The 114,086-nt window shown below is 62.0% G+C and carries 101 protein-coding genes, 2 tRNA genes, 1 pseudogene and 1 riboswitch (2 of these 105 running past the window's edge); of the genes and pseudogenes, 52 read left to right on the top strand and 52 right to left on the bottom strand.

Features of this window, described 5'->3' with window-relative positions:
* Positions 1-1,476, bottom strand: the 5' portion of a protein-coding gene (gene speA / locus LG30_RS0103830; RefSeq protein ID WP_033129387.1) for a biosynthetic arginine decarboxylase. The gene continues 426 nt to the left of window position 1, outside the view; 1,476 of the gene's 1,902 nt are visible here — the first part of the coding sequence; its start codon is at positions 1,474-1,476; the stop codon falls past the left edge of the window.
* Between the two features lie 1,036 nt (positions 1,477-2,512).
* On the opposite strand from speA, the gene pepT reads away from it, so the two are divergent.
* Together pepT and LG30_RS22645 are read left to right on the top strand one after the other, a co-directional pair.
* Positions 2,513-3,736 carry a peptidase T gene (pepT, locus tag LG30_RS0103825; protein WP_033129386.1) on the top strand — a complete coding sequence of 408 codons (1,224 nt, stop codon included), beginning with the start codon at positions 2,513-2,515 and terminating at the stop codon, positions 3,734-3,736.
* A 12-nt stretch (positions 3,737-3,748) separates the two neighbouring features.
* Positions 3,749-3,982, top strand: a pseudogene (locus LG30_RS22645) (hypothetical protein); the annotation flags it as partial.
* A gap of 1 nt (position 3,983) precedes the next feature.
* Here the strand turns inward: LG30_RS22645 and LG30_RS0103815 are convergent.
* The 4 genes from LG30_RS0103815 to LG30_RS0103800 form a co-directional block, all read right to left on the bottom strand.
* Positions 3,984-4,295 (bottom strand): Rdx family protein, encoded by a 312-nt coding sequence (locus LG30_RS0103815; RefSeq protein WP_033129384.1) that lies wholly within the window; start codon positions 4,293-4,295, stop codon positions 3,984-3,986.
* Between the two features lie 77 nt (positions 4,296-4,372).
* Positions 4,373-5,494 carry an adenosylhomocysteinase gene (locus LG30_RS0103810; RefSeq protein ID WP_033129383.1) on the bottom strand — a complete coding sequence of 374 codons (1,122 nt, stop codon included), beginning with the start codon at positions 5,492-5,494 and terminating at the stop codon, positions 4,373-4,375.
* Positions 5,495-5,685: 191 nt separating this feature from the next.
* The gene (locus LG30_RS0103805; RefSeq protein ID WP_033129382.1) at positions 5,686-6,423 is read right to left on the bottom strand and encodes a hypothetical protein; all 738 of its coding nucleotides are present in this window, start codon (positions 6,421-6,423) and stop codon (positions 5,686-5,688) included.
* Positions 6,423-6,983: a YceI family protein gene (locus LG30_RS0103800; RefSeq protein ID WP_033129381.1), complete on the bottom strand. Its 561-nt coding sequence runs from the start codon at positions 6,981-6,983 to the stop codon at positions 6,423-6,425. The genes LG30_RS0103805 and LG30_RS0103800 overlap by 1 nt, the downstream gene beginning before the upstream one ends.
* A gap of 110 nt (positions 6,984-7,093) precedes the next feature.
* Here LG30_RS0103800 and LG30_RS0103795 point away from each other — a divergent pair, with 110 nt between their 5' ends.
* Positions 7,094-7,996 (top strand): LysR family transcriptional regulator, encoded by a 903-nt coding sequence (locus LG30_RS0103795; protein ID WP_033129380.1) that lies wholly within the window; start codon positions 7,094-7,096, stop codon positions 7,994-7,996.
* Positions 7,997-8,060: 64 nt separating this feature from the next.
* Here the strand turns inward: LG30_RS0103795 and LG30_RS0103790 are convergent, their stop codons facing one another.
* Positions 8,061-8,492, bottom strand: a complete 432-nt coding sequence (locus LG30_RS0103790) for a hypothetical protein (protein WP_033129379.1) — start codon at positions 8,490-8,492, stop codon at positions 8,061-8,063.
* A 66-nt stretch (positions 8,493-8,558) separates the two neighbouring features.
* Between LG30_RS0103790 and LG30_RS0103785 the strand changes: the two genes are divergently transcribed.
* Positions 8,559-10,289: a formate--tetrahydrofolate ligase gene (locus tag LG30_RS0103785; RefSeq protein WP_033129378.1), complete on the top strand. Its 1,731-nt coding sequence runs from the start codon at positions 8,559-8,561 to the stop codon at positions 10,287-10,289.
* Between the two features lie 636 nt (positions 10,290-10,925).
* Here the strand turns inward: LG30_RS0103785 and LG30_RS0103780 are convergent.
* Together LG30_RS0103780 and folE are read right to left on the bottom strand one after the other, a co-directional pair.
* On the bottom strand, positions 10,926-12,575 hold the full coding sequence (locus LG30_RS0103780) for a methyl-accepting chemotaxis protein (protein ID WP_033129377.1): 1,650 nt from the start codon (positions 12,573-12,575) through the stop codon (positions 10,926-10,928).
* A 326-nt stretch (positions 12,576-12,901) separates the two neighbouring features.
* Positions 12,902-13,558 carry a GTP cyclohydrolase I FolE gene (folE, locus tag LG30_RS0103775; protein WP_033129376.1) on the bottom strand — a complete coding sequence of 219 codons (657 nt, stop codon included), beginning with the start codon at positions 13,556-13,558 and terminating at the stop codon, positions 12,902-12,904.
* 322 nt (positions 13,559-13,880) lie between these two features.
* Here folE and moeA point away from each other — a divergent pair, with 322 nt between their 5' ends.
* Both moeA and moeB read left to right on the top strand, forming a co-directional pair.
* Complete coding sequence (gene moeA / locus LG30_RS0103770) at positions 13,881-15,107, top strand: molybdopterin molybdotransferase MoeA (protein ID WP_033129399.1); 1,227 nt, start codon at positions 13,881-13,883, stop codon at positions 15,105-15,107.
* Positions 15,104-15,862 (top strand): molybdopterin-synthase adenylyltransferase MoeB, encoded by a 759-nt coding sequence (gene moeB, locus LG30_RS0103765; protein ID WP_033129375.1) that lies wholly within the window; start codon positions 15,104-15,106, stop codon positions 15,860-15,862. The genes moeA and moeB overlap by 4 nt, the downstream gene beginning before the upstream one ends.
* A gap of 118 nt (positions 15,863-15,980) precedes the next feature.
* Here the strand turns inward: moeB and LG30_RS0103760 are convergent, their stop codons facing one another.
* From LG30_RS0103760 to moaA, 16 genes are all read right to left on the bottom strand, one after another.
* On the bottom strand, positions 15,981-16,760 hold the full coding sequence (locus LG30_RS0103760; protein ID WP_033129374.1) for an alpha/beta fold hydrolase: 780 nt from the start codon (positions 16,758-16,760) through the stop codon (positions 15,981-15,983).
* A gap of 129 nt (positions 16,761-16,889) precedes the next feature.
* Entirely contained in the window at positions 16,890-17,945 is a 1,056-nt protein-coding gene (gene modC, locus LG30_RS0103755; RefSeq protein ID WP_033129373.1) for a molybdenum ABC transporter ATP-binding protein, read from the bottom strand.
* A complete protein-coding gene (modB, locus tag LG30_RS0103750; protein WP_033129372.1) occupies positions 17,942-18,622 on the bottom strand; it encodes a molybdate ABC transporter permease subunit in 681 nt (226 codons plus the stop codon). Before modB ends, modC begins: the two co-directional genes overlap by 4 nt.
* 308 nt (positions 18,623-18,930) lie before the next feature.
* Positions 18,931-19,659 (bottom strand): molybdate ABC transporter substrate-binding protein, encoded by a 729-nt coding sequence (gene modA / locus LG30_RS0103745; protein WP_033129371.1) that lies wholly within the window; start codon positions 19,657-19,659, stop codon positions 18,931-18,933.
* Positions 19,660-19,709: 50 nt separating this feature from the next.
* Positions 19,710-20,198, bottom strand: coding sequence for a molybdopterin synthase catalytic subunit MoaE (gene moaE / locus LG30_RS0103740; RefSeq protein WP_374941482.1), 489 nt, complete (start codon positions 20,196-20,198; stop codon positions 19,710-19,712).
* A gap of 3 nt (positions 20,199-20,201) precedes the next feature.
* The gene (gene moaD, locus LG30_RS0103735; protein ID WP_033129370.1) at positions 20,202-20,447 is read right to left on the bottom strand and encodes a molybdopterin synthase sulfur carrier subunit; all 246 of its coding nucleotides are present in this window, start codon (positions 20,445-20,447) and stop codon (positions 20,202-20,204) included.
* Complete coding sequence (moaC, locus tag LG30_RS0103730) at positions 20,444-20,947, bottom strand: cyclic pyranopterin monophosphate synthase MoaC (RefSeq protein WP_033129369.1); 504 nt, start codon at positions 20,945-20,947, stop codon at positions 20,444-20,446. Before moaC ends, moaD begins: the two co-directional genes overlap by 4 nt.
* Before the next feature lie 57 nt (positions 20,948-21,004).
* Positions 21,005-21,511: a molybdenum cofactor biosynthesis protein B gene (gene moaB, locus LG30_RS0103725; protein WP_033129368.1), complete on the bottom strand. Its 507-nt coding sequence runs from the start codon at positions 21,509-21,511 to the stop codon at positions 21,005-21,007.
* Positions 21,512-21,732: 221 nt separating this feature from the next.
* Positions 21,733-22,323 (bottom strand): cytochrome c3 family protein, encoded by a 591-nt coding sequence (locus LG30_RS0103720; RefSeq protein WP_033129367.1) that lies wholly within the window; start codon positions 22,321-22,323, stop codon positions 21,733-21,735.
* Between the two features lie 94 nt (positions 22,324-22,417).
* Positions 22,418-22,873 (bottom strand): nitrate reductase cytochrome c-type subunit, encoded by a 456-nt coding sequence (locus LG30_RS0103715; protein ID WP_033129366.1) that lies wholly within the window; start codon positions 22,871-22,873, stop codon positions 22,418-22,420.
* Positions 22,873-23,748, bottom strand: coding sequence for a quinol dehydrogenase ferredoxin subunit NapH (napH, locus tag LG30_RS0103710; protein WP_033129365.1), 876 nt, complete (start codon positions 23,746-23,748; stop codon positions 22,873-22,875). The genes LG30_RS0103715 and napH overlap by 1 nt, the downstream gene beginning before the upstream one ends.
* On the bottom strand, positions 23,745-24,479 hold the full coding sequence (gene napG, locus LG30_RS0103705) for a ferredoxin-type protein NapG (protein WP_033129364.1): 735 nt from the start codon (positions 24,477-24,479) through the stop codon (positions 23,745-23,747). The genes napH and napG overlap by 4 nt, the downstream gene beginning before the upstream one ends.
* A gap of 15 nt (positions 24,480-24,494) precedes the next feature.
* Entirely contained in the window at positions 24,495-26,984 is a 2,490-nt protein-coding gene (napA, locus tag LG30_RS0103700; protein WP_033129363.1) for a nitrate reductase catalytic subunit NapA, read from the bottom strand.
* Positions 26,985-27,245: 261 nt separating this feature from the next.
* Entirely contained in the window at positions 27,246-27,533 is a 288-nt protein-coding gene (locus LG30_RS0103695) for a chaperone NapD (RefSeq protein WP_374941483.1), read from the bottom strand.
* Complete coding sequence (gene napF / locus LG30_RS0103690) at positions 27,530-28,051, bottom strand: ferredoxin-type protein NapF (protein ID WP_033129362.1); 522 nt, start codon at positions 28,049-28,051, stop codon at positions 27,530-27,532. The genes LG30_RS0103695 and napF overlap by 4 nt, the downstream gene beginning before the upstream one ends.
* A 253-nt stretch (positions 28,052-28,304) precedes the next feature.
* Positions 28,305-29,297, bottom strand: a complete 993-nt coding sequence (gene moaA, locus LG30_RS0103685; protein ID WP_033129361.1) for a GTP 3',8-cyclase MoaA — start codon at positions 29,295-29,297, stop codon at positions 28,305-28,307.
* A riboswitch (molybdenum cofactor riboswitch) is annotated at positions 29,285-29,424 on the bottom strand. It overlaps the preceding gene by 13 nt.
* A 79-nt stretch (positions 29,425-29,503) precedes the next feature.
* Between moaA and narQ the strand changes: the two genes are divergently transcribed.
* The 4 genes from narQ to LG30_RS0103665 all read left to right on the top strand — a co-directional run bounded on the left by narQ (position 29,504) and on the right by LG30_RS0103665 (position 33,378).
* Complete coding sequence (gene narQ / locus LG30_RS0103680; protein ID WP_033129360.1) at positions 29,504-31,216, top strand: nitrate/nitrite two-component system sensor histidine kinase NarQ; 1,713 nt, start codon at positions 29,504-29,506, stop codon at positions 31,214-31,216.
* Positions 31,216-31,854, top strand: coding sequence for a two-component system response regulator NarL (narL, locus tag LG30_RS0103675; RefSeq protein ID WP_033129359.1), 639 nt, complete (start codon positions 31,216-31,218; stop codon positions 31,852-31,854). The genes narQ and narL overlap by 1 nt, the downstream gene beginning before the upstream one ends.
* A gap of 203 nt (positions 31,855-32,057) precedes the next feature.
* Entirely contained in the window at positions 32,058-32,483 is a 426-nt protein-coding gene (locus LG30_RS0103670; RefSeq protein WP_033129358.1) for a globin domain-containing protein, read from the top strand.
* A gap of 319 nt (positions 32,484-32,802) precedes the next feature.
* The gene (locus LG30_RS0103665) at positions 32,803-33,378 is read left to right on the top strand and encodes an LON peptidase substrate-binding domain-containing protein (protein ID WP_033129357.1); all 576 of its coding nucleotides are present in this window, start codon (positions 32,803-32,805) and stop codon (positions 33,376-33,378) included.
* A gap of 243 nt (positions 33,379-33,621) precedes the next feature.
* Here LG30_RS0103665 and LG30_RS0103660 read toward each other — a convergent pair whose 3' ends face one another.
* Complete coding sequence (locus tag LG30_RS0103660; RefSeq protein ID WP_033129356.1) at positions 33,622-35,703, bottom strand: hybrid sensor histidine kinase/response regulator; 2,082 nt, start codon at positions 35,701-35,703, stop codon at positions 33,622-33,624.
* Positions 35,704-35,721: 18 nt separating this feature from the next.
* Positions 35,722-36,906, bottom strand: coding sequence for an FIST signal transduction protein (locus tag LG30_RS0103655; protein ID WP_033129355.1), 1,185 nt, complete (start codon positions 36,904-36,906; stop codon positions 35,722-35,724).
* A gap of 110 nt (positions 36,907-37,016) precedes the next feature.
* Here LG30_RS0103655 and LG30_RS0103650 point away from each other — a divergent pair, with 110 nt between their 5' ends.
* The gene (locus LG30_RS0103650) at positions 37,017-37,940 is read left to right on the top strand and encodes a gluconeogenesis factor YvcK family protein (RefSeq protein ID WP_033129354.1); all 924 of its coding nucleotides are present in this window, start codon (positions 37,017-37,019) and stop codon (positions 37,938-37,940) included.
* Positions 37,941-37,954: 14 nt separating this feature from the next.
* Here the strand turns inward: LG30_RS0103650 and LG30_RS0103645 are convergent, their stop codons facing one another.
* The 3 genes from LG30_RS0103645 to lpcA form a co-directional block, all read right to left on the bottom strand.
* A complete protein-coding gene (locus LG30_RS0103645) occupies positions 37,955-38,290 on the bottom strand; it encodes an Hpt domain-containing protein (protein WP_033129353.1) in 336 nt (111 codons plus the stop codon).
* Between the two features lie 299 nt (positions 38,291-38,589).
* Positions 38,590-39,387 (bottom strand): class II glutamine amidotransferase, encoded by a 798-nt coding sequence (locus LG30_RS0103640; RefSeq protein WP_033129352.1) that lies wholly within the window; start codon positions 39,385-39,387, stop codon positions 38,590-38,592.
* Between the two features lie 116 nt (positions 39,388-39,503).
* Positions 39,504-40,082: a D-sedoheptulose 7-phosphate isomerase gene (lpcA, locus tag LG30_RS0103635; protein WP_033129351.1), complete on the bottom strand. Its 579-nt coding sequence runs from the start codon at positions 40,080-40,082 to the stop codon at positions 39,504-39,506.
* 259 nt (positions 40,083-40,341) lie between these two features.
* Here lpcA and fadE point away from each other — a divergent pair, with 259 nt between their 5' ends.
* Positions 40,342-42,798, top strand: coding sequence for an acyl-CoA dehydrogenase FadE (fadE, locus tag LG30_RS0103630; RefSeq protein WP_033129350.1), 2,457 nt, complete (start codon positions 40,342-40,344; stop codon positions 42,796-42,798).
* A gap of 176 nt (positions 42,799-42,974) precedes the next feature.
* Positions 42,975-44,492: an HD domain-containing phosphohydrolase gene (locus LG30_RS0103625; RefSeq protein WP_033129349.1), complete on the top strand. Its 1,518-nt coding sequence runs from the start codon at positions 42,975-42,977 to the stop codon at positions 44,490-44,492.
* A 70-nt stretch (positions 44,493-44,562) separates the two neighbouring features.
* On the opposite strand, the gene LG30_RS0103620 is transcribed toward LG30_RS0103625, so the two are convergent.
* Both LG30_RS0103620 and dnaQ read right to left on the bottom strand, forming a co-directional pair.
* Positions 44,563-45,819: a TIGR03503 family protein gene (locus LG30_RS0103620; RefSeq protein ID WP_033129348.1), complete on the bottom strand. Its 1,257-nt coding sequence runs from the start codon at positions 45,817-45,819 to the stop codon at positions 44,563-44,565.
* On the bottom strand, positions 45,816-46,550 hold the full coding sequence (gene dnaQ / locus LG30_RS0103615; RefSeq protein WP_033129347.1) for a DNA polymerase III subunit epsilon: 735 nt from the start codon (positions 46,548-46,550) through the stop codon (positions 45,816-45,818). The genes LG30_RS0103620 and dnaQ overlap by 4 nt, the downstream gene beginning before the upstream one ends.
* Positions 46,551-46,603: 53 nt before the next feature.
* Here dnaQ and rnhA point away from each other — a divergent pair, with 53 nt between their 5' ends.
* The gene (gene rnhA / locus LG30_RS0103610; protein WP_033129346.1) at positions 46,604-47,068 is read left to right on the top strand and encodes a ribonuclease HI; all 465 of its coding nucleotides are present in this window, start codon (positions 46,604-46,606) and stop codon (positions 47,066-47,068) included.
* A 31-nt stretch (positions 47,069-47,099) separates the two neighbouring features.
* Here rnhA and LG30_RS0103605 read toward each other — a convergent pair whose 3' ends face one another.
* Complete coding sequence (locus LG30_RS0103605; RefSeq protein ID WP_033129345.1) at positions 47,100-47,822, bottom strand: class I SAM-dependent methyltransferase; 723 nt, start codon at positions 47,820-47,822, stop codon at positions 47,100-47,102.
* 81 nt (positions 47,823-47,903) lie between these two features.
* Between LG30_RS0103605 and gloB the strand changes: the two genes are divergently transcribed.
* Both gloB and LG30_RS0103595 read left to right on the top strand, forming a co-directional pair.
* Positions 47,904-48,668, top strand: a complete 765-nt coding sequence (gene gloB, locus LG30_RS0103600; protein ID WP_033129344.1) for a hydroxyacylglutathione hydrolase — start codon at positions 47,904-47,906, stop codon at positions 48,666-48,668.
* A 69-nt stretch (positions 48,669-48,737) separates the two neighbouring features.
* The gene (locus LG30_RS0103595; protein WP_033129343.1) at positions 48,738-50,279 is read left to right on the top strand and encodes a LysM peptidoglycan-binding domain-containing protein; all 1,542 of its coding nucleotides are present in this window, start codon (positions 48,738-48,740) and stop codon (positions 50,277-50,279) included.
* A gap of 68 nt (positions 50,280-50,347) precedes the next feature.
* Here LG30_RS0103595 and LG30_RS0103590 read toward each other — a convergent pair whose 3' ends face one another.
* Positions 50,348-51,193, bottom strand: a complete 846-nt coding sequence (locus LG30_RS0103590) for an endonuclease/exonuclease/phosphatase family protein (RefSeq protein ID WP_033129342.1) — start codon at positions 51,191-51,193, stop codon at positions 50,348-50,350.
* Between the two features lie 111 nt (positions 51,194-51,304).
* Between LG30_RS0103590 and LG30_RS0103585 the strand changes: the two genes are divergently transcribed.
* Positions 51,305-51,529: a hypothetical protein gene (locus tag LG30_RS0103585; RefSeq protein WP_033129341.1), complete on the top strand. Its 225-nt coding sequence runs from the start codon at positions 51,305-51,307 to the stop codon at positions 51,527-51,529.
* Between the two features lie 6 nt (positions 51,530-51,535).
* On the opposite strand, the gene yciA is transcribed toward LG30_RS0103585, so the two are convergent.
* The 5 genes from yciA to LG30_RS0103560 form a co-directional block, all read right to left on the bottom strand.
* Positions 51,536-51,934 (bottom strand): acyl-CoA thioester hydrolase YciA, encoded by a 399-nt coding sequence (yciA, locus tag LG30_RS0103580; RefSeq protein WP_033129340.1) that lies wholly within the window; start codon positions 51,932-51,934, stop codon positions 51,536-51,538.
* Between the two features lie 206 nt (positions 51,935-52,140).
* Entirely contained in the window at positions 52,141-52,953 is an 813-nt protein-coding gene (locus tag LG30_RS0103575) for an NAD-dependent epimerase/dehydratase family protein (RefSeq protein ID WP_033129339.1), read from the bottom strand.
* Between the two features lie 245 nt (positions 52,954-53,198).
* A complete protein-coding gene (locus LG30_RS0103570; protein WP_033129338.1) occupies positions 53,199-54,197 on the bottom strand; it encodes a LacI family DNA-binding transcriptional regulator in 999 nt (332 codons plus the stop codon).
* Positions 54,198-54,376: 179 nt separating this feature from the next.
* Positions 54,377-56,293 carry a transglycosylase SLT domain-containing protein gene (locus tag LG30_RS0103565; protein WP_033129337.1) on the bottom strand — a complete coding sequence of 639 codons (1,917 nt, stop codon included), beginning with the start codon at positions 56,291-56,293 and terminating at the stop codon, positions 54,377-54,379.
* An 84-nt stretch (positions 56,294-56,377) separates the two neighbouring features.
* Positions 56,378-58,885, bottom strand: coding sequence for a putative bifunctional diguanylate cyclase/phosphodiesterase (locus LG30_RS0103560; protein ID WP_033129336.1), 2,508 nt, complete (start codon positions 58,883-58,885; stop codon positions 56,378-56,380).
* Between the two features lie 396 nt (positions 58,886-59,281).
* On the opposite strand from LG30_RS0103560, the gene hpf reads away from it, so the two are divergent.
* Positions 59,282-59,626 (top strand): ribosome hibernation-promoting factor, HPF/YfiA family, encoded by a 345-nt coding sequence (gene hpf, locus LG30_RS0103555; protein WP_033129335.1) that lies wholly within the window; start codon positions 59,282-59,284, stop codon positions 59,624-59,626.
* A 73-nt stretch (positions 59,627-59,699) separates the two neighbouring features.
* Here hpf and LG30_RS0103550 read toward each other — a convergent pair whose 3' ends face one another.
* Positions 59,700-60,224, bottom strand: a complete 525-nt coding sequence (locus tag LG30_RS0103550; RefSeq protein WP_033129334.1) for a VC2046/SO_2500 family protein — start codon at positions 60,222-60,224, stop codon at positions 59,700-59,702.
* A 124-nt stretch (positions 60,225-60,348) separates the two neighbouring features.
* On the opposite strand from LG30_RS0103550, the gene LG30_RS0103545 reads away from it, so the two are divergent.
* Together LG30_RS0103545 and LG30_RS0103540 are read left to right on the top strand one after the other, a co-directional pair.
* Positions 60,349-60,433 (top strand) — tRNA-Tyr (locus tag LG30_RS0103545).
* 46 nt (positions 60,434-60,479) lie between these two features.
* Positions 60,480-60,564, top strand: a tRNA-Tyr gene (locus LG30_RS0103540).
* 124 nt (positions 60,565-60,688) lie between these two features.
* Here the strand turns inward: LG30_RS0103540 and tamB are convergent.
* Entirely contained in the window at positions 60,689-64,531 is a 3,843-nt protein-coding gene (gene tamB, locus LG30_RS0103535; protein WP_033129396.1) for an autotransporter assembly complex protein TamB, read from the bottom strand.
* Between the two features lie 186 nt (positions 64,532-64,717).
* Positions 64,718-66,442 carry an autotransporter assembly complex protein TamA gene (gene tamA / locus LG30_RS0103530; RefSeq protein WP_152599003.1) on the bottom strand — a complete coding sequence of 575 codons (1,725 nt, stop codon included), beginning with the start codon at positions 66,440-66,442 and terminating at the stop codon, positions 64,718-64,720.
* 591 nt (positions 66,443-67,033) lie between these two features.
* Between tamA and LG30_RS0103525 the strand changes: the two genes are divergently transcribed.
* The 10 genes from LG30_RS0103525 to mltB all read left to right on the top strand — a co-directional run bounded on the left by LG30_RS0103525 (position 67,034) and on the right by mltB (position 76,776).
* Positions 67,034-67,408: a hypothetical protein gene (locus LG30_RS0103525; RefSeq protein WP_033129333.1), complete on the top strand. Its 375-nt coding sequence runs from the start codon at positions 67,034-67,036 to the stop codon at positions 67,406-67,408.
* Positions 67,409-67,467: 59 nt separating this feature from the next.
* Positions 67,468-67,746, top strand: coding sequence for a peptidylprolyl isomerase (locus LG30_RS0103520; protein WP_033129332.1), 279 nt, complete (start codon positions 67,468-67,470; stop codon positions 67,744-67,746).
* Positions 67,747-67,924: 178 nt separating this feature from the next.
* Complete coding sequence (locus LG30_RS0103515) at positions 67,925-68,635, top strand: DUF1499 domain-containing protein (protein WP_033129331.1); 711 nt, start codon at positions 67,925-67,927, stop codon at positions 68,633-68,635.
* 11 nt (positions 68,636-68,646) lie between these two features.
* Positions 68,647-69,240, top strand: coding sequence for a carboxymuconolactone decarboxylase family protein (locus tag LG30_RS0103510; protein WP_033129330.1), 594 nt, complete (start codon positions 68,647-68,649; stop codon positions 69,238-69,240).
* Positions 69,240-71,393, top strand: coding sequence for an FAD-dependent oxidoreductase (locus LG30_RS0103505; protein ID WP_033129329.1), 2,154 nt, complete (start codon positions 69,240-69,242; stop codon positions 71,391-71,393). The genes LG30_RS0103510 and LG30_RS0103505 overlap by 1 nt, the downstream gene beginning before the upstream one ends.
* A 22-nt stretch (positions 71,394-71,415) precedes the next feature.
* A complete protein-coding gene (locus LG30_RS0103500; RefSeq protein WP_033129328.1) occupies positions 71,416-72,630 on the top strand; it encodes an ABC transporter substrate-binding protein in 1,215 nt (404 codons plus the stop codon).
* Positions 72,631-72,633: 3 nt separating this feature from the next.
* Positions 72,634-74,295 (top strand): ABC transporter permease, encoded by a 1,662-nt coding sequence (locus LG30_RS0103495; protein WP_033129327.1) that lies wholly within the window; start codon positions 72,634-72,636, stop codon positions 74,293-74,295.
* Positions 74,296-74,305: 10 nt separating this feature from the next.
* The gene (locus tag LG30_RS0103490) at positions 74,306-74,956 is read left to right on the top strand and encodes an ATP-binding cassette domain-containing protein (RefSeq protein ID WP_033129394.1); all 651 of its coding nucleotides are present in this window, start codon (positions 74,306-74,308) and stop codon (positions 74,954-74,956) included.
* Positions 74,949-75,551, top strand: coding sequence for a CDP-alcohol phosphatidyltransferase family protein (locus LG30_RS0103485; RefSeq protein WP_033129326.1), 603 nt, complete (start codon positions 74,949-74,951; stop codon positions 75,549-75,551). Before LG30_RS0103490 ends, LG30_RS0103485 begins: the two co-directional genes overlap by 8 nt.
* Before the next feature lie 133 nt (positions 75,552-75,684).
* Positions 75,685-76,776 (top strand): lytic murein transglycosylase B, encoded by a 1,092-nt coding sequence (gene mltB, locus LG30_RS0103480; protein WP_033129325.1) that lies wholly within the window; start codon positions 75,685-75,687, stop codon positions 76,774-76,776.
* A gap of 43 nt (positions 76,777-76,819) precedes the next feature.
* On the opposite strand, the gene LG30_RS0103475 is transcribed toward mltB, so the two are convergent.
* Complete coding sequence (locus tag LG30_RS0103475) at positions 76,820-77,302, bottom strand: MarR family winged helix-turn-helix transcriptional regulator (RefSeq protein WP_033129324.1); 483 nt, start codon at positions 77,300-77,302, stop codon at positions 76,820-76,822.
* Between the two features lie 94 nt (positions 77,303-77,396).
* Here LG30_RS0103475 and LG30_RS0103470 point away from each other — a divergent pair, with 94 nt between their 5' ends.
* Complete coding sequence (locus tag LG30_RS0103470) at positions 77,397-78,278, top strand: DMT family transporter (RefSeq protein WP_033129323.1); 882 nt, start codon at positions 77,397-77,399, stop codon at positions 78,276-78,278.
* Between the two features lie 95 nt (positions 78,279-78,373).
* Here the strand turns inward: LG30_RS0103470 and pgm are convergent, their stop codons facing one another.
* Positions 78,374-80,023 carry a phosphoglucomutase (alpha-D-glucose-1,6-bisphosphate-dependent) gene (gene pgm, locus LG30_RS0103465; RefSeq protein ID WP_033129322.1) on the bottom strand — a complete coding sequence of 550 codons (1,650 nt, stop codon included), beginning with the start codon at positions 80,021-80,023 and terminating at the stop codon, positions 78,374-78,376.
* Between the two features lie 52 nt (positions 80,024-80,075).
* The gene (gene seqA, locus LG30_RS0103460) at positions 80,076-80,588 is read right to left on the bottom strand and encodes a replication initiation negative regulator SeqA (protein ID WP_033129321.1); all 513 of its coding nucleotides are present in this window, start codon (positions 80,586-80,588) and stop codon (positions 80,076-80,078) included.
* Positions 80,589-80,878: 290 nt separating this feature from the next.
* Between seqA and LG30_RS0103450 the strand changes: the two genes are divergently transcribed.
* The 4 genes from LG30_RS0103450 to fldA are packed head-to-tail and all read left to right on the top strand — an operon-like array spanning position 80,879 to position 82,801.
* The gene (locus LG30_RS0103450) at positions 80,879-81,643 is read left to right on the top strand and encodes an alpha/beta fold hydrolase (protein WP_033129319.1); all 765 of its coding nucleotides are present in this window, start codon (positions 80,879-80,881) and stop codon (positions 81,641-81,643) included.
* A gap of 55 nt (positions 81,644-81,698) precedes the next feature.
* The gene (locus LG30_RS0103445; protein WP_033129318.1) at positions 81,699-81,920 is read left to right on the top strand and encodes a DUF2788 domain-containing protein; all 222 of its coding nucleotides are present in this window, start codon (positions 81,699-81,701) and stop codon (positions 81,918-81,920) included.
* Between the two features lie 20 nt (positions 81,921-81,940).
* Positions 81,941-82,237, top strand: coding sequence for a LexA regulated protein (gene ybfE, locus LG30_RS0103440; RefSeq protein WP_033129317.1), 297 nt, complete (start codon positions 81,941-81,943; stop codon positions 82,235-82,237).
* 39 nt (positions 82,238-82,276) lie between these two features.
* Positions 82,277-82,801 carry a flavodoxin FldA gene (gene fldA, locus LG30_RS0103435; RefSeq protein WP_033129316.1) on the top strand — a complete coding sequence of 175 codons (525 nt, stop codon included), beginning with the start codon at positions 82,277-82,279 and terminating at the stop codon, positions 82,799-82,801.
* Between the two features lie 61 nt (positions 82,802-82,862).
* Here fldA and LG30_RS0103430 read toward each other — a convergent pair whose 3' ends face one another.
* Entirely contained in the window at positions 82,863-83,336 is a 474-nt protein-coding gene (locus LG30_RS0103430; RefSeq protein ID WP_033129315.1) for a DUF4442 domain-containing protein, read from the bottom strand.
* A gap of 243 nt (positions 83,337-83,579) precedes the next feature.
* Here LG30_RS0103430 and fur point away from each other — a divergent pair, with 243 nt between their 5' ends.
* The gene (fur, locus tag LG30_RS0103425) at positions 83,580-84,005 is read left to right on the top strand and encodes a ferric iron uptake transcriptional regulator (protein WP_033129314.1); all 426 of its coding nucleotides are present in this window, start codon (positions 83,580-83,582) and stop codon (positions 84,003-84,005) included.
* A gap of 104 nt (positions 84,006-84,109) precedes the next feature.
* On the opposite strand, the gene glnS is transcribed toward fur, so the two are convergent.
* Entirely contained in the window at positions 84,110-85,771 is a 1,662-nt protein-coding gene (gene glnS / locus LG30_RS0103420) for a glutamine--tRNA ligase (protein ID WP_033129313.1), read from the bottom strand.
* A gap of 519 nt (positions 85,772-86,290) precedes the next feature.
* Between glnS and LG30_RS0103415 the strand changes: the two genes are divergently transcribed.
* From LG30_RS0103415 to LG30_RS0103395, 5 genes are read left to right on the top strand one after another with little or no spacing between them, the layout of a single operon-like run.
* Entirely contained in the window at positions 86,291-89,122 is a 2,832-nt protein-coding gene (locus tag LG30_RS0103415; RefSeq protein WP_033129312.1) for a xanthine dehydrogenase family protein molybdopterin-binding subunit, read from the top strand.
* Entirely contained in the window at positions 89,119-89,649 is a 531-nt protein-coding gene (locus LG30_RS0103410) for a (2Fe-2S)-binding protein (protein ID WP_033129311.1), read from the top strand. Before LG30_RS0103415 ends, LG30_RS0103410 begins: the two co-directional genes overlap by 4 nt.
* Complete coding sequence (locus tag LG30_RS0103405; protein ID WP_033129310.1) at positions 89,646-90,863, top strand: cytochrome c; 1,218 nt, start codon at positions 89,646-89,648, stop codon at positions 90,861-90,863. Before LG30_RS0103410 ends, LG30_RS0103405 begins: the two co-directional genes overlap by 4 nt.
* Complete coding sequence (locus LG30_RS0103400; protein ID WP_033129309.1) at positions 90,856-91,845, top strand: XdhC family protein; 990 nt, start codon at positions 90,856-90,858, stop codon at positions 91,843-91,845. Before LG30_RS0103405 ends, LG30_RS0103400 begins: the two co-directional genes overlap by 8 nt.
* Complete coding sequence (locus LG30_RS0103395; RefSeq protein ID WP_033129308.1) at positions 91,835-92,401, top strand: nucleotidyltransferase family protein; 567 nt, start codon at positions 91,835-91,837, stop codon at positions 92,399-92,401. The genes LG30_RS0103400 and LG30_RS0103395 overlap by 11 nt, the downstream gene beginning before the upstream one ends.
* Positions 92,402-92,597: 196 nt before the next feature.
* Here the strand turns inward: LG30_RS0103395 and LG30_RS0103390 are convergent, their stop codons facing one another.
* Together LG30_RS0103390 and nagE are read right to left on the bottom strand one after the other, a co-directional pair.
* Complete coding sequence (locus LG30_RS0103390) at positions 92,598-95,261, bottom strand: beta-N-acetylhexosaminidase (protein ID WP_033129307.1); 2,664 nt, start codon at positions 95,259-95,261, stop codon at positions 92,598-92,600.
* Between the two features lie 121 nt (positions 95,262-95,382).
* Positions 95,383-96,837, bottom strand: a complete 1,455-nt coding sequence (gene nagE / locus LG30_RS0103385; protein WP_033129306.1) for an N-acetylglucosamine-specific PTS transporter subunit IIBC — start codon at positions 96,835-96,837, stop codon at positions 95,383-95,385.
* A 271-nt stretch (positions 96,838-97,108) separates the two neighbouring features.
* On the opposite strand from nagE, the gene nagB reads away from it, so the two are divergent.
* From nagB to nagC, 3 genes are read left to right on the top strand one after another with little or no spacing between them, the layout of a single operon-like run.
* Complete coding sequence (gene nagB, locus LG30_RS0103380; RefSeq protein WP_033129305.1) at positions 97,109-97,909, top strand: glucosamine-6-phosphate deaminase; 801 nt, start codon at positions 97,109-97,111, stop codon at positions 97,907-97,909.
* A gap of 9 nt (positions 97,910-97,918) precedes the next feature.
* Positions 97,919-99,064 (top strand): N-acetylglucosamine-6-phosphate deacetylase, encoded by a 1,146-nt coding sequence (gene nagA / locus LG30_RS0103375; RefSeq protein ID WP_033129304.1) that lies wholly within the window; start codon positions 97,919-97,921, stop codon positions 99,062-99,064.
* 4 nt (positions 99,065-99,068) lie between these two features.
* The gene (gene nagC, locus LG30_RS0103370) at positions 99,069-100,283 is read left to right on the top strand and encodes a DNA-binding transcriptional regulator NagC (protein ID WP_033129303.1); all 1,215 of its coding nucleotides are present in this window, start codon (positions 99,069-99,071) and stop codon (positions 100,281-100,283) included.
* A 567-nt stretch (positions 100,284-100,850) separates the two neighbouring features.
* Here nagC and LG30_RS0103365 read toward each other — a convergent pair.
* The 3 genes from LG30_RS0103365 to aspS form a co-directional block, all read right to left on the bottom strand.
* The gene (locus LG30_RS0103365; protein WP_033129302.1) at positions 100,851-102,470 is read right to left on the bottom strand and encodes a phosphoethanolamine transferase; all 1,620 of its coding nucleotides are present in this window, start codon (positions 102,468-102,470) and stop codon (positions 100,851-100,853) included.
* Between the two features lie 309 nt (positions 102,471-102,779).
* Positions 102,780-103,520, bottom strand: coding sequence for a YebC/PmpR family DNA-binding transcriptional regulator (locus LG30_RS0103360; protein ID WP_033129301.1), 741 nt, complete (start codon positions 103,518-103,520; stop codon positions 102,780-102,782).
* A 70-nt stretch (positions 103,521-103,590) separates the two neighbouring features.
* Positions 103,591-105,369 (bottom strand): aspartate--tRNA ligase, encoded by a 1,779-nt coding sequence (aspS, locus tag LG30_RS0103355; protein ID WP_033129300.1) that lies wholly within the window; start codon positions 105,367-105,369, stop codon positions 103,591-103,593.
* A 442-nt stretch (positions 105,370-105,811) separates the two neighbouring features.
* On the opposite strand from aspS, the gene LG30_RS0103350 reads away from it, so the two are divergent.
* The 8 genes from LG30_RS0103350 to LG30_RS0103315 all read left to right on the top strand — a co-directional run bounded on the left by LG30_RS0103350 (position 105,812) and on the right by LG30_RS0103315 (position 113,928).
* Positions 105,812-106,660, top strand: a complete 849-nt coding sequence (locus LG30_RS0103350) for a DUF72 domain-containing protein (protein WP_033129299.1) — start codon at positions 105,812-105,814, stop codon at positions 106,658-106,660.
* 380 nt (positions 106,661-107,040) lie between these two features.
* Positions 107,041-107,784, top strand: coding sequence for a carboxy-S-adenosyl-L-methionine synthase CmoA (cmoA, locus tag LG30_RS0103345; protein WP_033129298.1), 744 nt, complete (start codon positions 107,041-107,043; stop codon positions 107,782-107,784).
* Between the two features lie 3 nt (positions 107,785-107,787).
* Entirely contained in the window at positions 107,788-108,765 is a 978-nt protein-coding gene (gene cmoB, locus LG30_RS0103340; protein WP_033129297.1) for a tRNA 5-methoxyuridine(34)/uridine 5-oxyacetic acid(34) synthase CmoB, read from the top strand.
* A gap of 52 nt (positions 108,766-108,817) precedes the next feature.
* On the top strand, positions 108,818-109,606 hold the full coding sequence (locus LG30_RS0103335; protein ID WP_033129296.1) for an ATP-dependent zinc protease family protein: 789 nt from the start codon (positions 108,818-108,820) through the stop codon (positions 109,604-109,606).
* Positions 109,607-109,609: 3 nt separating this feature from the next.
* Complete coding sequence (locus LG30_RS0103330) at positions 109,610-111,148, top strand: inactive transglutaminase family protein (RefSeq protein WP_033129295.1); 1,539 nt, start codon at positions 109,610-109,612, stop codon at positions 111,146-111,148.
* 3 nt (positions 111,149-111,151) lie between these two features.
* Positions 111,152-112,117 carry an alpha-L-glutamate ligase-like protein gene (locus LG30_RS0103325; protein WP_033129294.1) on the top strand — a complete coding sequence of 322 codons (966 nt, stop codon included), beginning with the start codon at positions 111,152-111,154 and terminating at the stop codon, positions 112,115-112,117.
* A 332-nt stretch (positions 112,118-112,449) separates the two neighbouring features.
* Complete coding sequence (locus LG30_RS0103320) at positions 112,450-113,364, top strand: hydrogen peroxide-inducible genes activator (protein ID WP_033129293.1); 915 nt, start codon at positions 112,450-112,452, stop codon at positions 113,362-113,364.
* A 117-nt stretch (positions 113,365-113,481) separates the two neighbouring features.
* The gene (locus LG30_RS0103315; protein ID WP_033129292.1) at positions 113,482-113,928 is read left to right on the top strand and encodes a C40 family peptidase; all 447 of its coding nucleotides are present in this window, start codon (positions 113,482-113,484) and stop codon (positions 113,926-113,928) included.
* A gap of 73 nt (positions 113,929-114,001) precedes the next feature.
* Here the strand turns inward: LG30_RS0103315 and LG30_RS0103310 are convergent, their stop codons facing one another.
* On the bottom strand, positions 114,002-114,086 hold the 3' portion of the coding sequence (locus tag LG30_RS0103310) for a hypothetical protein (RefSeq protein ID WP_033129291.1). The gene runs 209 nt beyond the window's last position; only the last 85 of its 294 coding nucleotides appear in the window; its start codon lies off the right edge, out of view; the stop codon is at positions 114,002-114,004.

Here is a 114,086-nt window from a genome sequence, read left to right as displayed (position 1 = left end):
GAGCGGACGCTCGAGGCCGGTGAGCGGCATCACGGGGAACACCTGACCTATGCCCCAGGCATCCGGCAGGGACTGGAACAGGGAGAAGTTCGCGAAGCACTTGTCTGCCAGCTTCTCGGAGAGCTCGTCGGCCAGGGCGCGGTGGTTGCGGTTGACCGGGTTGAGCAGCTCTTTGAGCGCCAGACAGGTGTTCTGGTGCAGCATCTCGGCCCAGGCACGTTGCTCCAGATTGAGCAGGCCCATGGTGTACTGGGTGTTCACATCGCCCAGATCCGCCACCGAGTCGTGGAAGATCTCCAGCAGGGAGGGATCTTCGCTGCGCAGGTCCAGCCAGCCCTTCCACATGTTCTGCAGAATGGTCGGTGCGTCTTCATCCGGCGCGCTGATGTCGCTCATCTCCACCCCTTCGGCACCAATCAGATTGGTGACCAGCACGGCGTGGTGAGCGGTCAGGGCACGGCCGGACTCGCTGATGATGGTCGGGTGCGGCAGGTCGAACTCACGGCAGACGTCGCCGATACCCCACACCACGTTGTTGGCGTACTCGGACAGGCTGTAGTTGGCGGAGCAGTGGCTCTGGGAGCGAGTGCCCTCATAGTCCACACCCAAACCACCGCCGACGTCGACCACGTCGATGGGCACCCCTAAGCGACGCAACTCGGAATAGAAGCGGCCGCACTCGCGGATGCCACCCTGGATGTCGCGGATGTTGGCGATCTGGGAGCCGAGGTGGAAGTGCAGCAGTTGCAGGCAATCGAGCTTGCCGAGGCTGCGCAGGCGCTCGACCAGCGCCAGGATCTGGGAGGCGGAGAGGCCAAATTTGGACATGGAGCCGCCGCTCGATTCCCACATGCCGGAGCCGGTGGAGGCGAGCTTGGCACGCACCCCGATGTTCGGCTTGATGTTCAGGCGAACTGACTCGTCCAGCACCATTTCCAGCTCGGAAGGCTTCTCCACCACGATGTAGACCTTGTGGCCCATCAGGTTGCCCAAGAGGGCGTGGCGGATGTATTCGCGGTCCTTGTAGCCGTTGCACACGATCACCGAGCCTTGCTCATGGTGATGGGACAACACGGCCAACAGCTCCGGTTTGGAGCCCGCTTCCAGCCCAAGCCTTGGCTTGTCGCTGTAGGACTGGCTGATGGTCTCGATGACGCGGCGCTGCTGGTTTACCTTGATCGGGTAAACGCACAGATAGTCCCCTTCATAGCCTGACTTCTCGATGGCCTGACCGAAGGCGTTGAACAGCGCATCGACCCGGCTCTTGAGGATGTCGGGGAAACGCAGCAACACGGGGGTGGTCAGCCCGGACTGGCGCAACTGTTCGATGGCATCGGAGATGACGATGTGGGCATCGGGGCGCGACTTGTCGGGCGCGACGGTCACATGACCGGCGTCATTGATATTGAAAAAACCCGCACCCCAGTAGGGAACGTTGTAGACCTTCAAGGAGTCCTTGCTGGACCAGTTAGTCATGGGCTATGCCTCGCAAATGAGCGGCCAGAAGGCCGCCTTCGTTACCCTCAATCACATCCAGACCATCGATCGCTTAAGAGTGGCAAGCCTGAGCTGCCTGCTGGCGTTCGGAAGGTAGTGACGCCACGGTCATGACCTTCCACATCGCCAGCCCCTCGATTGCAATCGCGGCAAGCCTGAGCTGCCTGGTGGATCTTGGGAAGTAACGAGTCTTGATGTGGGGCTGGTGGCTTTACATCAAGCTCAACGGTATGCGGTGCCACTCTAATGCGGCGCCGCGGTACTTTGATGACGAGCGGCATCAGCCACGCCGTTCGTTCATCATTCGGCAGCCATCGCGACGACAAGGGAGATTTCAAGGAAGATAAGGGAAGACGTCAGCACGCACGCGTGTTGATAGACGACGACCACCACAGCCAGCTCAACTCCAGTGACCACCCATGACAAGGGAAGATGATGAGCCATTGGCTCAGTCGGTCAGTTGGATGATGAGAGTCCGTTGCTCTCCCTGATACCGGAGCCTAACCGGTATTAAAGAAACCATACCCTAGCAGTGTCTGTCGTTTCTGCGTGCCTCGCCCTATAGGCGTATGATCCTGCCGGTGTCTGGCGGCTCTGCCTGCTCAGGGTTACCATCGGATCGGCGCGGAGTGTACACACTTACCGCCGCCACTGACAATAAAAAATCGTGTTAAAAAACGGGTTTTACCGGGTGGGTCAAATCTTGCTGTCAGCAAGGCTGGCTCTGGGATGGCGCGCACTGGCCCCCCCTCCCGATTAGCCCTGAAAATAACAGGTGAACCGGCCATGTTGCCCCATGCCTTGCCGGCACAGGGCTGAGGTCATATTCGACCAGCGCCAGTGTGATTAACCACGCTTTAATCTGGAGTTTTTATGCACAAATACCCCTTGAGCGGTCGGAACAGGCCCCCCATCCCTCCTCTCACGAATTCATCAAAAACTGCGCTGACGCAATGAGAGGTGCGACAGTATTGTCCACAATGGCCCCTCATCATTTCCGGTTCGAGGCTTGCCCATGGATACCCTGCTTGAGCGTTTTCTGCGTTACCTGACTTTTCATACCCGCTCCGATGCGACCAATCCCGCCTGCCCCAGCAGCGAGGGCCAGCGCGTCTTCGCCCGCGCCCTGCAGGAGGAGCTGACACAGCTGGGCTTGAGTCAGATCACGCTGGATGACAATGGCTACCTCACCGCCTGTCTGCCTGGCAACCAGCCGGATGCGCCCGCCATCGGCTTGATTGCCCATATGGACACCGCCGACTACGAGGCGGAGCAGGTGGTGCCCCAAATCATCGAGCGCTATCAGGGGGGAGACATCTGTCTCGGCAAGGGGGACGAGGTGCTGGCCATCCGCCAGTATCGCTGTCTGAAGAACTATCTCGGCCAGGATCTCATCACCACCGACGGCACCACCTTGCTCGGCGCCGATGACAAGGCGGGCATCGCCGAGATCCTGACCGCCGTCGAGCAGTTGCTGGCCCATCCCGAGATCCCCCGTGGCGACGTCTGGCTCGGCTTCACCCCGGACGAGGAGATTGGCCGCGGCGCCGATCTGTTCCCGCTGGACCGCTTCCCCGCCAAGTGGGCCTATACGGTCGATGGCGGTGAGCTCGGCGAGCTCGAATACGAGAACTTCAACGCCGCCAGCGCCACCGTGCGGTTTGTTGGCAACAACGTGCACCCCGGCACCGCCAAGGGAGGCATGATCAACAGCCAGACCCTGGCCGCCCGCTTCCATGCCGCCATGCCCCCCGAGCAGACCCCGGAGTGCACCGAGGGTTACGAGGGCTTCTTCCACCTGGCCCAGATGAGCGGCACCGTGGAGCAGAGCGAGCTGCACTACCTCATCCGCGACTTCGATGACGACGCCTTCGCCGCCCGCAAGGCCCAGCTCAAGGAGCGGGTCGCCTCCCTGCAGCTGGACGCCCCCAAGGCGCGCATCGAGCTGACCCTGACCGACAGCTATCGCAACATGCGCAGCCAGATCGAGCCGCACATGCACATAGTCGAGCTGGCCAAGGCCGCCATGGTCGCGGCAGACGTGGTCCCCAAGATCAAGCCCATTCGCGGCGGCACCGACGGCGCCCGCCTCTCCTTTATGGGGCTGCCCTGTCCAAATATTTTCACCGGTGGCCACAACTTCCACGGCAAACACGAGTTCATCCCGCTGCAATCCATGGAAAAAGCGGTCGCCACCCTGGTGGAGCTGGTGCGGCTGACGGCCGCCTACCGGGCGTAACGGCGCAGCCCTGAGCTGTGCGAGCCGGGGGGCGTGCCGTTCATGGACTTTGGCACCGCCCCCGCGTTCAACCACGGTATCGACGGCCCGGCGTGGGTGGAGGTGGGCCGCATCAGGCCCCACAAGCGGGCGCGCTACCTCAATCAGCAGAGGGTCATGCCATCATCGTCCAGGGTGACAGTCAGACTGACTACCAATAAGCAAAAGGGAGGCATGGCCTCCCTTTTATCCGTTCTACTACCATAGATCACTCTGTGGCAGACTTGCGATCCGCGTGGCCCAGATCCCGCTCCGGGGCGATGATGTCGCGCACCCGTTGCTTGATCTCTTTCGCCTCGGGGAAGCCCTCGTCGGCCACCCGATCCCACACCTGCACGCCGTTCACCAGGATCTTGAACTCCCCCTTGCTGGCGGGCACCAGCGCCACCTCGCCGAGATCGCTGTCGAAGGTGGAGAGCAGCTCCTGAGCCAGCCAGGCGGCGCGCAGCATCCAGCGGCAGAGGGTGCAGTAGCGGATCTCGATGCGGGGCTTGCCGACGGCGGTGAACAGTTCTGTCATGGGAGGACTCCGTAAAGAGGGTCAGCGGACGATGGGAGCCCGCGACACCGGATGCAAAGAGGACGGGGCTCGCCCCTTCATTGGATAACCCCGTGAAAGTCGGCGAGCCAATGGCGCGCTATGGTCTGCATGGTGGTCTGGGGCAGCTCGAACAAGCCGGGCGCCGGGGCCTGACGAGACAGCTGATGCACCCCCTCGATGATCTCCGCCAGCACCAGATAGACATATTCGCCGATGACGGCACCGTGAACGAAGTTGACCGCCTCCCCCCGGTTGAGCAGGAAGATGGTGCTGCCATCCGGGCGGGTGAGCGCCAGCACATGGGGGCACACCTCCTCGCTCGGCCAGGAGAGCTGGGAGAGGCAAAACGCGAATTCGTCGTCGGCGGAGGTGACCGAGGCCAGCATGGCGCCGGGGCGCAGCGCCTGCAGATCCGCGAGATCCAGCGAGCCGTTGCCGGTGGAGCAGATCACCAGCTCGGCCCGGCCGAGCGCCTCCTCCTTGCCCACCAGCTTGAAGCCATGGGACAGCGCCTCCACCTGGCGCAAGGCATCCGTCTCCACCAGCTCCAGGTGCAAGTTGCGGCAACGCAGCTCGCGGGCGATGCTGCGCCCCACCTTGCCATAGCCAAACAGGGCGGCCTGGCAGACGTTGAAGGTGCGATTGAGGGTGCGCGCCAGGGATTCGGCGGAGTAGACCACGCTGAGGCCAATCTGGATATCCTCGGCCTGCTTGAGCGGGCTGCGCGCCACCGAGACGACGGGGGCGGCCAGCACCTCCTGCTCGTAGCGCTGATGGCCGTTTTCGGTCATCTCCACCACCCCGATGAAACGCGCACCGAAGTGCTCGGCGAGGATGGCCTGGGTCCTGGCAAAATAGCCGCCGATGTCCAGGATGATGAGTCGCTCGTGGGTCTCGATCAGGGGTGCTATCTGGGCGATCACCTGCTCAGGATCGTTGCTCCAGTGACGATCGAGGGGCAACACCGGGTAGTGCTGCTGGACCCAGCTCAGGGTGGGTCCGTGCACCGACTTGGGTTTGGGCAAGATGGCGCCCACCCGTCCGACTTGAGCGAGCGCCTGGATAAAATGGGGCCTGTCGGGGAGCAGATGGGTGACCAGCAGGATACAGAGGTCCTCGAGGCGCGCCTGCTCGATAAAATGGCGAAAAAACAGATGCTCAGATCCTTGACTGCGCAACTGTGCGCCTCCTTATTGTGCCGCAAGTATGCAGGCAGACAGAACCCGGCATGGCCGGGTTCTGTCTGCGTCCAGATAAGACGTAATGAAATCATTTTTATCTGAAACCACAATGGCGCTCAATCTTTATCTGCGCAGACTATGACTGAGCATGCAAATATAAACGTAATCGCCTGTTTATCATGCAAAAATCAGTACAGTGAAGCCTCCGGCCAGACCCACCACAGACTCAATCCGGCGCCGATGCCCGCCACCAGGACAAGCAGGGCCCAGCGCTGGATCCAGGGCCTGTTGCGCAAGGCCCATTCCAGCAGCGGCAGCAGCCAGACCGGCAGCAGCACGATGAGCGGCACCTCCACGTATTGCCAGGCCAGCATCTGCACAAAGGCGAGCGCCAACGCCAGCGCTGCCGGCGCCACCTTCACCCGGGCGAAGGCACCGAGCAGGGCACGGAAACCGGCGAAGGCCGCGAGGGCCCCCCCCAGCTGGGCAATGAGCAGGCTGCCGTCGATGCCGATGACCAGCGCCAGCCAGATGAAGCCGAGCGCAAAGCCGAGCCCCTCCTGGCTGTCGGTGCGCAGCTGCGCCCACCCGAACCAGGCGATGGCGGGCAGCAGCGCCAGCCAGATCCGCGGCTCGGTGCCAAGCACCGAGGCCAGCCCCTGCCACCACACCAGGGCGCCAAGCACGGCGAACAGCGCGACGGCGGCCCGCTTGTCTTCTACCTGAGCCGCGATGGCGGGCACCAGCAGGCACAGCGGCAGCCACTGCCAGGCCTTGACCGGCAGGCCATAGGCGCCGCCGAGCAGGCAGCCCACCAGCCAGAGCGCCAGCGCCCCCCACAGATACCCCAGCCTCGGCCAGCGCCATGACAGCAAAGCGGCCCCCAAAGGGGCCGCCAAGGTTTGCAACAGGAGTGCTACGCCCATTACTTGCGCACGCCTTCGACGAACAGGTTGATGCTCATCTCGTCAGGAATGCCCGGCAGCATGTAGTTCACACCGAACTCGCTGCGCTTGATGGTGGTGGTGGCGTTGAAGCCGCTGCGGTAACCGCCCCAGGGATCCTTGCCTTCGCCGATGTGGACCAGCTCGAATGCCACCGGCTTGGTGACGCCGTGCAGGGTCAGGGTGCCCTTGAGCACGCCCTTGTCCTTGGTGCCTTCATAGCCGGTGCTGACGAAGGTCATCTTGGGGTACTGCTTGACGTCCAGGAAGTCCGGGCTGCGCAGGTGCTTGTCGCGGGGCTCGTGGTTGGAGTCCACGCTGGCGGCATCGATCTCGAAGCTCGCCTTGGCCGCGGCCGGGTTGGCCTCGTCCATGCTGAAGGTGCCACTGAAGGTATTGAAACGGCCGACCAGCTCGGAGAAGCCGAGGTGGCCCACCTTGAACTGGACTGTGGTGTGGGCGGTATCCACATCGTAATCGGCCGCCATCAGGGGAGCCGCCATAAACAGGCAGGAAGCCAGCAGGGCCTTGGTCATTTTCATTCCGTTCGTTCCTTCATTGGGGGGGTCATATCGATACCTGACATGCTAACCTCCGAGCAGGAATGGATAATCATCGATTTATTAAAATAATTATCAACCGAGAGTGGAATATGGATCAGATAGCCGCCATGCGCACCTTCATCAAGGTGGTGGAGTGTCAAAGCTTTACCAAGGCCGCCCATCAGCTCGGCATCTCGGTCGCCATGACCTCCAAGCTGATGCAACAGCTCGAGGAGTCCCTGTCGACCCGGCTGCTGTCGCGCACCACCCGCCAGGTCAACCCGACCGAGGCGGGCCAGTTCTACTACCAGCGCTCCCAGGCGCTGCTGGCCGAGCTGGAAGAGACCCACAGCCAGCTCACCCGCAACAACCAGCAGCCCCAGGGCACCCTCAAGCTGTCGGTGCCCATGGACTTTGGCTACCTGCACCTCTCCCCCGCCCTGCCGCTGTTTCGCGAGCGCTTCCCCGAGCTCAAGCTGGAGATCGAGTACAGCGACCGGCGGGTGGCGCTGGTGGAGGAAGGCTTCGATCTGGCGCTGCGGATCGGCAACCTGCCGGACTCCTCCCTGGTGGCCAAGCCGCTGGCCATGATGAAGCTGGTGGTGTGCGCCAGCCCGACCTATCTGGCCCGCCGGGGCAGCCCCAAGACCCCCGAGGATCTCAAGCAGCACGACTGCCTCATCTACACCCTGACCCAGCCGGACTGGGTGTTCAAGCGGGATGGGGAGCAACTGAGCGTGCGCCCGCAGGGGCCGCTTCGCGCCAACAATGGCGTGGCCCTGACCCGGGCAGCCTGCGACCACCAGGGCATCATATTGCAGCCCACCTTCATCGTCGGGGACGCGCTGCGCGCCGGGGCCCTGGTCCCGCTGTTACCGGAATGGGACAAGGGGCAGGTGGGGCTCTATGCGCTCTACCCGCACCGCCGCTTCGTCTCGGCCAAGGTGCGCTGCTTCATCGAGTTCGTGCAAGAGCGCTACCTCGCCCCTCATTACTGGGATCGGGAGGTGTAACCGGTGGTGATAACGCGATGATGTAAGCGGCCTCGCCTCCCATGGCGGGAGGCGAGGCTGATGTTCAGGAGTGGGTCTGGGGGGGCGCTTTATGATCGGCTGGCCGTGGCAGCTCGGCCACCAGCAGCAGTTCGGTCATCGTCAGCTGCCAGCGTGGCAGCCGGCGCCGCAGGGTGGCGAGCTGCTCCTCACTCAGCGCATAGGGCAGCGTGATGTGCAGGCAGTGGCAGTCCAGCATCCCCGCCAGTTGCAACGTCAGGACGAGGTTGGCCTCCTCGGTCTTGTGCTTGTTGATGCGCTTGCCGAGTTCCTGGCGAAAATGGGTCTCGGGATCCTGGGTCATCGCCTGCCAGCCATAGCCAAACAGCGGGATCAGGGTGCTGACGATGCCAAGGGCGGTCAGCGGCCGCTTGGGGGGATGATAGAGGGCGTTGAGATCCAGCAGGACAGGGTGTTGATGGGGCTCACGACTACCGGATAAAATAGCATTACTCATTGGATAACCTTGTTGATTCCTCTAGACTTCGCCGCAGTTTTAACCAGACATGCCAACGAGGTGCTGATGCTAAGCGATATCGAGATCTCCCGCCAGTCCCCCCGCCTGCACATCGACGAACTGGCCCGGCGCCTTCGCATCCCGGCCGCCCTGCTCAGCCCCCGGGGCCATCACAAGGGCAAACTCAGCCTGGCGCTGCTCAAGGAGCCGCCGCACAAGAGCGGCAAGCTGGTGCTGGTGAGTGCCATCACCCCCACCCCACTCGGCGAGGGCAAGACGGTCACGACCCTGGGGCTCTCCATGGGGCTCAACCACATAGGCCAGTCCAGCATCGCCACCATACGCCAGCCGAGCCTGGGGCCCGTGTTCGGGGTCAAGGGAGGCGCCGCCGGGGGCGGTCACGCCCAGGTGGTCCCGATGGAGGAGATGAACCTGCACCTGACTGGGGATTTTCACGCCCTCAGTGCCGCCCACAACCTGGCCGCCGCGGCGCTGGACGCCCGCCTGTTCCACGAGCATAAACTCGGCGATCAGTTCAGCGCCAGGACCGGCCTGCCGCGCCTCGACATAGACCCGGCCAACATCCTCTGGCCACGCACCCTCGACATGAATGACCGCGCCCTGCGCCACCTGACCCTGGGTCAGGGCGGCCCGAGCGACGGGGTCGAGCGCCAAGATCGCTTCGTCATCACCGCCGCCTCCGAGCTGATGGCCATACTGGCGCTGGCCAGCGATCTAAGAGATCTGCGCGAGCGCATCGGCCGCATCCAGCTCTCGCTGGATCTGCACGGCAACCCCATCACCGCCGAACAGCTCGAGGTGGCAGGCGCCATGACGGTGCTGCTCAAAGACGCGCTGCAGCCGACCCTGATGCAGACCACGGAGCAGACCCCGGTGCTGGTGCACGCCGGCCCCTTCGCCAACATCGCCCACGGCAACTCCTCGGTCATCGCCGATCGCATGGCGCTCGGCCTCACCGACTATGTGGTGACCGAGGCGGGCTTTGGCTCCGACATGGGGCTGGAGAAGTTCTTCAACATCAAGCACCGCCAGTCCGGCATCAGCCCGTCCTGCGTGGTGCTGGTGGCCACGGTGCGCAGCCTCAAGGCCAACAGCGGCCTGCTCGACATTCGCCCCGGCCAGCCGCTGCCCCCGAGCCTCGGGGAAGAAGATCTGCCGACCCTGCGCCAGGGCTGCGCCAACCTCGCCTGGCACATCAAGAACGCCCGCCGCTACGGTGTGCCGGTGGTGGTGGCCATCAACCGCTTCCCCAGCGACAGCCAGGCCGAGCTGGCGCTGCTGGCGGACGAGGCGCACCGCGCCGGTGCCTGCGGCGTCGCCCTCTCGGAAGCCTTCACCCGAGGGGGCGCCGGGGCCAGCGAGCTGGCCCGCGCCGTGGTCGCCGCCTGTGAGCAGCCGAGCGACATCCAGCTGCTCTACCCCGACGAGATGAGCCTCAGCGCCAAGCTCGCCACCCTGGTGGAGTGCGGCTATGGCGGGCGCGGCGTCCTGCTCTCCGACAAGGCCAAGCGCCAGCTCGCAGAGCTCTCGAAGGCGGGTTGGGATCACCTGCCCATCTGCGTGGCCAAGACCCCGCTGTCGCTGAGCCACGATCCCGCCCTCAAGGGTGTGCCCACCGGCTTCGAGGTGCCCATCGAGGAGGTGAGGCTGTGCGCCGGCGCCGGCTTCGTCTACGCCCTGGCGGGCCCCATCATGACCATGCCGGGCCTCGGCAGCCTGCCCGCCTATCGTCATATCGATATCGATGACGACGGCGAGATAGTCGGATTGAGCTGAGTTTCAGCAGCCTGCCCCAATTACTCGCCATATCGATATCGATGACGACGGCGAGATAGTCGGGTTGAGCTGACAAAACCACAGCAGCCAGCCCTACTCCATATCCGCCACATCGATATTGATGACGACGGCGAGATAGTCGGATTGAGCTGAGTTTCAGCAGCCTGCCCCAATTACTCGCCATATCGATATCGATGACGACGGCGAGATAGTGGGGTTGAGCTGACAAAACCACAGCAGCCAGCCCTACTCCATATCCGCCACATCGATATTGATGACGACGGCGAGATAGTGGGATTGAGCTGAGTTTCAGCAGCCTGCCCCAATTACCCGCCACATCGATATCGATGACGACGGCGAGATAGTGGGATTGAGCTGACAAAACCACAGCAGCCTGCCCTACTCCATATCCGCCACATCGATATCGATGACGACGGCGAGATAGTGGGATTGAGCTGAGCCAGCAAGTCCGTCAGAAACGACAAGGCCCCGCCAATGGACGGGGCCTTCTGCTATCTGCGAGGCAACAACGCGACTTCGAACCTGTCTACGAGCTGTCGCGAGAGGTCGTCAGCTAGGTGAAGAGCAGCGCATGAGCCTTGATCACGGCCTCGCAGTAAGATCGTGCACAGGTTCTTAGAGCGTAAAGCGCTGGGTCATATGGTGCAACGAGGTCGCCAGCTTGCTCAGCTCGATGCAGGCCTGGGCGGTCTGCTGGGCACCCTGCGCATTCTCGTCCGCGGCATTGTGGATGTTGACGATGCTGCGGTTAAGCTCCTCGGTCACCGCGTTCTGCTCCTCGGTGGCGGTGGCGATCAGGGTGTTCATGTCGCTGATCAGGGTGACGGCGCCGTTGATGCTGTCGATGCTGTTGCCCGCCTCCCGCGCCAACCCGACGCTGTTTTGCATCTGCTGGCGGCTCAGTTGCATGGCGCTGCCCGCCTCGGCGGTGCGCTCCTGCAGCACCTCGATCATCTTGCTGATCTCGGCGGTGGAGTTCTGGGTCCGCTGGGCCAGGGAGCGCACCTCGTCGGCGACGACCGCGAAGCCACGGCCCTGCTCACCGGCGCGCGCCGCCTCGATGGCCGCATTGAGCGCCAGCAGGTTGGTCTGCTCGGCGATGCCGCGAATAACGTCAAGCACCATGCTGATGTTGGTGCTGTCCTGCTCCAGCTGCTGCACCACGCCGCCCGCCTGCTCGATCTGCTGGGACACCTGCTCGATGCTGGTGATGGCGCGCCCCACCACCTTGTGCCCCTCGCCCGAGGTCTGGGAGGCCGCCTTGGCCGCGCTCATGGCATCCGTGGTGTTGCGGGCCACTTCATTGACGGTGGACTGCATCTCGTTCATGGCGGTGGCCACCTGGGACACCTCGCTCTGCTGGCTGGCCATGCCCTTGGCGGATTGCTCGGAGATGGCGCTCACCTCCTCCACCGCGCTGCTGAGCTGGCTCACCGAGCCCGAAATCTCGCTCACCAGATCCGCCAGGGATCCCTGCATGCGATCGATGGCGGTGCCAAGCTGGCCCAGTTCGTCGCGTTTGAAGCGATTGCCCCGGATCCACTCCTGCAGCTCGCCCTTGCCGAGATCACCGCTCGCGATGCGCTGGGTCTGGCGGGCCAGCATCACCAGCGGATCCCGGATCTGGCGGGTCAGCACGGTGGAGAGCACGGCCACCAGCCCCAGTCCCAGCAGCAGGGCGATGATGATGCTGAGCTTGGCGCTGTCAAAGGCGGCCACTACGGCGGCACGGGAGTTGATGGAATAGCCGTGGTTGATCTGAATGAGATCCGCCACTGACTTGGCCAGACTGGTGTAGAGGGTAATCCCCTCCGTCATGAACAGGCGCTGGGCCTCGGCCATCTGGCCGCCGTCCTGCATCTGCCTGATGCGCTGATGCAGGGCGACGTACTTGCTCCAGTCCGCCTTGACGGTATCGAAGGTGCGGCGCTCCTCCAGGTCCTCCGCCCAGATGGTGGCGTCGTGGGCCGCTATCTGGCGCTCTGCCTCGCGCAGGCTCTGCTCGCTGGCATCGCGGTAATGGGCTTTCTGCTGGGGATCGTCCGCCACCAGGAACACATCCAGCTCGTACCGGCGCAGGGCATTGATGGTCTCACCCAGGGTGCTGGTGCGGACGACGGCAGGCAGAATGCTGTCGGTGAAGCCGGTGGCGGCCCGGTTCATGTTGCCAAACTGCAGCAGCGAGAAGCCGCCGATAAAGGCCATCATCAGGCCGAGCACCGCAAAGCCTGCGGTGAGTTTCTTACCTATGGTCATGGTGTTCATGGCATGTCCTGCAATGGGTGAGCGAGTGGTATTCGTCTGTGCTATGCCTTCCCGGCACGGATCAGGATACCTGCCATCCATAGCAGTACATTGAGCTGCCTACATCCTGATGACAGGGATGGGGCGAGTTCCAGGGGTAGCCGTGGCCTGTGCCCTGAATCGGCCTTGCCCTGTCAGGGCACAGGCCAGGACGGCGATCGACCGGCATGGTGAGCTGTATCGGCCCGACCGGGCACGGCTTTAGCACTTTTCTGACGAAAGTGTCGGGCAGAGCAAAAGGGGAGAGAAGACGACAGGGGCATGTCGATGCGACATGCCCCTGTCTGCTAGCCTTTCAGGCCGCCGAGGAACTCGGCGCGGGTGTCCGGCTGGGTCTTGAAGACGCCACCGAGGGAGGTGGTGGTGGTATAGGAGGTGGAGTCCATCACGCCGCGGGCCTTCACGCAGAAGTGGGTCGCACGGATGCTGATGGCCACGTCCCTGGTGCCGAGCAGGGTCTGCAGCGCCAGCAGGATCTGCTGGGTGAGCCGCTCCTGCACCTGGGGCCGACGGGCGAAGAACTGCACTATGCGGTTGATTTTCGACAGCCCTATCACCTTGCCGCGGGGGATGTAGGCCACGTGGGCCAGCCCGTCTATGGTGACGAAGTGGTGTTCGCAAGTGCTGGTGAGGCTGATGTCCCGCACCATGATCATCTCGTCCACCTTCATCTTGTTCTCGATCACCGTCACCTTGGGGAAGGTGCTGTAGTCGAGGCCGGAGAAGATCTCGTTCACGTACATCTTGGCGATGCGGTGGGGCGTCTCGGTCAGACTGTCGTCACGCAAGTCCAGCCCCAGCGTCTCCATGATGGCGCGCATGTGGCCTTCGATCTTCTCTCTCTTCTGCTGGCCGTTCAGGTCATTGGCTACCAGCGGAGTCTCCAGGCCCTGGGCCTCGAGGGCGGCCCTGACCAACAGGGCTTCCTGGCTTAAGCTCGTCATCTTGTTTCTCTCCCACGCTCAGGGACTGTGATGGCCACCGTACCGGTGACGGCACTCTGCGGTGCGCACCCGTTCAGGACGGTAATAGTACAGGGCGATTATTGTCATAATTCGGACTAACTCAAGCCCGACACCTGACTTTATGTCAAACCGTCCCGTTTTACCCTCGATCCACCCTGCCCATACGGGGGGAGTTGGGCGAGATAATGTCCCCTTTATTCCCCTCAAGCCCGCTCGCCACGCATTCCTGTGCGGTGAACCTGCCCATGGAGCGGTTTTTTTGGGATAATCCGCCCTCTACCACACCAAAGAGGTCATGATGATGGGATTCGATACGGTTGCACTGCTGCCCCTGGGCGATGCCCTGCAAGGGATGCTGGACCAACTCGCCTGCTGCTGCGATACCGAGCAGTTGCCGCTGCCCCAGGCACTGGATCGGATCCTGGCCCAGGACATCACCTCCCCCCTGTCGGTGCCCCCCTTCGACAATGCCGCCATGGACGGTTACGCCGTGCGCCTGGCCGATCTCGCCGCTGGCGCGCCGCTCAAGGTGGCGGGCAAGGCCTTCGCCGGTCAGCCCTATCAGGGAGAGTGGCCCGCCGGTCATTGCATCCGCATCATGACGGGAGCCCCTGTTCCCACCGGTACCGAGGCGGTCATCATGCAGGAAGAGGCGCAGCTCGAAGGGGAGCTGGTGCGCTTCATCAGCCAGCCGAGACCCGGCCAGAACATCCGCCGTCGTGGCGAAGACATGGCCGAGGGCTCGCAAGTGCTGGCCTCCGGGCTACGCCTCAGCCCCCGCGAGCTGCCACTGCTGGCCTCCTTGGGTATCGCCAGCGTGACGGTGCGCCGCCCGCTCAAGGTAGCCATCTTCAGCACCGGTGATGAACTTAAACCGGTGGGCACCCCGCTTGCCCACGGCGACATCTACGACTCCAATCGCTACGGGGTCAAAGCCATGCTGGCCCGCCTGGGCATAGATTGTCTGGACCTTGGCATCATCCCGGACGATCCCGCGCAGCTTAGGGCCGCCTTCATCAAGGCAGACCACGAGGCCGATGCCCTGATCACCACCGGCGGCGTCTCGGTCGGCGAGGCGGACTTCACCAAGCAGCTGCTCGAAGAGCAGGGCGAAATCGGCTTCTGGAAGCTCGCCATCAAGCCGGGCAAGCCGTTCGCCTTCGGCCGCCTGCCCCATGCCTGGTTCTTCGGCCTGCCGGGCAACCCGGTCTCCGCCATGGTCACCTTCGATCAGCTGGTGCAACCGGCGCTGGCCAAGCTCGCCGGGCAAACCTTCGCCCGCCCGCTGCAGTTGCAGGCCAGGGCCAGCGAACCCCTCAAGAAGGCGCCGGGTCGGCTCGACTTCCAGCGCGGCATCCTGAGCCAGGGACCGAATGGCCTGGAGGTGCGCAGCACAGGATCCCAGGACTCCGGCGTGTTCAGCTCATTGTCGCGGGCGAACTGCTACATAGTGCTGGAACAGGCGCGCGGCAGGGTCTCCGCTGGCGAGACGGTGAACGTCGAGCCCTTCGCGGGACTGCTGTTGTGAGCGAGATCCTCTCGGACGCCGAGCTGCTTCGCTACAACCGCCAGATAGTGCTCAAATCCTTCGACTTCGAGGGGCAGGAGGCGCTCAAGCAGGCCGCCGTGCTGGTGATAGGCGCCGGGGGACTGGGCTGCGCCGCCGCCCAGTATCTCGCGGTGGCCGGGGTTGGCCAGCTGACCCTGGTGGATTTCGACAAGGTGGAGCTCTCCAACCTGCAGCGCCAGGTGCTGCACAACGACGCGCGCATCGGCCAAACCAAGGTGGACTCCGCCGCCGAGTCGCTGCGCGCCCTCAACCCCTGGCTCGAGGTGAAGACCCATGCCGCCGTCGCCGACGAGGCGCTGCTCGATGCCCTGCTGCCCGCTCATCAGCTGGTGCTCGATTGCACCGACAACGTCGCCATCCGCAACCTGCTCAACCAGAAGGCCAGACAACATAAGGTGCCCCTGGTCTCCGGCGCCGCCATCCGGCTGGAGGGGCAGCTGTGCAGCTTCACCTGGCAGGCGGATGAACCCTGCTACGCCTGCCTGAGTTCGCTGTTTGGGGAGCAATCCTTGACCTGCGTCGAGGCCGGGGTGCTGGCCCCCATGGTGGGCCTGGTCGGCAGCCTGCAGGCGCTGGAAGCCATCAAGCTGCTGGCCGGCATGGGCAAGAATTACAGCGGCCGGCTGCTGATGATCGACGGCTTCCAAGGCGGTTTTCGCGAGCTGAAGCTGCCCAAGCGCCCCGACTGCCCGGTCTGCTCGCAACCCGCCTAGCCCTATGATGGCGATGGCCAATCGCCCCAGAGCCTGAATCCCACCAATCAAAAAGCCGAACCCGCGGATTCGGCTTTTTTATCTGAGCAACGCAGTGATTCGATACGCAAAAGCTGACTCAGTGGGTGCGCAAGATCCGCTCGAGCAGATGATTGAATCCGGCGGGATCTTCTGCTGGCCAGGCGTGGTGACCTGGCGGGGTATGGATGCTGGCGTTCGGCAGGGCAGCGAATTGTTCCACCCGCTTGGCGAGCGGCAGATAGTCCTGGATGGTGGAGATGATGGCGACCGGCTGCACTATCTGGCCGAGCCGGGCGCGGGCCGACCAGCCGGGCAAGCCATCGAGCAGGGCCCTGTAGGTCTTCTTCTTGTTGCTGCGCACGAAGCGCTGCCGGAAGGTGCTGCGCACCTGGGCGAGCTCGGGACCGGGGAAGAGTTCGCGCGCCAGCCACCAGGCGAGCGGACGCATACCGAACCAACGCAGCCACTTGAGGCGCATGGCGTGGCGTTCCTGATCCTTGGGGGTCTCCAGCAGACATTCGCTGAAGCCGTTGACCAGCACCAGTCCACGCACCTTGTGCGGCAGTTGCAGGGCCAGCTCCAGCGCCACCATGGCCCCCAGCGACAAGCCCACCACCCAGGCGGGTTCCGGCTGCTCGTCGAGCCAGCGAGTCACGTCACCGGCCAGGGTGGGCACGTCGAAGGGCCCCTCCTGCATGCTCTGGCCATGGCCGCGCAAGTCCAGCGCCACCACCCGGTAGTGTTCACTGAAGCGTTCTATCTGCGCCTGCCAATCGAGGCTCGAGGAGCCGAGCCCGTGCAGCAACAGCAGCAGGGGGCCTTCTCCCGCACTGCGCAGGGCCAGCCCCTGGGATTTCATTACCTGGTTGCGACGCACTCACGCTCTCCCTTTCGGCTCAATGCCTGCCCTGATGATCTGACTGTCGTTGCCTTGATGGGCATGCCCTCTGCGGCCCGACGCCCTTGCAAAACAGGGGCATAACGCCGCCGACCCGGTCCCTAGCGCCTAGCCCTCGCCTACCAGGCTCACCGCCTTGATATAGGCGTAAAGCCGCTGCCCCGGCACCAGCGCGAGCCGCGCGGCGGAGCGGCTGGTGATCCGGGCCAGCAGTATCTGCTGCCCCAGCGCCAACTGCAACAGGGTTTGCCCGGGCCTCAGCTCGCGCACCTCGAGCAAACGGGTCTCGAGGCAGTTGGAGAGGCTGGAGTGCGCTATGGGGGCGGTCGCGATCACCACGTCCCGCCCCGCCACCTTGATCTGCAGGGGGGCGGTCTCATCGGGGGCATGCTCCATGGTGACCATCAGCAGCTGATCCCCGAGCCGCAGGCTCGCCATCTGCTCGGCCGAGTCATAGTGGGCCAGAGTCGCCTCCAGCATGACGCCGGCGTCGTCACGGCTGGCGAGCGACAGATCGGTGCGGGCGAAGATCTCGCTCGGCCGCCCTTGCGCCTCCACCCGGCCTTCCGCCAGCAGCACCAGCTGATCGCACAAGAGGCTCACCTCCTCCATGGCGTGACTGACGAAGATCATCGGCATGCCGCTCTCACGCTGCAGCCCCTTGAGCACATGGGCCTGATGGATGCGGCTGCGCCTGTCCAACGCCGAGAAGGGCTCATCGAGCAGCAGCAAGTCTGGCTCCGCCAGGAGCGCCCGCCCCAGTGCCACCCGCTGGCGCTGGCCCCCGGAGAGGCCATGGGCAGGCTGACCGAGCAACTCGACGAACCCGAGCCGCGCGGCCAGTGACTCGGGTTGCCAACGCCCCCTGCCCTTGCGGGCGGCCAGTTGCAGGTTGTCCAGCACCGTCAGATGGGGAAACAACCGTGAGTCCTGAAACACCAGCCCGATGCGACGCTGCTCAGGCAACAGGCCGGCCAGCTCCCGCTCCTGCCAGCGCAGGCCGTCGGTCGGCAGGCGATCGAGCCCCGCCAGGATCCGCAGCAGGGTGCTCTTGCCGCAGCCCGAGGGGCCAAACAGCCCGAGTATGCCGGCAAGGGGCAGCGCCAGATCGCAATCGAGCTCGAATCCACCGAACTGGCGGCGAGCCTTGAGGTGCAGATTCATCCGAACAGCCTCCGTTGCCGACGTTGCAGCACCCCGTAGACCAGCACCAGCATGACGAGGGAGAAGCCCATCAGGCCGCCGGCAAGATAGTGGGCATGTTGATAATCCATGCTCTCAACGTGATCGAACAGGGCGATGGAGAGCACCTGGGTTTCCCCCGGGATGTTGCCCCCTATCATCAACACCACCCCGAATTCCCCCAGGGTGTGAGCGAACCCCAGCGCCGCCGCCATCACGAAGCTCGGCAGCGTCATCGGCAATATGATGTGAAAGAAGCGCTCGAGGGGCCCCAGCCCCAGGGTGGCGGCCGCCTCCAGCTCTTTGTTGCCCATGTTGACGAAGGCGGAGGTGAGCGGCTGTACCACGAAGGGCAGCGAATAGAGGATGGAGGCAAACAGCAGGCCGAGGAAACTGAAGGCAAGGGGGGCGCCGAAGGTCTCTTTCCACCAGGCACCGAAACCGTAGGAGGGGGAGAAGGCGAGCAGCAGATAGAAGCCGAGCACGGTCGGCGGCAGCACCAGCGGCAGCGCCACCAGCGCCTCCACCAGGGGACGAAGGCGATGCTGGCTGCGCGACAGCCACCAGGCGAGCGGCGGTGACAGCAGCAGCAGAATGCCGGTGGTGCTGGCGGCCAGCTTCAGAGTCAGCCAGACCGCCAGCAGATCCCCTTCACTCATAGCGCTTCCTCTCGGGTTGGAATGACAAACGCTGGACCCCGGATGACCAGACGCCGCTTCAGGATCAAGCGACACACCGCGAACAGATCCCCTTCGCTCATAGAGTCTCCTCTCGGATTGGAATGACAAACGCTGGACTCGGGGTGACCAGACGCCGCTTCAGGATCAAACGATACGCCGCGAGCAGATCCGCTTCATTCATCGCCAGCGCCCTCTGCGGGGATGTGCATATCCATGGTTTTCCTCCTTGAGTCAACAAACTGGCCGGCACAGGGCCGGCCAGTCATCAGGGGGTCACAGGCTCGCCATCATTGCGGCAGGGCGTAACCCGCGGCCTTGATGGCGCTCTGGCCCGGGCCCTTGAGCCAGGCCACCAGGGCATCCACCGCCTCGCCCTTCTTCAGAACCAGGCCCTGCTGCTCGATGGCGGGATAAAGCGCGTTCGGCACGGCCCAGGCTTCGCCGGTCTTGTCCGCTTCCACCAGGTTGGCCCAGGCGACGAAGCCCATCTCGGCGTTGCCGGTGTCCACGAACTGCCAGGTCTGGCCGATGTTGGTCCCAGTCAACAGGCGATACTGCTTGGGATCGATCTTGAGGTGCGCCAGGGTCGCCATGGCGGCGGCCCCATAGGGAGCAGTTTTCGGGTTGGCGATGGCGAGGTTGCCCTTCCAGTCCCGCAGGGTGGCCTCATCGGGTGCCGGGCCGCCCTTCTTCCACAGGCCCAGCTGGCCGATGGCATAGGTGAAACGCTCGCTGCCCTTGCCCTCTTTCTCCAGCTTCTCGGGTGTGGCCACATCGGCGGAGAGGAAGAGATCGAAGGGGGCGCCGTGGCTTATCTGGGTGTAGAGCACGCCGGTGGCCGCCGAGCTGATAACGACGCTATGGCCGGTCTTGGCGGTGAAGTCCTTGCCGATGCGCTCTATAGTGCCCTTGAAGTTGGCGGCCACGGCGACCTTGACCTCATCGGCCTGTACGGCGGTGGTGTGCAGCGCCGCGGCGCAGATCCCCAGCATGACAACAGATAACAGCGGTTTCATTCCCTTACTCCTGGTTGCGGATCCTTCGTGACCAGATCCTGTTATGGGGTCTATTCCCCTGATTGCCAGCGGGCCGCGGCGGCGTCATCGCTCTCCTTGGCCTCGACCCAGCGCTGAATCCCCTCGGCGGTCAGCTCTTTTTTCCAGAACGGCGCCCGGGTCTTCAAAAAATCCATGATGAAGTGGCAGGCCTCGAAGGCCGCATCGCGATGGGCGCTGCTCACCGCCACCAGCACTATCTGATCGCCGAGCAGCAATTCGCCGATGCGGTGGATCAGGGTGCACTCTTGCAGCGGCCAGCGACGGCGCGCCTCGGCAACAATATCCGCCAGCGCCTTCTCGGTCATGCCGGGGTAGTGCTCGAGGGCCAGCCCCTTGACCTGCTCCCCCTGATTGAAGTCGCGCACCTTGCCGACGAAGGTGACGATGGCCCCTGTGTCGTGACGGGTGGCGAGCCGCTCGTACTCTTCACCGAGGGAGAAGTCGGCCCGCTGCACCAGAATGCGGTCGGCGGCGTCATTGCGCATCTCGTGGGACATGGCTCAGCCTCCGGTCACGGGGGGGAAGAAAGCCACCTCGTCGCCATCGGCCAGCGCCGTATCCAGAGGCACCAGGGTCTGGTTCACCGCCACCAGCAGCTTGCCCGCCTCGAGCGCCAGCGCCCACTTGTCACCGCGCTCACATAAGGCACTGCGCAGCTGCTCGGCGTTCGCATATTCGCAAGGGAGGCTGAGCTCGTCACAATCGACCAGCTCTCTGACCTGGGCAAAGAACAGTACCTTGATCATGCTGGCTCCTCGGGGTTATCCAACGAGCTGGTCAGCTGGAAGTGGCCGGACTTGCCGCCCTTTTTCTCCACCAGTCGCAGCTGCTCGATCACCATGTCTTTTTGCACCGCCTTGCACATGTCGTAGATGGTGAGCGCCGCCACCGAGGCGGCGGTCAGGGCTTCCATCTCCACCCCGGTCTTGCCGGAGAGTTTGCAGAGGGTGCGAATATGGACCCTATTGTGCTCGGGCTGGGGGCTAATCTCTACCTCCACCTTGGTGAGGGCCAGCGGATGGCAGAGCGGAATGAGGTCGGCGGTCTTCTTGGCCGCCATGATGCCGGCGATGCGGGCGGTGGCGAACACGTCCCCCTTGTGGTGTTGACCGCTCAGGATCAGCGCCAGGGTCGCAGGCGCCATGGTCACGAAGGCCTCGGCGCGGGCCTCGCGCGAGGTAGACTGTTTGTCGGTCACATCCACCATATGAGCTTCACCGCTCTGGTTGAGATGGGTCAGGTTCATCACTATTCCCCTGCTTGAGAGCTGGAATAAATGGCGCGTGCTGACACGCGCCGCGATTCAAAGATGGGAGACAAAGTTGCACGGCTTGGTGCGGGCATCGAGCTGCTCCCGGATCAACTGCTCCCAGCCGAGCTGGCAGGCGCCGGTGGAGCCAGGCAGACAGAAGATGAGGGTGCGATTGGCGAGCCCCGCCAGGGCCCGGCTCTGCATCGCAGATCCCTTGATCTCGGCAAAGGAGAGTTGACGGAACATCTCGCCAAAGCCCTGCACGGTACGCTCGAACAACACCCCCACCGCCTCGGGTACCCGGTTCTGCTCGTTGAAGCCGGTGCCGCCGTTGACCAGCACCACCTGCACCGCCTCGTCGGCGATCCAGTCGCTGACCTGGGCCCGCACCCGGAACAGGTTGTCGGCGCACAGCGCCCGATCGGCGAGGTGATGCCCGGCCTCGGTCAGGGCTGATACCAGATAATCCCCCGAGCTGTCGTCGGCGGCGGTGCGGCTGTCGGAGACCGTCAGTACGGCGATCTTGAGGGGGATGAATTCGCTGTTTTTTGATGCCATCAGGACATTTCCTGTCAATCAATGACCATGAGAGGAGAAGGGATGAACGCTGCTGCCCGGCCAGATATCCGCCGGCCACGCCGGTTGTGAATGCACAGGGGCACGGGCGCCGCATTACCGGGGACGGATTCTATCAAAAGTTGGCGGGAAGAGGGGGTTAATGAGCCCATAAAGATGAAATGCCACCGGGCCGGCAAGGGCCGGCGCGATGGCATTGGTGCTTAGAAGCCTTTCACGCCCGTCATGTCGGGCAATTGGTGCGCTATCCCCTTGTGGCAGTCGATACAGGTACTCTCCCCGCTCGCCAGACTGGTGGAGTGCATCTGGGCACCCCGCTTGCCTTGCAAGGAGAAGTCCATGTATTCGAAGTTGTGACAGTTGCGGCACTCCCTCGAATCCGTGTCCTTCATGCGCTGCCACTCCCGCTCGGCCATCTCGCGGCGATGGGATTCGAACTTCTCGCGGGTATCCACCTTGCCGGTCAGCATGCCCCACAGCTCCTTGGAGGCCTGCACCTTACGAATGATCTTGTAGGTCCACTCGTGCGGTACGTGGCAATCCGGGCAGCTGGCGCGCACGCCGGAACGGTTGGCATAGTGAATGGTGTCGCGGTATTCCACGAACACGTTGTCCTTCATCTCATGACAACCGGTACAGAACTTCTCGGTGTTTGAGGCTTCCATGGCGGTGTTGAAACCGCCCCAGAAGATGACCCCGCCAAAGAAGCCCATCATCAGCAGCACCCAGAGGGCCGCCTTGGAGGGAGACTTGAAGGTGGTCCAGAGTCGCTGCACAAAACCAGGTAATTTCATCTGTGGATTCCTCAGTTCGGTGCTTCGTTCAAGGGAAACTTGAAAGTGTTCCAGAGATGTTGCGCAAAGCCGGGTAATTTCATCTATGGACTCCTTAGTTCAGTGCTTCGACGGGCTTGAAAGTATTCCCGACCAGCGGCTTGGCATCCGCTTGCGGCACGTGGCACTGCAGGCAGAAGTAGCGACGGGGCGAGACCTCGCCCAGCGTCATGCCGTCACGGGTCTCGAAGTGAGTCGGGCTGATCTTGGGGGCTTTCATGGCACTGGCGTTCTTGAAGCTGTGACAGGCCAGACATTTGTTGACCTTGTTATCCACCTCGTAGTTGCGGATATCGTGGGGGATCAGCGGAGGCTGATGCATGTACTGGCGATCATAGATGTCACCGTCCTTGCGAAAGTTCTTCAGCGGCGCGGGATCGGCCTCGGTCGCGAGATCCGTGCTTCCTCGCTCCGACTTGATGCCCCCCGTGCTGTTGGTGACCTCGGGGACTGCCGCCATCAAGGAACCCGCCATCAGGCAAGCCAGCATTGCTCCAATCAGCTTTTTCATTATGTGTTCTCCGACATTGTCTCTGCCTTGACGGCAAAACCTACAGTGATTTCAAAAACTTGCTCCGCGCAGACATCGATGCAACGGCCGCAATTTGTGCACTCCTGAGCCGCAATCAAGGGCCCGTGACCGCGCCTGGCACCGTGAACCGGGCCGCGCAGGATGGGACGCTCAGGGCAGACCGCATAACAATCCATGCAGTTGCTGCAACGCTCACGCCCCCTGGCTGATATCTTGATAAATCCAACCCGGTTGACCAGGGCATAGAAGGCCCCCACCGGACAGAGATGGCCACACCAGCCCCGCTCCACCACGAAAAGGTCGAACAGGAACAAGGCCACCAGCAAACCCCAACCCGCCCCCATGCCAAACAGCAGGCCGCGCACGCCGAGGGAAACCGGGTTGACCAGCTCCCACACCAGCACACCGGTGACGGCCGGGGCGATCAGCACCATGGCCAGCAACCAGTAGCGGGTGTTGCGACTGAACTGGCCGTTGCCCTTGAGGCCGAGCCGGGCCCGTAACCAGGCCGCCGCATCGGTGACGAGGTTGACCGGGCAGACCCAGGAGCAGAACACCCGCCCCCCGACCAACCAGTACCCGAGCAGCACTATGGCCGCCCCGAGCCACAGGGTGGCGAGAGGCCAGTGGCCCGCCGCGACCGATTGCAGCAGGGTGAGCGGATCCGCCAGCGGCACCGTCTCCAGCAGCAGGGAACTCGAGAGATTCCCCTTGAGGATCCAGAGATCCGCCAGCGGCCCCAGCAAGAACAGGCCCAGCACGCCGAACTGGCTCAGGCGCCGCAGCAGCAGGAAGCGGTGTGACCGCCACCAGCCGAGCCGAGCCCTCGCCTCCTGTCCCGGGTAGCCGCTCATGATCCCTCCGGGGTACGGGTCGGCAGGCTGAGCCGCTCACCGATGAGGGACTTGCCCGCCTTGCGCTTCTCTTCCCAGCCGAGCCGGTAATGATGACCGAGCTCCCCCTTGGCGAGCCCGCGGGGCACCACCTTGATGGCCGCCGTCTCCAGCACGCAGGCATGCTCGCACTTGCCACAACCGGTGCAGACATCGCTGTGCACCGTGGGCAGAAACATGGCGTGCTTGCCGGTGCGCGGGTTGCGCTGCAGCTCGAGGGTGATCGCCTTGTCAATCAGCGGGCAGACCCGATAACAGACATCGCAGCGCAGGCCCAGATAGTTGAGGCAGGTCTCATGGTCGATGAGCACCGCCACCCCCATCCGCGCCTGATCGATGTCGGTCATGGCCGAGTCCAGCGCCCCGCTCGGGCAAGCCACCACACAGGGGATGTCTTCACACATCTCGCAGGGCACGGCCCGTGCCTCGAAATAGGGGGTGCCCGTGGTCACGGGGTCGAGCAGCCTGGCGAGTTTCAGGGTGTCGTAGGGACAAGCCTCAACGCAGAGCCCGCAGCGTACGCAGGCGCCGAGAAACTCGGCCTCCGTCAGCGCCGCTGGCGGTCGCAGTGCCTGGGCAGGCACGGCTTGCGCCTGCTGCCGGGCCACTGTGCCGAGCCCTGCGCCAAGCAGACCCACTGAGCAGGCCCCCTTGGCGAGATCGGTCAGGAACTGGCGACGGCTGCGACTCATCCCCCGCGCCCCGCCTTAGGCCTTCATGACCTTGACGGCGCACTTCTTGTAATCCGTCTCCTTGGAGAGCGGATCCGTGGCGTCCAGGGTCAGCTTGTTGACCAGCTGGCTCGCATCGAAGAAGGGCATGAATACCAGGCCTTTGGGCGGACGGTTGCGGCCGCGGGTCTCGACACGGGTCTTCACCTCGCCGCGACGGGAGGCGACGATCACCTCTTCCCCACGACGCACGCCACGGGCCTTGGCATCTTCCGGGTGCATGAACAGTACGGCGTCCGGGAAGGCGCGGTAGAGCTCGGGGACGCGGCGGGTCATGGAGCCGGTGTGCCAGTGCTCCAGCACCCGACCGGTGGAGAGCCACATGTCGTATTCCTTGTCCGGCGACTCGGCGGCCGGCTCATAGGGCAGCGCGAAGATCACCGCCTTGCCGTCGGGCTTGCCGTAGAAGCGCACGCCCTCCCCCGCTTTCACATAGGGATCGAAGCCTTCGCGATAGCGCCACAGGGTCTCCTTGCCGTCCACCACCGGCCAGCGCAGGCCGCGCGCCTCGTGGTATTGATCGAAGGGCGCGAGATCGTGACCGTGACCACGGCCGAAGCTGGCGTATTCCTCGAACAGCCCCTTCTGCACGTAGAAACCGAAGTGTTCGGCCTCGTCGTTCAGGACGCCCTTGCTCTGCTCTTTCGGGAACTGATCGACCTGACCGTTCTTGTAGAGCACCTCATAGAGGGTCTTGCCCTTCACTTCCGGCATCTTGGCGATAAGCTCGGCCGGCCACACCTCTTCCACGGTGAAGCGCTTGGCAAACTCCATCAGCTGCCATAGATCGGACTTGGCCCCTTCCGGCGCCTTGACCTGCTGGTGCCAGAACTGGGTACGGCGCTCGGCGTTGCCATAGGCCCCCTCTTTCTCCACCCACATGGCGGTGGGCAGGATGAGATCGGCGGCCTGGGCGGTCACGGTCGGGTAAGGGTCGGACACCACGATGAAGTTGGCCGGGTTGCGATAACCGGGCAGCCCCTCCTCGTTCATGTTCGGACCGGCCTGCATGTTGTTGTTGCACATCACCCAGTAAGCGTTGAGCTTGCCGTCTTTGAGCATGCGGCTCTGCAGCACGGCGTGATAACCCACCTTGTCCGGGATGGTGCCTTCCGGCAGTTTCCAGATCTTCTCGGCAATGGCGCGGTGCTTGGGCTCGGTCACCACCATGTCGGCGGGCAGACGGTGGGCGAAGGTGCCCACTTCGCGGGCGGTGCCACAGGCGGACGGCTGGCCGGTCAGGGAGAAGGGACCGCTGCCCGGGGTGGAGATCTTGCCGGTCAGCAGGTGGATGTTGTAGCAGAGGTTGTTGGCCCAGACGCCACGAGTGTGCTGGTTGAAGCCCATGGTCCAGTAGGAGACCACCTTCTTGGCCGGATCGGCATAGAGCTGAGCCAGCTTTTCCAGCTTGTCCTTGGAGACGCCGGAGAGCTTGGAAACCGACTCAACGTCGTAATCCGCCACGAATTTCGCGAAGTCATCGAAGCTCATGGGGGTGGATTCGCCGCTGTCCGGGTTCTTCGCCTGCTGTTGCAGCGGGTTGGTCGGACGCAGGCCGTAGCCGATGTCGGTGACGCCCTTGCGGAACTGGGTGTGCTTGTTGACGAACTCCCAGTTCACCTTGTCGTTCTGGATGATGTAGTTGGCGACGTAGTTGAGGATCGCGAGATCGGTCTGCGGCGTGAACACCATGCCGTTGTCGGCGAGCTCGAAGCTGCGATGCTCGAAGGTGGAGAGCACATGCACCTGCACGTCCGGATTGGAGAGGCGGCGATCGGACATCCGGGACCAGAGGATGGGGTGCATCTCGGCCATGTTGGAGCCCCACAGCACGAAGGCGTCGGCCTGCTCGATGTCGTCGTAGCAGCCCATGGGCTCATCCATGCCGAAGGTGCGCATGAAGCCGACCACGGCCGAGGCCATGCAGTGACGGGCGTTGGGATCCAGGTTGTTGGAGCGGAAACCGGCCTTCATCAACTTGGAAGCGGCGTAACCTTCCCACACTGTCCACTGGCCGGAGCCGAACATGCCGACGGCGGTCGGGCCTTTCTCTTTGAGGGTGGCCTTGAACTTCTCGGCCATGATGTCGAACGCCTGATCCCAGCTGATGGGGGCGAAGTCACCGTTCTTGTCGAACTTGCCGTTGGTCATGCGCAGCATGGGCTGGGTCAGCCTGTCCTGGCCGTACATGATCTTCGACAGGAAGTAACCCTTGATGCAGTTGAGGCCGCGGTTGACCGGGGCATCGGGATCGCCCTGGGTCGCCACGACGCGCCCATTCTGGGAACCCACCAGCACGGAACAGCCGGTACCACAGAATCGGCACGGCGCCTTGTCCCAGGTGATGGCGGTCTTGTCGGTACTGGTGATCAGGTTCGCCGCCAGGGTGGGGGCGCTGACACCGGCCACGGCGGCGGCTGCCGCCACCGCGTTGGCCTTCATAAAGTCGCGTCGACTCAGCTTCATGGCATATCCTCACTTTGCTTATCGCGTAAGTTGTCGAGTGTATCGATCTGGTGGTAGCTCAGGGCGGTGAACAACACACCCGGCATCGCTTTTATCGCATCAATGGCCGCCATCCTGATGAATCCCGTTGGCTCAGCCTTATGACGCGTCATTCCTTGTTATTGCACATCGAATTCATCGAACTAGTGGTAGATAAAGGCAGCACAGAGCCCCGCATCACCTGCATCATGGGAAGCCGCACTGGCTCAGTCTCATGACGCCTTATTGCTCGCATTGGGCATCGGATTCATCGAACTGATGGTAAATGAGGGCGGCGGAGAGCACCCCCGGCATCGCATTAATGGTGTCGATGGCATCCAAGATAGGACGCTGGCTCGGCCCCTCCAGGGTAACCACCAGCTTGCCTTCGTCGCTGACGGCGTGGATCTCGGCCCCCTCGAGGGCGGCGATCTGCTCGGCGAGCCGGTGACGCAGTGGGGGCTGGGTCAACACCACCAGGCTGGATACGTGGAACTCTGCTCGGTTCATATTATTTTCCAACTTGCTCATCGCTTGCTTCCTGTCGGCGTGTCGTCATGGCGAACTCCGATCCTGATGCTGCCTACCGGACAATCCGCAACGCAGGCGCCGCAGCCATTGCACAGCTCGCTATCAACGCTGGGGGTAGGGACTCGTCCCAGCTGGGGGAAAAAACGGATCGCCTGCAGCTCACAACTGTCCTGGCAACGCTGGCAGAAGACCTGGGCACTGGCCAGGCAGCCCGCTTCAATATGGGCCACATAATCCCACGGCGCCTGGGTGGTCGGCCGGAATATCGGCGCCTGGCAGGCGGTCACACAGTCGGTGCAGAAGGTGCACTCGCCGCGCAGAAAATCCACCGTCGGGAAGCCACCGTCCCCCTTGACCAGGATCTGCTCGGGGCAGGCCGCCAGGCAGTCACCACAACGGGTGCAATCGGCCACAAAGCCGGCCCACGAGACGGACCAAGGCAACTGCACCTTGGGCTCAGTCGGGCTCAGTCGTCCTCGAAACAGACCGCGGCGTGACAGGTTGACCCCATCCGGCATATCGACTCCTTTTTTCAGGGACAGAACACGAGAGCGAATACAGTGATTGGTATTTTTAATACCTATTAGAAGCGTGGGTGTATATTGCGACTCTGACAAGTCCAGTGATATACCACTAGGGAGATAAACAGGGGGGATTCTTGCGCTGGATCAAACCCTTGGCGCAATAAGCAGCAATCGGGGCAAACCAAATTACCCCTATGGGAGGATTGCTTATTAATCTGTGGCTATTTTTGTGCGGGAGATCAACATCTCAGCCACCGATGGAGGCGAGGTGGGGAGTCATGCCGGCATTGCCGTCGTGCAGACGGTGGGTGGCGGCCTTGCCGGTGAGGGCATGGCGGATCCGTTGTTGCAGCTCATCTTGCTGGGCATCCCTGTCCAGCAGATCCCGCAGCTCCACGCCATGGTCGCCAAACAGACACAGATGCAGCTTGCCTACGGAGGAGACCCGCAGCCGGTTACAGCCGGCACAGAAGTCCTTGCTGTAGGGCATGATAAGCCCCACCCCACCCCGCGACTCAGGATGCATAAACACCTGGGCCGGGCCGTCATCCACCCCGCGCAGTTGCTGAACCCAGCCACTGCCGAGCAGTTGCTCCTTGATGAGCTCACCGCTGGTGTGGTGATCACGAAACAGGTTGTCCATCTCCCCGGTCTGCATCAGCTCGATGAAGCGCAATTCGATAGGCTTATCTTTTATCCAGGCCAGAAACGCATCCAGCTGATGATCGTTGAGTCCCTTGAGCAACACCGCATTGATCTTCACCGACTTGAAGCCGGCAGCCAGCGCAGCTTCAATGCCTTCCATCACCTCCGCCAGCTTGTTCTCGCCGGTGATCTGGTGAAACTGGCGGGGATCCAGACTGTCGACGCTGACATTGAGGGCGGTGAGGCCGGCATCGAACCACTCCCGTGCCCGCTCCTTGAGGCGATAGCCATTGGTGGTCATGGCCACCTTCTCGATCCCGGGCGTATTGGCCACGGTCTCGATGATGGCGGTGAAATCACGGCGCAGGGACGGCTCGCCGCCGGTCAGGCGCACCTTGCGGGTGCCCATGGCGGCAAAACCTGACACGACACGGCGGATCTCCTCCAGGGAGAGAAACGATTTTCGTCCCTCATTCCCTGCCGGAGGGCGGTAGCCGTCGGGTAAGCAGTAGGTACAACGGAAATTGCACACGTCGGTGACAGACAGGCGCAAATAGTAAAAACGACGGGAAAAACCATCTTCAAGTGGCAACATAAACACCTTTCCAAATACGGGAGGCCAGGGCATTTCTTTCCTGACCCTTACAGCTCGAACATCGGCTGACGGCTGTTTCCCCCTATCTCAAGGACTTAGGCAAAACAGCTCGGAGTTCATCTAGTTTTTCGATGCTAGCACAAGTTGGAGTACACTCCCATGCTACTTTGTGGGGTTATTATCTGATCCGAGGGAATCCAATCGGTATGGGAAAGTGGTTCAAAGTGCACTCGGTCAGCAGCGCCATCGGCCGCTCCATGGTGCTGATCCTGTTCATGGCGAGTCTGATCGCCGTCGTCGCCATGGTCACCCTGTTCTATTCGGTACCCGATGCCAAGGCCATCAACCTGTCCGGCTCCCTGCGGATGCAAGCCTATCGCATGGCCTACGAGATAGAGCAGGGTCAGGTCGTGCTCGGACGGCTCGCACAGTTCGAACAGACCCTGCATGCCCGTGAGCTGCAAGAGACCCAGCGCTGGATCACCCCCGCCTCCCTGCGCCGTACCTATGGCGAGGTCCTGCTGCAATGGCAAGTGATGCGCGAGCACATCGAGAATGCGACGCCCAGGCGTTACACCGACAACACCGAGCAGTTTGTCGCCGCCATCGATGACTTCGTCAACCAGATGCAGTATCACGTCGAATTCAAGGTACGCATGCTGGCCCTGGCAGAAGGGCTGGGCCTGCTCTCCATCATCACCATCGCCTGGTTCACGGTGCGCTTCACCCGCCAGCAGGTGGTCTCCCCGCTCAATCAGCTGGTCTATTGTGCCCGCCAGATCCAGCGTCAGGAGTTCGATCTGACCCTCCCCCCCCACTGTGATAACGAGCTGGGGGAGCTGTCGGGCGCCTTTGCCACCATGGCAGACGAGCTCGGCAAGCTCTACCGGGAGCTCGGCAGCAAGGTCGAGGAGAAGACCGCCAAGCTGCAACAGGCCAACGACACCCTCTCCTTCCTCTATTCAACCGCCCAGAAGTTGCATGCGGCGCCGCTGAGTCGACGCACCCTGCAAAAGCTGCTGGAGCGGGCCGCAGCCCATCAACACATCGATTACATCCGGCTGACCCGCTTCGAGCACAATGCCATGCCGGTCTACATCACGGGGCGACAGGGCTGGCCGGGCGATCTGGAGACTGTGGTGAGTTTCTATCTGCAGATGGACGATCAGGAGTACGGACGGCTCGACATGATAAGCGATCACCCCATCGACGAGCGGCTGATGAAGAACTTCTCCATGCTGCTGGCCCAGGTGCTGCACAAGGATCAGACCCTGCTGCAACACCAGCGCCTGCTGCTGATGGAGGAGCGCGCCGTCATCGCCCGCGAGCTGCACGACTCCCTGGCCCAGGCGCTCTCCTACCTCAAGATCCAGTCCACCCTGCTCAAGCGTTCCGTCGCCAAGGGCGATCATGGCAAGGCCGAGGCTGCCATGCAGCAGATCGACGAGGGGCTCAGCAACGCCTATACCCAACTGCGCGAATTGCTCGGCACCTTCCGCCTCAGCATTGGTGACGCCAATCTGGGGGAGGCCATCTCCGTCATGCTGGATCAGCTCAAACCCCAGACCGGTGCCGAGATAAGGCTCCAATACAGCCTGTCCGATACCGATCTTGAGGCCGGACAGCACATCCATATCCTGCAGCTGATCCGTGAGGCAGTGCTCAATGCCATCAAACATGCGGGCGCACAGCTGATTGAGGTTAGCTGTGAGACCCTCGCTAATGGTAACATTCAGGTTCAGATTTCAGATGATGGTGTCGGAATTGGGAGCGCGAGCTCCGCGGTCAATCACTACGGTCTTAGCATCATGAACGAGCGCTCCAGCAAGTTGCACGGCCAGCTGGCCATCAGTGAGCTGCCGTCCGGAGGCACCCGTGTACACCTGACCTTTCCCACCAGCCTAACAAGAGACGCCTGATGGACGAGATGAAATATAGTGTTCTGGTCGTGGATGACCATCCCCTCATGCGCAAAGGGATTGTGCAACTGTTGGAGTTGGAAGATAACCTCGAGGTGATAGGTGAGGCCTCCAACGGGACTGATGCAGTGGCCATGGCCAAGGAGTCCGAACCGGATCTTATTCTGCTCGATCTCAACATGAAGGGCCTGTCCGGTCTCGATACCCTCAAGGCACTGCGGGCCGAGGAAGTCACCTCCCGGGTGGTGATCCTGACCGTCTCCGATGCCCGCCAAGACGTGGTTGCCCTGCTCAAGGCCGGTGCCGATGGCTATCTGCTCAAAGACACCGAGCCCGATATGCTGCTGGGTCAACTGGCCGATGTCATGACCGGCAAGCAGATCCTGAGCGAGCCGCTGCGCCCCTATCTGGAAAACATCTACGAGCTGGATCACCTGCAGCAGAAGCTCGAGAGCCTGACCCGACGCGAGATGCAGATCCTGCGCGAAATTGCCAAGGGACTCTCCAACAAGCAGGTCGCCTCCGTGCTTCACATCTCCGAAGGAACCGTCAAGGTTCACGTCAAGAGCCTGCTCAAGAAGCTCGAAGCCCAGAGTCGGGTAGAAGCCGCCGTCATGTATCTGGAGCAGCGCAACTAAGCGCACACCAGGCAGAGCTCAGCAGGCTGTATCAATGCCCACATCAGGCCCCGTCACCTCGGGGCCTTTTGCTGGATGCGACACCAAAGCCTCGCCTTCAGATAAGCCCGACACCGGGGCGCATGAAATAATCTCATCTCGCCACATCTTATTGAGTTATTGCATTATTATGTTCATGCGACCACAGATGGGGAACGGGTAACATGACTACCGCACAGATCGAACTGGTACAGAAGGCATGGGGCAAGGTCACGGCACTAAATACCAGCTACGTGCTGGAGGTGTATGAGGAGTTGTTCCGACAGTCGCCAGAATTGATCAACCTCTTTCCCGATCCTTCGGGAATGCCGATCGCCAAGGTATCAGAGACCCTGAACACGGTGATCACCAGCCTGGAGCAACTGGATGCCCTGGGTTTCATCATCAGGGATCTCGGTCGCAGGCATCAAAAGTTCAACGTGCAGCCACACCAGTTTGCACTGTTGAAGCAGGCGCTGACGACGGTACTGGCACGGCGCTTGGGGGAGAGCTTCAAACCCGAACTGGCCGAAGCCTGGTCACAAATGTATGACGAGATCTCCACCTTGATGCAGGAAGGGCTCAATCAGCGCACCACATCACTCGCCTGACTCACATTGACCATCACTCCGTATGGTCCTTTCTCCCATCGAACGGATAACGACAGCCAGGCATTTTGCGGTAAGTGCATTTGCAATATGCAAACGATGCCCCATTCTGCAGACGGGGCATGTTCGAGCCCCTTAAAACTCATCTGTATCCCACCACGGATCATCGTGAAACCAAAAAATATTGGCCCAATAACCAATTGATTTTAAATACAAATTAATATCAATTCTCCTTCGATGGCTCCGACGGACCGTTTTCTCCATCCTCTGGCACAGTCACTGCATTGTCATATTCAGATGCGACTTATTCGGAGGATGGAACATGAAACTTCAACCCTTGGCACTGTTCCCCTTGCCCTCACACATACTGCCGGGCGGAAAACTCCCCCTGCGCCTGTTCGAGCCGCGCCACCTGCAGATGCTCAAGGAGTCGTTCATCGACGACCGAGGCTTTGGCATCGTCATGGAAGAGACGACCAGCACGGGTGCGTGCGGACGGATCCTGCCGGTTGGTACCCGGGTCAAGGTGACGGATTTTTATACCCTCAACGATGGCCTGCTCGGGGTCACTGTGCTCGGTCTGGAACGATTTTCCATTCACGAAATGGAGACTGACGAGACAGGTTTGCGCCATGCCCGGGTAGAAACACTGCCCAACTGGCCGAGTGCCCACTCGGATTTCAGCGACAAGCAATTGGTAAGCAGATTGAGGGAGGTGTTTGAACAATATCCTGAACTGGATGAGCTCTATCCGGACAAGCAGTTTGACGATGCGGCATGGCTCTGCCAACGCTGGCTCGAGATCCTGCCCATGCCGATTTATGAAAAGCAGATGCTGATTGCCAAACAAAACAGTGAAGCGGCGCGCCAGTTCTTGCGCCGACTGATCGCACAGTGAGTCAATGTGTGTTTTGCAAAATGCGAAAAATCTTATAATGAAAACACCGATTTCGCATTTTGCAACGAGCAGATGACGATAAATAAGTCATCACTCAGCTACACGCCACAAAAACAGGGTATTAAAAGTTGGCACGGATTTTTCATATAGAAGTGTACAACCCGATTTATCCCGTGCTCTCTTCAGTATTTGCTGAAGAATTGGTCAACCACCAGGTTGACCATTTTTTTATCTGAAATCCGCTCAGCTGGCCCCACAATGACGTAACAGACAGTTGCGCAGGCGCATCAGGCTGATGGGTTTGGCCAGAAAATCATTCATCCCCTGCCCCAGGCAACGCGCCCTGTCCTCCGTCATCGCATTGGCCGTCAAGGCCACTATCGGCACCTCACACCCCATTTCACGCAAGCGACGGGTCGCCTCCAACCCATCCATCTGCGGCATTCGCATGTCCATCAGTATAAGATCGGGTCGTCGCTCGCCGACCTGTGCCAACGCCTCCAAGCCATTGACCGCCAATCTCACTTGGCACGCCAGTTTCTGCAGCATGAGCGATACCACCAGCTGATTGACCGAGCTGTCCTCCACCACCAGTACATCCAGATCCAGCATGGAGAGTTCATCGTTGGCTGGACTGGCAAGCTCAGCGCCAGGCGCCGCCATGCCGGGCAGCTCGAACCAGAAGCAACTGCCTTGCCCAAGGCGGCTTTGCAGGCAAATCTCGCCCCCCATCAATTGCACCAACCGCCGGCTGATGGCAAGCCCGAGCCCGGATCCGGAGAAGCGGCGGGTGGCCGAGCTGTCGACCTGATAAAACGGCTCGAACAACAACGCCTGATCCTCGGGCGAGATGCCTATCCCCGTGTCGGTCACCGAGACCCTCAGCCGTTCATCCTGCCACCCCAGCGCCAGCTGCACCTGACCGGCGGCGGTAAACTTCACCGCGTTGCCGAGCAGGTTGCCGATCACCTGGGATAAACGGACTGCGTCACCCTGCAACTGACTCGGCAAGCTCTCATCCAGTAGCCAATGCAACCGGATGCCCTTGGCGTGAGCTTGTTCCTGCAAGGGCTCCACCAACGCCTGACACAGCCGGGCGGGTTGAAACGGTTCGCAGTGCAGTGCCAGGGTGTGAGATTCAATCTTCGAGAAGTCGAGCACATCATCGATGATGGTTTGCAGCAGATGTGCCGAGTGGGTGGCATGGCCTAGCAAGGCCTGCTGCGGCGTCTCGAGCCGCCCATATTGCAGCAGATCCAGCATCCCAAGCACCGCATTCATGGGAGAGCGGATCTCGTGGGTCATCATGGCCAGAAACTGTGACTTGGCGCGGTTGGCCGTCTCGGCCTCGTCCCTCGCGCGTGCCAGCTCCTGCTCCCGGCGGATCTGATTGCCTATCTCCCGGGCCGTGCCCCGATAACCGATGAAGGTGCCGCTGGTATCGAAACAAGGTTCGGCGTTGATCTCCATCCAGCAGGGCCCGCTGGCCAGGGTCACCTGGGCGCGTATCGCCCGTACGGGCAGATGGCGAGTGATCAGGTGCCGGTACTTGCACCACTCGGGATCCTGTTTGTCCTGGGCAAAGTCATGGAGGCTGCGACCGGTTTGGCGGATGAGCACCTCCCCCTGGTAGCCCGGGGCTGACACATAGCTGAGTCGATGCTCGGGATCCGTCTCCCAGAACCAGTCGGACGCCATCGCGGCGAAACTGCGAAAGCGCTGCTCGCTCGCCTGCAGCGCCAGGGTCTTGAGGTCGACCTGCTCTTGCAGGCGGGCCCGATAGGCGATGTTGACCAACGCCTGGGAAATAAGGGGGCGGCAACGCTGCATCGCCGCCTTGCTCTTGAGATCGAAGGTGCCCGTCGCACCATGGCGGCAGATGAGGACGCCGGAGAAACCGGGAGCCTGCAGACCCGTCATCATGACGCTGGCCCAGCCCGCAGTGCCCGCCAGGGGGGCGAGTTCCGGCAACTGGCTCGGATCATAGATGACCAGGGTTTCTCCTGCGATAGCGCGGGAGAAGAGAGGCGTCAGCGACCAGGGGCGCCCCACCTCGTCGGGCTGAGTGCTCAGATGGGTGGTACCGTTCGCGACGCCCCAGGCCACCACATCCGCCTGTTCGAAGCCGATGAAAGGCTTGAGCGCCAGGATGAGGCTATCCAGCACCTGCTCCAGGCTCTGGGCCTCTGCCAGTGTCGCCACTCCGCACAGCAAGGCTTGCGACTCCTGGCGGTATTTAGCCTCCCGCTCCCGACAACGCACCAGCTCCACCAGGGTGGTCTGCAGCTTGTCACCCAGCGCTTCGAGTTCGCTATTGCCTATCATCTTGTGTTCGGTACCTTATCAACTATCGAGGAAGATGACGCTCGACACCATGAGGTTGCCATGGGCCAGCTCACCATGGGGCAAACGTCCCTGCTCGCCGAAGGTAAAGGCAGTAATGAAGGGGATCTCCCCCAACCTGTCACGAAACTGGTCGACGACATCGTTCAGACTCTCTCCCAATGCCAGCCGACAGCCGGCGCAGAAGACCACCAGCGCCCCGAAGGGCTGCACGTTGCCCACCATGCCATATTCAGGCTCGATCCGCACCGCGTTCAGGCTACGCTGCAACAAGCCTTCCTGGCTGCTGTGCATCAATTGCAAGCGCTCCCCCAGCCGGGTCTCGGTAAAGAGGCGCAACCCTTCCCGCTCGGTCACGGCCTCGGGATGAGAGAGTTTGTAATAAGGCATGTCATCGAGCATGCCGACCTGACGGGCCAGCGGGGAGAGGGTGGTCTCCCTCAGGATGGGGCCCACCCGCCAGGGTGCCTCGCGTTTGGTCCAGCGGGCATACACCCGGGCCGCCGGCTCGTGATCTATGGTCAGCACCTCGCGCCCATCGAGCGCGGTGATGATGCCATGCCGCTCGGTGGGCACATAACCGGAATGAAACTGGAAGGCCAACTGACAATCCGGATAGAGCACAGCCAGCACGCACCCCTGCTGACCCTCTCCCTCACTCCAGCACAACTGCCAGTCACCGGTCACTCCATCATCTGCCGCCGAGCCGCCGACGACGGGAACCGTCGCGCCGAACTCTGCCTCGATCCCCGCCAACATGGCCTCTTCCAGCCCAGGGCTGGTATGCAGCAGGATGAGTTGCGGTAACTCGCCCGGGCGGCCACCATCGGCGATGGCGCTGCGCAGCAACTGGCGCACATCCGGCGTCGCTCCAATCTGACCCGCCACACCGTAGTCCCCCCTGTCGTCATAGAGTGCAGCAACGGCCAGGCTCCAGCCAAGCCGGGCATGGTAGCCGGCCTGGGTCAGGATCCCGCCGCAGGAGCTGCAGCCCAGCAGGCGGGCATCGGGAAAGTGGGCCTTGAGCGCATGCCGCAGTACCGCAGCATCGTGAGCTTGGGTAAAATAGACCAGCAACAATGAAGGAGAGCGAGGTGATTGAGCGAGCAGCCGTTCAGCTATCTGTTGGGCGGCCAGCAATGTCGTCTCTGCAAGAGAGTGAGCCGTCAGGAAGTTCAACACCATCTCCTCGTGGTATGTGATGCTCCTAGTAAGCAAAAATCATACCCTTATCAAACAATTACCTGGCTGCGTTGACTAGAATGATACTCACTGGCCTCCCACAGGATGACTGCATGTGGCAGAAAAATATCACTCACTTTGACCGAGTCGTCGCCATCGGCGGCGGACACGGCATGGGTCGGGTACTCTCTTCCCTCTCGTTTTTAGGGCCCAGGCTGACCGGCATCGTCACCACGACGGATGACGGCGGTTCGACCGGACGCCTGCGCAAGAGCCAGGAGTGCATTGCTTGGGGAGATCTGCGCAACTGCCTCAATCAGCTGGTGACCGACCCCGGCATCGGCAGCCTGCTGTTCGAATACCGCTTCACGGGCCGTGGCGAGCTGGCGGGCCACAATCTCGGCAACCTGATGCTGCTAGCCCTCGACAATCTCTGTGTCCGTCCCCTCGATGCCATCAGGCTCATCAGCGACATGCTGAAGATAGAGCCTCAGCTACTGCCCATGTCCGAACATCCCACCGATCTGTGCGCCCACACCCTGTGCGGCGACCAGATCCTGGGGGAAGTCTCCATCGATCGGCTCACCACGCCTCCCCGCGCCTTGAGCTTGAACCCGGCAGTGCCGGCCACCAGGGAAGCCGTCGAGGCCCTGGCTCATGCCGACATCATCATTCTGGGGCCAGGTAGCTTCCTCACCTCCGTCATGCCTCCCCTGCTGCTCTGTGACATCGCCGAGGCCATCCGCAACAGCGGGGCCATCGTCGTCTTCATCGGTAATCTGGTAGCAGAAGAGGGACCCGCCGGTCAGCTAACGCTGCTTAACCAGTATCGCTGGCTGGAGGAGAGGATCGGCAGCGGTCGGGTCGATGCCATCCTGGCCCCCGAAGGCCCAGCCATTCCCGAGCTGGCCCATTGTCTTATCCAGGCCAGTCTGGGTGAGGTTGCCCTGCCCCATCGACACGATCGCCTCAAACTCAAGCAGGCGCTGGACGAAGTGATCCAGCGCTGGCACATCGCCCGCGACAAGGCGGGGTAAATCCGCCCACAAGCTCAGTGATAGCGGGCCAGATGGGAAAAAACCTGCGGCAGGGAATGCTCGAGTTGGGCCAGCCGCTGGCCGGCGTCTTCTGCATCTTCCCGCCGGCAAGCGAGCTCCAGCGCTATCACCTGTCGGTAGCTGGGCTCGGCACCATAACTGCCGCATGAAGATTTCATGCTGTGGGCAAGGCGTGCCAGGGCGCTCCAGTCCCGCTGCTCAAACAGCGGCCTGAGCTGGGCAAGTTGCGCCCCCACCTCCTCGACAAAGACCGAGATGACCACTGGCATCATCTCGTGACCTATGTCCTCTGCCAGTTGTCGCAGCACCTTCTGATCCAGCCACTCCATCTTTTTTCCTTTGATGGTATCCAAACAGAACACAATATAGCCGATAAGCCCGCTTGCTGTCATCCGCCCTTGCGGGGAAGACGGGGCCGTTCGGCTGCCTCAACGCATCATAGTGTGAGCCAGTTCAAGTTCTCGAAAAGTCGACATATCGGGATGGGATTTAAATGTTGCAACAAAATTAACATTTAAATAACAATGCAAGTCATGAGAATGATGCGGCTCAGCAACACCTCTCTTATCCCTTTTTGCCTGTATGGCTGCTGCGAAGAACCAGGGTAGGATTCTACCCTGGTATTTTTTTATGCCTGAGCCAGCAACTTGGCCGAGTTGCCATATTCCAGTTCACCCAAGCGGAACAGGCAAAATTCCCCTGGCATCATCTTTACCCAGCTTTCATTGCCGGTGAGCGGCCGGGTCGCGACCAAGGTCACCACATCATTTGGCGTCGTCTCGCTCTGAAAATCGATGGCCACGTCCTCATCCAGCAGGCTGGCCTCACCAAAGGGAGCCCGACGGGTCAGCCAGTAGAGGTTGTTGCTGCAATAGGTCATCACGAATTCCCCATCCGACAGCAACATGTTGAACACCCCCAGCGTGCGCAGCTCCTCGCACAGACTCGCCAGATGGCGGAACATGGCGGGGAAATTGGTCGGGCGTTTGGGGTATTTCTGCTCAAGCTGGCCAAGCAGCCAGCAGAAGGCATGCTCGCTGTCGGTGTCCCCCACCGGACGGTGGCGCCCGGTCGGCAACCGCTTGTAGCCGGTCAGCTGGCCGTTATGGGCAAAGGTCCAGTAGCGTCCCCACAGCTCGCGGGTGAACGGATGGGTGTTCTCCAGCGACACGCAGCCACGGTTCGCCTGCCGGATGTGGCTGACCACGGCGCGGCTCTTGATGGGTAACGCCTGCACCAGCTTGGCGATGGGAGACTGGGCGCTGGGCTCGGGATCCTTGAAGGTGCGAAAACCTCGCCCCTCGTAGAAGGTGATCCCCCAGCCATCCTTGTGGGGGCCTGTCTTGCCGCCCCGCAGCATCAGCCCGGTAAAACTGAAGCAGATGTCGGTCGGCACATTGGCACTCATGCCGAGCAGTTCGCACATATCCCCTCCACTGCCTGAATCACTTGGGCATTTTTCAATCGGCGCACTCGACGACTTGGGGAGCATCGACATCGGTCGCCCGACCTGGCAGTCCCCAGCCGACAGAGCGTTCTAAATTACTTGGCCATTTCTTTCTCGACCAGCTGGATCAGGATATGGATCACCTTGATGTGTATTTCCTGAATGCGGTCGGCATAGCCAAAATGCGGCACCCGGATCTCGACGTCCGCCAGACCGGCCATCTTGCCACCGTCCTTGCCGGTCAGCGCGATCACCTTCATGCCTTTGGCATGGGCGGCCTCGATGGCCTTGAGAATGTTGCCGGAGTTGCCGCTGGTGGAGATGCCGAGCAGCACGTCGCCACGACGACCGACCGCTTCCACATAGCGGGAGAACACATAGTCATAGCCGAAGTCATTGGAGACACAGGAGAGGTGGCTCGGATCCGAGATGGCGATGCCGGCATAACCGGGACGGTTCTCGCGATAACGGCCGGTCAGCTCTTCGGCAAAGTGCATGGCATCACAGTGGGAGCCACCGTTGCCACAGGAGAGTACCTTGCCTTCCTGTTTGAAGGAGTCGGCCAGCAGGCGAGCGGCCGCTTCGATGTTCTTCAGGTTCTGCTCATCGGCCAGGAATGCCTGGAGCACGGTGGCAGCTTCGGTCAATTCATTGCGGATAAGTTCTTGGTACATGGCGTCTGATGTCTCTTTGTATCGTCCAACATAGGGTCGGCTCATTGTCGCACAAGCCAATCTCGCCGTCGCCCCCCTGCCCGCCAAGATGCCCCCGCGAGACGTTAGGCCGATCACGGCCTCAAGGTAACGAGCTTGTAAACAGCTTGATAAGTTTGTGCACATGAATTACAACTGGGGCCACATCCAACAGGTCAGACCTCTGGATCAGTTAACCCACTCTCCACACAATTTCGGCAACTCATGCAAGGAGCGAAAAATGACGACGACCCTCACTCTGCTCGGAGTGATCCTGGTGATCGGCGCCATGGCTTATCGCCGGGCGTCTCTGTTCACCTCCACGCTGGCCACGGCGGCCGCATTGGTCATAGGTGCCTTCTATGGCCAGGTCCCCCTGTTGATCTGGGTACTCTTCGCCCTGGTTGCCATCCCGTTGAATCTGGTGGAGTTTCGCCGTAATCAACTGACCAGACCCCTGTTCAAGATCTACAAGTCCATCATGCCGGAGATGTCTCGTACCGAGAAAGAGGCCATCGAGGCGGGCACCACCTGGTGGGAAGCCGACCTCTTTGCCGGCAACCCGAACTGGAAAAAGCTGCACGCCATTCCGGTCAGCACCCTCAGCGCCGAGGAACAGGCCTTCATGGATGGCCCGGTCGAAGAAGTCTGTCGCATGGTCGACGACTGGGAAGTGACCCACGAGCGCGCCGATCTCTCCCCCGAGGTATGGCAATACCTGAAGGACCACAAGTTCTTCGCCATGATCATCAAGAAGAAGTACGGTGGCCTGGAATTTTCCGCCTATGCCCAGTCCTGCGTGCTGCAAAAGCTGTGCGGCGCCAGCGCCGTGCTCGCCTCCACCGTCGGCGTGCCCAACTCCTTAGGGCCGGGCGAGCTGCTGCAACACTACGGCACCGAGGAGCAAAAGGACCACTACCTGCCGCGTCTGGCGATTGGCAAGGAGATCCCCTGTTTCGCCCTGACCAGCCCGGAAGCGGGTTCGGATGCGGGCTCCATCCCGGACTTCGGCATCGTCTGCAAGGGCGAATGGGAAGGGGAAGAGGTGCTCGGCATGCGCCTGACCTGGAACAAGCGCTACATCACGCTCGCCCCCATTGCCACCGTGCTGGGACTGGCGTTCAAGTTGCGTGACCCGGATCACCTGCTGGGTGAAGAAATCGATCTCGGCATCACCTGCGCCCTGATCCCGACTCACATCAAGGGAGTCGAGATTGGCCGCCGTCACTTCCCGCTCAACGTGCCGTTCCAGAACGGTCCGACCCGCGGTGAAGAGGTGTTCGTGCCGCTCGACTTCATCATCGGCGGCCCGGCCATGGCCGGCCAGGGCTGGCGCATGCTGGTGGAGTGTCTGTCGGTCGGCCGCGGTATCACCCTGCCCTCCAACAGCACAGGCGGCGTCAAGATGCTGGCCCTGGCGAGCGGCGCCTACAGCCGCATTCGCCGCCAGTTCAAGCTGCCCATCGGCAAGATGGAGGGGATCGAAGAGCCGCTCGCTCGCCTGGGTGGCAACGCCTACATCATGGGGGCCGCCGCCAAGCTGACGGTCACCGGCATCGATCTGGGGGAGAAACCCTCGGTCATCTCCGCCATCGTCAAGTACCACCTCACCGACCGTGCCCAGAAGTGCGTCATCGATGCCATGGACATCCACGGTGGCAAGGCGATCTGCATGGGCCCGAACAACTACCTGGCTCGCGGCTATCAGGGCGCCCCCATCGCGGTGACCGTCGAGGGGGCCAACATCCTGACCCGCAGCATGATCATCTACGGTCAAGGCGCCATCCGCTGCCATCCCTATGTGTTGCCGGAGATGCTGGCCGCCAGCCACCCGGACAAGGAAGTGGCGCTCAAGGAGTTCGACAAGGCGATGTTCAGCCACGTCGGCTTCGCCATCAGCAACCTGGTGCGCAGCTTCTGGCTGGGCCTGACCGGCGCCAAGCTGGCGGCGGCGCCGTTCAAGGACCAGACCAAGGGCTACTATCAGCAGCTGACCCGTCTCTCCGCCAACCTCGCCTTCCTGTCCGACATGGCGATGGGCACCCTGGGCGGCGAGCTCAAGCGCAAGGAGCGGGTCTCCGCCCGTCTCGGCGACGTGCTGAGCCAGCTCTATCTGGCCTCCAGCGCCCTCAAGCGCTATCAGGACGAGGGTCGCCAGCAGGCGGATCTGCCGCTGCTGCACTGGGCACTGCAAGATGCCATGTTCAAGGCGCAGGAAGCGATCGATGAGTTGCTGCGCAACTTCCCGAACCGCTGGATTGGGCTGGCCCTGCGCGTCATAGTGCTGCCGCTGGGTCGGGATCTGAAACGTCCGAGCGACAAGCTGGACCAGCAAGTCGCCCGTCTGCTGCAGACCCCGAGTGCCACCCGCAGTCGTCTGGCCGAAGGGCAGTACCTCACCCGCGAGGAGGGCAATCCCTTCGGCCTGCTGGAGCAGGCGCTCGAAGACGTGCTGGCCGCCGAGCCGCTGTTCGAGAAGATCTGCAAGGCAGACGGTCGCAAGCGCCCCTTCACCCAGTTGGACAAGGTCGCCGACGAGGGGTTGGCGCTGGGGGTCATCAACCCGGCCGAGGCCGAGCTGCTGCGCCGTGCCGAGCAGAGCCGTCTGCAGACCATCAACGTCGATGACTTCGACCCCATCGATCTCGTCGCCAACAAGTCGCTGTTCGAGCCATCTGCCTATCACAGAGCAGCCTGAGTCCGACCCTGAGCAGTAAAACGCCTCCCTCGTGGAGGCGTTTTTTATGCCTGAATCACTCGTGCTACCGAGGCGAAAAAAGAGACGCCAGCTGGATCAAATTTTGTAAATCTATCCGTTTCCTATCTTTAATGAAGCAGTTAAGGTATGCACAGGATCACAAACAGGATTGCATAATGGATGATCAAATCCTGATTATTGACGACGACGATCTGCCCCTGCCCGTATCGCGACAAGCCGGCTGGAAGGTGATGATTGTGGATGATGAGCCGGAAGTGCACCGCATCACCAAGATCACCCTGAGCAAATTTGAATTCGACGGCAAGCCCATTGATTTTCTGCACGCCTATTCGGCCGCCGAGGCCAAGGCACTGCTCGCCACGACCTCGGATCTCGCCTTGCTGCTGCTCGATGTGGTCATGGAGGCTGATGACGCCGGTCTCGAGGTGGTGAAGTTCGTACGCGACGAGCTGCAAAACAAGATGGTGCGCATCGTACTGCGGACCGGCCAGCCCGGTCAGGCACCGGAGGATGACGTCGTCACCAACTACGACATCAACGACTACAAAGACAAGACCGAGCTCACCTCCCAGAAGTTGCGCACCCTGCTGCGCGCCAGCCTGCGCTCCTACCGGGATATCCGCACCCTGGAGAGCAATCGACAGGGACTGGAGAAGGTCATAGAGGCGTCCAAGGGGATCTTCGAGCAGCGGGCACTGCGTCAGTTCGTCGAGGGGGCCCAGACCCAGCTCAGCGCCCTGCTCAATCTGGAAGACTCCCAGATCTACGATGTGAAGCACCTGGCCTACGAGGTCCGGGATCAGGAGCTCGAACCCCTGCTCAGCGATGAGCCGCCCCTGCGACTGAGCGAGGCACCCGTCATTCTGCGTCACGCCATGACCAGGGGTGCCAACGTCTACGACGGCAACCAGATGGTGCTCTACTGCCAGAATGCCCGCCACCACCTGCTGTTCCACATCGAAACTTTCCGCCCCCTCAACCAGATGGACACAGGCCTGCTGAGTCTGTTTACCGAGAACATCATAGTGGCGCTGGAAAACATCCGGCTCAACGAGGTCATCGGCGACAACCAGCGCGAGATCATCTACCGCATCGGTGAACTGGTGGAAACCCGCTCCAAGGAATCCGGCCTGCACGTCAAGCGGGTGGCACTCTATACCGAGCTGTTCTGCCAGCTGCTCGGCATGAACGAGGAGCGCTGCGAACTCATCAAACGCGCCTCTCCCCTGCACGACATCGGCAAAGTGGGGATCCCGGATGCCATCTTGCACAAGCCGGGCAAGCTCACACCGGAAGAGTGGGAGATCATGAAGACCCACGCGCAATTGGGGCAGGACATGCTCTCCGGCAGCGATCTGGCGCTGTTCCAGATAGGCGCCACCATCGCCGGCAGCCACCATGAGAAATGGAATGGCAGCGGCTATCCCCGCGGGCTCCGGGGCGAGGCCATCCCGCTGGAGGGGCGGATAGTCGCGCTGGCCGACGTGTTCGATGCCCTGGGATCGGATCGCTGCTACAAGCAGGCCTGGCCGCTGGACCGCGTGCTGGAGCTTATCGAAACCGAACGGGGTCAGCACTTCGACCCGCAGCTGGTGACGCTGATGCTGGCCAATCTGGACAAGTTTCTCGACATCCGCGAACAGCACAAGGACATCTATATAGGTGCGCACTGAGCCGCCCTGGTGCTGGTTTCTCATGAAAAAGCCGCCCACTCGGGCGGCTTTTTCACAACCAGCGTTAGGCCTACTGCTCCGGCAGGTTCAGGTCCAGCGTGGGCGCAGGTGCGGCCTCGCCCTGCGCCTTTTGCGCCGCCATCGCCTTGTGCAGGGTCCGGCGCTTTTGCAGCACGATAACGCCGCCCGCCCCAAGCAGCAGCAGGACACCGCCGCCTCCCAAGGCCCAGGGCAGCCAGCTGCTGTCCTGCTCCTCAGGTTGCGGCTCGACCGGTGTCACCACCGGGGTGGCTGAGGCCGCAGAGGGCTCGGGTGCCAGCACCGGCAGTATGTTGAACGACTTGGTCGGCAGCTGCAGTTGAATTTCACGCCCGAGCCGGGTCGTGCCAAACAGGGTTGCCTCGACCTTGTACTGCCCCACCGCCTTGAGGGTGGGGAGATCGATGCTGATGCGAGGTTCACTCGCCACCGCATTGAACGCCAGGCTCTCCCCCGTGCTGTTGACGGCCTTGCCCTGGATAGCCACCGAGGCCGGATCCAGCTCGTCGGCATCAATGAGCAAGGAGAGCTTGGCCCCCGCCTCACCCGAGGGCGCCGCCAGGGTGTAACTGACCGGCCAGGGATAGAGCAGCACCTGCTGTGACTGAGCGCGGGAGAACACCTGGTTGCCGGTGCTGTAGAGGGCGCGATACTTGCCGGCCGGGACGTCCAGCACGGCCTCGGCGGTCATGACGCCATCACCCGGCACCTCGTCGAGCCCCTTGCCATCGTCCAGATAGCGGCCAAGGGTCTCCTCAAACAGAGGCTCCCCGCTCGGGTCGCCCTCCCCAAACTGCTGCAGCTTCACCGTCATGCCGAGATCGGAGAGGTAATAGCCAGCCCCGGGCGCCGCACCATCGATCAGCAGCCGGGATTGCAGCTTGACCCGCTCCCCCTGATAGAGTCGGGACGGCAGCGGCTCGCTCTCGAGCCGGATGTCAGACAGCAGCCGCACCCGGTTATCGGGGTCGACCCCGCCAATGGCTTGCCAGGGGCCCGCCATGGGATTGCGGACAGTAATGAGATCCTGATCCTGCTGCGCCAGCCAGCCTACGTCCGGTGGCGTGACCTTGCCCACATAGAGCTTGCTGCCATCGGGTTGCACCAGGATCACCGAGGGGGTACCCGGCTTGCGTTTGATGATGAAGGTGATCTCCTTCACCCCGTAATCGATGCGAAAGCGGTTGTCGAGCAGCGGAATGTCGGAGGGGGCAAACACCTCGTTGGCCATAGTCGCCATCGGGAGCGACAGCGAGGCCAGCAGCAACCCGCCCCAAAATGGGCTCATTGCCGCCACAGGCAGGCGCCTCCCTTCTTCTGCACCAGATCGAGCCGTCCCTCGTGAGTCGCCACCACCTCGTCACTGGCTCGGATCACCTTGAGCGGCGGGCGGTTGCTCTCCAGCCGGCGGATCCCGGTGTCCTGGTTGCTGTCGTTTTCACTGCTCTCGCTGGCCAGATTAAGCTTGGTCTGGCCACCCGTCATCAGCAGATAGACGTCGGCCAGGATCTCCGCATCGAGCAAGGCCCCATGCAGGGTGCGGTGAGAGTTGTCGATGCCGTAGCGATCGCAGAGCACGTCCAGGTTGTTACGCTTGCCGGGGAAGAGATCCCGCGCCATCGCCAGGGTATCGGTGATGCCGCAGATATCCGCCGTCTTGAAGCTCAGGCCAAGCTTGCTGAACTCGTAGTCCATGAAGCCCACGTCGAAGGGCGCGTTGTGGGCGATGAGCTCGGCGCCGCGGATGAACTCGATGAAGTCGTCCGCTATCTGGCTAAAGGCGGGCTTGTCGACCAGGAAGGCATCGGTGATACCGTGCACCGCGATGGCCTCGGGGTCCACCAGTCGATCCGGCTTGATATAGACATGGAAATGGTTGCCGGTCAGTTTGCGGTTGATCACCTCCACACAGCCGATCTCGATGATGCGGTGCCCGAGGTAGACGGGACCGCCTGCCGTGTTCATACCTGTGGTTTCAGTATCCAGAATGATCTGGCGATTCAGTTGGGGTGTGTTCATGATCCAATCTATGTCAAACTTCGGTTTTACTCGCTAGTTTACCCTCAAGCACCATGCAAAAACAGATTGATTTATATACGGATGGTTCCTGTCTCGGCAATCCGGGCCCCGGTGGCTATGGCGCCGTCATGGTCTATGGCAAACATCGCAAGGAATTGGCGGGAGGCTATCGGCTGACCACCAACAACCGGATGGAGCTGATGGCCGCCATCATGGGACTGCGTACCCTGAACGAGCCCTGCCTGGTTCGCCTCACCACCGACAGCCAGTATGTGCGCCAGGGGATCACCCAGTGGATCATCGGCTGGAAGAAGAAAGGCTGGATGACGTCAAACCGCCAACCGGTCAAGAACGTGGATCTCTGGCAGGCACTGGATGCGGAGGCGAGCCGCCATCAGATAGAGTGGCTCTGGGTCAAGGGGCACTCTGGCCACCCGGAGAACGAACGCTGCGATGTACTGGCACGCGATGCCGCCAGCGGCAAACAACTCGCCGAAGACACGGGCTATCAACCCTGAGGCTCTGGTGCCGCCCGGCTATTAACGCCTGCTACCAGCCCTGACGCGCCATGCCCGGCGCCGCTATCGACTCGGGCAGACGCCAGCGACGGCGCACCGGCGTGATGGGAAAGCGCCGCTTGCGGGCGGCTATTACATAGACCGAGGCCAGGGGCCGGCAATAGTCCTGCCCAAGACTCTCTCGCCACCAGCCGATCCGGCTCTGCTTGCCCATAAAAGAGAAGCCGAAGCGCTCGTCAAACATCACCTCGCACCCCAGCAACTGCAGCCAGTCGGTCACCCGCAGCGGGGTGAACATGCGCGCCGACCAGGGCAGACGCTGGCGCATCATCGGCAGGTAATGGCCAAGCCCCACCAGACTGGCGGGGTTATAGCCGCTGACGATGAGCCAGCCATCCTCGGTCAACACCCGCTCAGCCTCGCGCAGCACCTGATGGGGATCCGGTGAAAAATCGAGGCAATGGGCGAGCAGACAGGCATCCACGCTGCCGGATCGTACTGGCAAGGCCAGGGGATCGCCCTTGATATCCAGCGGTCTGCCGTCGGGGGCAATGCCAATCTGATGACGGATGGAGGAGTTCCCGCAGGAGAGCTCGGCACTCAGGGCGCCAATTTTCAGCAGATGATAACCAAACAGGTGCGGGCACCAGTTATCGAGCCGTTCCTGGATTTCGGCCGCCACCCAATCCCCCATGGGCAGCGCTGACCAGCTGGTCGGGATCTCGATCTGTTGTTCGGTACGTGCCAGCTGCATAATGGGACCAATCCGGGGTTCAAACGCCATTCTGTTATATAAGATCCCTCCCATAAAGAGAACACAAAGAGAAACCGACTCATGTATACCGTCATCACAGTTCCAGCCTTCAGTGACAATTACATCTGGTTGATCCGACACGAGAATCACTGCCTGGTTGTCGATCCGGGCGAGGCGGCGCCCGTGCTGGAACGGCTCGAGGCCCTGGGGCTAGAGCTCGACGCCATCTTGTTGACCCACCACCATCGCGATCATGTGGGCGGCGTGCTCGAGCTGCTTCACCACTTCCCCCATGCCCGCCTCTATGGCCCGAAACTGGATCCCATGCCGGACCATCACGGCCAGTGGCTGGAAGATGGCGATCAGATCAACTGGCATGGCCTGAGCCTGGACGTCATCCATGTGCCCGGCCACACCCTGGGTCACATCGCCTACCACGGTCAGGGTATGCTGTTTTGCGGCGATACCCTCTTCTCCGCCGGCTGCGGCCGTCTGTTCGAAGGCACCCCGGCCCAGATGCACGATTCACTGCAACGGCTCGCGGCCCTGCCCGATGACACCCTCCTCTATTGTGCTCATGAGTACACCCTCTCCAACCTGCGTTTCGCCCACGCGGTCGAACCCGACAACCTGGCGATCCAGCAGCGGATCGGGGTGATCAGCAAGTTGCGCCAACAGGGTCTGCCGAGCCTCCCTTCTCGGCTGGGGGATGAACGGCATTTCAACGTTTTCATACGCTGCGAGCAGGATTCCGTGAGATTTTCTGCTGAGAAATACGCCCTTAAATGCTTGGAAAATCCAGAGGATACCTTCGCCGTGCTGCGGGGCTGGAAGGACGTTTTTTGAACAAACCTTGATCAGGGGGCCATTGCCCCTTATGATGCGAGCTGTTTTTCAATAGATGACCTGAGCGAGATGAAGCTACGAACGGCCTTATTGGCAGCGCTGTTTCTCAGCGGCTGTCAAAACCTGAGCCATCAGGATGACCGGGCGGTAACGGCAATCGAGCCGATCAAATCCCCCCAAGTCAGCAAGAAAACGTACAAGAAACACTCTTCCAGAATGCTGTTCGGCGACGAGCAGTTAGAAGAGATGGATGACACCGATAACCTGTGGGTGCGTATCAGCGATGATATGCAGCTGGACTCGCATGATAATGCCCGGGTCCGCCAACAGCGTGATTGGTTACTGCGTAATGATAAGCATATGGCGACCATTGCCAGCCGGGCTGAGCCCTACCTGTATCTGATGGTAGAGGAAATCGAACGGCGTGAGCTGCCAATGGAGCTTATTACCATCCCCATGATCGAGAGCACCTTCGATCCCAATGCCCGCTCCCGCAGCAATGCGGTCGGTCTTTGGCAATTTGTGCCTGCCACCGGCAGAAACTTCGGCCTGCGCCACGACAACTGGTATGACGGCCGTCGCGATGTGATTGCGTCCACCAATGCGGCGCTGGATTATCTGGAATACTTGAACCGCTTCTTCGACGGTGACTGGTTGCAGACGCTGGCCGCCTACAACGCCGGTGAAGGCCGGGTGCGCAACGCCATCATCCGCAACCAGAAGGCCGGTCGACCGACCGACTACTGGTCCCTGGACTTGCCCCGCGAGACCCGGATGTATGTGCCCAAGATCCTGGCCATGGCGGACATGATCCGCAACGCGGACAAGTACAATGTCCCCCTGCCTGTGCTGGCCAACAAGCCGCAGCTGCGGACCATCAACACCGGTGGTCAGATCGATCTGAACGTGGCCGCCCAGTTGGCGGGGGTGTCAGCCTCCCAGCTCAAGGCACTCAATCCCGCGCTCAAGCGTGGCACGACGTCGCCGCAGGGGCCTTACAACCTGCTGGTGCCTGTCGAATATGCCGACACCCTGGAGCTGGCGCTGGCCGACCTGCCCAAGCGTGAACGCACCCGTGGCGTGCGCTCCTATCAGGTCACCAGCGGCGATACCCTCTCCCGCATCGCCCAGAACCACGGGGTGAGCGTGCAGCAGCTCAAGCTCGCCAACAACCTGCGTGGCACCAACCTGCGCCGTGGCCAGAGCCTGGTGATCCCCAACGGCGGCACGTCGAGCCAGGTCGCCCAGAGCAAGCCGCAGCAGCTGGCCAGCCGCAGTGGCAACAAGGTGAGCTACCAGGTGCGCTCCGGTGACAACCTGTGGAGCATCAGCCAGGCGCACGGTGTGGCACACACCGATCTGGCCAAGTGGAACGGATTGAATGCCAAGTCGGCCCTGAAGCCGGGCATGAAACTGGTGGTCTGGCCCAAGCAGGGCAAGGGCAGCAACAAGTCCATGGTCTATCAGGTCCGTCGCGGAGACTCCCTCTCCTCCATCGCCGCCCGCTTCCAGGTCGCCGTCAACGACGTGATGCGCTGGAATCAGCTCGGCAAGCGTGACAACCTCAAGCCGGGTCAGGAACTGACCCTGTTCGTGAAAAACAACAGCTGATGGCTGAGACCCGATAAAAAAATACCCCGCCTGGTGCGGGGTATTTTTTTGTCTGCCATCCGGCCCGATCAGGGCGTGATGGCCTGAGCCGCGAAGCGCGCCATGATGGGGTTGTGATCCGAGGCATCGGTGGCAGGCGAACTCACTTCCACCAGATCCAGGTTGCGGTAGTAGAGGTGATCCAGCGGGCGGCCAAAGGCGGTACGGCGCAGATCCGGCACCGGGATGGCTTCCTGCAGGCCGAGCTCCCCCACCAGCTTGTTCAACCAGAATTCCCGCTTGTCGCTCCAGGTGTTGAAATCCCCCGCCAGAATGACCGGGCCCTGATGACGATGGATCAGTGCGGTCAGATCGTTGATCTGCTCGCGGAAGGTCGCCATGCCCAACTCGAAATTGACCGCATGCAGGTTCACCACCAGCACACCGTCAGGATCGCCCTGCAAGGGGTACAGGCTCACCAAGCCGGACTTGGGAATACGCAGCAGTGGCTCGGGGGAGCGCACGCCGCAGACGAAGGCCTGTGGCGTCTTGGCCACCGTCATGACACCGAAGGAGACACCCCCCTGGGTAAAGGCTTGCAACTGCTGCCACTGGAAGTCACCGGTCTTGAGCCAGTCCAGCATCTCGGGCCGGGTGACCGACTCCTGCAGCAACACCAGATCCTTGGACTTGGCGTACTCGTCCAGCCCTTCGCGCCAGTTCTTGCGCTGACCCTTGTAGAGATTCCAGACGGTGATGCCGAACTCGCGGGGCAAGGCGGTGGACGCCAGCGCCACCAGCGGCGGTTGCTGGCAGTTGACGCCGGGCACTATGCCCGCCGCCGTGACCAGATGATCCTGATCAGGCACCTCGAAACAACCGACCAGTCCCAGCGTCAGCAGGGAAGTCCCCAGAATCCGATAACTATTTTTCATTGGCTAACAATCACCTGCCTCTGCAATCGGCCATGACCAACACAAGTGTCATGGTCGCCGACTAGTCTCATTATTCGTGTCCGGCCCGACTCATCCATGAGGGATCCCGCAATGGCGAGACAGCACCAGTACCGCGTGACATTTTATGATCAACAAGGAACTTGTCATCAAGTGGAGCTCTCCACCGTTTACCAGATCAGGCGGGATCCCCAGTGCGATCTCTGCCTGTTTGACGCCCAGCACTGCGTTGGCTCGGAAGAGATGCTGGAGCGCATGATACGGCAAAAAACCGGGCTTGAGCAGGAAATATCCATCATCAGCGCCCGGATTATCTGAGCAGGATCAGACCGGGACGGGGCGGGATTTACCCTGATCGTCGATGGCGACGTAAGTGAATACCCCCTCGGTCACGCAGTAGCGCTGGGCTTCATTCTCCCGCAGCACCGGCTTGACCCAGACCTCCAGCTTGAGGCGCATGGAGCTGCGCCCCACCTTCAGACAGCGGCCATAGCAGCACACCACATCCCCCACCTTGACCGGACTGTGAAAGGTCATGCCTTCGACCGACACGGTACAGATGCGCCCCTTTGCCAGCTCCTTGGCCATGATGCCCCCACCTATATCCATCTGGGACATGATCCAGCCCCCGAAGATATCACCATTGGGGTTGGTATCGGCTGGCATTGCCAGGGTTCTCAGCAGCAGTTCCCCATCGGGGTGACGCTTGGTATCGACCATCATTACGACTCTCTATGACTGGTATGAATGGCGGTATGACGGCGAGAACCCGGCGTCCCATCGAGGCAGGCCGGGTATAGAGCGCCGCATGACCGTACTCAGGATATGGGTGGCGGCATGATAGGGGGCGATCCCGACCTTGGCAAATCGCAATTACCCGCCAAGCTCTTGGATGGAGTGCAGCAGATAATATTGAGCCCCATCTTTTTTCAATCTGATTGTGCTGCCTGTTCGGCAAACCAGTGGGCCGGATCCGGCCAGCGGTAGACGAAGCCGAGCCGCTGGCAGATGCGTTGCCCCTCGATGGGGGCAAAGTCGCCGCTCGGCTCGGTGAAGATCGGCGGCGCCAACCCGAGCAGGCGCGAGGCAAACGGATAGAGCTGCTCGCGCCTGGGGTGCACAGGGGCACTCAGGTTATAGGCGTCCCCATCCTGCCCTTGTGCCAGCATCAGCAGACAGGCGGCCACCACGTCGTCCAGGTGCACCAGGTTCACCGCTTGAGCGCCCCCCGCCAGCGTCTTGCCCGCGAGGAAACGGCCGGGATGGCGATCCGGGCCATAGAGACCGGCGGGACGCAGCACCATGGCGCACTCAAAACCTGCGCCCAGCACCCCCTGCTCGGCGGCCAGCATTCGCATCCCGCGAGCATGAGCAGGTTGAGGGGCTTCGTCCTCCCCCTGCCCCGGTGCCCACACCGAGGTGGCACTGATGAACAGCACCCGCTGCGTGCCCGCCGTCCTGGCCAGCTGGCACAGGCGCGCCACCGCGGCCGGGTAATCTTCCGTCTTGCTCGGCGGCACGCAGACAACCAGCTCGCGGCAGTGAAACGGCAAGGCGTCCAGCTGGGCCGACAGTTGCAGCGGCCAGGCCGGCATCCCTTCGGCCACCAGGCGCGCGGCCTTCTCGCTCGAGCTGACCGTCACCGCGACCGATTGACCCTGCACCTGCAGCGCCTTCGCCAGCGGCAATCCCAGCCAGCCAGCCCCCACTATTCCCGTCTGATACTCACTCTCGACTGTCATCGGTAAAATCCTGGCAAAAAAAAACGGCCATCCATGATGACCGTCGAAAGTAACGAAGGAAATAGCTGGATTAACCAGTTACCTCCCACAGCGGGAAAATCGGGAGCGCACGCTCCTAATTCGTGGGCCTATCCTAGTGGCAGCGCGGTCAAAAAGCTTTGAAGCGGATCACAGTTGAAAAGGATTTCTGAAAGCGCTTTCAATGTTTTACGAATAAATTGGCCCGTTCAGGGCCAATTTCTTGTTCAGGCGACGGATTCGCGGGGCACCAGTTCTGCCTCGAACTTGAGTGCCAGGCCGTCGACCGGCTTGTGATCCAGCAGCCGCAAGGCCAGTTCAGCGGCCCGCTCGCCCATCTCTTCGATGGGGTAGCGCACGGTGGTGAGCTTGGGGTAGATGTAGCGGGCGTAGGGAATGTCATCGAAGCCGACCACCGACACCTGCTGGGGGATCTTGTAGCCGCGCTCCAGCAGACAGGAGATGGCCCCCGCCACCATGGCATCGTTGAAGCCCAGCACGGCGCTGAACTCAACACCGCGCTCCAGCAATTCACTCATGGCCACATAGCCACCTTTCTCATCGGCATAGGCGCGACCGATCAGGGACTGATCCAGCTCGATGCCGGCTCGCTGCAGGGCAACCCTGTAGCCCGCCATCCGCTGTTGACCATCGACGAACGCCTCGTCATCCGAGGTGACGAAGGCAATCTTGCGATGCCCCGCATCCAGCAAGTGCTGACAGGCGGTGGTGATGCCCGCCTGGTTGTCCAGCCAGACGCAGCGATCCTCGCAACCCGGCACCTGGCGGTTGATGAAGACGATGGGAGTGGAGCCCGTCGCCAGCTCGATCAGCTCGGCATCCGGCAGCGCCTTGCTGTGCAGGATCAGGGCGTCACACTGGCGCTGCAACAGCGCCTGAATGGCGTGCCGCTCACGGGTCGCATCGTGGTTGCCGGACACCACTATGGTGAACTTGTTCGCCTTGTCGACCATGCTCTCGATGCCGCGCATCATCTGGGCGAAGAAGGGGCCACCGCAGAGATCCCCTACCAGTACGCCGATGCAGTTGGAACGTTTGCTCACCAGGGCCTGGGCAAAGCTGTTGGGACGGAAACTCAGCTCTTTCATGGCCGCGAGAACAGCCTCGCGCTTCTCGGGGGCGACCTGCGCCGTGTTGTTGATGACTCGCGACACCGTCGAAATGGACACATTCGCCAGCTGAGACACATCTTTGATCGTTGCCACTCTCAATTCCTTTGTTGGGGAAACCTGTCTGTGTTGATCGGGCTATTGTATCGAACCTGCCAGCCCAAGATGCGGTGCCCGATCACCTGGCAGGTTTCCTTTTGTAACAAAGCTTAAGGGATGATAACCATTTTGAGGCAAGAATGGGAGGCAACCGCCGCGGCGACTGCCTCCCCTTCTCAATAGGCGTGATTGAGCTCGCGTTCCGACATGAAACGCAGGGGTTGCTGCAGCTTGTGCTGATAGATGAGATCGAAGGAGAGCACGTTCTGGACGTAGTTGCGCGTCTCCCGATAGGGAATGCTCTCCACCCAGACGTCCATCGGCTTGTTCTCGCTCTGATCGCGCCAGCGTTTGACCCGGCCGGGCCCAGCGTTATAGGCCGCCGCCGCCAGGATCCGGTTGCCGTCATACACATCCAGCAAGCGCTTGAGGTAGGCGCTGCCGAGCCGGATGTTCATGGCCGGATCGAACAGCTGCTGCTCGTTGCGATAGGGTACACCCAGCTTGGCGGCCGTCTCCTTGGCAGTCGCCGGCATCAGTTGCATCAGGCCACGTGCCCCGACCGGCGACTGCGCCAGCGGATAGAGGGCGCTCTCCTGGCGGGAAATGGCGTAGAGCAGGCTGGTGTTCATGGTGCGCTCCTGCGCCATCTGGGAGAAGGTGCGCTTGAGCGGCAAGGGGAAGCGCAAGTCGAGCGCGTCCCAGGCCTCGGCCCGGATGCTGGAGAGGATCGCCAGCTCATGCCAGCCCTGATTGAGGGCGATGTGACCAAACTCGAGGCGCTGGGCCACCGGGTTGCGATCCATGTTATGGATCCACTCAGAGCGTGCCGCCGTGATCTCGTTCATGTCCAGCAACTCGCGCACCCGCAGCAGGAAGGGCCAGCGGCTGCTCGCCGTGCGCCAGTCCGGCACCTTGTGCGCCGAGCTCTGGTTCTTGATGCGATAGGGCACACCGGTGCGCTGGGCCGCCATGAAGCCGTAGAAACCGCGCAGGTTGGCGGTCTCGAGATAGAGATCCCGCGCCGCCTTCTGCTGCCCCTTCACCTCGAGGGAGCGAGCCAGCCAGTAACGCCAGCGATCCTCCTTCTGCAGCGCCATGGGCATCTTCTTGACCCAGCCTTCGAGCCCTCGCCAATCCTCTTCCCAGATGGCGAGCCGCGCTCTTAGCTCCAGCAACTCGCCATCCTTGCTGCGCGCCAGGGTCCCATCCAGCCAGCCACGCTGGGCGGGGGATCTGTCCAGCAGCAGACGGCGCGCGGCGGCGCGCTCCACGGCCGCCACCTCGGTCTGGTTCAGACCGAAACGACGCTTCATCTCCCCCAGCTGGCGCAACACGGCCTCGGGCTCCTGATTGGCGTAGCGGGCCAGCCCCAGGGCGAGCAGATGTCTGGACTGGGGCGCCGCCGTGAAGTTGGCCGGGTTCATCGCCCTGGCGGGTTGATCAAACAAAGCGATCATCTGATCCCCGTAGGGCTTCAGGTTGCCACTCAGCTGGGCGCCGAGGTGGCGAATGAGATCGGGGTTTTGCGCCTCGAACGCCAGCTTCATTCGCTGCCAGATTTTCTCCTGGGTGCGCAGGCCGGCCTGCTGCCAGAGCTGGAACAGGGGATCGCAGGCATCGGGCCTGGATTGCCCGCTCAGCCAGAGCTTGTCTGCTTCATTGAGCGCCTGTGTCTTCTGTCCGGTGTAGTAACGCGCCTGATAGTGCATGCACAGCAAGTCGGTGGAGCTCGGCTTGGCCGGATAGAAGCGCAGGAACTGGGACCACTGCTGGCTCTGGGCCAGGTAGGTGAGGTAGCTGCGCTCCAACCGGTTGGACTGGGGCGTGTCCCCGTGCTGGCGGATGAAACGGGTCACGTCGTCGTAATCGGCCGCCCCCGGCCGGAAGGCCAGCTGGTAGTAATCCAGATAGGGCAGCAGCGGATAATGGGTCAAGCGGGCACGGATTTGCTGGAAACGGGCCTGATCGTCCGCCCGCACCGCATCATAGGCCTGACGATAGAGGGATTGCTCCATGGTTTGAGCAGAGGCTTGCGGCAGAAGCCCAGGCACACACAGCGCCGATAAGATGATTCCCCAGACGGCTTTCACGAATAGCGTTCTCCCTTGAGAGGCACAACCACCGCCCGTTGGCGGTGGTGACATGCCTTTCATTCTACCCGTTAAAGATGGGGGCTACGCCACACTATTTTTATCGGTCTGGGGGCTGCGCTCGTGGCGCGTCAGCCGGCTGATATAGCGCTCCAGATAGGGCACTGGCAGCGGCTTGGAGGCGAGATACCCCTGGAAGAAATGACAACCCTGTGCCTGCAGGAACTCCAGCTGCTGGCGCGACTCGACCCCCTCGGCCGTCACGTTGAAGCCCATATGACGGGCCATGGCGATCACCGCCTCGACGATGGCCATGTTGTCGCCATCCTTGGGGATGTCCTGAATGAAGGAGCGATCTATCTTGAGCTCGTCCGCCGGCAGTCGCTTGAGGTAGCTCAGGGAGGAGTAACCGGCGCCGAAGTCGTCGATGGCAAAGCTGATGCCAAGGGTCTTGAGCTCGGCCATCTTGCTGATGGTGTCCTCCGCATGGCCGAGCACCACGGACTCGGTGATCTCCAGGTTCAGGCAGGCGGGATCCATGCCGGTGGCGGCCAGCACGTCGTGAATGCAGTCGACGAAGTCATGGGCATGGAACTGCTTGGCACTGACATTGACCGACAGCTGGGGCACGTGGATCCCGTTCTCCTCCCAGGAGACATATTGGGCACACGCCTCGTGCAGCACCCAGTTGCCGATGTCGACGATGAGATCCGTCTCCTCGGCGATGGGAATGAACTCGGCGGGGGAGACCAGCGCGCGGCCAGGAGGTTGCCAGCGGATCAGCGCCTCCACCCCTATGATGTCCCCCCCTTCCACCATGTGCTGGGGCTGATAGTGGAGCGTCAGCTCCTGGTTGTTGAGGGCGCTGCGCAGCTCGTTGTGGATGAGCAGACGGCGATCGGCCTGCAACTGCATGGAGGCATCGAAGAAGCGCCGGGTCTTGCGGCCCGCCGACTTCGCCTGATACATGGCGGTGTCCGCCTGCTTGAGCAGGTCCCCCGCCTCCTGCTCCCGCCCGGGAAACAGGGTGATGCCGACGCTGGCGCCGATGTGCAACACCTGGCCGCCATGGCTGTAGGGCGCGGCAATCTCGCCGATGAGCCGCTCGGCGATGAGGTCGGCCTGCATCTCAGCCTGGGGAGGGCTGATGGAGAGGGAGGGCAGCAGCAACACAAACTCGTCGCCGCCGAGCCGCGCCAGACAATCCCCTTGCCGCACCAATCGCTTGAGGCGGCTGGCCACCTCTTTGAGCAGCCAGTCGCCGGTAGCGTGGCCGAGGGAGTCGTTGATGGTCTTGAAATGATCGAGATCGATAAACAGCAGGGCACCGATCAGGTGCTCGCGGCTCGCCTCCATGAACGCCTGGGCCAGGGTCTCGTGCAGCTGGCGGCGATTGGGCAAGCCGGTCAGCTCATCGTAATAGGCGAGATCCTGGATGCGGCGCTCCGCCGCCTTGCGCTCCGAAATGTCTTCAAAGAAGATGACGTAGTGACTGATGCCCCCCTTGTCATCCTGCACCGGCGTGACGATTTCCCACTGAGGATAGCCATGACCGTCGGCGTGCAGCCGCTGGGTTTCCCCCTGCCAGCGATCCAGGCCATTGAATTCATAGCCAAGCCCACCCAGCCCGGACCAGAGGTCATTGCCAAGGTAGCGGCCTATCACGCCCTGGTTGTCAAAACCGGTGATCTGGCCGAAGGCGTTGTTGACGCGCAGGATCTTGAAGTCGGGATCCGTGATGATGATCCCTTCATGAGTTTCGAACGCCACCGCCGACAGGCGCAACTGCGCATCGCTTTGCAGACGTTCCAGCTCGGCCACCATGCGCACCGAGAAGATGGTCAGCACGGAGCCCAGGTTCGCGGTCTGGGTCTGACTCGGGAACAGCAACGCCAGATGGCCCAGGACCTGCCCCCTGCGATCGAGCAGGGGCTGAGCGTAATAGTGCTGACCCGGTGGCAGGCCGGTGCAGCCGGTCAGGGGCTCGCTGATGGGGGTCACGGCGACGGCATCTTGCCGGTAGAGCCGCTGACAGGGCATGTCGGCGAGGGCATATTCTTTGAGGTCGATCCCGTGGCCCGCCAGCACCCTGAGTCGATCGCGGCCAACGCGCTCCGTCAGCCAGACCGCATTGGCCCCCAGAATATGGGCGAGCTCGTTGACCAGGGTATTGCAAAAATCGAGGCCGGTCTTGGCGGAAAGGGCCTGGGCCAGCTGGGTCAGCAGGGGATCTTGCAACTGATGGGAGGGTTGCACCAGGCCGTCCGGCAGTTCGGCGCCCTGAACCCCGTCCAGCGGTGCCAGCCAACCACAGCACACCTGCTGGGCTGGCACATACTGACCGCTCCAGAGCACGTGGTGCACGGCGCCGTTCTCATCGCAGAGGTGGCCGATAAACTGGCCAGGTTGACGCGAGTGATAGAGTCTGGTGAGAAAATCGGCGAAACCGGATTCATCCTCTTGCGCCAGCTGCCCGGCCCAGGGATGAGCCCCCTCCCCCTGCCAGGGCTGGCAAGAGACATGATCAGACAGGCTCCATTGCGCATGCTGCCGATCATAAAACCACATCATCTGGGTGGCTTGTTGCTTCATTTACGACTCCAACACTACAGCAACCACGTTATCCACCACGCTCGCTTGAGGGGGAGGAATATCCGCTTCTACGCATACCGCCATTCGCGCATGGCAATCAATCTGCGATGCGGTGACGAGGATAGACAGAGAAAATACGAAACTAAGCGGCAAAAACCAGACATCAGGTCGACACAAGGCGCTGCCAAGAGGGGACAGAGACGAGCCTAGTTTCTTCATACTGCCTGCCCGTTTCGTGGAGCTCAAGCGGTTTTTGGCATGAAACGGGAAAAGCTCACAATTTATAAATCGCTAGATAACCAAGGCCTTATTTTGTGACGCAGATCACATTTCAATCTGGCGACATGGGTAATCTGGAGGTGAAGACACAAGCAAGACGACCCAAAGGGGGCCAATATGAAAATCGAAATCACCAGCAAAATCATCGACATCACCCCAGCCATTCGCGAGCGCATCGAATCCCGTTTTGAAAAGCTCGAGCGTCTTCAAGTGCCTCTTATCACACCCCATGTGATCATCTCCAAGGAGCGTTTGACCTATATCGTCGAGGCCACCGCCGGCATCCCCAACGGCAAGCTGTTTGCACAGGCAGAGCACGAGGATCTGTACGCCGCCATCACGGATCTGGGCCAGAAGCTGGAACGCCAGCTCAATCGCCACACCGAGAAACCCCTTGCTCGCCGCGCAACCGCCGCAGGCAAGGACATTCCCCAGACGGAGCCTGACGAAGCCGACGCCTGATCCGGGCAGTCATCTCATCCATTGAGCAAAAAGGCGGGTCATCCCGCCTTTTTGCATACTGCCACTCAGCTCCTCAACTCAGCCAGCGCAAGCGGGCATCTACTCCTAGTTTCAACTCCTCCAGCAGCGGCAGCATCAGCATGGGCACCTCCCCTCCAGGGTAGGAAGCCAGAGACCGGGCAGCTTGTCTCTCCTGCCAGCGCTCACGTCCCAACGCCGAGAGGTTGTCGTAGATGGCGGGATCCAGGGCCGGCGCCTTGCTCACCAGCGGGGGCGAGCGCAGCGCCAGCCAGAGCCGCACATCCACCATGTTCCCCCCCTGTTGCAGACGCTCGTTGAGCTCGCTGGCATCGGGCTCCGCCACAGTCCCTTGCAAGGCCGCCTTGGGCGGCAGACCGAAATGGCTGCGCCATTCCTGCTCTTGCGGCTGCGCCGCCGGTGTGGCCCCAAACCAGGGCTGATCTTCGACGGCCCCGCTCAGCAGGGCGAGGTGCAGCCGGAAGTCGGCCCTGTCCCCTTGCCGGAGATCCTGGTTGAGGCGCTGGCCCAACTGGGCTTCATCAACGAGCAGTCGATCACGAATCGCGCTGGGCAGCATGAGATAAATCTTGGAAATGGGGGTTTCATTGCTTATCGGCCGTCAACCCGATCCTTTGAGCATTAAAAATAAAGCCAAGGGGTTCACAAGCGCGACAGATCTGTTAGTATGCGCTCGCACTCGAGGAGGGGTTCCCGAGCGGCCAAAGGGATCAGACTGTAAATCTGACGGCTCTGCCTTCGAAGGTTCGAATCCTTCTCCCTCCACCATTCAAGTGCAAAAAAGCAGTACCACATCGAAAGAGAAATACCCCGTGGAGGGGTTCCCGAGCGGCCAAAGGGATCAGACTGTAAATCTGACGGCTCTGCCTTCGAAGGTTCGAATCCTTCTCCCTCCACCATTCTTCAGACAACCCGGCCCAGCGCCGGGTTTTCGCTTTTTAGCCCCGGCGTATTCACTCCCGGCCACCCGTCGCCAATAGCAAACGGGAGGCCAAGGCCTCCCGTCGTCACACTCCTTTCTCCTCACAGGGTGAAGCGGTAGAAGATATCCACCGCCTGGGCTACCCCGCTCACCGCCTGCAGATAGAGCCTTGGCAGCACCTCGTAGCGCAGCTTGAACTCGGCGATGGGGCTGAACACCCCGACCCCGTACTGGAACTGCAGGCCGGGCAGCAGATAGGCCGACAGGGTCACCTGAGTGTCGTCACCGCTGCCGGCGGTATCCAGAGCCACATCGCTCATGCCGAGGGACTCCCCTATGCTGGAGACCACCCCGTTGGCCTGACTGACGGCGCCGGCCACCAGCAGGCCGTTGAAGCCGCCATCCTCACCGCTGGTCTGCAACCCCTTGCCGCGCAGCAGGTAGGAGAGCTGCTCGGACTGCGCCATCTGCGGCTCGGAGTAGACGGTGATCTTCGGCTTGGCCGCCGGTCCCGTCACCCGTACCCCGACGGTGACATTGTCCTCTATGGTATCGGGATCCCGGTTCGCCTCGATATTGAGATAGGGCTGATCGATGGGGCCGGAGAACAGGATGCGGCCTTCCTTGATGATGAGGTTCTGACCATAGGCCTTGAAACGCCCATCTTTCAGCTCCAGCTGACCGTTGCCCGACAGCGGTTTGGAGGGATCCTGGCGAATGTTGAGCGCCCCGGTCATCTTGGTCTTGAGCCCCATGGCCTCCAGCCGGACATCGTCGCCAAGCCGGATGGCGAGCTTGATCTCCATCGGTAGCGGTGCCGCTTTGGGTACCGGCGGCAGATCATCGTAGATCACGGTCACGTCATCGGAGACGGCCACCGCGCTCTCTGGCAGGCTCTTGACCAGGATCCGCGACCAGGGAATGTCCACCTGACCGCTGACCCGGGTCTCCTCCCCGAGCGAAATGGCGATGTCCGGGGTCACCCGTACTCGGCCCATGCCCGGGTACTGCGCCTCCAGATCCTTGCCCTTGATGGTGAGGCTGCCGGTGACGGGCTGCTGGGCCCAGCTCAGCCAGCCCCCCAGCGCGAGCGGTCCCTTGCCCACCATCATGGTGCCATCGAGTTCGGCTCTGTTGCCCTGGATCTTGAGGCGGGTCACCAGCTTGGAGAGGGTCACCATGTCGGAGTGGGTCTGCACCTCGCCATCTTTCAGGTCGAGCTCCCCATACAGCAGGGGCGCTTTCAGGGTGCCATCGAAGCGGGCATCCGCCGAGATGAAGCCCTGCAAGGAGCGCACCTCGGGGATGAGCGGCGCGAAGGTGGCGAGCTTGAGCTGGTCAAACTTGAGCTGACCCGACAGCTGGCCCCGCCCGGCGGGCTCTTTGATCAGCAGAGCGGTGTCGATGTTGCCGATCTGCTTGGAGGCAAAGTCGAGCCGGATGGCGGCCTGCTGGCGTTCGAAATCGACGCCGAGTTCAAGCCGCTGGTACTCGGTCTTGAGCTCGTCGGCGATGAAGGTACCGGCCGTGGTACGCACTGTGGCGTGCAGGGTCGGTTGGGAGCCGCGCCAGCTGGCACGGCCATCGGCCGACAGCACAGCTTGCCAGCGGAAGTTGTCCGGCAGCCAGGGGCGCAGTCGCTTGAGATCGAGGGCATTGAGGGCAAACTCCAGGCTGCCCTGGGCCGCGGAGATCTGGCTGCCCTTGACGCAGAGACTGGCCTTCTGGGATCCCAGGCAGAGATCCCCCATGGTCAGCTGCTGTTTGGACAGCGCCAGATCCAGCGCCCAGGGCGCCATCAGCTCCCAGCGCTTGAGGGGCGTCTTCATCTTCAGGGTCGAGAGGGTACCGCGCCAGTGGTCACCGCGCAGGCCGCCATTCAGACTCAAGTCCGCGGCCACCGGCTCCCCTTTCATGGTCAGGGTCAGATCATGGCGATTGAGATCGCCGCTGAGGTTCAGGGCGAGCTGGGAGAGGGCCGTCGTCCCCTGCACCAGGTTCGCCACCGTCAGCGCCAGCTCACCGGCGGGTTTGTCCCCCACCAGGGCATTGCCCTTGATGGCGATCCCTTTTAGCACTGTTCCCGCATAGGAGAGGCGGCCGGACACCAGATCGGCGTTCACTCTCGGCGCCTTCTGGCTGCCAGTGAGTCGCACCTGTCCCTTGACGTCCCCCTTGAGGCCGGGATAGATGCCACCGAGGGTGGGGGCGTCGATATCCGCATCCAGCTTCCAGGCTTGCGCCGTGAGGGCGCCTTTGGCCTGCAGCTGGTTGGGGCCGCTTTGCAGCGCCAGCGCCGGGATGGTCCACTCCATCTTGTCGTTGCCGCTGAGCTCCCCCTTGAGGGCCAACGGATACTGGTTCAACTTGCCCTCGACCTTGAGCTCGGGCAGGGCCAGCTGCCAGTGGCCCGCCTCGGTCATCTCGAAGCGGCTGACTATCTTGCCCGCCAGCTTGCCCTTGATCTCGGGCACCAGCTCGGCCGGGTTGATCTCCTTGAATTCGGTGGTGCCCTGCCACTTGACACCCTTGCTCCAAGCCAGCTTGCCATCGAGTTTGAGCTCCCCGGTCAGGGCGTTGAGCAGCAGCTCGATGCGGCCGAGCTGGGTCAGGTCCCCCTTGCCGGACAGGGCCAGCTTGAAGGGGGGCACGTCCGTGCCCTTGCCGCCGGTGTTCAAGGCAAACTGGTAGCCGGAGAGCTTGCCCTTGGCATTCAGGCTGCCCTTGTCCAGCTGATAGCTGGGCTCCTCTTTTACGGGCTTGTGCAGCGGCCAGCCGAGGTGCTTCCAGTCCAGCGCCAGCTCGAACGGCAAGTCAGGATCCAGCGCCCCCAGGGTGCCCTTGAGATTGGCCGCCACAGGCCCCTTGGCCTGCAGCGCCAGCGCCAGCTTGCCGACCGAGCCATCCAGGGTCAGTTTCGCCTGCTCGGTATCGAGCTCCCACGGCTTGAGCCCCTTGCGGGCCTTGGCGTCCAGGGTCAGGGAAAGGGGATAATCCTCCACCAGACGAACATGACCACTCAGGGCCAGATCGGCCATGTCGTGACGCAAAGAGAGCTCGCGAACCTCGATGCGCTCCTCCTTGGCCGTGGCGCTGAGCAGCAACTGGTCGAGCCCCTCGATAAGCTCCCCCTGCTGGTAGCGCAGCCTGGTGATGCTCAGGCCTTCCAGCTGGATGGGGAATGGCAGGCGGATGGCGGGCAGCGCTATGGGCGCGGGCTTGCTTGCGGCCTTGCTCTTGCTGCTCTTGTCAGCCTTGCTCCCCTCGGGCGGCTTGGCCGCCGCCAGGGAGACATCCTGACCCTGCTTGTCCTGTTTGTCAGTGGCCGCCTTGTTCTGCGCCGCCTTGGCGGGCGTCTTCGCCTTGTCGGCGGACTTTTTGTTGTCGGCAGGCTCCTCGGGGGCATCCGCCAGTACGATGTTGAGCCCATCGAGCGCGGGCCCCCGCACGATCAGCCCCTTGCGATCCAGGGTCGCTCCTATGTCGAGAGACTTGAGAGTCAGCGCCACCCCCGGCACGGCGAGATCCAGGTCCGTCACCTTGAGGCTGTCGATCTGGATACGCAGCGGCAGTGGCCGCCAGACGAAGGGCGCCGTCGGCTCTTCGGCCGCCGGTTCGGACTTGGCCGCCCGGGCCACGGGATGGGTCACCTCCAGCGACTTGATCCAGATCTTGCCCTGCAGCAACTTGCCGAGATCCCAGTCCAGCACGGCGTGCTCGATGGTGACATCCACCAACGCATCTTGCCAGCCGAGTCCTTTCAGAGTCCAGCCGTAGCCGAGCTGGCCGGCCACCAGCTCTCCCTTGAGAGACGGCAGCGCCGACTTGGCCTGTTGCCATAGCCACTGGTTGCCCGGATGGGTGAAGCCCAGCAGGCTGACGCCGATGAGCAGCAGGAAGATGAGGCCCATCAACCACAGGAAGATGCGTTTTATCCAGATCACGGTGCCACCCCCTGCGAAGAGGAGAAACTCGTCGGCCACAAGAAAATACGTTTTATCCAGATCACGATGCAGACCCCAGCGAGAAATGCAGCCGCAGCGGCCGAACCAGCATAATTGAATTGAAAGTAGCGATATTTTCAGCGCAGGATATCACTGAGTTTTTAATAAATAGCGTATTTAGCTGCCTCATAGTTCAGGCCCCAGCGCGAAGTGCAGCCGCAGCGGCTTGTCTTCCTCGGAGATCCCCACCGCCAGATCCAGCCTGACCTGGCCGATGGGGGTCACCCAGCGCACCCCGACCCCGGTGCCTATCTTCCAGGCCTCGGTGTAATCGTTGGTGGCGGTACCGCCATCCACGAACAAAGCGCCAAGCCACTTCTCGCTGAAGCGGTAGTTGTACTCCAGGCTGCCCACGCTGGTGTAACGGCCGCCGGTGAGCTTGCCATCGTCCCCCTTCGGGGAGACGGTCTCATAGCCGTAGCCACGGATGGTCTGATCGCCACCGGTGAAGAAACGCAGGGAAGGGGGCACCAGGGAGAACTCGTCGCCGATGATGGCCCCCTGCTCGACTCGCATCAGGAAGCGGTGATCCTCCCCCAGGGTCCGCAGCCACTTGCTGCGCCCCCACACCCGCATGAAGTTGATGTCAGAGCCCCAGTAGGGACTGGAAAACTCCATCGTCAGTTGTTGGCGATCCCCCCAATCCGGCACCAGACCGCCACGCACCCGCAGCCTCGACCAGGAGACACCCGGGATCAGCAGCAGGCTGTTCCCCTCGTCGTTACCCTGCACGTAGCGCTCGTTCTCCAACCGGATGAAGACGTCTCTGTCCCAGCTCTCCGGCCGCCGCGTCCAGCGGTGCACGCCGAAGGTGGCCAGATCGGAGCGGGTATCGTTGTTGTCGGTGTACTGGTAACCCGCCTGCAGGGAGTAATAGTCCCGCAGCGGGTTGCCCACCGGGATCTGGTAATCGAAGCTGAGCTCCGCCTCCGGGGCCGAGATCTTGGCGGTACTGGAGAGGCTGTGCCCGTAGCGGTTGACCCAGGGCTTCTCCCAGGTGGCGCTCAAGCGCGGTCCGACGTCGGTGGCATAGCCGATACCGGTCTCGATCTCGTGATCGACCCGATTGGCGAGCGTCACCTGCACCGGCACCCGGTTGCCCTCGGCCTGGCTTATCATGGGCTTGATGTCCACCTGCTTGAACAGCTTGGTGGAGGAGACATCCTGCGACATCTCGGCGAGGCGGATCGCCAGATAGGGATCGCCGCTCTTGATGTTGATCAGCGGCCGGATGAGGCGCAGCGCCTCCGGCGTCGCATCGTAGTGGATCTCGCCGAAGTGATAGCGGGGGCCTGAGCGGAACAGGATGAAGATCTCGGCCTTGCCCTGCTCCGGGAAGACCTTGACCTGGCTCTTGCTGATCTTGGCGTCAAAGTAGCCGCGAGCCAGCCCCAGGCTGCCGAGATCCGCCTTGATGGATTCGTACTTGCCATGGTTGAGGGGATCCCCCTCCTTGAGGGGCAGCTTGTCCAGCAGCTCGCTGTAGACCTCGTCACTGCCCGCATCCCCTTCCAGCAGGATGTCGAGGCGCGAGATGAGCACGGGCTTGCCCCTCTCTATGGCGACCACCACCTTGGCGGGGGCCTTCTTGTCGCGGCTCAGGGTGATCTTGGGCTGGTAGTAGCCGTAGACCTGCAGGGCTTGCTGCACGCTCTCGGTGATCTTGGCGCGGGCGGTGCGATACTGGCGCTCCTGATAGACGGGCAGGGCATTGAGGTAGGCTTCGACGTTATCCTTCTGCTCTCCTTTGACCCCCTTGATCTGATAGGTCAGCTTGGCCGCCATGGCCGGCGTCACCAGCAGCAACAGGCAGAGGGCGAGCCCCCACGGAGCCAGCCCACGGCGAAGCATGTACCAGAGCGATCGGTTGTCCGCCGGTTGGATAGGATAGCATCCTGTCAAACGTAATTTTCCCCGCATAACATGATTAAAAATCTGTAATATTTAGAATGATAATGAGGCTCACTCGGTTGCAAGCGCCGTGCATCCTAGCATAATCGGCGCGGCAGCCGCAGTGGGATCCCCCACGCGGCCCTCCCCTATTCTGGCACCACCCCGTCCGTAACATAGCGACCAGACAGGGAAAATCCCATCCCGGGAGGGTGAAAGCGAACACTCTCTCGGCAGTGCGGTACAAAAAAAAACCGCCACCGGCACTCGGCCACCTTCCCACAGGCGGCATCCCCTGCGTATTTCACCACCGGCGTCACGCGACAAACCCTGTCGGAAAACCGGCGATGGCGGACCGGGCTGCCGCGGCATGGCTTGACATCCGCCCCTGTCATCAGGGCACACCCTTCTCGCTATTCAACAGGAAAATAAATTTAAATCAATAAGTTGAATGGGTGAGATGAAAGCTTCGTTCAATCCAATCGATTTATCCCGCTGCCACTGGGCACCCGCCTGCTCCACACTGATGACATCAATCGCAGGAGACATCCCATGCCCTTACGTAGCGAACAGATGGCTGACTACATCGCCGACCGGCTCGAGTTCATCACCTTCCTGGCCTGTTGCAGTGCCCTGCTGGCCCTGCTGACCGGCATGAATGGCCAACAGGCCCTGGCCTTCACCGCCCTCAACCTGCCCTTCGGTCTCGCCCTGTTGCTGGGGCTGGCCATGCTGGCGCCGCTGCCGGCGCACTGGCGCCTGCCCGGCATCACCTTGCTGCTGGCCGGTGGCGCCCTGCTCACCCTGCAACTGGGCGGCCAATGGCTCAATCCGCTGGCCATCTGGAGCCTGTATGGGCTGCTCGGGCTGGAGATCCTGTGGCAGGCTCGCCCCAAGGCGCGTCTGGCGGCTGACGCACGGAGCTAATTCGGGTAATCTTGCGCCCCGTTTGTCATCCGCCCACCATCCACTCATGGAGCGCCCACATGAAAAAAGCCTGTGCCCAACACATCCTGGTCAAGACCGAGAAACAGTGTCTCGAGATCAAGGAAAAGCTCGCCAAGGGCGCCGATTTTGGCCAGATGGCCAAGCGTTTCTCCACCTGTGCCTCCGCCAAGCGCAGCGGCGATCTGGGGGAGTTCTCCAAGGGTGACATGGTCAAGGCATTTGACGATGCGGTGTTCAAGGGGGAGCTCCTGACAGTGCTGGGTCCAATTCGCACCAAGTTCGGCTTCCACCTCATCAAGGTGCTGTACCGCAACTGAGCCCCGGGGCACCGCGAGAGCGCCCAGCCCGCTCACCCCCTAATAGGGCGAGGATGCCGGCAGCGAACGCCCGCTCCGCCGGGGGAAATGACAGTGGCGAGATAAATTTACTAACGTTATCAGTTAATTAAGTTTATCCTTCTGGGTATTGCTCCATCATCACCCGTGGATCCCTCCTATGCCCAGTTATTTGTGGTGGCCCCTGCTGGCCTGGTTGCTGCCCCTCATTGGCGCCCTCGGCAGCCGCGTCCACCTCTGGCCCTGGTGGGTCGGCTTCAGCCTCTGCCTCGCCAGCGCCCTGATCAGCCTCGGACTCTTGCTGCACCTGCTCTGGCGCCGATACGGGGTACCACGCCGGGCGGACAACCAGTGGAGCCAGTTGTGGGGCCATCTGTGGGGTGTCGTCCCGCTGCTGCTGCCCCTGCTGTTTGTGGTGCAGGCGCTGCGCGCCCCGCTCACCAACGACGTCAGCACGGATCCCTACCACCCGCCCCGCCTCCAGTGGGCCGAGCGGCTGAGAACGGCGCAAGATCTCCCCATCAATGCCGCCCCCCTGCAAGCATTTGCCGGCAACCCCGGTCCTCTCTATACCAGAGCCCCCCCCATCGAGGTCGTCACCGAGGCGAGCGAGCTGATGAGCGAGCTGGGCTGGCAGGTAGAGCCCAGCCCGGACGGCCTCGATGCCGTGGTGACCTCGGGCTGGTTCGGCTTCCAGGACGATGTGGCGCTGCGGGTCTTCCAGGGGCCGAAAGAAACCCGGGTCGACATGCGCTCCGCCTCCCGCCAGGGGCGCAGCGATCTGGGCGCCAACCGGGCGCGGATCCAGGACTTTTTGACCCGCCTCAACGAGCGGCTCGGTCAGGCCTACAAACCCAATTTGAAGCAATAAGAAGGTAATCAATGCGCGTCGAGGTCAAGCCCGATCGGGAATATGCCTGGTTTATCCGCCCCTTCTTCTGGCTGCAGCAACGCAACTACGGCCAGGTGCTGATCCCGGGCAAATGCTGGGGCCGCTCCCCACGGCTGTTTGCCGCCGTGGCCACCCTGTACGGGGTGATCAACCGCAGCCGCTCCCCCATCGACCCCGTGCTGCGCTCCCTGGTGACGGTGCGGGTCTCCCAGCTCAACTGGTGCCGCTTCTGCGTCGACATCAACGCCATGACGCTGATCAAGCGGGCCGGCTCCAGTGCCAAGGTGGAGGCCCTGGCCCAGTGGCGTGACAGCCCCCTGTTCGATGCGCGGGAGCGGGCCGTGCTCGACTACACAGAGGCGATGACCGGGCTGGAGGGGGTGAGCGACGAGCAGGCCAAGCGCCTCAAGCCCTGGTTTGACGACGATGCCCTGGTGGAGCTGACCGGCCTCATCGCCTTCCAGAACATGTCCGCCAAGTTCAATGCCGCCCTCGACATCGCGCCCCAGGGCTTCTGCCAGCTGCCGGTGCAGCCGGTGCGCCCCTCATCGGCCGACGATCACAAACAAGACAAGGCGCCCTGATGACGCGCACCCGCCTGCTGCTGCTCCTGAGCATGGGGTGCCTCATCGGCGCCTTCTTCGCCCTCGATCTCGGCCGCTACCTGAGCCTCGCCGAGCTGCAAGCACGCCAGGCGCAGCTCTCCGTCTGGGTACAGGCGCACTTCACCCTGGCTGCCCTGTTGTTCGTGCTCGTCTACGTGCTCAGCACCGCCCTCTCCCTGCCCGGTGCCAGCCTGCTGACCCTGGGGGGCAGCGCCCTGTTCGGCGTCGGTTGGGGGCTCTTGCTGGTCTCCTTTGCCAGCTCGCTTGGGGCCACCCTGGCCTTTCTCAGCGCCCGCTTCCTGCTGCGCGACTGGGTGAGCCGCCGCTTTGGGGACAAGCTGGCCACCTTTGAGGCCGGCATGGCGAAGGATGGCGCCTTCTACCTGCTGAGCCTGCGCCTCATCCCCCTCTTCCCCTTCTTTCTGATCAACCTGCTGATGGGGCTCACCCCCATCAGAGTCAGCACCTACTACTGGGTCAGCCAGCTCGGCATGCTGCCGGGTACCTTCGTCTATGTGCTGGCGGGCAGCGAGCTCGCCACCCTCACCAGCACGGGCAACATCCTCTCCCCCGGCCTGGTGGCGGCGCTGACCCTGCTCGGGCTGATGCCTTTATTGATGAAGAGCCTGGTGAGCCTGCTGCAACGCAGGCTCGCCCTGCGCCGCCTGCACGCCCCCTATCAGAAACCCCGGCGCTTCGACTACAACCTGCTGGTGATAGGCGCCGGCGCCGGCGGGCTGGTCACCAGCTACATAGCCGCCGCTGTCAAGGCCAGGGTAGCCCTGATCGAGCAGCACAAAATGGGGGGGGATTGCCTGCATACCGGCTGCGTTCCCTCCAAGGCGCTGATCCGCGCCGCCCGCTTCGCCTCCGATCAGCGCCGCGCCGCCGAGCTGGGCTTCACGCCCAGCCAATCCAAAGCCGATTTTGCCGCCGTGATGACGCGCATCGCCGAGGTAATCAAAACCGTCGAGCCCCACGATTCGGTCGAGCGCTATCAGGGGCTGGGGGTGGAGTGCATCCAGGGAGCCGCGCGTCTGGTTTCCCCCTGGGAGGTCGAGATCAACGGTCGGCGACTGTCCGGCCGCCACATCGTCATCGCCACCGGCGCCAGGCCGAGGGTGCCGGATCTGCCGGGTCTGGGCGAGGTGCCCTACCTCACCTCGGACAGCCTCTGGCAGTTGCGCGAGCCACCGCGCCACCTGCTGGTGCTCGGCGGCGGCCCCATGGGCTGCGAGCTGGCCCAGAGCCTGGCCCTGCTCGGCATCCCGGTCAGCCTGGTGGAGCTGGCCGAGCAGCTGTTGCCGAGGGAGGAGCCCGAGGTCGCCGCGCTGCTGCAGGCGCAGATGGAGGAAGACGGGGTGCGGGTGCTCACCGGCTGGCGGGTAGAGCGAGTCGAGCGCAGGAACCCCGGCGAGATCCGCCTGCACCTGAGCAGAGGCACGGAGCGCATGACCCTGGAGGGAGACCAGCTGCTGCTGGCCCTTGGCCGGGTCGCCAACGTGCACGGCTTCGGGCTGGAGGAGCTGGGGGTCACCCTTAACCCCGGAGGCACGGTGCGGGTGGATGCTTTCCTCGCCACCAACTACCCCAGCATCCTGGCGGTGGGGGACCTGGCCGGTCCCTACCAGTTCACCCACGTCGCCGCCCATCAGGCCTGGTACGCGGCGGTCAACGCCCTGTTCGCCCCCTTCAAGCGTTTTCGGGTGGACTATCGGGTGATCCCGGCCGCCACCTACACCAGCCCGGAGATCGCCCGAGTGGGATTGAATCAGGGCGAGGCCCGCGCCCGGGGTATCCCCTTCGAGGCAACCCGCTTCCCACTGGCCGAACTCGACCGCGCCATCACGGATGGCGAGCGGCAGGGGTTCGTCGAGGTGTTGACGGTGCCGGGCAAGGACAAGATCCTGGGGGCCACCATAGTGGGCACTCATGCCGGTGAGCGGCTCGCCGAGTTCGTGCTCGCCATGGGCCAGGGGCTGGGGCTGCGCAAGATCCTCGCCACAGTGCACGCCTATCCCACCCTGATGGAGGCCAACAAGCAGGTGGCCGGACGTTGGCAGCAGGCCCATCAACCCGTTCGTCTGCTGCCGCTATTGGCCCGTTATCACGCTTGGCGCCGCGGCGTCTGATCCCTTTGCAGAAGGTCACCCTATGTTCAAGACCCGATTTAGCTCCTTGCTCCGCCCCTTGCGCCGGGCCCTGCTGCTCACCGCCTTCCCCCTGCTGATGGCGAGCCCGTTGCAGGCGAGCGAACAACCGGTGGATGGGTTGCGCTGGCAGCAGACGCTTCAGGAGGCCCGCGGCCAGACCGTCTACTTCAACGCCTGGGGCGGCAGCCCGGAGATCAACGCCTATCTGGTCTGGGCCGGCCAAGAGATCGAACGGCAGTACGGGGTCAAGCTGGTGCAGGTGAAGGTGGATGACATCGCCCAGAGCGTCAGCCAGCTGCTGGCCAACCAGCAGGCGGGCAAGACGGAGGACGGCCCCATCGACCTGATCTGGGTCAACGGCAAGAACTTCAAGGCGCTCAAGGAGCAGCACCTGCTGGGCGCCCCCTTCAGTGCCGAGCTGCCCAACATGGCGCTGGTGGACGAGGCCCTGCCGGTGACAGAGGACTTCACCGTGCCGGTCGAGGGACTGGAAGCCCCCTGGGGCATAGGCCAGCTCAATCTGATGGTTAACACGGAGGAAGTCACCACAGCACCCAGCTCGGCGGCCGAACTGCTCGCCTGGGCCAAGGCCCACCCCGGCCGCTTCACCTACCCCAAGCCGCCCCAGTTTCACGGCGCCAGCTTCCTCAAGCAGATCCTGCTGGAGTTGACCGCCGATCCCGCGCCGCTCTATCGGGAGGCGACCGATGCCGAGTTTGATCGCCTGAGTGCGCCCCTCTGGGCCTGGCTCGATGCGCTTCACCCCGCGCTCTGGCGCAAGGGCAAGCTGTTCCCCACCGGCGCCGCCGAGACCAAGCAGTTGCTCGATGACGGCGAGCTTGCCATGGCCATCAGCTTCAACCCACAGGAGGCCCAGAGCTCGGTGCAAAACGGCACCCTGCCCCCCACCGTCAAGGCGGTGGCCATGGCAAAGGGGGCGCTGACCAACAGCCACTTCCTCGCCATCCCCTTCAATGCCAGCGCCCGGGCCGGCGCCAAGGTGGTGGCCAACTTCCTGCTGAGCCCGGACGCTCAGGCCCGCAAGGCGGACCCCGCCTTCTGGGGCGATCCCAGCGTGCTGGATCCCGCCAGGCTCGGCGTCAAGACCATGTCCACCACGGGGGCACCGGCACTGCGCTTCAAGGCTAAGCCTGAGCCCCACCCCAGCTGGCAGCTGCGGCTGGAAGCGGCCTGGGCCGAGCGCTACGGCCGCTGATCCATGAGCAGCCGGGCCTGGCGCCTCCTCTTTCTCTGGCTGTGCGGCCTGCTGCTGGCCGCGCCGCTCGCCGTCGGCCTGCTGCTCCTGCTGGCCGAGGGCGCCGCCATGGGCAATCTCAGGCTGCTGCTGGCACAGCCCGGGCTCTGGCATTCGGCGGGCCTGAGCCTCTGGATAGCGAGCGCCTCTACCCTGGGGGCCTTGCTCTTTACCGCCCTGCTGCTCGCCCAGGGCGACGGAAGTCGCTGGATGGGGATGCTGCGCCGCCTGCTCTCCCCGCTGCTAGCCCTGCCCCACGTGGCTTTTGCCATCGGCTTTGCCTTTTTGCTCGCCCCCTCCGGCTGGCTGCTACGGCTGCTCTCTCCCACCCTCACCGGTTTTGAGATGCCGCCCGACTGGCAGACCCTCAAGGACCCCGCCGGTCTGGGCCTCATCGTCGCGCTCATCCTCAAAGAGACTCCCTTTCTGCTGCTGATGGCGCTCTCGGCCCTGGATCCGGCCAAGGTGGCTCGCCAGCAGTGGATAGGCGTGAGCATGGGCTTCAGTCTCCCCCAGATCTGGTGGCGCCTGCTGCTGCCCGCCCTCTGGCCCGCCTTGCGCCTGCCGCTCTATGCGGTGGCGGCCTATGGCATCGCCGTGGTGGATCTCGCCCAGTTGCTGGGACCGGATGCGCCAGCCCCGCTGGCGGTGCGGCTCTGGCTCTGGTATCAGGACGCCGATCTGCTGTGGCGCGGGGCCAGTGCCAGCGGCGCCCTGCTGCTGCTCGCCGGCGGTCTGCTGCTGCTCGCCGGCTTGCGGCTGCTGGAGTGGGGGCATCTTGGCCTTGGCCGGCACCATTGGCTCGATGGCCGCCGCACCGCCCCTGCTTGCCTGGCCAGGCGCCTGGTCGGGGGCGGCGCCCTGGGGCTGCTCGCCATCAATCTGCTGGTGCTGGCCGCGCTGCTGCTCTGGTCCCTGACCCGCCGCTGGCCCTTCCCTGACGGGCTGCCGAGCCAGTGGAGCGGTCACCACTGGCTGGTGCTGCTGCCGAGCCTGGGTCCCCTGCTATGGCAGAGTCTGTGGCTCGCCATCGCGAGTGCCGGCATCTCCCTGCTGCTGGTGGTGCTCTGCCTAGAAGCGCAACGGGATCGACGCCCCTGGCCGCTCTGGCTCGTCTGCCTGCCGCTGCTGTTGCCCCAGGCCAGCCTGTTGTTCGGGTTGCGGCTCCAGATCGACTGGCTGGGCAGCGCCGGAGTCGACGGCATAGGCTGGGGCTGGGTGCTCTGGAGCCAGCTGCTGTTCGTGGCGCCCTATGTGTACCTCTGCCTGCACGGCGCCTATCGCCAGTTCGACCCTCGTATCGTGCAGGCGGCGCAACTGCTCGGGGCCAGCCCCTGGCGGGCCTGGTGGCGGGTGAAGGCCCCCTTGCTGGCGCGCCCCTTGCTGTTCGCCTTCGGGGTCGGCGCAGCCGTGAGTCTGGCCCAATATCTGCCGACCCTGCTGTTTGGCGCCGGCCGGGTCGTGACCATCACCACGGAGGCGGTAGCCATCGGCAGCGGCCTCAACCGGCGGCTGGCGGGGCTCTACGGCCTGCTACAACTGCTGTTGCCGCTGTGCGTCTACGCCCTGGTACTCTGGCTACCGGCCCGCATCAACCCAGCACTGAAACACGGCTCATTAGGATGAGACAATGACCATGCTGCACAGCACCCCACTTATTCTCCACCTCGCAGGCAAACCCCTGCTCATCCTGCCTGCGCTCGAGGTGGTCCCCGGCGAGGTGCTGACCCTGATGGGGCCAAGCGGCTGCGGCAAGAGCTCGTTGCTGGCTGCGCTGGCGGGCGTGCTGCCGCCCAGGGGTCCCTTTCGGCTGGAGGGCGACCTCTGGCTGGGCGAGCGACTGCTCACTCCCTTGCCCCCCCAGCGGCGGCGGATCGGCATGTTGTTCCAGGAAGACTTGCTGTTTGCCCACCTGACGGTGGCCGAGAACCTGATCTTTGGCATGCCGGCCAGCGTCAGAGGAGAGGCAGCCAGGAGGACAAGGGCACTGGACGCGTTGGCGGAGGTGGGGTTGACCGATCAGGCCGACAAGCTGCCGGGCCGGCTCTCCGGCGGCCAGAAGGCGCGGGTCAGCCTGCTGCGGGCCCTGCTGGCCGAGCCGCAAGCCCTGCTGCTGGACGAGCCCTTCTCCCGGCTGGACAAGCCGCTACGGGCCGCATTCCGGGCCCTGGTGTTCGATCAGATCAAGAACCTGAACATACCGGCCATCCTGGTCACCCACGACGAGGACGATGCGCCGGGCGCCATCCTCAATCTCATGCCCTTCGAGGAACAAAGCCTTGCTTGATCGCCATATCATTCCCCTGATCCGCCGTCCCCTCGCCGCCCTGGCCGCCCCCCTGTGCCGGGCCGGGATGAGCGCCAACCAGATAAGCCTCACCGGCTTTGCCATCGGCATGCTGGCGCTGCCGCTGCTGGCGCTGGGGCTGCACGACTGGGCCCTGCTCACCATCCTGCTGAACCGGCTGCTGGACGGACTGGATGGGGCCGTGGCGCGGCAGACCGGGATCACCGACTGTGGCGGCTTCCTCGACATCACCCTCGACTTCATCTTCTATGCCGCCGTGGTGCTGGGCTTCGCCCTGAGTGCCCCGGCCAACGCCCTGCCCGCCGCCACCCTGCTGTTTGCCTTCATGGGCACGGGCTCGAGCTTCCTGGCCTTCGCCATCATGGCGGGCAAGCGCGGCATCGAGAACCCCGTCTACCACCACAAGTCTCTCTACTATATCGGCGGTCTGACCGAGGGCAGCGAGACCATCGCCCTGTTCGTGCTGATGTGCCTCTGGCCCGGGGCCTTCGGGCTGCTGGCCTACGGCTTCGCCCTGCTCTGCGGCATCACCACCCTGACCCGGCTCTGGAGCGGCTATCACACCCTTCGTTGAGGAAGGGCGCCAAGCGCTGGCGGCGAATCAATCAAAAGATGAATAGCGGCCCCCCGCCATGCACTGAGCACTTGCGCATGGATGCCAATGTCTTACCATGACGACACTCCTTATTCAGGCCTTCGAGAACCTTATGCGTCGCCTTGTCTGTGTCCTCACCCTATCCGCCTTCCCCCTGCTTTATGGCTGCAGCAGCACACCGGCCCCAACGCCCGTGGTCAAGCCACAGCCAAAGAGCGCCTTCATCAACCAGACACCACCGAGCAAACCCCTTTATAGCCAAGGGGTTAGCAAGGGCGACTTCGCCAATCGCCCCAACGTGGACAGATTCGTGCAGCGCATGGTGCAGAAGCACGGTTTCGACAGTGCGCAACTGCACCAGGTGCTGGCGCAGGCCCAGCGCTACGACTGGATCATCAAGCTGATGGACGCCCAGGCCCCCACCACCACGCCGCCGACCGGCCCGACCGGCGCCTGGAACCGCTATCGCGCCAAATTCATCACCCCGGACAACGTCCAGAATGGCGTCAGCTTCTGGCGTGAATACGAGAGCGAGCTCAACCGGGCGCAGCAGATCTACGGGGTGCCGCCGGAGATCATCGTCGGCATCATAGGGGTGGAGACCCGCTGGGGTCGGGTAATGGGCAAGACCCGCATCCTGGATGCGCTGGCCACCCTGGCCTTCGACTATCCCCGTCGGGCCGATTTCTTCACCGGCGAATTGGAAGCCTTCCTGGTGATGACCCGGAACGAGGGCATGGATCCCACCGAGCCGCAGGGCTCCTACGCCGGCGCCATGGGCTACGGCCAGTTCATGCCGTCCAGCTTCCAGAGCTATGCGGTGGACTTCGATGGCAACGGTCACACCAACCTCTGGGATCCGGTGGATGCCATCGGCAGCGTCGCCAACTACTTCAAGGCCCATGGCTGGGAGAAGGGACAACCGGTGGCGGTGCGCGGTCAGGGCCAGCTGCCCGGCTATGAGCACGGCTTCCAGACCCGCTACCCCGTCGCCACTCTGCGCGGGGCCGGCCTCGCGCCCACCAGCTCCCTCGGCAACCACCAGCAGGCGAGCCTGCTGCGCCTGGACGTGGGCACCGGCTACCAATACTGGTACGGCCTGCCGAACTTCTACGCCATCACCCGCTACAACCACAGTACCCACTACGCCATGGCGGTATGGCAACTCGGTCTGGCGGTCAGGGATGCCAAAGGCAGTTATTAATGCTGCATTTTGCTAACAAAACGGGCCTGATGGGCCCGTTTTGTTATTCGTTTTCCAATAGCCAGCGCTTGAGCAGAGCGGCAAGCTGCCCCTGCTCGACCTGGGTCAATGGGGCCAACAAGCGGCGCTCGTTCGCCACGTGCCGCTCCACCGCCCGATCGATCAGCTCTCTACCCGCCTCGGTCAGACAGACCAGCAGGCTGCGCCTGTCGCTCGGCGCCGCCTGGCGCTCAATGAGACCCCGCTCGGCCAGCTTGTCGAGCCTGGCCGTCATGGCCCCCGAGGTCAGCATGGCGGATTGGTAGAGCTGGGTCGGCGTGAGGGGTTCTCCGGCGCGTCTTAAGGTCGCCAGGATGTCGAAGTCGGAGCCCAGCAGGCCGCACTCCTTGAGCTCCTCGCTCACCTCACGCCCGGCGATCGCCGCCATCCGCGCCACCCGGCCCAGTACCCCCATGGGGCTGCAGTCGAGATCCGGCCGCTGCCGGGCCCACTGCGCCAGCAGCAGGTCTACATGATCAGACTCCATCATGGCTCCATTATCTTTTTATAAAGATACTTGATAATAAACCAACTGACGGCTAATGTATCTTCACTTAAAGATACTTTTTCATGAGATACCCATGCCGCTGCTGATCGCCCTGCTCGCGCCCCTGCTGTGGGGGAGCACCTACGCCCTCGTCAGTCTCTATCTGACCGACTACTCCCCCTACTGGGTGGCGGTGTGGCGAGCCCTGCCCGCCGGCATGCTGCTGCTGTTGCTGCACCCCAGCCGACCACCGCTGACCTGGAGCAGGCAATTTCTGCTGGCGTTTTGCAACATCACCGCCTTCTTCGCCCTGCTGTTCGTGGCGGCCTTCCGCCTGCCGGGGGCCGTGGCGGGTACCCTGGGCGCGACCCTGCCGCTGATCCTGATGGGGCTGGCCTGGTTGCAGGATGGCAAACGGCCGAGCCTGAAGTGGCTGCTGCTGGGGCTGATGGGGCTCGTGGGCGTGTTGCTGCTGCTCAACCCCTCCGCCAATCTGGATCCCGTCGGCGTGGGCTGCGCCCTGCTCGCCACCCTGCTCATCGGCCAGTCCAGCCGCTGGATGCAACGCTGGCCGGTGAGCGATCTGCTGGCCCTCACCGCCTGGCAACTGCTGCTCGGCGGCCTGATGTTGATCCCGATCGCCTGGTGGCTGGCGGGCCCCATGCCGACACCCCGTCTGGCGAGTGCCCCCGCGTTTGGCTGGCTGATCCTGCTCAACACGGCGCTGGCCTACTGGGCCTGGCTGTGGGGCCTCAAGCGCCACGGTCCCGAGGTGATGGGCATGCTGGCCCTCACCAATCCCATGGTGGCGGTGTCGCTGGGGGTGCTGATGGTGGGCGAGACTCTGGACGGGCGTCAGTGGCTCGGCATCGGGGTGATCCTGCTCTCCCTGTTCCTGATGAAGCTGCCGGCGAGGCCCTTCTTCAAACGCTGGCAAGTCCGCAAGGCGAGCACCAGCAAGGCCGGCAATGACTGACCCGCGAGACGAATGGCTTGAATAGCCAACAGGATGCATAAAAAAAGAGGAGCCACCAGGGCTCCTCTTTTACATGGGGTGATCCGCAGAGAACGTCAGACGCCGGCCTTGGCCAGGGCGGCGGAAACGATCAGCTGGGCCTCCTGCTGGATCAAGTCCAGGTGTGCCTCACCCTTGAAGCTCTCCATGTAGATCTTGTAGATGGACTCGGTGCCGGAGGGGCGCGCCGCGAACCAACCGTGTTCGGTCACGACCTTCAAGCCACCGATGGCGGCGTTGTTGCCGGGCGCGCGGGTCAGCTTGGCGAGGATGGGATCGCCGGCCAGGGTAGAGGCCTCCACCAGTGCCGGGTCCAGCTTGGACAGCACCGCTTTTTGCGCGCTGTTGGCCGGGGCATCGATGCGGCGGTAGCTGGAGCGGCCAAATTTGGCCTCCAGGGCGTCGTAGTGCGCCTGGGGATCCTTGCCGGTGACGGCCAGGATTTCGGCGGCCAGCAGGGCCAGGATGAAGCCGTCCTTGTCGGTGGTCCAGACGGTGCCATCCTTGCGCAGGAAGGAGGCGCCGGCGCTCTCTTCACCGCCGAAGCCGAACTCGCCGCTGTAGAGGCCGTCCACGAACCACTTGAAGCCGACCGGCACCTCTTTCAGGGTGCGGCCAATCTCGCCTGCGACCCGGTCGATCATGGAGGAGGAGACCAGCGTCTTGCCGACCGCGGCCGTCTTGGGCCAACCGGTTCTGTGGGTGAACAGGTACTGGATCGCCACCGCCAGGTAGTGGTTCGGGTTCATCAACCCCGCCTTGGTGACGATGCCGTGACGGTCGTAGTCGGGATCGTTGCCGAGCGCGATGTCGAACTTGTCTTTCAGGGCGATGAGGCCGGCCATGGCGAAGGGGCTGGAACAGTCCATCCGGATCTTGCCGTCCTTGTCCAGGGTCATGAAGGAGAAGGTCGGGTCGACGCGGTAGTTGACCACCTCGATGTCGAGGTCATAGCGCTTGGCGATCACGTCCCAATAGGCCACGCCGGAGCCACCCAGGGGATCCACCCCGATCTTGATGCCGGCCCGCTTGATGGCGTCCAGATCCAGCACGTTTTCCAGATCGTCCACATAGGGGGTGACGTAGTCGTGTTCGACCACGAACTCACTCGCCAGCGCCTCGGCGAACGGCATTCGTTTCACCCCGGCGAGGTTTGCCTCCAGGATAGCGTTGGCGCGGTCTTCCACCCACTTGGTGATCTCACCCTCGGCGGGGCCGCCGTGGGGGGGATTGTATTTGAAGCCACCGTCTTCCGGCGGGTTGTGGGACGGTGTGATCACCACGCCGTCCGCCAAGGCCGCCGGCTTGCTGGCGTTGTGGCGCAAAATGGCGTGGGAGATGACCGGGGTCGGCGTGAAGCCGAGGCCGGCCTGGATGCGGGTCTCGACGCCGTTGGCCGCCAGCACTTCCACCGCGCTGGCAAAAGCGGATTCGGACAGGGCGTGGGTATCCATGCCGACAAACAGCGGCCCCTGGATACCGGCCTGCTGGCGATACTCCACCAGCGCCTGGGTCACCGCCAAGATGTGGGATTCGGTGAAGGCGTTGTGCAGAGCGCTGCCCCTGTGACCGGAGGTGCCAAAGGCCACCCGCTGCTCGGGGCGGCTCATGTCCGGCTTGTTGAGGTAGTAGGCGCTGACCAGACGGGGGATGTTGGTCAAGTCGCTGAGGCGAGCCGGCTTGCCGGCGTGAGGATGCTGTGCCATGACGTTTTCCTTGAGCGAGGCCTTGCCGACAAGGCCTTAAGTCTGTGATGCGTTAAACTGCGCCGCACACCCGCGCAGTCAAATCCTCGTTGTACCCCATGCTGGCCATCAATTGGGCCACCATGTTCTGCTTGCGGCTGGTGTTGGTGTTGGTGATCACCCAAAACGGGGTATCCGGCACCTGTTTGGGCTTGGTGGTGCTGCCACTGGCCCGCAGCGCCTCGGGATCCTGGGAGAAATAGACGCGCTTGCGCCCCTTGATCTCGGTCGCCTGGGTGAAGCTCTCCGGATTGTCCCGATAGAGGGTACTCAGCACCAGCATGAAGCGGTTGATGGACTTCTCTTCCTGTTGCAGCGCGCCGGAGTCGAGCAGCTCCTGCAGTCCCATGGCATCGGCCGGGGCCACTGGCTGGGCCTGCACCGCCGGTTCGACGGTGGCGGGCACTCGCGCCGAGGCGGGTTGTTCCAGCAGGCGGCGCAGGATATCGGAGGCACTCTCGCCGATGTGCCGGGTCTGGCTCGCGATAAAGAAGTAGAGATCGTCATCAAGCTCGATGGTTTTCATAGGGATGCGCTGGACTCGTCGAAGTTCGGATGCGGCGATTATACATAGGCAAACCCGGCAGCCCAAGGGAGCGGCTGGCAGATGTGCATGAATCTCATCGAGAATACGGCATAATGCGGGACCAAGTGTGTGATCCCCCGCACTGATAGCGGATCTCGGGCGGTTTTTTTGGAAAAAAACCACAGAAAAAACCTCCCAAAAAGAATGAAATCCTTTTCTTTCAATAGATTAAAAATCAGGCCTGCGTGCCAACGACCGATAAAGGTGTCATTTTGCAACACAACCCCCATTTGAATTTCAAGCAGCAAGGTCAGGGTCCCGCCGTCGTGCTGATCCACGGTCTGTTCGGCAGCCTGGACAACCTCGGTCTGCTGGCCCGTCCGCTCAGTGAGCAATACAGGGTCATCAGCCTGGATCTGCGCAACCATGGTGCCTCCTTTCACTCAGGCGAGATGAGCTACCCGCAGCAGGCGGCGGATGTGATCGCCCTGCTGGATCACCTGGCGCTGGACCGGGTGGCGATAGTGGGCCACTCCATGGGCGGCAAGGTCGCCATGCAGCTGGCCAAGCAGGCTCCCGAGCGGGTCAGCAAGCTGGTGGTGGCCGACATAGCCCCGGTCGCCTACCCCCACGCCCGCCACAAGAATGTGTTCGCCGGTCTCAACGCCACCCTGGCCAATCCGCCCCAGAGTCGCAGCGAGGCCGAGGCCATGCTGGCCCAGTACATCGAGATCCCGGGGGTACGCCAGTTCCTGCTCAAATCCTTCGCCAAGGGGGAAGCGGGTTGGGGCTGGCGCTTCAATGTGCCGGCGCTCGAACACAACTACGCCAACATCATGGGCTGGCCCGACAACCAGACGCGCTTCGAGGGACCGACCCTGTTCATCAAGGGGGGGGATTCGGACTATGTGTTGCCCGCATACACGGACACAGTGATGGCACAATTCCCGGCCGCCAAGGCCCGCGTCATCGCCGGAACCGGTCACTGGCTGCACGCCGAGAAACCGCTTTTATTCAATAAACTGGTTGTGGATTTCCTGTCGACAGGCGGTTAACAGTTTCAAATCCTTTGTGATATAGTGCGCCCGTCATAAGGAGTGTGCGCAATCCATGCTGAGTGAACATATCGATCTAATCGAGAGTCTGGGCCTGAAGTTGTTCTTCGTGGCCATCTTCCTGCTGATTGGTCTGGCCATTCATGACGTGCTCAAACGCGGCAACGTGCCCCGTTTCGGCCGTCTCGTCGTCTGGCTGGTTCTGTTTCTGGGTTGCGCGGGTTTTGTCGCCAAGGGGCTGATCGAAATGGGCTGGGAAGGCTCAGGGATCGGCTAACTTATTTTCATCTGTGATGTATGGCCAAACAGCAAACTGATCGAACAACACTGGATCTGTTCGCAAGTGAGAAGCGCCCCGGCAGGCCAAAGACCAACCCACTCCCCCGTGAGACCCAACTCAAGATCAACAAGCGCAACCAGCTCAAGCGCGATCGGGAGAATGGCCTGAAACGGGTAGAGTTGAAGGTGGAGGCCGAGTTGCTGGAGCGCCTGAACCAACTCGCGCTGCAACAGAACGTCAGCCGAGCCGAGCTGATCCAATCTATCCTGAAGCAACAGATTGAGTCTGCTTTTGCAGCAGGCGTCGCAATCTGACCGTTAAGCATCAACACCAGATACGGGTAACTAAACACTATGGCTAGTGTAGGTCTGTTTTTCGGCAGCGATACCGGTAATACCGAAGCTGTCGCCAAGATGATCCAGAAAGAACTGGGCAAGCAACTCATTGAAGTCCATGACATTGCCAAGAGCAGCAAGGCCGATATTGCCAACTTCGATCTGCTGATGTTTGGCATCCCGACTTGGTACTACGGTGAGTCTCAAGCTGACTGGGATGACTTCTTCCCCGAGTTGGAAGAGATAGATTTCACCAACAAGCTGGTCGCCATCTTCGGCTGCGGCGATCAGGAAGACTATTCCGAGTACTTCCTCGATGCCATGGGGACCCTGCGCGACATCGTCGAAGCCAAGGGCGCCATCATCGTCGGCCACTGGCCGACCGCCGGCTACGAATTCGAAGCCTCCAAGGCACTGGTCGATGACAAGCACTTCGTCGGTCTGGGCATCGACGAGGATCGCCAGCCTGAGCTGACCGCCGAGCGCGTCAAGGGCTGGTGCAAACAGCTGCACGAAGAGCTGAACCTGGGCGAGCTGGCGTAAGCCACCTGCTCCCAAAACAAGGGCCCCAACGGGGCCCTTGTTGTTTCTGCGGCGCGGGTCGTCAGCCGCCCCGGTGCTCCGGCTTGGACCTGACATAGAGAGTGCGTCTGACCTGGGCCACCAGCTCACCACGCTTGTCCTGCACCTGCACCTCAAACTCGGGGAAGTGCTTGTCTCCCCCCTCGGTTGCCGCGACGATGGACGCCAGCTTGGCGTCGGTCAGATTGAACTCGGCCACCAGCACCCCCTTGCCCGGCTTGATGTAGTTGATGCTGCCCGCCTTGTCCCAGACGTAATACCGATTCTTGAAGTGCCCCATCAGCATCAGCGGATAGATGGGATCCGTCATGGCGAACATGCTGCCGCCAAACTGGGTCCGGTTGGCATTCTTGTTCCACCAACGGGATTTCAGGGTGACCCTGCAGAAGCGAAAATCGGCGCTCAGGGTTTCGATCTTGATACCCGCTCCCCAGAAGGGAGGCCAGGCGTTGAGGGCGTGGCGCACCCAGGCTGCGTTGCCAAAAAGCCAATCCATGGATCTCATCCGACCAGATAATAGAGAAATTACATAGTATCAACATTCCCCGCGGGAGCAAGCCGAACCACGCCGCGCCATATTTATCTTCAGACGCGGGTTATATGCTAAAGCCCTTGAATTGCTGGGTTTATTTTTAAGCTGGCTACGACCTATAATGACAGGCCAAACGAGTTCGTGGTTGCCATTCCCTTGGCAGTCAATCAGAATAACCACACCTTCGAGAATGCGAATAAATAGAATATGGCAGACCACAATCAAGCATTAAAAAAGGCCGGACTCAAGATCACCTTGCCCCGCGTCAAGATCCTGGAAATCCTGCAACAGCCGGACAGCCAGCACACCAGTGCGGAAGATCTGTACAAACGGCTGATCGATCAGGGTGAGGAGATTGGTCTCGCCACCGTCTATCGCGTTCTCAACCAGTTTGATGATGCAGGTATCGTCACCCGTCACCACTTCGAAGGCGGCAAGTCGGTGTTCGAGCTGGCTACCCAGGAGCATCATGACCACCTGGTCTGCCTCGATTGTGGCAAGGTGATCGAGTTCTCCGACGAGGTGATCGAGCAGCGTCAGCGCGACATCGCCAAGGTGCACAACATCCGCCTGACCAACCATAGTCTCTATCTCTATGGTCACTGCGCGAACGGCGACTGCAAGCACGAATAACGCCGTCGGCCCGCGAGCAGCAATGAAAAAGCCAGCATGATGCTGGCTTTTTTGTGTCCGCAAGGGGGCGGGTGATGGGCAGGGTCTCCCCTGCCCTTCTCGCATCAGCCTTCGGCCTTGCCCCAGACGTCGCGCAGGGCCACGGTGCGGTTGAACACCAGGTGCTCCGGGCTGGAGAGCTTGTTGTCGACACAGAAGTAGCCTTCACGCTCGAACTGGTAGGCAAACTCCGGCTTGGCATCCTTGAGGGAGGCCTCGACCCGGGCACCGGCGATGACCACCAGCGAATCCGGGTTGAGCGCCGCCTCGAAGTCATCCTCGGCAGCGGGATTCGGCATCTTGAACAGACGATCGTAGAGACGGATCTCGGCCGGCAGGGAGTGAGTGGCGCTGACCCAGTGGATCACCCCCTTCACCTTGCGGCCATCGGCCGGATCCTTGCCCAGGGTCTCGGGATCGTAGGAGCAGTAGACGCAAGTCACCTTGCCTTCCGCATCCTTCTCGACCCGCTCGGCCTTGATGACATAGGAGTTGCGCAGGCGCACTTCCTTGCCCAGCACCAGGCGCTTGAACTGCTTGTTCGCCTCTTCCTTGAAGTCCGCCTCGTCGATGAAGATCTCGCGGCTAAAAGTCAGCTCGCGGCTGCCCATCTCGGCGTTGTTCGGGTGCGCCGGAGCGGTCAGCACCTCGTCGCCCGCCAGGTTCTCGATGACCACCTTGAGCGGGTGCAGCACGGCCATGGCACGGGGGGCGTTCTCGTTGAGATCGTCGCGGATACAGGCTTCCAGCATGCTCATCTCGACGATGTTGTCCTGCTTGGTCACGCCGATGCGCTTGCAGAACTCGCGGATGGAGGCCGGGGTGTAGCCACGGCGGCGCAGACCGGAGACGGTCAGCATGCGCGGATCGTCCCAACCGCTGACGTGCCCCTCGGTCACCAGCAGGTTCAGCTTGCGCTTGGACATGACGGTGTATTCGAGGTTCAGGCGGGAGAACTCGTACTGACGGGGGTGGCAGTCGATGCTGATGTTGTCCAGCACCCAGTCGTACAGCCGGCGGTTATCCTGGAACTCCAGGGTGCACAGGGAGTGGGTGATCCCCTCCAGGGCGTCCGAGATGCAGTGGGTGAAGTCGTACATCGGATAGATGCACCACTGGTCACCGGTCTGGTGATGGTGGGCAAACTTGATGCGATAGATGACGGGATCACGCATCACCATGAAAGGTGAAGCCATGTCGATCTTGGCGCGCAGGCAGGCGCTGCCCTCGGCCATCTCACCGTTCTTCATCTTGGCAAACAACGCCAGGTTCTCTTCGACGCTGCGATCGCGGAACGGGCTGTTCTTGCCGGCTTCGGTCAGGGTGCCACGGTACTCGCGCATCTGCTCGGGGGAGAGTTCGTCCACATAGGCAAGACCCTTCTCGATGAGCTCGATGGCGTAGCCGTGCAGCTTGTCGAAATAGTCGGAGGAGTAGCAGATCTCGCCGCTCCACTGGAAGCCGAGCCACTGCACGTCCTGCTTGATGGACTCCACGAACTCGATGTCTTCCTTCGCCGGGTTGGTGTCATCGAAGCGCAGGTTGCACTGGCCCTGATAGTCGCGGGCGATGCCGAAGTTCAGGCAGATGGACTTGGCGTGGCCGATATGCAGATAACCGTTCGGCTCGGGTGGGAAACGGGTATGCACGCTCTTGTGCTTACCGCTGGCCAGATCTTCATCGATGATCTGACGGATAAAGTTGGTTGGGCTGCTCGCCTCGGTCATGAATTCACCTCGAATGTCTCAGCTCGTGGGGCAACCGCGCGCCCCCGCTTAGAAACCGTCAATGATCCACTATTCATCCATGAGGCTCAACAGGAATTTGCCGCCACGGCAAGTGGGCCGCGCCACCAAGCCCCATTTGCGCTGGGGCCGACAAGCTTCCCACCTAGTGGATCCGCTAAACCTCGCGCGGCTTAGTCTCATCCGGGTAAATCATGAAATAGATCAATTCATATAGGTCTAGAATTAAACAGTCTCTTGTGAGTACACACAAAATACTTTTATCACGACAGTTACAATACAAAAGCTCAAAAATACAACTAAAACACCACGAAATTCAGCTTATTGCCCTGATAAATCGCATCAACTCAACATAAGATGTAACAGATGTTTTTCAAACCCCTCAATCCTTAGTATTCTATTTATCATTTTTGCTGCGACATCAGGGAAGATGGTCGACAACACCTGTCCCCTCCCTTTCCCCCGAGCCACTCGCCTCATCCTCACACAGGTAGCTGAGCCATGTCCTACTCCGTATCAAGACGTGATTTCATCAAGCAGTGCGTCATCGCCGGCATCGCCGTCTACAGCGCCCCCCTCCTCGCCAACCTCTCCCTGTCCGGCATGGAAGACGAGATCTTCGATCCCGCCTTGCTCGGCCAGTGGAAGCAGGGGGGCAAGGTCAAGTTCCGCAGCGATGGCCTGGCCAAGGTCACCGGCCAGAAGATCTACAGCCGGGACTATCGCGCCCAGGATCTGGCTGGCTGGCCGTCCCAGCAGCAACATGCGCTGCTGATCCGGCTCGACAAGGCGGATCGCGTCTATCTGGGGCTGGATCTCTCCATGCTGCCCGCCAATGCCCAGCCCCGCCGGGTGATCACGGCGGCCGATCTGGTGCGTGACGGCGTCGAGCTGCCCGCCTTCTACGGCATCAACATGATGGTCAGCGAAGGGGCCACCCCGGACTATCTGGGTCATGCGGCCGCCATGCTGATCTTCCCGGACTTCGCCACCTTCAACCGGGCCAAGCAGATCCTGCAGTTCAACAACAAGGTGGTGCGCTACGGTGATGTGACCCCCCTGGTCGCCACCACCCGGGATCCCTGGGCCTGCTGGCGCATCATCCGGATCGAGGGCAAGCTCGGCATGGGGGATCAATACAGTACCTTGAAGAACGGTCTCTTCTTCCCGGCCATCGTCAGCCACCAGCCGGTATGGCCGACGGCCAGAGCCGATGGCAACGCCGGTGAGCAGGGGATGTATCAGGCCGAGCAGGTGCACAAGGAGCTGGAGGCCGAGGACGCCCTGGTGCTGGATCGCAGCTACCAGACCCAGTTCATCGAGCCCATGATGATGGAGCCGGAAAACTTCAACGGCTGGTTCGACGCCAAGGCGCGCACCATGCACCTGGTGGTGAGCACCCAGTCCCCTCACGACTTCTACTACGAAGCCGCCGAGATGCTGGCCAAGGGGCCGCTGGCCGGCAAGGTCGACAAGCTGGTGGTGCACTCCCCCTTCATCGGGGGTGGCTTCGGGGCCAAGGATCACACCATATTCCCCTTCTATGGCCTGCTCGCGACCCTTTATGGCGAGGGCCCGGTGCGTCTGGCCAACGATCGCTTCGAACAGTTCCAGGGTGGCCTCAAGCGTCATCCGTTCAACATGCACAACAAGCTGGTGATTGACAAGCAGAGCGGCCAGTTCCGCGCCCTGATCAGCGCCATGACAGTGGACGGCGGCGGCCGCCTGAACTTCACCGGCTCGGTGGCCAGCGTGGGGGCCAGCGCCATCCAGGGGGTCTACTACCTGCCCAAGAACGACATCACGGCGGTCGCCCTGCCCTCCGAGAACCCGGATTGCGGCTCCATGCGAGGGTATGGATCCCTGCAAACCATGGCGGCCATGGAGATGATGGTCAACGAGGCCGCCGCACTGCTGAAGATGGATCCGCTGGCGCTGCGGCGCCGCAACCTGATCAAGCCCGGCCAGCCCAATACCCAGGGGGCCATTCCCGAGGGCAACAACCGTTACCCCGAGATCCTGGCGATGGCCGAGCAGCATGAGATCTGGGCCCAGCGCCAGGCCAGGAAGCAGGCTTACGAGACCCAGCATCCGGACCGCCTGCACGGCACGGGTTTCAGCATCACCACCAAGGACTATGGCACCGGCGCCGTGGCCCCCTCCGCCTGCGTCGAGCTGACAAGCAAGGGGGAGATCCTCCTCAAGATCAGTGGCATGGAGATGGGCACCGGGATCCAGACCTCCCAGGCCGAGATCGTCAGTCGCTACTTCGGCCAACCGGCCGACACCATAGATCTCGCCGAAATCGCGCTCTGGGAGAGCTTCAAGCTGGTCGAGACCGATAACCCCTACACCATCTCTCAGGAACGCCAGGACGAGATGCAGAAGAACCCGCGCTGGACTCTGGCCATTCCGCAGGCCTCCTCGGCCTCCATCTCCTCCTACTTCCAGAGTCACGCCACTGTGGCGGCGGCCCGCATCCTGTTCGAGCAGACGCTCTGGCCGGCGGCGACCGCCATCTGGCGCAAGCAGTTCTTCGTCGGTCAGGCGGGTCTGGACCTGGGCCCCGCCAGCGAGGCGAGCTGGACCCCCGCCGGGTTGACGACCCGTGGCATGCCACCGTTGCCGCTCTCTCTGCTGGCGGCCCATGCCCACGCCAACGGCCTCATCACCGGTGCCATGGTGCACAGCTTCAACCGCTGGGCCTGGGCCGAGTGCGACTTCACCATCGAGGGTCAGAGCCAGCGCCTGCCCATAGATGCGCTGGCGTTGCGCTACGGTGACGGCGCCAGCAGCGCGCAGCGCGCACAGGCCGATGCCAACGGCTACCAGCTGCTCGACCGCACCCAGGCTCACTACCCCAGTACCAACCTGAACAACGCCATGGTGACCTACTACGCCCCCTGCGCCACCTTGGTCGAGATAGCGCTGGAGAAGGGCTCGGGCAAGGTGCACATACTGTCCGCCCACAGCTGGCTTGACGCCGGTCGAGTCATAGTCCCCGAACTGGTGGAAGGCCAGATCCAGGGCGGCCTGGCCATGGGGGTCGGTCATGCTCTGTATGAATATCTGCCGTCAGGCCAGGAAGGGCCGGGCAACGGCACCTGGAACCTGAACCGCTATCAGGTCCCCTTGGCGCACCAGCTGCCGGTCTGGAACCTGACCCACACCCTGCTGGAACCCCTCTCACCGACCGATGCCACCAAGGGCATAGGCGAAGTGGTGATGATCCCCGTGGTCGCCGCCCTGGTAGAAGCCATCTATCAGGCGACCGGCACCCGCTTCTATCATCTTCCCGTGACTGCAACCGACATTCAGAAGGCCATCCAATGATCACCGTAAACATGACCATCAACGACCGTCTCATTGGCCCGATCGAAGTGGATGACAACACCATGATGATCGACTTCCTGCACGAGTATGTGAACCTGACCGGAACCAAGTTCGGCTGTGGCATCGGCGTCTGTCATGCCTGCACCATAGTCGTCGACGGGGCGGATGGCAGCAGCGAGAGCGTGCGCACCTGCGTCAACGGGGTTGGCCGCTTCAACGGCCAGCGCATACGCACGGTGGAAGGCCACGCCAAGCGTAACAACCTGGGCAAGATCATCGCCCTGAGCCCGGTGCAGAAGACCTTCCTGGATCACTTCTCCTTCCAGTGCGGCTGGTGTACCTCGGGTTTTATCAACGAGACCACAGTGCTGCTGGAGCGGCTGCGCAAGCAGCCGGTGGCCATGGCCGATCTCGAATCCACCATAGAGGGTGCGCTTAAAGATCACGTCTGCCGCTGCACCGGTTACAAGAAGTACTACGAGGGGGTCAAGGCCATGTTGATCTCGGAGGGGGTAGTACGCACATGATGCTCTCCAGACTCGCATTCGCACTCTTGCTCGGCGCAGGCACGGTGTCTGCGGCAGACGCCCAGGATCCGCAGGTGGCACAGGGAGAGTACCTGTCCAAGGTCGGCGACTGCGCCGCCTGCCACACCGCCGAGGGGGGCCAGAAGTATGCCGGTGGACTGGCGTTCAAGACGCCTTTCGGCGTCATCTACTCCACCAACATCAGCTCCGACAAGGCCCAGGGGATAGGCAGCTACAGCTATCAGGATTTTTATGAGGTGATGCACAACGGCAGCGCCCCCAATGGCCGCCTCTATCCTGCCATGCCTTATACCTCCTACCACCTGGTCACGGATGAGGACATGAAGGCGCTCTACGCCTACTTCATGCAGACCAAACCGGCCGCCACCCCTAACCGTGACAACGAGGTCGGCTTCCCCTTCAACGTGCGCACCGGCCTGCTGTTCTGGAACATGGTGGCCCATGAGGACAGCGCCTTCGAAACCGATCCGGCCAAGAGCAGCAACTGGAATCGTGGCCGCTACCTGGTGGATGGGCTGGGGCACTGTGGCGAATGCCACACGCCGCGGGATACCTTCATGGCGATGGACGACTCCAGCTACCTGAAAGGGGCCATGATCGAGGGGGTGATGGCCCCGGAGATCACCGCCACCGAGCTCAGGCGCCAGGGCTGGACCCATGACTCCCTGACCCGGCTGCTGCGCAAGGGCTACTCGGTCAAGGGCGGCGTCTTCGCCGGCATGTATCCCGTGGTCGAGAAGAGCTTCGCCTACCTGACCGACGAAGACATGCACGCCGCCACCAGCTACCTGCTCGACAGCGACACCCCGCTGCCGGTGCCGGAGCCCAAGCAAGTCACCCTGGATAGGGCGCACCCCGGCTATGGGCTCTACCGGGACTACTGCGCCGGTTGTCACGGCCAGGAGGGTCAGGGCAAGCCGAACGTGACGCCATCCATGTACACCAACGCCACCCTGGATCAGGCGACCCCGACCAACACCCTGGCGGTGCTGCTGCGCGGGATCCCGGCCCAGAGCTACAGCCAGACCGAGCGCTTCGCCCCCATGCCAAGCTATGCCAAGGAGCTCAACGAACAGCAGCTGGCGGATCTGGTCAACTTCCTGCGCCAGACCTGGGCCCATCAGCCCTCCACCCTGAGTGCAAGCGACATCGAGGCGCTCAAGAAGGAGATCGTCGAGGCGCACGATGAGTAGCGGTCAGCTGGAGGTGCTGCGTCAGAGCCTCGCCTGGCTCACTCAAGGAAAATCTATCTGGCTGTGCAGCATAGTGGCGACCTACGGCTCGGCTCCCCGCCCGCAAGGGGCCCTGTTCGCCACCGACGGTAGTCGCCGCAGCGGCTCCATCTCCGGCGGTTGCATCGAGGATGCCTTCGTCGCCATGCTGGCCAGGGGGGAGCATGACTCGCCCCAGAGCCTGCTGGACTATGGCTCCCACCTGGCCCCCGATGGTAGTGCATTCGAGCTGCCGTGTGGGGGTCGCATCCGGCTGCTGGTGGAGCACCTCGAAGGGGACGCGGCCGTCGCAGATCTGAACGAGTGGCTGAGCAGGCTGCAAGGCGCCCTCCCCTTCGTGCGGGAGGTGCTGCTCGAGCAGGGGAAACGCTCCTATCTGGCCGACGAGATGCAGGGCCAGTGCGAGCAAGAAGATCCAGACAGGGTGCAGCTGAGCTATGCCCAGCGCTGGCGCCTGCTGCTGCTGGGGATCAGTCAGGTGAGCGAGCAGGTGGCCAGACTGGGACAGGCCGCTGGCTTCGAGGTGTTGCTGTGCGACACCCGCGAGGCATATTGCCCCGACTGGCACTGGGGGCCTGAGCAGGGCGGCATAGCGGTGGAGTGGTGTGACCCCGAGCGTTTCATCGAGCGTCATGTCACGGCCCGGAGCGCCGTGCTCGCCCTGGCCCACGATCCCAGGATCGACGATGCCGGCTTGATGGCGGCACTGGAATCAGAGGCCTTCTATCTGGGCGCCATGGGCTCGGTGCGCACCAGCGCCCGTCGGCTGGAGCGGCTGCAGCGAATTGCCGAGGCGAGTCAGACCCAGCTTGCGCGGATCCACGCCCCCATAGGGCTGCCCATCGGCAGCAAGACCCCCATAGAGATCGCCATCGCCGTGCTGGCCGAGGTGATCGCCGCGCGCCAGGGCATCAGATTGCGAGACGCCACAGATGCAGCCTGAGCGGATAGCCCTGCTGCTGGCCGCCGGCTTCTCCCGCCGCTACGGCAGCGACAAGCGCCTCGCAGGCTCCCCGCCCCTGATCCTGCGCACCCTCGCCACCCTGCTCCCCGACCATGATCGCGTGCTGGTGGTGCTCAGGCAGCGAGACGAGGCGGTACGCCAGCTGCTGGCGCCGACGGGAGCCCTGATCACCCAGGTGCCGGCAGATGGCGGCATGGGTGACAGCCTGGCCCACGGGGTGCGCACCCTGCTCGCCCAGGATTGGCCCATCCAGAGTCTGCTGGTGGCGCTGGCCGATATGCCCCATCTCTCCCGCACCAGCCTGCTGGCCTTGCAGGCTGCTCAGCAGGGTCACTCGCTGGTGCGGCCCCTCTACCAGGGTCAGCAGGGGCATCCCGTCAGCTTTCCCGCCGACCTGCTGCCCGAGCTGGCCCGCCTCTCTGGTGAACAAGGCGCCAAGCCGGTGCTCGATCGCCACGCCGACCGCCTGATCTGCCTGACGCTGGATGATCCCGGCTGCGTGCAGGATATCGACCGACCCGAAGACCCTCTCTGATCCACCCCGACGACGACGCCGGCAAAACGCGGGCAAAAAAAGCCCCGCACCAGGCGGGGTCACAAGTGATGAAAAACAGACAATACACACACAACAAAGGCTCACACGCACAGTCAACCTTTCCCAAAACCGATGACATATCGGCCTTGGGAAAGGCGGGTCTTGCGACCCGCCTGGTGTTAGCGGTTGACAGCTATCAGTTCAGTTCGGTGACGCGGCTGGTGCGCTTGCCATCGAAGCTGGTGGTACGCAGGTAGACCTTGCCGTTCACGCTCGGCTTGGCCGCGGCGTCATAGGCGCTCCAGCTCTTGCCATCCAGGCTGTACTGGATGGGCAGACCAGGCAGATCCACGTTCGCTTCCAGCTTGCCGTTGACGACCTTGGCACCCGGTACCGAGAGACGGTACTCGACGCCGTAGGCTTCCAGTTTCGCCAGCTCACGCTGACCCAGCAGGTTGGCGAACTGGTTCCACTCCTTGTCCAAGGTGGCCTTGTTGACATGCTTGGTCTCGCCGGAGAACTCACGACCCTTCACATAATCCAGCTCGAAGCCACCCTTGTGCCAGGCACGCTCGGCCACGGAGAAGATCCGCGGGTAGACCATGTACTCGTACTGGGCATCGGTACGCACGGTTTCACCCCACTGCTGACCGGACATGCCCTTGAACTTGACGGGCTCCTGGTCACCCTTGGCCACGAAGGCATTGCCGTCGCGATCGGTCGAGGTCTCGGCGTTCTGCGGCAGGTTTTCCGGGGCGAAGTTGAACAACTTGCGGGTGTCGGTGAAGCGAGTCGCCCAGTAGTAGCCACGCTCGGCCGGATGCACCTCGTTCGGGAAGTCCAGGTAGAGGTAATCCGGGTTGGACAGCACCACGTCATAACCCTTGTGCGCCCACGCCATCGCGTTGTTGAAGCCGCCCCAGTAGAGGGTTTCCCAGAAGTTGACCTGGGTCTTGTCGGTGGCGAAATCCTTGGCACCGTCGGCGTACTTCAGGCCATCTTCCCACGCCATCAGGGTGGAGTAGCCATCCGCCTTGACCATCTTGGCAACTTCCTTCGCGTAGTAGACCATCAGTTCGTCTACGCTCTTGATCTTGCCCTCGTCGATCATCTTCTGGCACAGCGGGGACTTGCCGAACGGCTTGTCCTGCTTGCTCCAGTCGGTGTTACCCTTCCAGGCCACCAGATCGGCTTTCTTGGTGACGGCCGGATCCTGGTAACCATCGCGGATCATGATGTTCTTCGCTTCGTCACCACCGTAGTGCCAGACGGTCAGCGGCTGGCCGGCTGCCTTGTGCATGGCGCCGACTTCATCCATGACCTTGGCCACGAAGGCGGAAGAGCCCGGCTGGCAAGGGTTGATGAAGGACATCTTGTCGTAGAACTGGACCGAGGTGATGTTGGAGGTGTCGGCCGGATCGAGCAGACGGTACTGGTTCGCCTCCTGCTCTTTACCCTCGGCCATCAGCCGCTTGTAACGCGCCTCCATGGAGACCACGGCGGCACGGGCATGCGCCGGCATGTTGACCTCGGGGATCACGGTCACACCGCGCGCCTTGGCGTAACGGACCAGGTCGATATAGTCGGACTTGGTGTAGAAACCGCTGCCCATGTTGTCGCTAGTCGGGCCTGAACCCAGCTGCGGCAGGATGCACTTGGTTTCGGACAGATCGTGGCAACGCTCGCCACCGACCTCGGTCAGCTCCGGCAGGCCCGGGATCTCGATGCGCCAGCCTTCATCGTTGGTCAGGCCCAGGTGCAGAGTGTTGAGCTTCTTGGACGACATCTGGTCGATCAGCTTGCGCAGGGTTTCCGGGCCACGGAAGTGGCGGGCCACGTCGGTCTGCATGCCACGGTATTCGAAGCGCGGAGCATCCTCGACCGCCATCTGGCTGACCAGCTTGTCGTTGACCCCCAACAGGGAGATCAGGGATTGCGCGCCCCAGAAGGCGCCGTCGATGTCGTGGCCCTGGATCAGCGCGCCCTGCGAGCCGATGTTCATGTCATAGCCTTCGGCCTGCTTGACCTTGCTGCCGAGCTTGATGGTCACTGGGTAGCCGGTGTCGGAGAGGGTAACACCCAGCTTGGTCAGTGACGCCTTGATGGCTTCGGCACGGTCGGTCGGCAGATCCAGCGCGTTGAGTTTGATGCTGGAGAGATCGACCTGCGGACCCGCCTTCACCACCTGCTTGAGCGGGGTCGGCATGATCTGGTCGTCGATCTTGCTGGCCGGCAGCAGCGTGCTGGCCTGATTGGCAGCGAAACGGGTCTCGCTGTTCATCAGGATGTTCTTGTCATCCTTGGTGCGCTTCCAGCCGTCGGCCGGCATCGGCTTCTCGTAGCTGGTGGCATCTTCGATGTTGGTCATGCTGGCGATCACCTTGGGCTCGGCGCCCTCGGTGGCGACGTACCAGTTCGGCATGATGTCGCTTTCAAACAGCACCCAATACTCCACCACCAGCGGCACTTCGACCGTGGCATCCTTGGCAAAGCCCTGGAACTTGTCGGTCGGCGTCATGCGATAGAGGTCGCCGGTCAGGTGGGTGATGGTGAACTGGTCGTTGTCCACCCGCTGGATGCGGCGGATGGAGTGGATGTAGATGTTCCAATCCTTGGAAGTCACGTCCGCACCGGTGTTGGTCAGGTGCAGCTTGGCAACGCCACAGCTAGCCCACTCGGAACCCAGTGCCTGACAATCCAAACCGGCACTGGCACCGTCGTTGGTGACCACTTCATACTTGACGACCAGGTTGCTGGCGAGGGAATCGACCACGGCTTGCTTGGCGGCATCGGCTGCCTGTACCTGAGCGGCACAAACGGTAGACATGGCAATGGCTAACAGAGAATGTTTCAAGTTCATAACTGCTGCTCTCATTTGAAGTAAAGGTTGGATTTTCTTGGCTTTTTTTATATGGGGCCCCTGAGCGGGGCCCTTAGTTATGTCAACAATGGACTTAGACTTGAGGTGAGCTTGCGCTCGATTAACGCAGGGATTTCATCTCACCGGCGATGATTTCGGCCAAGGGGCCCAGAATCACCTGCAGGTTCTGCTCACCGAGCTTGACCACACCGGCCGCGCCCAGGGCTTTCAGCTTGCGCTCATCCACGATGCTGCGATCTTTCAGGGTCAGACGCAGACGGGTGATGCAGGCATCGATGGTGACCAGGTTCTCTTGACCACCCAGCACTTCCAGATACTGGCGAGCCAGCTCGGTGCGGTCGGTGGTCTGAGCCTGTACCGGCACGGCTTCGTCATCTTCACGACCCGGAGTCTTCAGGTTGAACTTGACGATGACGGTACGGAAGATGGCGTAGTAGAGGCCGAAGAACACCAGGCCCTGTACCAGCAGCATGTACCAATGAGTCGCCAACGGGTTGCGCGATTGGATGAACATGTCGACAAAGCCAGCACTGAAGCCGAAGCCTGAGATCCAGTGCATGCTGGCGGCGATGAACACGGAGATACCGGTCAGCAGGGCGTGGATGACGTACAGCACCGGCGCCACGAACATGAAGGAGAACTCGAGCGGCTCGGTCACACCGGTGAAGAAGGCGGCAAAGGCGGCTGCGATCATGATGGATGCAACTTTCTCTTTGTGCTCTTTCTTGGCGGTGTGGTAGATGGCCAAAGCTGCGCCCGGCAGACCGAACATCATGATGGGGAAGAAGCCAGCCTGGTACATACCAGTGACACCCACAACCGCTTTACCCGCGTCGATGGAGGTTTGACCGCCCAGGAAGTTCGGGATGTCGTTGATGCCCGCCACGTCAAACCAGAACACGGAGTTCAGGGCGTGGTGCAGACCGACCGGGATCAACAGACGGTTGAAGAAGGCGTAGATGCCCGCACCGGTGGAGCCCATGCTGACGATGGATTCGCCGAAGCTCACCAGGCCACCATAGATAACCGGCCAGACCGCCATCAGGATGAAGGAGACCACGATCATGACAACGGAGGTCACAATCGGCACCAGACGACGGCCGGAGAAGAAGGCCAGCGCCTTGTGCAGTTCGACACCGCTGAAGCGGTTATACAGCTCGGCGGCGATGACACCGGTCAGGATACCGATAAACTGGTTCTCGATTTTACCGAAGGCGGCAGGGACTTGATCCAGCGGAATTTGTTGGATCTGAGACACGGCGCCCGGGCTCAGCAGGGTGGTGACCACCAGATAGCCGACCAGACCGGCCAGCGCGGCAGAACCGTCTTTATCCTTGGACATGCCATAGGCAACGCCCACAGCAAACAAGATGGCCATCTTGTCGATGATGGCGGCACCCGCCTTGATCAGGAATGCTGCCAGCGCACTCTCGCCGCCCCAACCGTTCGGGTCAATCCAATAACCAATCCCCATCAGGATCGCTGCGGCAGGCAATACCGCTACCGGCACCATCAGGGCACGGCCGATCTTTTGCAAATAACCGAGAATGTTCACGGTTCCTCTCCTTAGTTGATGTTTTTCTAGAAATTAAGTGCTTATCACGTTCGACGCATAAGCCATCAAGGCTTGATTGGCAGTCTATGGGTTTTATTTCGCTGCGCAAATTAATAAACCAGCTTTCGTGATCATTATCACTCAACAGAGATAAAGGTAACGGATAGATGTGGCTTAGTTCGCAATCTTTATTTACGCTATAAAACAACTTAACCCCATCTTATATTCTTGCCGTCGATAGACTGCCGCAACCCGTACAGAGGTATACATAATGCGCCTGATCCCGTTGAAGTCTGCCAGCCAGGTGGGTCTCTGGTCTGCCCGTTACATCGTTGACCGCATCAATGCGTTCAAGCCGACCAGCGATCGCCCCTTCGTACTGGGTCTGCCCACCGGCGGCACTCCGCTCAACACCTACAAGCGCCTGATCGAACTTCACAAGGCCGGTGAGGTGAGCTTCGAGCACGTGGTCAGCTTCAACATGGACGAGTACGTCGGCCTGCCCAAAGAGCACCCGGAGAGCTACCACAGCTTCATGTACAACAACTTCTTCAACCACGTGGACATTCGCCCGGAGAACATCAACATTCTCAACGGCAACGCGCCGGATCTGGCGGCCGAGTGCAAACGCTACGAGGAGAAGATCAAGTCCTACGGCAAGATCAATCTGTTCATGGGCGGCGTCGGCAACGACGGTCACATCGCGTTCAACGAACCGGCCTCCTCCCTCTCCTCCCGTACCCGGGTCAAGACCCTGACCGAGGACACCCGCATCGCCAACTCCCGCTTCTTTGGCGGCGACATGGAGCAGGTGCCCAAGCTGGCGCTGACCGTGGGTGTGGGTACCCTGATGGATGCAGAAGAGATCCTGATCCTGGTCATCGGCCACGCCAAGGCCCAGGCCCTGCAAGCCGCGGTGGAAGGCTGCGTCAACCACATGTGGACCATCTCCACCCTGCAACTGCATCCGAAGGGCATGATGGTATGCGACGAGCCCTCCACCATGGAGCTGAAGGTCAAGACGGTGCGCTACTTCCAGCAGTTGGAAGCCGACAACATCAAGCACCTGTAAGGAGCCGCAATGTACGCACTGACTAATTGCACTATCTATACCGGCAGCTGCGTGCTGACCGGCCACGGTGTACTGATCGAGGGCGACAGCATTGTCGCCATCGTACGCGAGGCCGAACTGCCTGCCGGAGTCGAACGACATGATCTGCACGGCGCCAACCTGAGCGCCGGCTTCATCGACGTCCAGCTCAACGGCTGCGGTGGCGTCATGTTCAATGGTCACATCACCACCGAGACCCTGGCCATCATGCAGGCGGCCAACCTGAAGTCCGGTACCACCAGCTTCCTGCCGACCCTGATCACCAGTCCGGATGCGGACATGAAGCAGGCGGTGGCGGTCACCCGCGACCATATGGCCGCCCACCCCAACGAGGTGCTCGGTGTCCATCTGGAAGGGCCTTATACCAACCTCAAGCGCAAGGGCATCCACCCGGCCGCGCAGATCCGCCAGCCGGCCGACGAGATGATCGACTTCTTCTGTGACAACAGCGATGCCATCGCCAAGATCACCCTGGCACCGGAGCGCAACAAGCCGGAGCACATCCATCGCCTGGTCGAGGCGGGGATCCTGGTCTCCGCCGGTCACACCGCCGCCAGCTATGAGCAGGCCATGGCCGGGTTTGATGACGGCATCCGCTTCGCCACCCACCTCTACAATGCCATGACGCCGACCCTGAACGGGCGCGAACCCGGGGTGGTCGGTGCCATCTATGATCGCAAGGATGTCCATGCCGGCATCATCGTCGATGGCCATCACGTGCACTGGGCCACCGTCCGCCTGGCGCACAAGATCCTTGGCGAGCGACTGGTGCTGGTCACTGATGCCACCGCCGCGGCCGGAGCGCCGGAAGGCTTTGAGAAGTTTGATTTTTGTGGCGCAACCGTCTATTTCCGCGATGGTCAGTGCGTCGATGAGAATGGTACACTCGGCGGTTCCGCCCTCACCATGATTGAAGGGGTGGAGAATCTGGTCAAACAGGTCGGATTACCGCTCGATGAAGCACTGAGAATGGCCACCCTTTACCCCGCTCGCGCCATTGGATGGGACTCACGTCTCGGTAGTATCCAGGTCGGAAAAATTGCCAACCTCACCGTCTTTGATCAGGCCTTCACGGTCTGCGGGACCGTGGTTAACGGACACTACACACAACAGTGACACTATGACTGGCGGACAAATAGCAAACGTAGATCTTATCAAGCAGGTGAACAGTGCGGTCGTGTATCGGCTCATTGACCTGCAAGGGCCCATCTCTCGCGTCAAGATTGCCGAACTGAGTCAGCTGGCCCCGGCCAGCGTGACCAAGATCACCCGGCAACTGATCGAGCATGGGCTGATCAGGGAGACCTCGCCGCAGGCCTCGACCGGTGGGCGGCGCGCCATCTCCCTGACCACCATCAAGCATCGCTTTCAGTTTGTCTCTGCCAAGCTTGGCCGCGGTTACCTGCAGCTGAGTCTCTATGATCTCGACGGCAAGGAGCTCGATCAGCACATCACCGAGGTGACCGAGATCGAGCAGCAACCCGTGGTCGACATGCTGCTGCGGGAAATTGGCGCCTTCATCGATGCCAATCGCGAGCGCAGCCGCAACCTCATCAGTGTCGCGCTCACCATGCCGGGTCTGGTCAATCCGGAATCCGGCATGGTCATCTACACCCCGACCTACCAGATCCGCAACTTAGGCCTGGCCAAGCTGCTGGAGCACCATTTCAACCTGCCCTGCTACGTGGGCAACGACACCCGCTCTCTGGCACTGGCCGAACACTTCTTCGGCGAGTCCCGTGACTGCATGGACTCCATTCTGGTGAGCGTGCATCAGGGCACCGGCTCCGGCATCATCACCAAGGGCAAGGTGTTCCTCGGTCAGAACCGCAACGTCGGCGAGATAGGCCACATCCAGGTCGAGCCGCTCGGCAAACGCTGCCACTGCGGCAACTTCGGCTGCCTGGAGACCATCGCCTCCAACGAGGCCATTGTCGACAAGGTCAAGGAGCTCATCAGCCGTGGCCATCTGAGCAGCTTGCAGGAGAAGCACATCACCATTCAGGAGGTGTGCAAGGCCGCCGTGGCGGGAGACGAACTCGCTCGCAGCGTGATCGAGAACGTGGGAGAACATCTGGGCCGGGCCATCGCCATCACGGTCAACCTGTTCAACCCGCAGAAGGTGCTGATCGCGGGTGAAATCACCGCCGCGGAAGAGATCCTGATCCCGGCCATCCGTCGCTGCGTCGAGCATCAATCCCTGCCGAGCTTCCACCGTGGCCTGCCCATCGTGAAGGCACGCTTCCAGAACCAGCCCACCATCGGCGGCTTCGCCCTGGTCAAGCGCTCCCTGCTGGAAGGGGATCTGTTGCAGATCATCATGGAGCAGAAGTAGTTTTCTCCTTTCCGACCCAATGAAAAAGGCAGCCTAGGCTGTCTTTTTACTGTTTAACATCATGAAGTGTCTTTCAGATGTTGATTTAATGGTCAAATCATCTCATCAGGTACCAACAAACGCCCTCCCCTCTTGTCTCCCGACAACAAAATCACCGCCTCCTGGTTGCCGTGTATCTTATCGGGTCCATAGACCCAAAGGCCGCACGCTTATCAACCCGGTTCGACTGCTACTTATCAGGCTTGCGAGTCATCAGGACGGAAAAATCCCAGCTTCCTTCTTCCAATAAAAATGGCAGCCCATCGGCTGCCATTTTTATCTGTGGATACCCGCTCAGACTCAACCCCCGCGGCAGGGTTTGAACATATCCAGCGCTCCGTCGTACACCTTGGTCTGCACATCCATGATCCCCAGACACAGGGTGGAACAGGTTGTCGTGGGAGCAGCTCAGACTCAACCCCCGCGGCAGGGTTTGAACATATCCAGCGCTCCGTCGTACACCTTGGTCTGCACATCCATGATCCCCAGACACAGGGTGGAACAGGTTGTCGTGGGGGCAGCTCAGACTCAACCCCCGCGGCAGGGTTTGAACATATCCAGCGCTCCGTCGTACACCTTGGTCTGCACATCCATGATGCCGAGCATGGAGTGGAACAGGTTGTCGTGAGAGAAGCGCTTGCTGCCCGCCTCCTGACGCAGGCAATCCTGGTTCAGTTGACGGTCGCTTTGCAACTGGGGGGAGAACCAGGTCAGCAACGGCACCCGGGTCTGATCATCCGGCGCGAACTTGTAGGGGGTGCCGTGCAGATAGAGCCCCATGGCCCCTAAGGATTCGCCGTGATCCGACAGATAGACCAGCCCCACGTTGTACTGGCTCTCCAGGGTCTTGAGCTTCTCGATGAGCTGGGACAGCACCTTGTCGGTGTAGCGGATAGTGTTGTCATAGGTGTTGACCAGCTCCTCGTTGCTGCAGTTCTCGATGTCGCTGCGCGGGCAGTCGGGGGTAAAGAAGCGATCCTCTGTCGGGTAGCGGCGGTAATAGGTCGGACCGTGGCTGCCCATCAGGTGGAAGGCCACCACCTTGTTACCGCTCTTCATGTCGGTAATTTGCTGATCCAGCCCCTGCAACAGCACCTCGTCATAGCAGGAGTCCCCCTCGCAATATTGAGGGAACTGCTTGGGCTCGACCTCGATGGTGGGCACGTTGTTGCACACCCCCTTGCAGCCGCCGTCGTTCTCCTTCCACAGCACGGAGACACCGGCGTGCTGGAGCACGTCCAGCAGACCGTCCCGTGACTTGGCCAGGGTCTCATCGTATTCATGGCGAGTCAGGTTGGAGAACATGCAGGGCACCGAGACCGCCGTGGCGGTGCCACAGGAGCGCACATCCTTGAAGGAGACCAGCTCCTGCTCCTTGCTGGTAAAGCCGTTGGTCTCTTTCTTGTAGCCGTTGAGAGAGTAGTTCTTGCTGCGCGCCGTCTCGCCGACCACCAGAAACATCAGGGTCGGTTTGTCGCTCTTGCTCACCACCTTGGCATCGGTACCGATCGGCTCGTAAGGGATGGGCGTCGCGAAGACGATGTCCCGGGCGTAGCGATAGACGCCGCGCACATAGTTGGCAGGCACTATCTCTTTGACGATGCTGTGGTTGTTGCGACCGACCGAGGCGTAATCCTGATAATAGAGAGCGGCGACCCCCACCAGGAACAGCAAGGAGAGGGCGATGCCCCCGAGGCGCAGGCCAAGCCCCTTGAGCCAGGAACTCGGGTATTCAATCTTGATCGCCAACAGGCACAGCACCGGCAGCACCGCGGTCAGCAGGAACCAGAGCATGACAGAGCCATTGAGGTAGGAGGTCGCCTCCCCGCTGTTGGTCTCGATGATGTTCTGCACCATACCCACGTCGAAGATGATGCCGTATTTCAGCATGGCGTAGCTGGCGATGGAGCCGGTCATGATCAAGAGGATGAAGAACGGCTTGAGCAGATACTTGAAGGTGAATGGCAGGAAGACCGCATTGAGCGCCGCCATCAGCACGAAGGGGATCGAGAGGGCAAAGCCCGCCTTGACGTGCTCAAGGGCCGTGAGAATACGGTAAAAGTGCAGGAAGATGGGCCAGTTGAAGACCAGTGCAAACAACAGCACCAGCAACAGATTGACCTTCATCACTCCCAGAGTGAGACGCATAACAATACTCCGACAAGCCAGTAGATCTTGAGGCCCTGCATGGGGGCTCAGTTTTGGGCATCCCAGTCACCTGTCTCTCATCCCGAGCAAACGAAAGGTGATGGGCACAGCGGCCCGGATACAGAGTGAGCATAGGAAGGCAAACTTAAGCGGGAATTAAGAGATGACCAAAAAAGGAATAGATTGAATCCCAATGACACTTTCAAGACAAAAATAAAACATAAAAAAACGGCAGCCCAAGGCTGCCGTTTGCATTCGTGTTACGGACTCAGTGCATCACAGGGATCCGCGCCTGCATGCGCTCCTGACTTAGAGCGTTGCCGCAACTTCGTCGGAGATGGAGCCGTTGTGATACACCTCCTGCACGTCGTCCAGGTCTTCGAGCATGTCGATGAGACGCATCAGCTTGGGGGCAGTCTCTGCATCCAGCTCGGCTTCGGTGGACGGGATCATGGTCACTTCGGCGTTCTCGGGCTTGAAGCCAGCGGCTTCCAGCGCGTCCAGCACGGTACCGAAATCGTTCGGGGTGGTGTAGACCTCGATGGAGCCATCCTCTTCGGTGACCACGTCATCGGCACCGGCTTCCAGCGCCGCATCCATCAGCGCATCTTCATCCACGCCGACGAAGGTCAGCAGCCCTTTCTTGCTGAACAGGTAGGCCACGGAACCGTCGGTGCCCAGGTTGCCGCCGCTCTTGCTGAAGGCATGACGCACTTCGGCCACGGTACGGTTACGGTTGTCGGTCAGGCACTCCACCATCACGGCGGAGCCCGCCGGGCCATAGCCTTCATAGACGATGGTCTCGAGCTGCTCGCCATCGCCACCACCGGCGCCACGCTGGATGGCGCGGTTGATGGTTTCGCGGGTCATGTTGCTGGTCAGGGCGGCGGTCACCGCCGCGCGCAGGCGCGGGTTGTTGGCCGGATCCGCGTCACCGATCCGGGCTGAGGTGGTGATCTCGCGGATCAACTTGGTGAAGATCTTGCCACGCTTGGCGTCTTGCGCCGCCTTGCGGTGTTTGATGTTGGCCCATTTGCTGTGACCTGCCATAAAAACTCTCCGTTATAATTTTAAATCAATGGGATACGGGCCGCGCAGCGACCCGGTCTTAAGCATGTTCTCAGGCTTTAGCCTCAGCCTCGGCCTTGGCAACGGTCGCAATGGCCAGCTCGGTCAGCTGGGCCTGGTTGGCGAAGCTCGGGGCGTCTGTCATCAGACAGGCGGCGGCTGTGGTCTTCGGGAAGGCGATCACGTCGCGGATGTTGTCGGTGCCGGTCAGCAGCATGCTCAGACGATCCAGACCGAAGGCCAGACCGGCGTGCGGCGGGGTACCGTATTTCAGCGCATCCAGCAGGAAGCCGAACTTCAGGCGCTGCTCGTCCGGGGTGATCCCCAGGATGTCGAACACGGTGGACTGCATCTCGCTGTTGTGGATACGTACAGAACCGCCACCCACTTCGTAGCCGTTGATCACCATGTCGTAGGCGTTGGCGTAGGCACCCAGCGGGTTGACCTTCAGCTCGTCCGGGCCCAGGTTGCTCGGGGCGGTGAAGGGGTGGTGCATGGCCGCCAGGCCGCCTTCGCTGTCTTCCTCGAACATGGGGAAGTCGATGACCCACAGCGGTTTCCAGCACTGCTCCACCAGACCCAGATCGCGACCCACCTTCAGGCGCAGGGCGCCGATGGCATCGCACACCACCTTCTTGCTGTCGGCGCCGAAGAAGAGGATGTCGCCGTCGGCCGCGCCGGTGCGGGCCAGGATCTCGCGCACGATCTCGTCAGACAGGAACTTGGCGACCGGAGACTGCACGCCCTCGAGGCCGTTGGCAGCGGCGTTGACCTTCATCCAGGCCAGGCCCTTGGCACCGTAGATGCCGACAAACTTGGTGTACTCGTCGATCTGCTTGCGGGACAGCTCAGCGCCGCCCGGTACCTTCAGGGCCGCCACGCGGCCTTTTGGATCCTTGGCCGGACCGGCGAACACCGCGAACTCCACCTCGGTCAGCAGATCGGCCACGTCCACCAACTCCATCGGCAGGCGCAGATCCGGCTTGTCAGAGCCGAAGCGACGCATGGCTTCGTCGAAGGTCATCACCGGGAAGTTGCCCAGATCCACGGCCAGCACGTGTTGCCACAGCTGGCGGATCATCTCTTCCATCAGCTCGCGCACCTGGGGTGCGGTCATGAAGGAGGTCTCCACGTCGATCTGGGTGAATTCAGGCTGACGGTCGGCGCGCAAGTCTTCGTCGCGGAAACACTTGACGATCTGGTAGTAGCGATCGAAGCCGGACATCATCAGCAACTGCTTGAACAGCTGCGGGGACTGCGGCAGCGCGTAGAACTTGCCCTTGTGGACACGGCTCGGCACCAGATAATCCCGGGCCCCTTCCGGGGTGGCCTTGGTCAGCATCGGGGTCTCGATGTCGAGGAAGCCCTGCTCGTCCATGAAGCGGCGCACGAAGGCACTGGCCTTGGCACGGGTCTTCAGGTACTTGGCCATCTCGGGGCGACGCAGATCCAGATAGCGGTACTTGAGGCTGATCTCTTCGCTGTTGGTCTGGTTGAAGTCGAGCGGCAAGGGCTCTGAGCGGTTGATGATGGTCAACTCGTGGGCGAACACCTCGATGGCACCGGTGGCCATGTCGTTGTTGCGCTGGGACTCGGGGCGCGAGCGGACCACGCCGGTCACCTGAATGCAGAACTCGCCACGCAGCTCGGAGGCCAGGGCGAAGGCGTCCGGCTTGTCCGGATCGAAGAACACCTGCACGATCCCTTCACGGTCGCGCATGTCGATAAAGATGAGACCGCCCAGGTCACGACGACGATGGACCCAACCGCACAATGTAATGGTCTGCCCGGCATGGGCCTCATTGACCTGTCCGCAATAGATAGAGCGCATGGACTTCTTCCTTCGAAATGGTAGAGAGACGGTTTTGGGTCGCCGGGCACGACTGGCAAGCACCGCCTGTCTCACAGCTGGCCAGATCCTGCTTCTTACCCGGTTTGAAATCAATCTCGTACCCTCTGGCTCCTCTGAGCCGGAGGCTTGCCGCCACGATTTGCCACCCATGTTGGCTCGCCCTGCGTGACCGGTAAGGGGCCAAAGAGCCGGAGCGAGGACATCGGCAAGCATCGTTGTTTAGCCAGTTCATGGCCGCCATCGTCGCCACCATAGGCGCACGACCCCATGAGGCACAACAAATTGGCAAACAAAAGGGTTGGCATTATAGAGGAAAACCCCTATTTGGGTAAAATAGCCCGCAGCCTCCTTTGCCCTGTTTTTTCTTGTCCTGGCGCAAAAAGCAGAGCAAAACAAGATAAATCCGCCGACAGGAGCCGTAATGAGCCTCTATTTGGGTCTGCCGCAGTGGTCACATTCGGCCTGGCCCGGTCAGCTGTTGGGAGTCAATGCCAAGCCCGCCGACCACCTCGCCCACTATGCCGAGGTGTTCAACACGGTGGAAGGCAATACCACCTTCTACGCCTCCCCCACCCCGGAAACGGTGCAGCGCTGGGCCGATGCGGTGCCCGCCCACTTTCGCTTCAGCTTCAAGTTCCCGCAGACCATCAGCCACCAGAGCGACCTGGTGAGTGCCGACAAGCAGGTGACGAACTTCATCCGCCTGCTCGGCCCGCTGCACGACAAGCTGGGGCTGCTCAAGTTGCAGTTGCCCGCCCGCTTCGGCCCCGCCGGCTTGCCGCGCCTTGCCGCCTTTTTCGAGCGCCTGCCCAGGGAGTTCACCTATGCCCTCGAGGTGCGTCACCCCGATTTCTTCGCCAAGGGCGAGGTGGAGCGTGCCCTCAATCGGCTGCTGATGGAGCGGGGTGTCAACCGCATCATGCTCGACAGCCGGCCGCTGTTCTCGGTGCAGGCCACCACGGCCGCCATGATTGACGCCCAGGGCAAGAAACCCAGGCTGCCGGTGCACCTGCTCGCCACAGCCAATGCCCCCGTGGTGCGCCTTATCGGGCTTCCACACCCCGAGGACAATCACCCCTTCCTTCCCCCTTGGCTGCCTCACTGGCAACAGTGGCTGGCCGAGGGCAAGGATCTCTACCTCTTCATTCATAGCGCCGACAACGTGCAGGCACCGGAACTGGCCCGCCAGGTGAGCCGTCTGCTCGGCCACCAAATGGCCCCCTGGCCGGGGGAAAACGATCGCGCGCACCAAGGCCTGCTGAACTTTTAGCCCACCATCAGCTTGCCATAAAAAAAGCCGATTTTTTGTGGCTAGGGCAGGCCTGGCGTCAAGACAAACGCCAGTCAATCCACTACACTAGCGCCCCATACATAAGGGCCCGGACACTCGTCCGTTGCAACAGTTTGCAACAAAGGGGGCGGTCCCCAACAAGGGCCAGGGCATTAGTCCGTTGCAATAAGTTGCAACAGGCAATGCGGTCCAACAGAAAGGGCCAGGACGATGGCCCGTTTCGAACGGGGCAGGCTCGAAGGATCTCAAGGCCGCCATCCGTTTGCAAACCGGTGACGACGCCCTGTCGATGAGCGTCCAGCCAAGATTCCATTGAACAAAACAGCCGGCCCTTGTACCGGCTGTCAGGTTGCGCCAGCATGCAGACCAAAGACCAGATTTTTGCCGCCCCCATCGCTCGCCTTGGGGATTTCTGTTTTGATGAACAGGTCGTCGATGTCTTCCCCGACATGATCCAGCGATCCGTACCGGGCTACAGCAACATCATCTCCGCCATCGGCATGATGGCCGCCCGCTACGCCCAGCCAGACAGCCGTCTCTATGACCTTGGCTGCTCCCTCGGTGCCGCCACCCAGGCCATGCGCCGCAACCTGACCCAGTCGGGTTGCGCCATCACCGCGGTCGACCTCTCCCACCCCATGATAGAGCGGGCCCGTGCCCATTTGTCGGGCTTCAAGTCAGAGGTGCCGGTGGAGCTCATCGAGGCGGACATCTGTGACATCACCATCGACAACGCCTCCGTGGTGGTGCTCAACTTCACCCTGCAGTTCGTCGAGCCCGAGAAACGGGCCGCCCTCATCAAACGCATCCATGACGGCCTGCGCCCGGGCGGCATCCTGATCCTGAGCGAGAAGTTCCGTTTCGAGGATGCCCAGGTCAACGAGCTGCTCATCGACCTGCACCTGGACTTCAAGCGCGCCAACGGTTACAGCGAACTGGAAATAAGCCAGAAGCGCAATGCGCTGGAGAACGTGATGCGCACCGACACGCTGGCGGTCCATCAGGCCCGCCTGCAAGACGCCGGCTTCGCCCACCAGGATCTCTGGTTCCAGTGCTTCAATTTCGGCTCCATGATTGCCATCAAAGCCTGCGACGCCCAATAAGCCATGATCGACTTCGCCAATTTTTACCAACTGATCGCCAAGAACCGGCTGAGCCACTGGCTGCACACCCTGCCCGCCCAGCTGCACGCCTGGCAACATGACAACCTGCACGGGGATCTGCCGCGCTGGAACCGTGCCCTCAACAAGCTGCCGAGCATTGTCCCCGGCCAGGTCGAGCTGGTCGATCGGGTCGAGATCGGCAGTGCCGACAGCCTCGGTGAGGGGGAACGCAAGAAGACCGAGAGCCTGCTGCGCCAGTTCATGCCCTGGCGCAAGGGCCCCTTCCACGTCCACGGCATCCACATCGACACCGAGTGGCGCTCCGACTGGAAGTGGGATCGGGTACTGCCCCACATCAGCCCGCTCGCGGGGCGCTATGTGCTGGACGTCGGCTGTGGCAGTGGCTACCACCTGTGGCGCATGGTTGGCGCCGGCGCCAAACTCGCGGTCGGCATCGATCCCAGCCCATTGTTCCTGTGCCAGTTCGAGGCCATCCGTCATTTCGCCGGAGGCGATCAGCGCGCCCACCTGTTGCCGCTCGGCATTCAGGAGCTGCCCGAGCTGCGGGCCTTTGACACCGTCTTCTCCATGGGGGTGCTCTATCACCGCAAGTCCCCCATCGAGCACATCGAGCAGCTGCGCAACCAGCTCAAGGACGATGGCGAGCTGGTGCTGGAGACCCTGGTGGTCGACGGCGGCGTGAACGAGGTGCTGGTGCCCACCGACCGTTACGGCAAGATGCGCAACGTCTGGTTCATTCCCTCCAGCGCGGCGCTCAAGTTGTGGGTCGAGCGCTGTGGCTTCAAGGACGTGCGCATAGTGGATGAGAATATGACCAGTACCGACGAACAGCGTCGTACAGACTGGATGATTAATGAGTCCCTGAGTGACTACCTGGACCCCGCAGATCCGGCACTCACGGTGGAAGGATATCCGGCACCCAAACGTGCCGTACTGATCGCCAGGAAGGCCAAAGACTAGCCGATGGCGCCTGCGGAAGTTACACTGACCCAATTCCAGGAAGCACAGTTAAATGAATGACATGAAAAGCAAATTAAAAGGAATGACCCTGCTCTCCCTGCTCAGTCTCGGCGGGTGTGTCAGTATGGAGAAAGCGCCTCCGGTTCCGACCCTGACGCTGGCCGAGATTCGCAACGAGATTGCCCTGAGCGAACAACGCCTGCAAACATCCATGGAACAGCAACAGAAGCAGTATGTGCAGCAACAGCACCTGCTGGTTCAGCTCAACACCGATGTCACCAACATGAAAGAGTCCGTGAATAAAGTCGACAGCAAGCTGTCTACCCTGCCACCCGAGCCACCCAAGCCCATGGTGATCCCGACAGAGAAGTGCGCGGCCCCGAGCCAGGGTCACACCGTCGATGGCAAGCTGCTGGTGGGTGAAGCCGAGTGGATCTGGGTGGATGCCGCCAACGACGCCTTCCAGGCGCGGGTCGATACCGGTGCCACCACCTCCTCCATCAGCGCCCAGGAGATCACCATCTTCGAGCGCAACGGCAAGAACTGGGTGCGCTTCTTCCTGAGCCATCAAGAGATGGACGACAAGATCCAGATCGAAGCGCCGCTGGTGCGCCATGTGCGGGTGCGTCAGGCTTCCGCCGACGATCTCGACCGCCGTCCGGTGGTACGCCTCACGGTCCGCATCGGCGACATGACCGAGAAGGCCGAATTTACCTTGAAAGATCGCAGCGACATGACCTTCCCCGTGCTGCTGGGCCGTGAATTCCTGAAGGACATCGCCGTGGTCGACGTGGCCCGCGAATATATCCAACCAAAACCCAAGCTCAAGGATGTAAAATAATCCATGGTTTCCCGTAAGCCGTTCTATTTGCTGGTCGCCCTGCTGTACATTGTCGGCCTGGGAATGACGTTTTATCACCATGTCGCGCTGGACGTGCCGCTCACGCCGGGCGAGAAACGTCAGATCTGGTCTATCGAAGCCAAGCTCGAATTCGAGGCGACCGGCGAGCCGGTCATCGCCTCCCTCGCCATCCCGGGCACTCAGCCCAACTTCACCCTGATGAACGAGAACGCCGCCAGCCCGGGCTACGGCCTGTCGTTTGTCGAGAAGGACGGTGACGCCCGCGCCGAGTGGTCCATTCGCACCGCCTCCGGCCGCCAGGAGCTCTACTACCGGGTTGACATGATGGCCGACGCCAATGCCAAACCGGCCGCCAATCCTCAGCCCCCGGCTATCGAGAAGCAGATCGAGAGTGAGCCTTACGCCACCGCGATGAAGCAGATCCTCGAGCGCGCCCAGGAGCGTTCCGCCGATGGCTACACCCTGACGCGCGAGATCATCAAGGAGATCGAGAAGCAGGAGCAGAACGCCGAGTTGCTGAAATCGCACAAGAGCCGTGCCAACCTGATCGCCGAGCTGCTCAACAACGCCGAAGTCCCTGCCCGGGTGGTGCATGCCCTCAACCTGGAAGACGGTCGCCGTCGCCAGGAGCTGATTGACTATCTGCAGGTATTCAACAGCCCGACCGACTACAAGCTGTTCAACCCGCAGACCGGTGAGCAGGGGCAACCGGCCAATCTGCTGCTGTGGGAATACAACTCAGGTGCCCTGCTGGACGTGACCGGCGGCCACAACTCCCGCGTGACCTTCTCGATGATCGAGCAGGAGCAACCGGTGAACGTGGCGCTGGCGCAGAAGTTCGAGAAGTCCGAGATCATGAACTTCTCCATCCACAGCCTGCCGCTGGAAGAACAGGCGCTGTTCAAGGGCCTGCTGCTGATCCCCATCGGCGTCCTGATGGTGGTGTTCCTGCGGGTGCTGGTCGGTATCAAGACCTCGGGTACCTTCATGCCGGTGCTGATCGCGGTCGCCTTCATCCAGACCTCGCTCATCACAGGTCTGGTGGGCTTCCTGCTGATCGTCGGCACCGGCCTTATCATCCGATCCTACCTGTCGCGGCTAAACCTGCTACTGGTGGCCCGAATATCGGCGATCATCATCATGGTGATCTCGATGATCGGCGTCTTCTCCGCCCTGGCCTTCAAGCTGGGTCTGACCGACGGCATGAAGATCACCTTCTTCCCGATGATCATCCTCTCCTGGACCATAGAGCGGATGTCCATCCTGTGGGAAGAAGAGGGTCCCAAAGAGGTAGTGCGCCAGGGTGGCGGCTCCCTGCTGGTGGCGGTGATCGCCTACCTGGCCATGGATAACGAGCTGATCCGTCACCTGACCTTCAACTTCCTCGGTCTGCAGCTGGTGCTGATGGCGACCGTGCTGTTGATGGGTAACTACACCGGCTACAAGCTGAGCGAACTCAAGCGCTTCAAGCCGCTGGTGGACGAGATGAAGTCCGGCAGTACCCCGGGTAAGGACAAGTAACAGATGTGGTTCTGGCAGAAATACACCAGTCCGTGGAGCCTGTCCCAGGCAGGCATCCTCGGCATGAACAAGCGCAACCACTCCTACATCAGCCGTTACAACCCGCGCAGCCTCTACCCGCTGGTGGATGACAAGCTGCAGACCAAGCGCATCGCGCTGGATGCAGGGGTCACGGTGCCGGAACTCATCGGCACCATCCGCGAGCAACACGACGTGACCCGGATCACGACGCTGGTCAAGGATTGGCCTGGCTTCTGCATCAAACCGGCCCGCGGCTCCGGCGGCAAGGGGATCCTGGTGATCCTGCGCCAGGAAGACGGCCTGTTCTACAAACCCAACGGCAGCGCCAGCAATGGTCAGGATCTGGAGCGTCATGTCTCCAACATCCTGGCGGGTCTCTATTCCCTCGGCGGCAAGCCCGACGTGGCGCTGGTGGAAGGCCTCATCAACTTCGATGACGTGTTCGACGGCTACTCCTTCGAAGGGGTACCCGATGCCCGGGTGATCATCTTCAAGGGCTTCCCGGTGATGGCCATGATGCGCCTCTCCACCGCCGCTTCCGACGGCAAGGCGAACCTGCACCAGGGCGCCGTGGGGGTGGGTCTGTGCCTGCGTACCGGCCGCGCGCTGCGGGCGGTGCAATTTGGCAACCCGCTGCGCCACCACCCGGATACCGGCCTCGATCTCTACGATCTCAAGGTGCCCCACTGGGACACACTGCTGACGCTGGCGGCCTCCTGCTACGAGATGTCGGGCCTCGGCTACATCGGCACCGACATGGTGCTCGACAAGTTCCGTGGCCCCATGCTGCTGGAGCTCAACGCCCGTCCCGGTCTCGCCATCCAGATCGCCAACGGCCGTGGCCTGGTGCCTAACCTCAAGACCATCGAGAAGCTCGGCCAGGTCAAGATGAACGTGGAGCAGCGGGTCAACTTTGCCAAGGATCACTTCGGTATCTTTGACGACTAGGCAACCCTTGTCTGCACCCAGCAAAAACGCGCCTGCCGGCGCGTTTTTTTATGCCGGTAGCGGCCTGATAGCCTGGGCTGAATGCGGCGCCATAAGCACTATGCAGATCCCCATCACATCCCCTCACCGGGGCGCTTCAACGGCGCAGGAGAAGGAGATAAGCTGCCAGAGCGGCTCTGCCTCCGGGCAGGTAATTCTCATCATTTCAGCCGCTTGCGGGATGACTCACACACACTGCCATGCGCGAGGCGCGCGCCTAATCACGGCGACAAATTGCGCTCCCAATGGTAGATTAATGAAATCAAATAGATAGCAACGATCGGGTTCCCCTTATGCAACGTTGGCCCAGCCTGAAACAGCTGCAATATCTGGTCGCTCTCGATGAGCACAAGAACTTCAACCGCGCCGCCAAGGCCTGCCATGTCAGCCAGTCCACCCTGAGTACCGGGATCCAGACTCTGGAAGACATGATCAATCTGCAGCTGGTGGAGCGCGATCACAAGAGCTTCATCATGACGCCGGTCGGTATGGAGATAGTCGCGCGGGCCCGCAACCTGCTGTCCGACGCCCGGGATCTGATGGAACTCGGCCAGCAGCAGGGCGGCGTCATGCACGGCACGGTCAGGCTCGGCTGCATCCCCACCATAGCCCCCTTCCTGCTCAGCAAGCTGCTGCAGGTGTGCGGCAAAGAGTATCCCGAGCTGGAGCTGCTGCTGCGGGAAGACACCACCACCAACCTGCTCAAGCAGCTGGAGCAGGGTCAGCTCGACTTGCTGATCCTGGCGCTGCCGGTGGAGATCGGCGGTTTTCACAGCAAGATGGTGGGCATAGATCCCTTCCACATGGTGATGCCGTCCCACATGGCGGCGGGCCTGCACATGCCGTTCGACTATAAGGAGCTGCCCAATCAGAGCATCTTCCTGCTGGAGCGGGAGCACTGCCTGACCGAGCATGCGGTGAGCGCCTGCCGGCTGCGAGACAAGAGCAAGATCAACCCCTTCGCCGCCACCAGCCTGCACACCCTGGTGCAGATGGTGGGTGCCGGCCTTGGCACTACCTTCTTGCCGCAGATGGCCATCGATGCGGGCATTCTCGACAACTCGGATCTGGTGGCCATTCCCCTGCCGGGAGAGAAACCCTACCGCGAGATTGGCCTGGTGTGGCGCCCCAGCACGACCAGGGTGCAGACCTTCTACAAGCTCGCCGAGCTGCTCACACCACTGATAGAACCCAAGGCGGCCGGCTGAATAGCCGGCTGTCAGCAGCCCCTTTTCTGCGCGAGGCGGGCAATTATGTTATCGGCATTCAGGTTCCAGGCAGCAACACTGGCTATGATAAGTCGCGTGTCCTATCAAGGAGTTCCGATGTTTCGCACCTTGTTGCCGCCCCTGCTGGCCCTGCTGATCACCGCCTGCTCCAGCACGCCCGAGCCGCCGCCCCCGCGCCAGAGTGGCGCCTTCGATGGCTTCTACCAGCAGTGGCGCGGCGTCCCCTATCGCATGGGCGGCACGGACAGAGCCGGCCTCGACTGCTCCGCCTTCACCCAGCTCGCCTACCAGCATGTGCTGGGATTCGAGCTGCCCAGGACCACCGAATCCCAGGCCAACCTCGGCAAGCCGGTGGATCGCTACCGCCTGCAATATGGCGATCTGGTGTTCTTCAAAACCGGCTGGCAACAGTATCACGTCGGTATCTACACCGGGGCGGGGGAGTTTATCCATACCTCCACCAGCAAGGGGGTGATCCGCTCCCGGCTCGACAACGTCTACTGGAACAGCCGCTACTGGCAGGCCAGGCGCCTGACGCAATAGCCATTGCTTGAAGACGAAAGCTTGATAACGAAAAAGGCCCCGACGGGCCTTTTTCCATTGGATGTTCACCGACTCAGTGCTTGCGGTGCCAGCGCGGTGAGACAGCCCGCTCGCCCCAGGGAGTCACGCAGGGCAACAGGGCCCCTTCGATCACCCCG

The sequence above is a fragment of the Aeromonas aquatica genome, assembly GCF_000764655.1.
GTDB classification, from domain to species: domain Bacteria; phylum Pseudomonadota; class Gammaproteobacteria; order Enterobacterales; family Aeromonadaceae; genus Aeromonas; species Aeromonas aquatica.
The sequence above is the reverse complement of the archived record's forward strand: the minus strand, read 5'-3'. Positions and strand labels throughout refer to the sequence as shown.

What these genes read in the sequence shown, in the direction of transcription:
- LG30_RS0103325 (WP_033129294.1), top strand. Translation starts at nt 111,152, where the DNA reads ATGTGGTTCTGGCAGAAATACACCAGTCCGTGGAGCCTGTCCCAGGCA.
- LG30_RS0103495 (WP_033129327.1), top strand. Translation starts at nt 72,634, where the DNA reads ATGAGCAGCCGGGCCTGGCGCCTCCTCTTTCTCTGGCTGTGCGGCCTG.
- modC (WP_033129373.1), bottom strand. Translation starts at nt 17,945, where the DNA reads ATGAATCTGCACCTCAAGGCTCGCCGCCAGTTCGGTGGATTCGAGCTC.
- pepT (WP_033129386.1), top strand. Translation starts at nt 2,513, where the DNA reads ATGGATACCCTGCTTGAGCGTTTTCTGCGTTACCTGACTTTTCATACC.
- moaC (WP_033129369.1), bottom strand. Translation starts at nt 20,947, where the DNA reads ATGAACCTGACCCATCTCAACCAGAGCGGTGAAGCTCATATGGTGGAT.
- LG30_RS0103430 (WP_033129315.1), bottom strand. Translation starts at nt 83,336, where the DNA reads ATGGATTGGCTTTTTGGCAACGCAGCCTGGGTGCGCCACGCCCTCAAC.
- LG30_RS0103785 (WP_033129378.1), top strand. Translation starts at nt 8,559, where the DNA reads ATGCTAAGCGATATCGAGATCTCCCGCCAGTCCCCCCGCCTGCACATC.
- LG30_RS0103575 (WP_033129339.1), bottom strand. Translation starts at nt 52,953, where the DNA reads ATGACAGTCGAGAGTGAGTATCAGACGGGAATAGTGGGGGCTGGCTGG.
- LG30_RS0103670 (WP_033129358.1), top strand. Translation starts at nt 32,058, where the DNA reads ATGACTACCGCACAGATCGAACTGGTACAGAAGGCATGGGGCAAGGTC.
- LG30_RS0103475 (WP_033129324.1), bottom strand. Translation starts at nt 77,302, where the DNA reads ATGGAGTCTGATCATGTAGACCTGCTGCTGGCGCAGTGGGCCCGGCAG.
- LG30_RS0103365 (WP_033129302.1), bottom strand. Translation starts at nt 102,470, where the DNA reads ATGCGTCTCACTCTGGGAGTGATGAAGGTCAATCTGTTGCTGGTGCTG.
- LG30_RS0103400 (WP_033129309.1), top strand. Translation starts at nt 90,856, where the DNA reads ATGAGTAGCGGTCAGCTGGAGGTGCTGCGTCAGAGCCTCGCCTGGCTC.
- glnS (WP_033129313.1), bottom strand. Translation starts at nt 85,771, where the DNA reads ATGACCGAGGCGAGCAGCCCAACCAACTTTATCCGTCAGATCATCGAT.
- LG30_RS0103805 (WP_033129382.1), bottom strand. Translation starts at nt 6,423, where the DNA reads ATGGGCGTAGCACTCCTGTTGCAAACCTTGGCGGCCCCTTTGGGGGCC.
- napF (WP_033129362.1), bottom strand. Translation starts at nt 28,051, where the DNA reads ATGCCGGATGGGGTCAACCTGTCACGCCGCGGTCTGTTTCGAGGACGA.
- LG30_RS0103525 (WP_033129333.1), top strand. Translation starts at nt 67,034, where the DNA reads ATGCCCTTACGTAGCGAACAGATGGCTGACTACATCGCCGACCGGCTC.
- LG30_RS0103315 (WP_033129292.1), top strand. Translation starts at nt 113,482, where the DNA reads ATGTTTCGCACCTTGTTGCCGCCCCTGCTGGCCCTGCTGATCACCGCC.
- LG30_RS0103620 (WP_033129348.1), bottom strand. Translation starts at nt 45,819, where the DNA reads ATGAGCCCATTTTGGGGCGGGTTGCTGCTGGCCTCGCTGTCGCTCCCG.
- cmoA (WP_033129298.1), top strand. Translation starts at nt 107,041, where the DNA reads ATGCAGACCAAAGACCAGATTTTTGCCGCCCCCATCGCTCGCCTTGGG.
- LG30_RS0103510 (WP_033129330.1), top strand. Translation starts at nt 68,647, where the DNA reads ATGCGCGTCGAGGTCAAGCCCGATCGGGAATATGCCTGGTTTATCCGC.
- LG30_RS0103595 (WP_033129343.1), top strand. Translation starts at nt 48,738, where the DNA reads ATGAAGCTACGAACGGCCTTATTGGCAGCGCTGTTTCTCAGCGGCTGT.
- LG30_RS0103590 (WP_033129342.1), bottom strand. Translation starts at nt 51,193, where the DNA reads ATGAAAAATAGTTATCGGATTCTGGGGACTTCCCTGCTGACGCTGGGA.
- narL (WP_033129359.1), top strand. Translation starts at nt 31,216, where the DNA reads ATGGACGAGATGAAATATAGTGTTCTGGTCGTGGATGACCATCCCCTC.
- modB (WP_033129372.1), bottom strand. Translation starts at nt 18,622, where the DNA reads ATGAGTGAAGGGGATCTGCTGGCGGTCTGGCTGACTCTGAAGCTGGCC.
- LG30_RS0103500 (WP_033129328.1), top strand. Translation starts at nt 71,416, where the DNA reads ATGTTCAAGACCCGATTTAGCTCCTTGCTCCGCCCCTTGCGCCGGGCC.
- moaB (WP_033129368.1), bottom strand. Translation starts at nt 21,511, where the DNA reads ATGGCATCAAAAAACAGCGAATTCATCCCCCTCAAGATCGCCGTACTG.
- dnaQ (WP_033129347.1), bottom strand. Translation starts at nt 46,550, where the DNA reads ATGAACACACCCCAACTGAATCGCCAGATCATTCTGGATACTGAAACC.
- LG30_RS0103550 (WP_033129334.1), bottom strand. Translation starts at nt 60,224, where the DNA reads ATGCTGCCCAGCGCGATTCGTGATCGACTGCTCGTTGATGAAGCCCAG.
- LG30_RS0103470 (WP_033129323.1), top strand. Translation starts at nt 77,397, where the DNA reads ATGCCGCTGCTGATCGCCCTGCTCGCGCCCCTGCTGTGGGGGAGCACC.
- LG30_RS0103445 (WP_033129318.1), top strand. Translation starts at nt 81,699, where the DNA reads ATGCTGAGTGAACATATCGATCTAATCGAGAGTCTGGGCCTGAAGTTG.
- LG30_RS0103320 (WP_033129293.1), top strand. Translation starts at nt 112,450, where the DNA reads ATGCAACGTTGGCCCAGCCTGAAACAGCTGCAATATCTGGTCGCTCTC.
- LG30_RS0103715 (WP_033129366.1), bottom strand. Translation starts at nt 22,873, where the DNA reads ATGAAAAAGCTGATTGGAGCAATGCTGGCTTGCCTGATGGCGGGTTCC.
- LG30_RS0103640 (WP_033129352.1), bottom strand. Translation starts at nt 39,387, where the DNA reads ATGTGCGAACTGCTCGGCATGAGTGCCAATGTGCCGACCGACATCTGC.
- moaE (WP_374941482.1), bottom strand. Translation starts at nt 20,198, where the DNA reads ATGTCCCACGAGATGCGCAATGACGCCGCCGACCGCATTCTGGTGCAG.
- nagB (WP_033129305.1), top strand. Translation starts at nt 97,109, where the DNA reads ATGCGCCTGATCCCGTTGAAGTCTGCCAGCCAGGTGGGTCTCTGGTCT.
- ybfE (WP_033129317.1), top strand. Translation starts at nt 81,941, where the DNA reads ATGGCCAAACAGCAAACTGATCGAACAACACTGGATCTGTTCGCAAGT.
- yciA (WP_033129340.1), bottom strand. Translation starts at nt 51,934, where the DNA reads ATGATGGTCGATACCAAGCGTCACCCCGATGGGGAACTGCTGCTGAGA.
- rnhA (WP_033129346.1), top strand. Translation starts at nt 46,604, where the DNA reads ATGCAAAAACAGATTGATTTATATACGGATGGTTCCTGTCTCGGCAAT.
- LG30_RS0103405 (WP_033129310.1), top strand. Translation starts at nt 89,646, where the DNA reads ATGATGCTCTCCAGACTCGCATTCGCACTCTTGCTCGGCGCAGGCACG.
- LG30_RS0103695 (WP_374941483.1), bottom strand. Translation starts at nt 27,533, where the DNA reads ATGAGCAAGTTGGAAAATAATATGAACCGAGCAGAGTTCCACGTATCC.
- tamA (WP_152599003.1), bottom strand. Translation starts at nt 66,442, where the DNA reads ATGCTTCGCCGTGGGCTGGCTCCGTGGGGGCTCGCCCTCTGCCTGTTG.
- LG30_RS0103790 (WP_033129379.1), bottom strand. Translation starts at nt 8,492, where the DNA reads ATGAGTAATGCTATTTTATCCGGTAGTCGTGAGCCCCATCAACACCCT.
- LG30_RS0103665 (WP_033129357.1), top strand. Translation starts at nt 32,803, where the DNA reads ATGAAACTTCAACCCTTGGCACTGTTCCCCTTGCCCTCACACATACTG.
- LG30_RS0103415 (WP_033129312.1), top strand. Translation starts at nt 86,291, where the DNA reads ATGTCCTACTCCGTATCAAGACGTGATTTCATCAAGCAGTGCGTCATC.
- LG30_RS0103350 (WP_033129299.1), top strand. Translation starts at nt 105,812, where the DNA reads ATGAGCCTCTATTTGGGTCTGCCGCAGTGGTCACATTCGGCCTGGCCC.
- LG30_RS0103800 (WP_033129381.1), bottom strand. Translation starts at nt 6,983, where the DNA reads ATGAAAATGACCAAGGCCCTGCTGGCTTCCTGCCTGTTTATGGCGGCT.
- LG30_RS0103560 (WP_033129336.1), bottom strand. Translation starts at nt 58,885, where the DNA reads ATGAAGCAACAAGCCACCCAGATGATGTGGTTTTATGATCGGCAGCAT.
- moaA (WP_033129361.1), bottom strand. Translation starts at nt 29,297, where the DNA reads ATGTTGCCACTTGAAGATGGTTTTTCCCGTCGTTTTTACTATTTGCGC.
- LG30_RS0103515 (WP_033129331.1), top strand. Translation starts at nt 67,925, where the DNA reads ATGCCCAGTTATTTGTGGTGGCCCCTGCTGGCCTGGTTGCTGCCCCTC.
- napG (WP_033129364.1), bottom strand. Translation starts at nt 24,479, where the DNA reads ATGAGTCGCAGCCGTCGCCAGTTCCTGACCGATCTCGCCAAGGGGGCC.
- LG30_RS0103360 (WP_033129301.1), bottom strand. Translation starts at nt 103,520, where the DNA reads ATGGCAGGTCACAGCAAATGGGCCAACATCAAACACCGCAAGGCGGCG.
- nagA (WP_033129304.1), top strand. Translation starts at nt 97,919, where the DNA reads ATGTACGCACTGACTAATTGCACTATCTATACCGGCAGCTGCGTGCTG.
- pgm (WP_033129322.1), bottom strand. Translation starts at nt 80,023, where the DNA reads ATGGCACAGCATCCTCACGCCGGCAAGCCGGCTCGCCTCAGCGACTTG.
- LG30_RS0103650 (WP_033129354.1), top strand. Translation starts at nt 37,017, where the DNA reads ATGTGGCAGAAAAATATCACTCACTTTGACCGAGTCGTCGCCATCGGC.
- LG30_RS0103795 (WP_033129380.1), top strand. Translation starts at nt 7,094, where the DNA reads ATGGATCAGATAGCCGCCATGCGCACCTTCATCAAGGTGGTGGAGTGT.
- LG30_RS0103720 (WP_033129367.1), bottom strand. Translation starts at nt 22,323, where the DNA reads ATGAAATTACCTGGTTTTGTGCAGCGACTCTGGACCACCTTCAAGTCT.
- LG30_RS0103660 (WP_033129356.1), bottom strand. Translation starts at nt 35,703, where the DNA reads ATGATAGGCAATAGCGAACTCGAAGCGCTGGGTGACAAGCTGCAGACC.
- lpcA (WP_033129351.1), bottom strand. Translation starts at nt 40,082, where the DNA reads ATGTACCAAGAACTTATCCGCAATGAATTGACCGAAGCTGCCACCGTG.
- LG30_RS0103625 (WP_033129349.1), top strand. Translation starts at nt 42,975, where the DNA reads ATGGATGATCAAATCCTGATTATTGACGACGACGATCTGCCCCTGCCC.
- LG30_RS0103645 (WP_033129353.1), bottom strand. Translation starts at nt 38,290, where the DNA reads ATGGAGTGGCTGGATCAGAAGGTGCTGCGACAACTGGCAGAGGACATA.
- aspS (WP_033129300.1), bottom strand. Translation starts at nt 105,369, where the DNA reads ATGCGCTCTATCTATTGCGGACAGGTCAATGAGGCCCATGCCGGGCAG.
- hpf (WP_033129335.1), top strand. Translation starts at nt 59,282, where the DNA reads ATGAAAATCGAAATCACCAGCAAAATCATCGACATCACCCCAGCCATT.
- LG30_RS0103410 (WP_033129311.1), top strand. Translation starts at nt 89,119, where the DNA reads ATGATCACCGTAAACATGACCATCAACGACCGTCTCATTGGCCCGATC.
- napA (WP_033129363.1), bottom strand. Translation starts at nt 26,984, where the DNA reads ATGAAGCTGAGTCGACGCGACTTTATGAAGGCCAACGCGGTGGCGGCA.
- LG30_RS0103780 (WP_033129377.1), bottom strand. Translation starts at nt 12,575, where the DNA reads ATGAACACCATGACCATAGGTAAGAAACTCACCGCAGGCTTTGCGGTG.
- LG30_RS0103655 (WP_033129355.1), bottom strand. Translation starts at nt 36,906, where the DNA reads ATGGTGTTGAACTTCCTGACGGCTCACTCTCTTGCAGAGACGACATTG.
- LG30_RS0103505 (WP_033129329.1), top strand. Translation starts at nt 69,240, where the DNA reads ATGACGCGCACCCGCCTGCTGCTGCTCCTGAGCATGGGGTGCCTCATC.
- LG30_RS0103585 (WP_033129341.1), top strand. Translation starts at nt 51,305, where the DNA reads ATGGCGAGACAGCACCAGTACCGCGTGACATTTTATGATCAACAAGGA.
- fur (WP_033129314.1), top strand. Translation starts at nt 83,580, where the DNA reads ATGGCAGACCACAATCAAGCATTAAAAAAGGCCGGACTCAAGATCACC.
- folE (WP_033129376.1), bottom strand. Translation starts at nt 13,558, where the DNA reads ATGACGAGCTTAAGCCAGGAAGCCCTGTTGGTCAGGGCCGCCCTCGAG.
- moeA (WP_033129399.1), top strand. Translation starts at nt 13,881, where the DNA reads ATGGGATTCGATACGGTTGCACTGCTGCCCCTGGGCGATGCCCTGCAA.
- LG30_RS0103490 (WP_033129394.1), top strand. Translation starts at nt 74,306, where the DNA reads ATGCTGCACAGCACCCCACTTATTCTCCACCTCGCAGGCAAACCCCTG.
- seqA (WP_033129321.1), bottom strand. Translation starts at nt 80,588, where the DNA reads ATGAAAACCATCGAGCTTGATGACGATCTCTACTTCTTTATCGCGAGC.
- moaD (WP_033129370.1), bottom strand. Translation starts at nt 20,447, where the DNA reads ATGATCAAGGTACTGTTCTTTGCCCAGGTCAGAGAGCTGGTCGATTGT.
- fldA (WP_033129316.1), top strand. Translation starts at nt 82,277, where the DNA reads ATGGCTAGTGTAGGTCTGTTTTTCGGCAGCGATACCGGTAATACCGAA.
- LG30_RS0103335 (WP_033129296.1), top strand. Translation starts at nt 108,818, where the DNA reads ATGAATGACATGAAAAGCAAATTAAAAGGAATGACCCTGCTCTCCCTG.
- LG30_RS0103330 (WP_033129295.1), top strand. Translation starts at nt 109,610, where the DNA reads ATGGTTTCCCGTAAGCCGTTCTATTTGCTGGTCGCCCTGCTGTACATT.
- narQ (WP_033129360.1), top strand. Translation starts at nt 29,504, where the DNA reads ATGGGAAAGTGGTTCAAAGTGCACTCGGTCAGCAGCGCCATCGGCCGC.
- nagC (WP_033129303.1), top strand. Translation starts at nt 99,069, where the DNA reads ATGACTGGCGGACAAATAGCAAACGTAGATCTTATCAAGCAGGTGAAC.
- LG30_RS0103390 (WP_033129307.1), bottom strand. Translation starts at nt 95,261, where the DNA reads ATGAACTTGAAACATTCTCTGTTAGCCATTGCCATGTCTACCGTTTGT.
- fadE (WP_033129350.1), top strand. Translation starts at nt 40,342, where the DNA reads ATGACGACGACCCTCACTCTGCTCGGAGTGATCCTGGTGATCGGCGCC.
- cmoB (WP_033129297.1), top strand. Translation starts at nt 107,788, where the DNA reads ATGATCGACTTCGCCAATTTTTACCAACTGATCGCCAAGAACCGGCTG.
- LG30_RS0103520 (WP_033129332.1), top strand. Translation starts at nt 67,468, where the DNA reads ATGAAAAAAGCCTGTGCCCAACACATCCTGGTCAAGACCGAGAAACAG.
- mltB (WP_033129325.1), top strand. Translation starts at nt 75,685, where the DNA reads ATGCGTCGCCTTGTCTGTGTCCTCACCCTATCCGCCTTCCCCCTGCTT.
- gloB (WP_033129344.1), top strand. Translation starts at nt 47,904, where the DNA reads ATGTATACCGTCATCACAGTTCCAGCCTTCAGTGACAATTACATCTGG.
- LG30_RS0103815 (WP_033129384.1), bottom strand. Translation starts at nt 4,295, where the DNA reads ATGACAGAACTGTTCACCGCCGTCGGCAAGCCCCGCATCGAGATCCGC.
- napH (WP_033129365.1), bottom strand. Translation starts at nt 23,748, where the DNA reads ATGAGCGGCTACCCGGGACAGGAGGCGAGGGCTCGGCTCGGCTGGTGG.
- LG30_RS0103605 (WP_033129345.1), bottom strand. Translation starts at nt 47,822, where the DNA reads ATGCAGCTGGCACGTACCGAACAACAGATCGAGATCCCGACCAGCTGG.
- modA (WP_033129371.1), bottom strand. Translation starts at nt 19,659, where the DNA reads ATGAAACCGCTGTTATCTGTTGTCATGCTGGGGATCTGCGCCGCGGCG.
- LG30_RS0103395 (WP_033129308.1), top strand. Translation starts at nt 91,835, where the DNA reads ATGCAGCCTGAGCGGATAGCCCTGCTGCTGGCCGCCGGCTTCTCCCGC.